Origin of the sequence: Luteimonas terrae, from assembly GCF_031457535.1 — a bacterium.
GTDB classification, from domain to species: domain Bacteria; phylum Pseudomonadota; class Gammaproteobacteria; order Xanthomonadales; family Xanthomonadaceae; genus Luteimonas; species Luteimonas terrae_A.
On sequence record NZ_JAVDWO010000001.1, the window covers coordinates 403700 to 519042 of the forward strand.

At 67.6% G+C, this 115343-nt stretch carries 102 protein-coding genes, 2 tRNA genes and 1 riboswitch (1 of these 105 cut by a window edge); of the genes, 44 read left to right on the top strand and 60 right to left on the bottom strand.

The features are described from left to right. Positions 1–733 precede the first annotated feature (733 nt). The 9 genes from gcvH to J2W68_RS01695 all read right to left on the bottom strand — a co-directional run bounded on the left by gcvH (position 734) and on the right by J2W68_RS01695 (position 9505). Positions 734–1129 (bottom strand): glycine cleavage system protein GcvH, encoded by a 396-nt coding sequence (gene gcvH, locus J2W68_RS01655; protein ID WP_310232077.1) that lies wholly within the window; start codon positions 1127–1129, stop codon positions 734–736. A gap of 70 nt (positions 1130–1199) precedes the next feature. Next, positions 1200–2297, bottom strand: coding sequence for a glycine cleavage system aminomethyltransferase GcvT (gcvT, locus tag J2W68_RS01660; protein ID WP_310232080.1), 1098 nt, complete (start codon positions 2295–2297; stop codon positions 1200–1202). Between the two features lie 197 nt (positions 2298–2494). Beyond that, positions 2495–2926, bottom strand: coding sequence for an NfeD family protein (locus J2W68_RS01665; protein ID WP_310232437.1), 432 nt, complete (start codon positions 2924–2926; stop codon positions 2495–2497). 10 nt (positions 2927–2936) lie between these two features. Beyond that, entirely contained in the window at positions 2937–3908 is a 972-nt protein-coding gene (locus tag J2W68_RS01670) for an SPFH domain-containing protein (protein WP_310151444.1), read from the bottom strand. Between the two features lie 127 nt (positions 3909–4035). Next, positions 4036–4986 carry a DUF6607 family protein gene (locus J2W68_RS01675; RefSeq protein WP_310232081.1) on the bottom strand — a complete coding sequence of 317 codons (951 nt, stop codon included), beginning with the start codon at positions 4984–4986 and terminating at the stop codon, positions 4036–4038. Between the two features lie 28 nt (positions 4987–5014). Beyond that, positions 5015–5614: a Hemin transport protein gene (locus tag J2W68_RS01680; RefSeq protein WP_310232083.1), complete on the bottom strand. Its 600-nt coding sequence runs from the start codon at positions 5612–5614 to the stop codon at positions 5015–5017. Between the two features lie 2 nt (positions 5615–5616). Next, complete coding sequence (locus tag J2W68_RS01685) at positions 5617–7848, bottom strand: TonB-dependent hemoglobin/transferrin/lactoferrin family receptor (RefSeq protein ID WP_430539644.1); 2232 nt, start codon at positions 7846–7848, stop codon at positions 5617–5619. A 142-nt stretch (positions 7849–7990) separates the two neighbouring features. Further along, a complete protein-coding gene (gene hemP / locus J2W68_RS01690; protein WP_310151455.1) occupies positions 7991–8197 on the bottom strand; it encodes a hemin uptake protein HemP in 207 nt (68 codons plus the stop codon). Between the two features lie 336 nt (positions 8198–8533). Beyond that, a complete protein-coding gene (locus J2W68_RS01695; RefSeq protein WP_310232085.1) occupies positions 8534–9505 on the bottom strand; it encodes an aldo/keto reductase in 972 nt (323 codons plus the stop codon). Between the two features lie 97 nt (positions 9506–9602). Between J2W68_RS01695 and J2W68_RS01700 the strand changes: the two genes are divergently transcribed. The 6 genes from J2W68_RS01700 to J2W68_RS01725 all read left to right on the top strand — a co-directional run bounded on the left by J2W68_RS01700 (position 9603) and on the right by J2W68_RS01725 (position 18098). Further along, on the top strand, positions 9603–10736 hold the full coding sequence (locus J2W68_RS01700; protein ID WP_310232087.1) for a GGDEF domain-containing protein: 1134 nt from the start codon (positions 9603–9605) through the stop codon (positions 10734–10736). Between the two features lie 92 nt (positions 10737–10828). Further along, positions 10829–12124 (top strand): NupC/NupG family nucleoside CNT transporter, encoded by a 1296-nt coding sequence (locus J2W68_RS01705; RefSeq protein ID WP_310232088.1) that lies wholly within the window; start codon positions 10829–10831, stop codon positions 12122–12124. A 46-nt stretch (positions 12125–12170) separates the two neighbouring features. Further along, entirely contained in the window at positions 12171–13130 is a 960-nt protein-coding gene (locus tag J2W68_RS01710; RefSeq protein ID WP_310232090.1) for a ribokinase, read from the top strand. After that, positions 13127–13738 (top strand): hypothetical protein, encoded by a 612-nt coding sequence (locus J2W68_RS01715; RefSeq protein ID WP_310232093.1) that lies wholly within the window; start codon positions 13127–13129, stop codon positions 13736–13738. Before J2W68_RS01710 ends, J2W68_RS01715 begins: the two co-directional genes overlap by 4 nt. A 17-nt stretch (positions 13739–13755) precedes the next feature. After that, positions 13756–14751 carry a tRNA dihydrouridine synthase DusB gene (dusB, locus tag J2W68_RS01720; RefSeq protein ID WP_310232094.1) on the top strand — a complete coding sequence of 332 codons (996 nt, stop codon included), beginning with the start codon at positions 13756–13758 and terminating at the stop codon, positions 14749–14751. A gap of 314 nt (positions 14752–15065) precedes the next feature. Next, the gene (locus tag J2W68_RS01725; protein WP_310232097.1) at positions 15066–18098 is read left to right on the top strand and encodes a TonB-dependent receptor; all 3033 of its coding nucleotides are present in this window, start codon (positions 15066–15068) and stop codon (positions 18096–18098) included. Between the two features lie 140 nt (positions 18099–18238). Here the strand turns inward: J2W68_RS01725 and J2W68_RS01730 are convergent, their stop codons facing one another. Genes J2W68_RS01730 through J2W68_RS01740 form a run of 3 tightly spaced genes read right to left on the bottom strand, consistent with a single transcriptional unit; the run spans position 18239 to position 21848 of the window. Then, entirely contained in the window at positions 18239–19288 is a 1050-nt protein-coding gene (locus tag J2W68_RS01730; protein WP_310232101.1) for a metal-dependent hydrolase, read from the bottom strand. 38 nt (positions 19289–19326) lie between these two features. Further along, on the bottom strand, positions 19327–20157 hold the full coding sequence (locus J2W68_RS01735) for a UDP-2,3-diacylglucosamine diphosphatase (RefSeq protein ID WP_310232104.1): 831 nt from the start codon (positions 20155–20157) through the stop codon (positions 19327–19329). Next, positions 20154–21848 (bottom strand): lysophospholipid acyltransferase family protein, encoded by a 1695-nt coding sequence (locus tag J2W68_RS01740; RefSeq protein WP_310232107.1) that lies wholly within the window; start codon positions 21846–21848, stop codon positions 20154–20156. Before J2W68_RS01740 ends, J2W68_RS01735 begins: the two co-directional genes overlap by 4 nt. A 208-nt stretch (positions 21849–22056) precedes the next feature. Between J2W68_RS01740 and metK the strand changes: the two genes are divergently transcribed. The 4 genes from metK to J2W68_RS01760 all read left to right on the top strand — a co-directional run bounded on the left by metK (position 22057) and on the right by J2W68_RS01760 (position 26762). Continuing rightward, positions 22057–23268, top strand: coding sequence for a methionine adenosyltransferase (metK, locus tag J2W68_RS01745; protein WP_310232110.1), 1212 nt, complete (start codon positions 22057–22059; stop codon positions 23266–23268). A gap of 176 nt (positions 23269–23444) precedes the next feature. After that, the gene (locus tag J2W68_RS01750) at positions 23445–24857 is read left to right on the top strand and encodes a circularly permuted type 2 ATP-grasp protein (RefSeq protein WP_310232112.1); all 1413 of its coding nucleotides are present in this window, start codon (positions 23445–23447) and stop codon (positions 24855–24857) included. A 107-nt stretch (positions 24858–24964) separates the two neighbouring features. Then, positions 24965–25972, top strand: coding sequence for an alpha-E domain-containing protein (locus J2W68_RS01755; RefSeq protein ID WP_310232115.1), 1008 nt, complete (start codon positions 24965–24967; stop codon positions 25970–25972). A 58-nt stretch (positions 25973–26030) separates the two neighbouring features. Next, positions 26031–26762 carry a peptidase gene (locus J2W68_RS01760; RefSeq protein WP_310232117.1) on the top strand — a complete coding sequence of 244 codons (732 nt, stop codon included), beginning with the start codon at positions 26031–26033 and terminating at the stop codon, positions 26760–26762. A 302-nt stretch (positions 26763–27064) separates the two neighbouring features. Here the strand turns inward: J2W68_RS01760 and J2W68_RS01765 are convergent, their stop codons facing one another. Continuing rightward, positions 27065–29572 (bottom strand): S9 family peptidase, encoded by a 2508-nt coding sequence (locus J2W68_RS01765; RefSeq protein ID WP_310232119.1) that lies wholly within the window; start codon positions 29570–29572, stop codon positions 27065–27067. Between the two features lie 368 nt (positions 29573–29940). Next, positions 29941–30014: riboswitch (S-adenosyl-L-homocysteine riboswitch) on the top strand. A 35-nt stretch (positions 30015–30049) separates the two neighbouring features. Here J2W68_RS01765 and ahcY point away from each other — a divergent pair. Further along, the gene (ahcY, locus tag J2W68_RS01770; protein ID WP_310232121.1) at positions 30050–31498 is read left to right on the top strand and encodes an adenosylhomocysteinase; all 1449 of its coding nucleotides are present in this window, start codon (positions 30050–30052) and stop codon (positions 31496–31498) included. Positions 31499–31561: 63 nt separating this feature from the next. Here ahcY and J2W68_RS01775 read toward each other — a convergent pair whose 3' ends face one another. Continuing rightward, complete coding sequence (locus tag J2W68_RS01775; RefSeq protein WP_310232123.1) at positions 31562–31822, bottom strand: hypothetical protein; 261 nt, start codon at positions 31820–31822, stop codon at positions 31562–31564. Next, positions 31819–33258: an amidohydrolase family protein gene (locus J2W68_RS01780; protein WP_310232126.1), complete on the bottom strand. Its 1440-nt coding sequence runs from the start codon at positions 33256–33258 to the stop codon at positions 31819–31821. The genes J2W68_RS01775 and J2W68_RS01780 overlap by 4 nt, the downstream gene beginning before the upstream one ends. A 142-nt stretch (positions 33259–33400) precedes the next feature. On the opposite strand from J2W68_RS01780, the gene J2W68_RS01785 reads away from it, so the two are divergent. Further along, positions 33401–33898: an RNA polymerase sigma factor gene (locus J2W68_RS01785; RefSeq protein WP_310232128.1), complete on the top strand. Its 498-nt coding sequence runs from the start codon at positions 33401–33403 to the stop codon at positions 33896–33898. Next, complete coding sequence (locus tag J2W68_RS01790) at positions 33895–34455, top strand: hypothetical protein (RefSeq protein ID WP_310232130.1); 561 nt, start codon at positions 33895–33897, stop codon at positions 34453–34455. The genes J2W68_RS01785 and J2W68_RS01790 overlap by 4 nt, the downstream gene beginning before the upstream one ends. A gap of 234 nt (positions 34456–34689) precedes the next feature. Here the strand turns inward: J2W68_RS01790 and J2W68_RS01795 are convergent, their stop codons facing one another. Beyond that, complete coding sequence (locus J2W68_RS01795) at positions 34690–36003, bottom strand: hypothetical protein (RefSeq protein ID WP_310232132.1); 1314 nt, start codon at positions 36001–36003, stop codon at positions 34690–34692. Between the two features lie 65 nt (positions 36004–36068). Continuing rightward, the gene (locus tag J2W68_RS01800; protein ID WP_310232134.1) at positions 36069–38921 is read right to left on the bottom strand and encodes a TonB-dependent receptor; all 2853 of its coding nucleotides are present in this window, start codon (positions 38919–38921) and stop codon (positions 36069–36071) included. Positions 38922–39054: 133 nt separating this feature from the next. Between J2W68_RS01800 and agaR the strand changes: the two genes are divergently transcribed. After that, positions 39055–39837: a transcriptional repressor AgaR gene (agaR, locus tag J2W68_RS01805; protein WP_310232136.1), complete on the top strand. Its 783-nt coding sequence runs from the start codon at positions 39055–39057 to the stop codon at positions 39835–39837. A 5-nt stretch (positions 39838–39842) separates the two neighbouring features. On the opposite strand, the gene J2W68_RS01810 is transcribed toward agaR, so the two are convergent. Continuing rightward, positions 39843–40886, bottom strand: coding sequence for an amidohydrolase family protein (locus J2W68_RS01810; RefSeq protein WP_310232137.1), 1044 nt, complete (start codon positions 40884–40886; stop codon positions 39843–39845). A 193-nt stretch (positions 40887–41079) separates the two neighbouring features. Between J2W68_RS01810 and J2W68_RS01815 the strand changes: the two genes are divergently transcribed. Genes J2W68_RS01815 through J2W68_RS01835 form a run of 5 tightly spaced genes read left to right on the top strand, consistent with a single transcriptional unit; the run spans position 41080 to position 47511 of the window. After that, a complete protein-coding gene (locus J2W68_RS01815; protein ID WP_310232139.1) occupies positions 41080–43173 on the top strand; it encodes a glycoside hydrolase family 36 protein in 2094 nt (697 codons plus the stop codon). After that, a complete protein-coding gene (locus J2W68_RS01820; RefSeq protein WP_310232140.1) occupies positions 43170–44099 on the top strand; it encodes a DMT family transporter in 930 nt (309 codons plus the stop codon). Before J2W68_RS01815 ends, J2W68_RS01820 begins: the two co-directional genes overlap by 4 nt. 22 nt (positions 44100–44121) lie before the next feature. After that, positions 44122–45411, top strand: a complete 1290-nt coding sequence (locus tag J2W68_RS01825; RefSeq protein ID WP_310232142.1) for a D-tagatose-bisphosphate aldolase, class II, non-catalytic subunit — start codon at positions 44122–44124, stop codon at positions 45409–45411. After that, positions 45398–46558, top strand: a complete 1161-nt coding sequence (locus J2W68_RS01830; RefSeq protein WP_310232144.1) for an SIS domain-containing protein — start codon at positions 45398–45400, stop codon at positions 46556–46558. The genes J2W68_RS01825 and J2W68_RS01830 overlap by 14 nt, the downstream gene beginning before the upstream one ends. Beyond that, on the top strand, positions 46555–47511 hold the full coding sequence (locus tag J2W68_RS01835) for an N-acetylglucosamine kinase (RefSeq protein WP_310232146.1): 957 nt from the start codon (positions 46555–46557) through the stop codon (positions 47509–47511). The genes J2W68_RS01830 and J2W68_RS01835 overlap by 4 nt, the downstream gene beginning before the upstream one ends. A 24-nt stretch (positions 47512–47535) precedes the next feature. Here the strand turns inward: J2W68_RS01835 and J2W68_RS01840 are convergent, their stop codons facing one another. The 3 genes from J2W68_RS01840 to mqo form a co-directional block, all read right to left on the bottom strand. Then, positions 47536–48093, bottom strand: a complete 558-nt coding sequence (locus tag J2W68_RS01840) for a DUF3228 family protein (RefSeq protein WP_310232148.1) — start codon at positions 48091–48093, stop codon at positions 47536–47538. Positions 48094–48124: 31 nt separating this feature from the next. Beyond that, the gene (locus J2W68_RS01845) at positions 48125–49246 is read right to left on the bottom strand and encodes a GGDEF domain-containing protein (protein ID WP_310232152.1); all 1122 of its coding nucleotides are present in this window, start codon (positions 49244–49246) and stop codon (positions 48125–48127) included. 125 nt (positions 49247–49371) lie between these two features. Next, a complete protein-coding gene (gene mqo, locus J2W68_RS01850; RefSeq protein ID WP_310232154.1) occupies positions 49372–51075 on the bottom strand; it encodes a malate dehydrogenase (quinone) in 1704 nt (567 codons plus the stop codon). Between the two features lie 211 nt (positions 51076–51286). Between mqo and metF the strand changes: the two genes are divergently transcribed. Next, positions 51287–52111, top strand: a complete 825-nt coding sequence (metF, locus tag J2W68_RS01855) for a methylenetetrahydrofolate reductase [NAD(P)H] (protein ID WP_310232156.1) — start codon at positions 51287–51289, stop codon at positions 52109–52111. Positions 52112–52166: 55 nt separating this feature from the next. Beyond that, positions 52167–52748: a hypothetical protein gene (locus tag J2W68_RS01860; RefSeq protein ID WP_310232159.1), complete on the top strand. Its 582-nt coding sequence runs from the start codon at positions 52167–52169 to the stop codon at positions 52746–52748. A 43-nt stretch (positions 52749–52791) separates the two neighbouring features. Here J2W68_RS01860 and J2W68_RS01865 read toward each other — a convergent pair whose 3' ends face one another. The 6 genes from J2W68_RS01865 to J2W68_RS01890 form a co-directional block, all read right to left on the bottom strand. Then, entirely contained in the window at positions 52792–54159 is a 1368-nt protein-coding gene (locus J2W68_RS01865; RefSeq protein WP_310232161.1) for a sensor histidine kinase, read from the bottom strand. Continuing rightward, positions 54146–54829, bottom strand: a complete 684-nt coding sequence (locus J2W68_RS01870; protein ID WP_310232163.1) for a response regulator transcription factor — start codon at positions 54827–54829, stop codon at positions 54146–54148. Before J2W68_RS01870 ends, J2W68_RS01865 begins: the two co-directional genes overlap by 14 nt. Positions 54830–54840: 11 nt before the next feature. Beyond that, positions 54841–55335: a hypothetical protein gene (locus J2W68_RS01875; RefSeq protein WP_310232164.1), complete on the bottom strand. Its 495-nt coding sequence runs from the start codon at positions 55333–55335 to the stop codon at positions 54841–54843. A gap of 277 nt (positions 55336–55612) precedes the next feature. Continuing rightward, positions 55613–56524 (bottom strand): 30S ribosomal protein S6--L-glutamate ligase, encoded by a 912-nt coding sequence (rimK, locus tag J2W68_RS01880; protein WP_310232166.1) that lies wholly within the window; start codon positions 56522–56524, stop codon positions 55613–55615. Between the two features lie 99 nt (positions 56525–56623). Beyond that, positions 56624–56697 (bottom strand) — tRNA-Gly (locus J2W68_RS01885). Positions 56698–56776: 79 nt separating this feature from the next. Beyond that, positions 56777–58627 (bottom strand): autotransporter domain-containing protein, encoded by a 1851-nt coding sequence (locus tag J2W68_RS01890; protein WP_310232168.1) that lies wholly within the window; start codon positions 58625–58627, stop codon positions 56777–56779. A 163-nt stretch (positions 58628–58790) separates the two neighbouring features. Between J2W68_RS01890 and thiS the strand changes: the two genes are divergently transcribed. The 4 genes from thiS to J2W68_RS01910 all read left to right on the top strand — a co-directional run bounded on the left by thiS (position 58791) and on the right by J2W68_RS01910 (position 62824). Further along, on the top strand, positions 58791–58991 hold the full coding sequence (thiS, locus tag J2W68_RS01895) for a sulfur carrier protein ThiS (protein ID WP_310151550.1): 201 nt from the start codon (positions 58791–58793) through the stop codon (positions 58989–58991). A 282-nt stretch (positions 58992–59273) separates the two neighbouring features. After that, the gene (locus tag J2W68_RS01900; protein ID WP_310232170.1) at positions 59274–60071 is read left to right on the top strand and encodes a thiazole synthase; all 798 of its coding nucleotides are present in this window, start codon (positions 59274–59276) and stop codon (positions 60069–60071) included. Between the two features lie 10 nt (positions 60072–60081). Next, the gene (gene trmB, locus J2W68_RS01905) at positions 60082–60822 is read left to right on the top strand and encodes a tRNA (guanosine(46)-N7)-methyltransferase TrmB (protein ID WP_310232174.1); all 741 of its coding nucleotides are present in this window, start codon (positions 60082–60084) and stop codon (positions 60820–60822) included. A gap of 154 nt (positions 60823–60976) precedes the next feature. Then, positions 60977–62824, top strand: coding sequence for an SLC13 family permease (locus J2W68_RS01910; protein ID WP_310232177.1), 1848 nt, complete (start codon positions 60977–60979; stop codon positions 62822–62824). A gap of 59 nt (positions 62825–62883) precedes the next feature. Here J2W68_RS01910 and J2W68_RS01915 read toward each other — a convergent pair whose 3' ends face one another. After that, positions 62884–63237, bottom strand: coding sequence for a Rieske (2Fe-2S) protein (locus J2W68_RS01915; RefSeq protein ID WP_310232180.1), 354 nt, complete (start codon positions 63235–63237; stop codon positions 62884–62886). Positions 63238–63315: 78 nt separating this feature from the next. Between J2W68_RS01915 and J2W68_RS01920 the strand changes: the two genes are divergently transcribed. The 4 genes from J2W68_RS01920 to J2W68_RS01935 all read left to right on the top strand — a co-directional run bounded on the left by J2W68_RS01920 (position 63316) and on the right by J2W68_RS01935 (position 66416). Further along, positions 63316–63609, top strand: coding sequence for a hypothetical protein (locus J2W68_RS01920; RefSeq protein WP_310232182.1), 294 nt, complete (start codon positions 63316–63318; stop codon positions 63607–63609). A 69-nt stretch (positions 63610–63678) separates the two neighbouring features. Next, positions 63679–64404 carry a fumarylacetoacetate hydrolase family protein gene (locus J2W68_RS01925; RefSeq protein ID WP_310232184.1) on the top strand — a complete coding sequence of 242 codons (726 nt, stop codon included), beginning with the start codon at positions 63679–63681 and terminating at the stop codon, positions 64402–64404. Between the two features lie 41 nt (positions 64405–64445). Further along, positions 64446–64874, top strand: coding sequence for a large-conductance mechanosensitive channel protein MscL (gene mscL / locus J2W68_RS01930; protein ID WP_310232187.1), 429 nt, complete (start codon positions 64446–64448; stop codon positions 64872–64874). Positions 64875–64991: 117 nt separating this feature from the next. Next, entirely contained in the window at positions 64992–66416 is a 1425-nt protein-coding gene (locus J2W68_RS01935; protein WP_310232443.1) for a M28 family peptidase, read from the top strand. 181 nt (positions 66417–66597) lie between these two features. On the opposite strand, the gene J2W68_RS01940 is transcribed toward J2W68_RS01935, so the two are convergent. From J2W68_RS01940 to J2W68_RS01960, 5 genes are all read right to left on the bottom strand, one after another. Next, complete coding sequence (locus J2W68_RS01940; protein ID WP_310232190.1) at positions 66598–67512, bottom strand: TrmH family RNA methyltransferase; 915 nt, start codon at positions 67510–67512, stop codon at positions 66598–66600. A 1-nt stretch (position 67513) separates the two neighbouring features. Further along, positions 67514–68947, bottom strand: coding sequence for an alanine/glycine:cation symporter family protein (locus tag J2W68_RS01945; RefSeq protein ID WP_310232191.1), 1434 nt, complete (start codon positions 68945–68947; stop codon positions 67514–67516). 85 nt (positions 68948–69032) lie between these two features. Further along, on the bottom strand, positions 69033–69581 hold the full coding sequence (locus J2W68_RS01950) for a GNAT family N-acetyltransferase (RefSeq protein WP_310232193.1): 549 nt from the start codon (positions 69579–69581) through the stop codon (positions 69033–69035). Beyond that, on the bottom strand, positions 69574–72708 hold the full coding sequence (locus J2W68_RS01955; protein WP_310232195.1) for an efflux RND transporter permease subunit: 3135 nt from the start codon (positions 72706–72708) through the stop codon (positions 69574–69576). Before J2W68_RS01955 ends, J2W68_RS01950 begins: the two co-directional genes overlap by 8 nt. Next, positions 72705–73829 carry an efflux RND transporter periplasmic adaptor subunit gene (locus J2W68_RS01960; protein ID WP_310232197.1) on the bottom strand — a complete coding sequence of 375 codons (1125 nt, stop codon included), beginning with the start codon at positions 73827–73829 and terminating at the stop codon, positions 72705–72707. Before J2W68_RS01960 ends, J2W68_RS01955 begins: the two co-directional genes overlap by 4 nt. Before the next feature lie 180 nt (positions 73830–74009). Between J2W68_RS01960 and cysK the strand changes: the two genes are divergently transcribed. After that, positions 74010–74969, top strand: coding sequence for a cysteine synthase A (cysK, locus tag J2W68_RS01965; protein WP_310232200.1), 960 nt, complete (start codon positions 74010–74012; stop codon positions 74967–74969). A 136-nt stretch (positions 74970–75105) separates the two neighbouring features. On the opposite strand, the gene J2W68_RS01970 is transcribed toward cysK, so the two are convergent. From J2W68_RS01970 to gap, 10 genes are all read right to left on the bottom strand, one after another. Further along, entirely contained in the window at positions 75106–75588 is a 483-nt protein-coding gene (locus J2W68_RS01970; protein ID WP_310232203.1) for a hypothetical protein, read from the bottom strand. A gap of 88 nt (positions 75589–75676) precedes the next feature. Then, positions 75677–76417, bottom strand: a complete 741-nt coding sequence (locus J2W68_RS01975) for a hypothetical protein (protein ID WP_310232205.1) — start codon at positions 76415–76417, stop codon at positions 75677–75679. Then, positions 76405–77409 carry a class I fructose-bisphosphate aldolase gene (locus J2W68_RS01980; RefSeq protein WP_310232208.1) on the bottom strand — a complete coding sequence of 335 codons (1005 nt, stop codon included), beginning with the start codon at positions 77407–77409 and terminating at the stop codon, positions 76405–76407. Before J2W68_RS01980 ends, J2W68_RS01975 begins: the two co-directional genes overlap by 13 nt. Before the next feature lie 126 nt (positions 77410–77535). Continuing rightward, positions 77536–79026 carry a pyruvate kinase gene (gene pyk, locus J2W68_RS01985; RefSeq protein WP_310232210.1) on the bottom strand — a complete coding sequence of 497 codons (1491 nt, stop codon included), beginning with the start codon at positions 79024–79026 and terminating at the stop codon, positions 77536–77538. 90 nt (positions 79027–79116) lie between these two features. Then, positions 79117–79239: a hypothetical protein gene (locus tag J2W68_RS01990; RefSeq protein ID WP_310232213.1), complete on the bottom strand. Its 123-nt coding sequence runs from the start codon at positions 79237–79239 to the stop codon at positions 79117–79119. Between the two features lie 236 nt (positions 79240–79475). Next, a complete protein-coding gene (locus J2W68_RS01995) occupies positions 79476–80117 on the bottom strand; it encodes an HAD hydrolase-like protein (protein ID WP_310232215.1) in 642 nt (213 codons plus the stop codon). Beyond that, positions 80114–81289, bottom strand: coding sequence for a phosphoglycerate kinase (locus J2W68_RS02000; protein ID WP_310232217.1), 1176 nt, complete (start codon positions 81287–81289; stop codon positions 80114–80116). The genes J2W68_RS01995 and J2W68_RS02000 overlap by 4 nt, the downstream gene beginning before the upstream one ends. 409 nt (positions 81290–81698) lie before the next feature. Beyond that, positions 81699–83063, bottom strand: a complete 1365-nt coding sequence (locus tag J2W68_RS02005; RefSeq protein ID WP_310232219.1) for a DUF3999 family protein — start codon at positions 83061–83063, stop codon at positions 81699–81701. Continuing rightward, positions 83060–85771 (bottom strand): DUF2339 domain-containing protein, encoded by a 2712-nt coding sequence (locus J2W68_RS02010; protein WP_310232222.1) that lies wholly within the window; start codon positions 85769–85771, stop codon positions 83060–83062. Before J2W68_RS02010 ends, J2W68_RS02005 begins: the two co-directional genes overlap by 4 nt. Before the next feature lie 112 nt (positions 85772–85883). Then, entirely contained in the window at positions 85884–86888 is a 1005-nt protein-coding gene (gap, locus tag J2W68_RS02015; RefSeq protein ID WP_310151612.1) for a type I glyceraldehyde-3-phosphate dehydrogenase, read from the bottom strand. 217 nt (positions 86889–87105) lie between these two features. Between gap and J2W68_RS02020 the strand changes: the two genes are divergently transcribed. The 13 genes from J2W68_RS02020 to J2W68_RS02080 all read left to right on the top strand — a co-directional run bounded on the left by J2W68_RS02020 (position 87106) and on the right by J2W68_RS02080 (position 97706). Continuing rightward, positions 87106–87723: an OmpW/AlkL family protein gene (locus J2W68_RS02020; RefSeq protein ID WP_310232445.1), complete on the top strand. Its 618-nt coding sequence runs from the start codon at positions 87106–87108 to the stop codon at positions 87721–87723. 407 nt (positions 87724–88130) lie between these two features. Next, positions 88131–88952 carry a S1/P1 nuclease gene (locus J2W68_RS02025; protein ID WP_310232226.1) on the top strand — a complete coding sequence of 274 codons (822 nt, stop codon included), beginning with the start codon at positions 88131–88133 and terminating at the stop codon, positions 88950–88952. A 72-nt stretch (positions 88953–89024) separates the two neighbouring features. Further along, positions 89025–89891 carry an MBL fold metallo-hydrolase gene (locus J2W68_RS02030; RefSeq protein ID WP_310232228.1) on the top strand — a complete coding sequence of 289 codons (867 nt, stop codon included), beginning with the start codon at positions 89025–89027 and terminating at the stop codon, positions 89889–89891. A gap of 61 nt (positions 89892–89952) precedes the next feature. After that, positions 89953–90465 (top strand): hypothetical protein, encoded by a 513-nt coding sequence (locus J2W68_RS02035; RefSeq protein ID WP_310232229.1) that lies wholly within the window; start codon positions 89953–89955, stop codon positions 90463–90465. A 10-nt stretch (positions 90466–90475) separates the two neighbouring features. Continuing rightward, the gene (modA, locus tag J2W68_RS02040) at positions 90476–91294 is read left to right on the top strand and encodes a molybdate ABC transporter substrate-binding protein (RefSeq protein ID WP_430539645.1); all 819 of its coding nucleotides are present in this window, start codon (positions 90476–90478) and stop codon (positions 91292–91294) included. 3 nt (positions 91295–91297) lie between these two features. Further along, positions 91298–92008: a molybdate ABC transporter permease subunit gene (modB, locus tag J2W68_RS02045; protein WP_430539646.1), complete on the top strand. Its 711-nt coding sequence runs from the start codon at positions 91298–91300 to the stop codon at positions 92006–92008. Further along, positions 92008–92622, top strand: a complete 615-nt coding sequence (locus tag J2W68_RS02050; protein ID WP_310232232.1) for an ATP-binding cassette domain-containing protein — start codon at positions 92008–92010, stop codon at positions 92620–92622. The genes modB and J2W68_RS02050 overlap by 1 nt, the downstream gene beginning before the upstream one ends. Before the next feature lie 63 nt (positions 92623–92685). Continuing rightward, entirely contained in the window at positions 92686–93237 is a 552-nt protein-coding gene (locus J2W68_RS02055) for a flavin reductase family protein (RefSeq protein ID WP_310232234.1), read from the top strand. Between the two features lie 118 nt (positions 93238–93355). Next, positions 93356–93814: a hypothetical protein gene (locus tag J2W68_RS02060; protein ID WP_310232237.1), complete on the top strand. Its 459-nt coding sequence runs from the start codon at positions 93356–93358 to the stop codon at positions 93812–93814. 34 nt (positions 93815–93848) lie between these two features. After that, positions 93849–94307 (top strand): ABC transporter substrate-binding protein, encoded by a 459-nt coding sequence (locus J2W68_RS02065; protein ID WP_310232240.1) that lies wholly within the window; start codon positions 93849–93851, stop codon positions 94305–94307. Then, positions 94304–95317, top strand: coding sequence for a cation transporter (locus J2W68_RS02070; RefSeq protein WP_310232242.1), 1014 nt, complete (start codon positions 94304–94306; stop codon positions 95315–95317). Before J2W68_RS02065 ends, J2W68_RS02070 begins: the two co-directional genes overlap by 4 nt. 9 nt (positions 95318–95326) lie before the next feature. Next, entirely contained in the window at positions 95327–97315 is a 1989-nt protein-coding gene (locus J2W68_RS02075; protein ID WP_310232243.1) for an acetyl-CoA hydrolase/transferase C-terminal domain-containing protein, read from the top strand. Positions 97316–97388: 73 nt separating this feature from the next. Next, positions 97389–97706 carry a BolA family protein gene (locus J2W68_RS02080; protein WP_310232246.1) on the top strand — a complete coding sequence of 106 codons (318 nt, stop codon included), beginning with the start codon at positions 97389–97391 and terminating at the stop codon, positions 97704–97706. A gap of 190 nt (positions 97707–97896) precedes the next feature. Here the strand turns inward: J2W68_RS02080 and tkt are convergent, their stop codons facing one another. Both tkt and J2W68_RS02090 read right to left on the bottom strand, forming a co-directional pair. After that, a complete protein-coding gene (gene tkt / locus J2W68_RS02085) occupies positions 97897–99885 on the bottom strand; it encodes a transketolase (RefSeq protein WP_310232249.1) in 1989 nt (662 codons plus the stop codon). An 87-nt stretch (positions 99886–99972) separates the two neighbouring features. Beyond that, positions 99973–101304 (bottom strand): dicarboxylate/amino acid:cation symporter, encoded by a 1332-nt coding sequence (locus J2W68_RS02090; RefSeq protein WP_310232251.1) that lies wholly within the window; start codon positions 101302–101304, stop codon positions 99973–99975. 105 nt (positions 101305–101409) lie between these two features. Between J2W68_RS02090 and recQ the strand changes: the two genes are divergently transcribed. Then, complete coding sequence (recQ, locus tag J2W68_RS02095) at positions 101410–103254, top strand: DNA helicase RecQ (RefSeq protein WP_310232253.1); 1845 nt, start codon at positions 101410–101412, stop codon at positions 103252–103254. A gap of 146 nt (positions 103255–103400) precedes the next feature. Here the strand turns inward: recQ and J2W68_RS02100 are convergent. The 15 genes from J2W68_RS02100 to J2W68_RS02170 all read right to left on the bottom strand — a co-directional run. Continuing rightward, positions 103401–103476 (bottom strand) — tRNA-Lys (locus tag J2W68_RS02100). Positions 103477–103547: 71 nt separating this feature from the next. Next, a complete protein-coding gene (gene queC / locus J2W68_RS02105) occupies positions 103548–104225 on the bottom strand; it encodes a 7-cyano-7-deazaguanine synthase QueC (RefSeq protein WP_310232256.1) in 678 nt (225 codons plus the stop codon). A 76-nt stretch (positions 104226–104301) separates the two neighbouring features. Beyond that, positions 104302–104982 (bottom strand): 7-carboxy-7-deazaguanine synthase QueE, encoded by a 681-nt coding sequence (gene queE / locus J2W68_RS02110; RefSeq protein ID WP_310232259.1) that lies wholly within the window; start codon positions 104980–104982, stop codon positions 104302–104304. A gap of 3 nt (positions 104983–104985) precedes the next feature. Next, positions 104986–105804, bottom strand: a complete 819-nt coding sequence (gene ybgF / locus J2W68_RS02115) for a tol-pal system protein YbgF (protein ID WP_310232453.1) — start codon at positions 105802–105804, stop codon at positions 104986–104988. 8 nt (positions 105805–105812) lie between these two features. Beyond that, entirely contained in the window at positions 105813–106325 is a 513-nt protein-coding gene (gene pal, locus J2W68_RS02120) for a peptidoglycan-associated lipoprotein Pal (protein WP_310232262.1), read from the bottom strand. A gap of 65 nt (positions 106326–106390) precedes the next feature. Continuing rightward, positions 106391–107713, bottom strand: coding sequence for a Tol-Pal system beta propeller repeat protein TolB (tolB, locus tag J2W68_RS02125; protein WP_310232265.1), 1323 nt, complete (start codon positions 107711–107713; stop codon positions 106391–106393). Positions 107714–107789: 76 nt separating this feature from the next. Then, positions 107790–108167 carry a TonB C-terminal domain-containing protein gene (locus J2W68_RS02130; protein ID WP_310232268.1) on the bottom strand — a complete coding sequence of 126 codons (378 nt, stop codon included), beginning with the start codon at positions 108165–108167 and terminating at the stop codon, positions 107790–107792. 14 nt (positions 108168–108181) lie between these two features. Then, on the bottom strand, positions 108182–109129 hold the full coding sequence (locus J2W68_RS02135; protein WP_310232271.1) for a cell envelope integrity protein TolA: 948 nt from the start codon (positions 109127–109129) through the stop codon (positions 108182–108184). Between the two features lie 28 nt (positions 109130–109157). Continuing rightward, positions 109158–109595: an ExbD/TolR family protein gene (locus J2W68_RS02140; RefSeq protein ID WP_159677951.1), complete on the bottom strand. Its 438-nt coding sequence runs from the start codon at positions 109593–109595 to the stop codon at positions 109158–109160. A gap of 69 nt (positions 109596–109664) precedes the next feature. Beyond that, positions 109665–110462 carry a protein TolQ gene (gene tolQ / locus J2W68_RS02145; protein WP_310232275.1) on the bottom strand — a complete coding sequence of 266 codons (798 nt, stop codon included), beginning with the start codon at positions 110460–110462 and terminating at the stop codon, positions 109665–109667. A gap of 6 nt (positions 110463–110468) precedes the next feature. Continuing rightward, positions 110469–110924, bottom strand: a complete 456-nt coding sequence (ybgC, locus tag J2W68_RS02150; RefSeq protein WP_430539647.1) for a tol-pal system-associated acyl-CoA thioesterase — start codon at positions 110922–110924, stop codon at positions 110469–110471. 13 nt (positions 110925–110937) lie between these two features. After that, positions 110938–111969 carry a Holliday junction branch migration DNA helicase RuvB gene (ruvB, locus tag J2W68_RS02155; RefSeq protein WP_310232277.1) on the bottom strand — a complete coding sequence of 344 codons (1032 nt, stop codon included), beginning with the start codon at positions 111967–111969 and terminating at the stop codon, positions 110938–110940. Between the two features lie 111 nt (positions 111970–112080). Beyond that, positions 112081–113079 (bottom strand): LLM class flavin-dependent oxidoreductase, encoded by a 999-nt coding sequence (locus tag J2W68_RS02160; RefSeq protein WP_310232280.1) that lies wholly within the window; start codon positions 113077–113079, stop codon positions 112081–112083. 134 nt (positions 113080–113213) lie between these two features. Further along, the gene (locus tag J2W68_RS02165) at positions 113214–114503 is read right to left on the bottom strand and encodes a diguanylate cyclase (RefSeq protein WP_310232283.1); all 1290 of its coding nucleotides are present in this window, start codon (positions 114501–114503) and stop codon (positions 113214–113216) included. A 154-nt stretch (positions 114504–114657) separates the two neighbouring features. After that, positions 114658–115343: the final stretch of a potassium transporter Kup gene (locus tag J2W68_RS02170; protein WP_430539648.1), read on the bottom strand. It continues 1240 nt past the right edge of the window; 686 of the gene's 1926 nt are visible here — the last part of the coding sequence; its start codon lies off the right edge, out of view; its stop codon occupies positions 114658–114660.

Consider the following 115343-nt stretch of genomic DNA (forward strand, 5'->3'; position numbering starts at 1 on the left):
GAAGGGTGGGTCGTCGACTGCACGACGTCGCCCCGGCAAAGCGAAAACCTGCACGCGCCAATACTGTCGCGGAGGTCTGAAAAAGGGTTGGGAGATTTCGCAGCGGAGACGACGCCCGCATCCACCGTGTGATGTTCAAGGCAGAGGTTCGAGTTGTGCTGCGCGCTGGTGTCGTGGTTCGACTCACTCGTTTCGTTGCGGACGTGTGTTGCGGCGAAACCTAATCACGGTTTTTTCCACTGTCAACAGGTCACCGCATTTTTTTTCAAGCCGCGTCCGCATGCTTGCCGCGCAAAGCGTCGCCATGACGCCCAGCGCGTGAGGCGATACCGCCGGCGCCTGCGAACAGCGCGCGCGAAACGCATTCGCAAAACATCATAAAAAAAGGCACCAACACATCGAGGCACTTCCGGATCGCGTGTTTCGGCGATGCGCGCAAGCGCATTTTCGACATGGTGAAAAAACAATCACCCACCCCACCGCAACGTAAATCCCACCGCGTCGCGTACGACGCGTTTGCGCGGTTGCGGGATCGGTTTGCGCGAAAAATGCGCGGCCTTCGAACGCGTCGAACGATGCGCGCGTCGTGCTTCGAAGTGCACGACGGGTCATGCAGTGGCGCGCTCGCGCGACGCCGCCGTCACGTCGAAGAATCGGAACGGCGGAAACAAAAAACGGCGCGTTCCTCTCGGAACGCACCGGTCGATGTGCAAGACGGTTTGGCGCGAAGACGTCAGTCTTCTTCGCCCTCGAGCTGTTCGGCGTAGTCGTCGGGCGCGAGCAGTTCGTTGAGCTGTTCCGGCTCGCTCATCTCGACGACGAACAACCAGCCTTCGCCATACGCGTCCTCGTTGATCGTCTCCGGCTTGTCGGCCAGCGCTTCGTTGACTGCGGTGATCGTGCCCGACACCGGGGCGTAGACATCGGACGCGGCCTTGACCGACTCGACCACGGCGACGCCGGTGCCGGCCTGGATCTCGTCGCCAACGGCAGGCAGTTCGACATACACCAGGTCGCCGAGCAGACCCTGGGCATGGTCGGAAATGCCGACGGTGACCTTGCCGTCACCTTCGATACGGGCCCACTCGTGGGACTTCAGGAATTTCAGATCGCCAGGGATTTCGCTCATGGTCGGCTCCGGGGGAAACGTTCGATCGGGAAGGTGGCGCTAGTGTAACGACGATGCCGAGCGTCGCGCATCAGACGCCTTCGGCAGGCTGGCCGTTCTTCACGAACGGGAACTTGACCACGCGCACCGGCACCTGACGGCCACGGATATCGACGGTAACCTCGCCCGGTTCTCCGGCCGGCACGCGTGCGAAGGCGATTGCCTTGCCGATCGTCGGCGAGAACGTACCCGACAGGATCTCGCCGGCACCGTTCGCGGTCGTGACCGACTGCCCGTGGCGCAGCACGCCCTTGTCGTCCATCACCAGGCCAATCATCTGCCGCGGTGCGCCACCCGCCTGCGACTCGAGTAGCGCGCGGCCGTTGAACGCGCGGCCCTCGTCGAGGGCGACGGTCCAGCCGAGCGCGGCTTCGAACGGCGACACGGTCTCGTCCATGTCCTGGCCGTAGAGCGCGAGGCCGGCCTCGAGGCGCAGCGTGTCGCGCGCGCCGAGCCCCGCCGGCGCAACGCCAGCAGCGTGCAGCGCATGCCAAAGGGCGACCGCATGCGACTCGCCCACCACGATCTCGAATCCGTCTTCGCCGGTGTAGCCGGTGCGGGCAACAAACAGGTCGCCGAACGCGGTGCCTTCAAGTGCAGCGGCGGCGAAGCGGCCGAGCTTGGCGACGGTCTTGCCCTCCACGTCGCCGAGCAACGCGGCGACCTTGTCGCGTGCCTGCGGCCCCTGCACGGCGATCATTGCCAGCTCGGGGCGCTCGGTCACGGCGACATCGAAATCGGCCGCCTGCGCGGCGATCCACGCCAGGTCCTTCTCGCGCGTCGCCGCGTTGACCACGAGACGGAACCAGTCGTCGGCCATGAAGTAAACGATCAGGTCGTCGACGATGCCGCCGTCCAGCGTGAGCATGCAGGTGTAGAGCGCCTTGCCCGGCACCTTCAACTTGTCGACCGAATTGGCGACAAGCCGGCGCAGGAAATCGCGCGTGCCTGCACCGCGCAGATCGACCACGGTCATGTGGCTGACGTCGAACATGCCGGCGTCGCGGCGGACGTGGTGGTGCTCCTCGATCTGCGAGCCGTAGTTGAGCGGCATGTCCCAGCCGCCGAAATCGACCATGCGTGCGCCGAGCGCACGGTGGGCATCGTTGAGGATCGTCTTCTGCGTCATCTGGCCGGCTCGCAAGCGGAAAGCCGGGATTATCGCAGGTTGGCCATCCCGTCCGCGGGCGCCGATCACCCGGCGCCTTGCCGGATCCGATGATCGGTCGCGTGATGGCGCGACCGCGCAGCCGGTGGTTACCCATCCACACGGCGGCGCCGCGCAAACAGAGGAGCCCCGCCACGCGGAAACAGCTGCAGCCCGGCTCAGGCCGCTTCGACGTGCAGGTTCACGCCGTCGGTGCCGACGATGCGCACCGATGCGCCCGTTGGCAGGTCCGGCCCTTCGACCACCCAGAACGCATCGCCGATCCGCACCCGGCCACGGCCGGCGACGATGGCCTGCTCGAGCGGCAGCACACGACCGATGTGCTGCGACGCGCGGCGGTTGAGCGTGGGATGGTCGCTCTGGCGCTCGCGGCCGCGGAACCAGGTGCGGTAGACCAGCACAGATACGAAGCTCAGCACGACGAACAGCGCGACCTGGACCAGCACCGTCAGGCCGGGCACGAACAGGGTGACTAGGAACACCGCCGCGGCGGCGAATCCCATCCACAGCAGGAACGCGCCCGGCACCAGGGTCTCGGCCGCCATGAGCAGCAGGGCGACCGCGCCCCAGCTCACGACGTCCCAGCGCAGCCAGTCCATGTCAGAGGCCTGCGCGCGACGGCGGCGGCGGTGGCACCACGCGTGCGGGCGCTGCCTTCTGGTTGCTCAGCGCTTCCTTGGCGAGTTCGCCGATGCCGGCGATCGAACCGATCAGGCCGCTGGTTTCCATCGGCATCAGCACGAACTTCTGGTTCGGCGCGGTCGCCAGTTCCTTGAACGCCTCGACATACTTCTGCGCGACGAAGTAGTTGATCGCCTGCACGTCGCCCTGGGCGATCGCGTTGGAGACCATCTCGGTCGCCTTGGCTTCCGCCTCGGCCAGGCGCTCGCGTGCTTCCGCTTCGCGGAACGCGGCTTCCTTCTCGCCCTCGGCTTCGAGGATCGCGGCCTGCTTCTCGCCCTCGGCGCGCAGGATCGCGGAACTGCGGTGGCCCTCGGCCTCGAGGATCACCGCACGGCGCTCGCGCTCGGCCTTCATCTGCCGGGCCATCGAATCGATGAGGTCGCGTGGCGGCTGGATGTCACGGATCTCGATGCGGGTGACCTTGATGCCCCAGGGGTTGGTGGCCTGATCGACGACGTTGAGCAGCTGGGCGTTGATGGTCTCGCGGTTGCTCAGCGATTCGTCGAGGTCCATCGAGCCGATCACGGTGCGGATGTTGGTCTGCACCAGGGCGATCGTCGCGATCTCGAGGTTCGACACTTCATAGGCGGCCTTGGCCGCGTCGAGCACCTGGAAGAACACCACGCCGTCGACGCGCACGACCGCGTTGTCGCGGGTGATGACGTCCTGGCTGGGCACGTCGAGCACCTGTTCCATCATGTTGATCTTGCGGCCGACACCGTAGACGATCGGCACCAGGAAATGCAGGCCCGGGGTCATCGAGTGGGTGTATTTGCCGAAGCGTTCGACCGTCCACTCGAATCCCTGCGGCACCATGCGCACAGTCTTGAACAGCACGATGACGCCGGCGAATGCCAGCACCACGGCGAGAAACAGTCCGGTTCCCATGGGTCGCTCCCTCTTTGCGGGCGGCCGATGCCGCGTATTCTGAGTATAGGCGCAGGCCCGTCACGGTCCCGGGCAGACACGCAGAAGGCGGGCATCGCCCGCCTTCCGCAGCACGCCACCGCTCCGCTCAGTCGCGCGGCGTCTCTACCCACTGCGTAAATACCGCGTCGATCTGCGCGTCGCTGACGCTGCCGCCGTCCTGCATGGTCTGCGCCTGTTTGAAGAACGGCACGATCAGCGCCATGCCGTCGACCTTGGTCTTCAGGCGCACGCCGGCCGGCGCTGCGAGGCGCGCGTCCCAGCGCGCGCGTACGCGCGCCCAGTAGTCCTGCGTCGCCTTCCAGTAGTCATAGGCCGGGGTGAAATCGATCGCATCGGTCTTGACGTAGTCATTGAAGCCGGTCTCGCGGACGATGCTCGACGTGACCGCGCCGGTTGCATCGCGGACATCCTTGCGATTGTCCTGCTCGTGGGTCCAGCCGCCGGGCACGATGGTGTGGCGGTTGACCGCGGCGAGTGCGTTGTAGTCCTCGCGGATGGTGTATTCGCGTCGCGGCAAGGGGCGCCAGCCGGCATCGGATGTCCACGTCGACGTGCCTTCGGCGTGCACCCAGCGGCCGCTGCCGCAGTAGCGCGGCGCGTCGCTGACCTCGAACACGCACTGGGTCCAGCCGCCCTGCACCAGGTCGGCAGGTACGTCGCGCTGGCGCCAGGTCTGGTCGGAGGTGAATTCCCAACGCGTCGGCGCCTCGAACATCCAGTCCTGCCGCCAGTGCTTGATCACATGACCGCTTTTGACGTCGAGCAACAGGTGCTGCAGGACGATCTTCGTCGGCGTGTCCTCGACGACGATGACGACTTCATCGCCGCCGCTGCGCTTGGGGTCCTTGCGGGTGTAGCCGGGCGCGAGGACGACGGTTTCGTCGAACAGGAAACGCACGGTGTATTCGCCCTGCATGCCGAGGATGGCGCTGCGGTCGGCCTCGGGCGGCGTGGTGGCGGGCGTGGCCGGGGCAGCCGATGCGGCGGTGGCAGCCAGCAGGGCGGCGAGTGCCAGCGCGGTCGCTTGCGGTGTCATGTCGGTGGAGCCTCTTGGTCGGAAATCGTCAGGAAAGATGGATCGGGTGGCGGTGGGCCTCGGACGGCGCGGGCCCGCCCGCGGCTGCGGCCGCGCGCCGACAACAGCAATCGTCGGGCGAAGACGACGGGGCGATGCCATGGCCGCGCGCGATACGACGCGCGCAGGCGATGCCCAACTGCGACAGCGCGCCGGGACTGGCGACGAGCATCGGGCCACCCGCTTCCGGCACTGCCGGCACGGACTGGAAACGCAGCACGCTGGCTTCCCAGGCACCGCCGCGCATGCGCTGCGCGAGGTTGCGCCACAGGCGCTCGCCGATGCCGCCGGGTGCGACTTCACTGCAACGCGGCAGATGATCGGCAAGGCGGTCCCAGGCGAGAAAGTCGCTGTCGGGCAGCAGATGCAGTTGCCAGCAGCAGGCCTCGTCGGCATCGAAGAAACGCAGGCTTTCGTGCATGCCGTCGAGGTCGAGTCCGGCATGCGCTTCGGCGCGACGCGCGGACGACCAGCCGCCGAGCGCGCGCGCAGCGCCCGGCCGGTGCAAACACAACACCGTGCCTAGCGCCGCCAGCTGCGACGGCGTGGGGACAACGCACACAGTGGACGGCGACAGGGCGGTGGCCATGGTTAGAAGTCGACCGACAGGCTGACCGCCACATTGCGGCCCGGCGCGGTGTAACGGTCGAGCGTGGCGCTGTTCGCGGCGATCACCGGTACCAGCCCTGCCTGCCAGACCTTGCGGTCAGCCAGGTTGAACACCCCGGCATTGAGGCGCGTGCCCGGCGCGAACGTCCAGTGGGCATACAGATCGAGCAGCGCATGGCCGGGGCTCTCGAAGTACGTGCTGCCTGCCGGTGGCGTCGGCAGCCGGTCGCGACGGCCGACGAAGCGGCCGGCAAGTTCGGCGCCCCACACGTCACGGTCGAACCCGATGCCCAGCGTCGCGATCAGTGGATCCACGCTGGCCAACGCCTCGCCGCTGGTGCGGTCCTCGCCCCGCGACCACGCCGCCGCGCCGCGCAGGGACCAGCCGGCAAGCGCCGGGGCCAAAGCGTCGAAGTACACGCCGCCCTTGAACTCCACGCCGCGAATGCGTGCATCCGCGATGTTCTGCGACTGGAAGACCATCAGTCCGGTCAGCGGGTCGTCGCCGATGTAACGCGTCGACTCGATGAAGTCGTCGTACGCCGTGTAATACGTGCTGAGGCTGGCGTAGGCGGCAGCGCCCGAGTAGCGCATGCCCAGTTCCAGCCCGTCACTGGTTTCGGACTTCAGGTCGGGGTTCGGAATCGCCGTGTAGCCGAACTGGAAATTGGTGAACCCGATATTGACGTCGTTGTACGGCGGCGCGCGGAAGCCGCGAGCGTAGCCGCCGTAGAGCGACCACGCATCGGCGAACGTCCACACGAAGCCGAGCTTCGGCGACACGCTGGTCTCGCTGAGGTCGGCGACCCGGGTGGTGGGATTGTCTTCGCGGAAGATCGTGTCGACCTCGGGTTCCAGCTTGTAGTGGTCGACGCGCACGGCAGGCACCAGCCGGAACGCGCCGTCGGCGAACGCGATCTCGTCCTGCACGTACAACGACGCCTTGGTGGTGTTGCTGATCGGGAAGTCGCGGACCGGGAAGGTGTCGGGCGACATCACGTTGGTGACCACGCCGGTATCGAGGAAGATGCGGCGGCCGTCGCGCTTCTGCTTCGTCTCGGTGCGCTCGACATCGAGGCCGTAGGCGAGCGTGTGCGCGACGCTGCCGGTCTTGAACGTCTTGCGCGCGTTCGCCTGCAAGCCATAGCTGCGCTGGTCGAAGTAAAACTCGCGTTCGCGCCGGTCGCGGATCGTCGCGGCACCCGACGGCACGATGCGCATCTCGACGCTGTCCTGCCGGGTGCGGCTGTCCTGGCGGTAGACCTGCCAGTCGGCGCTGTCGGCCAGTGCCGACGACAGGCCATCGATCTCATGGCTGAAGGTGAGGCGCGCGCGCGACTGGTGGTCATCGCCGAGCGCCTGGGTGTTGGTCGCACCCGTCAGGCTCTGGAGGCCGTAAGCGCTTAGCAGGTCGGTCTCGACATCATCCTCGTTGCCCTCGACCGTCAGCTTGAAGCGCTGCGTCCCGGACGGCGCGAACACCAGCTTGCCGAGCACGCTGCGACCGCTGGACGACTGCGGGTTGGCCTGCGTGCGCGCATCGCCTTCGCCGCCGGCCTCGCCCCTGTTTTCGGTCTCCTTGCCTTGGCGATGGCTCACCGCGACCAGGCCCGACCAGCGCTCACCACCGAAGGCGGCGGTGGCGCCGGCGAACAGGCCCTCGTTCGCGCTGTCGAAGCCGATCTTGGTGCCGAAGTGCGCGGTGTCACCCGCACGCAGATAGTCCGATGGGTCCTTGGTGACGAACGAGACCACGCCGCCGAGCGCATCGGAGCCGTACAGCGAACTCGTGGGGCCACGCACCACCTCGACGCGCTTGAGCGTTTCCAGATCGACGAAGTTGCGGTTGGCGCTGGAGAAGCTGCCGATCGCGAACGCATCGGGCACCGCGATGCCGTCGGTCTGGATGCGCACGCGGTTGCCGCCGAGGCCACGGATACGGATGTCGTTGAGGCCGAAGCGACCGAAGCTGCTGCCGACGGTGATGCCGGGCTCGTAACGGAACAGATCGGCGATGTCGCGCACCAGCAACGTGTCCATGCGCACACGGTCGATCACGTCGACGGTATTGGGCACATCGCTGATGGCGCGCTCGGTGCGGGTGGCGGTGACGACGATCTGGTCGAAGTCACGGACCTCGCCCTCGGGCGCGGCGAGGACGGCGGTGGACGACAGGCACAGGGCCAGGGAGACGGACAACAGGCTGGGACGCATGGGCGCTCGCGAAAGTGGAGATCGGCGAGCTGGCGGGCGCGAGCGGGTCGCGCGGGCGGGCAGCCTCTGGAGAGAGGGAGGGCGATACGGATCGCGTCGCCCGCAAGATCCATCGGGACCCTGCGGCGACGCGCACGACGGCTTACTTGGTAAGAATCAGCTTGTCGTTGCGGGTGTGGCGCAGGCGATAGATCTCGTTGCCATGGCGGATGCGCAGTTCACGCTGGCCGCGGAGCAACTGCACGCTGTCGAGCTCGATGACCTCGGGGACGCGGGTCAAGGGATGGACGTTGCCGGCGTCGTGGGCGTCGCGGGGAGCGGATACATCCTGGAACTGGGACACGCGCATGTCGGGATCCTCCGGAAGGGGATTCCGATGATAGTGATTCTCATTCGCCAGTCAAGAGTGGATGTCATTTGCTCCGCAGTCGCCACCCTCGCCAAGTTCGACCCTCCCCCAGCCTGCGGGGGGGCTGGGGGCGACGGGTCGGACGAGAAAGGCCAACGTCGAACAACGGGCCCGACCTGACGCGGGATGCTCAGAGATAACTGCAATGACTGGACATCACTGCGGGCCGACGGTTTGCTCCCACCCAACCCTCCCCCGCACGCGGGGGAAGACCTGGAGCCAAGCCGTGCGCGCTCCAGGATGTGCTGCGCGTACTCACGCTCTACGCGGGGTGCCTCACGCCGTCACCGCCTCCACCCGCCGCCAGACGCTCTCGTCGAAACGCTCGAGCAATTCCAGCGCCTGCAGGTTTTCGAGCAGTTGCGACACCCGGCTCGCGCCCAGCAGCACGGTGGAGACGTGTGGATTGGTCAGGCACCACGCGATCGCCAGCGGTGCGGGGGCAACGCCGAGTTCGGCGGCGAGCGCAGTGAAGCGCCCTGCCCGCGCCATGCGGTCCGCTTTTGCATCGCCGAGCACACTGCCCTGCAGCCATTCGAGTTGCGGTTGCGCCAGACGGCTACCGGCCGGCACGCCGTCGGCGTACTTGCCGGTCAGCAGGCCCGAGGCCAACGGCGACCAGACCGTCGTGCCAAGACCGAGCTCCGCATACAGCGGCGCGTACTCCAGCTCCACGCGTTCGCGCCGCAGCAGGTTGTATTCGGGCTGCTCCATCGTCGGCCCGTGCAGATGGTGCGTGCGCGCGATCTGCGTGGCTTCGCGGATCAGCGTCGCCGGCCACTCCGACGTGCCCCAGTACAGCACCTTGCCTTGGCGGATCAGCGCGTCCATCGCCCACACGGTTTCGGCGACCGGGGTGTCCGGATCGGGTCGGTGGCAGAAGTACAGATCGAGATGCTCGACGCGCAGCCGCTTCAACGCCGCGTCGCAGGCATCGCGCACGTGCTTGCGCGACAGGCCGCGCTGGGTGGGCCGCGGATCGGCGGCGGAGCCGAAGAACACCTTGCTCGACACGCAGTAGCCGTCGCGCGGCAAGCGCAGATCGGCAATGACGTCACCCATGACCTGTTCGGCCGCGCCGTTCGCATAGCCTTCGGCGTTGTCGAAGAAGTTGACGCCGTGGTCCCACGCGGCCGCGACCAGATCGCGCGCTTCGCCGCGACCGACCTGGCTGCCGAACGTGACCCAGGCGCCGAACGACAACGCGGACAGCTGCAGGCCGGAGGAACCGAGACGGCGGTACTGCATGACAACTCCAGGAACGGTCGGAATGCGGAAGTATGCCCGCCGCGCGCAGGCGACCGCCCGCGCTATGCTGCCGCAGCTGTGCCACAGGGACCGTTCGATGCGCGCACCCCATCGCACCCGGCAGGGCGTCGTCGCCACGCTGCTCGGACGCACCGACGAGGTGATGCTCGAACTCGGCGCGGGCGGCGAACTGATGGTCGCACGCGTCCGCGCGCTGCTCTCGCTGCTGATCCTGCTGCTGCCGCTGATCGCCGCGGGCGGTGGCCACGGCACACGCATCGTGGTCGTGGGGCTCGCGCTGGCGGTCTTCGGCAACCTCATGGCGCAGGTGTGGCTGGCACTCGCCCGTCGCCAGCGCCGGCATGCCTGGCTGCCCTACGCCACCGGCAGCTATGACGTCAGCATGACCACCCTGGTGCTGGTCCTGGTGGCGACCCGCGAGCCGGCTGCCGCGCTCAACAGTGTGGTGGTGTGGAACTTCTACATGCTGGCGATCGCGCTCACCGCGCTGCGCAACGACGGTCGGCTGGCGCTGTATGTCGGTGGGCTGGCGGTCGCGCAATATGCCGCGCTGGTGATCGCGCTGATGGCCGGCACCGGTGAAGCGAATCCGGCATCGCTGGGCTACGGCGTGGCCTCGGTTACCGGGCAGGTCGAACGCCTGTTGCTGCTGGCGATGATGACGGTGATCGCCTGCGCCATCATCTATCGCATGCAGCGTCTGGTGGACCTGTCCGGCCGCGATGGGCTCACCGGCCTGCCCAACCGCGCCTGGCTGCTGCAGCACGCCCCGCGGCAACTCGCCGACTCGCGTCGCGAAGGGCGTTCGCTGACGCTGGGCCTGCTCGACCTCGACGGCTTCCGCCGGATCAATGCCGATGCCGGCCCGCGCGCCGGCGATCGCGCGATCCGTGCCGTCGCGCTGCGTCTGCAGACGATGCTCGAGGACGACGAATCGCTGTCGCGGATCGGCGGCCAGGAGTTCGTGTTGCTGCTGCGCTGCCCAGTGGGCAGCGCCTGGGAACGGCTGGACCGGCTGCGACGCGACATGGCGAGCGAATCGCTCGTGGTCGACCGCGACGGCCGCCCGCTGCCGCTGCGCTTCAGCGCCGGCCTTGCCGCGTCCCCGCCCGACGGCAGCGACGTGTCGGCCCTGCTCGGGGTGGCCGACCGTCGCCTGCAGCAGGCAAAACGCGCCGGCCGCAACCGCGTGGAAGCACGGGATGCCTGAACGACGGCGTGTTCACCAGTGCTGTGGTTGCCGGGGCCGGCCCGCTGCACTAGGCTGCGCGACTCGACGAAGGGCCCGGGGGCCACGCGACCATGGATTTCCTGCTGCGGGCTGGATTCGGCCTGTTCGGTCTCGCCGTGCTGATCGGCATCACGTGGCTGTTTTCCAACAACCGGCGTCTGGTTGACTGGCGCCTTGTCGGCATGGGCCTGCTGCTGCAGGTCGTAATCGCGTGTGTGGTCCTGCTGACGCCCTGGGGCGCGAGCGTGTTCGACACGCTTTCAGGCGGCTTCGTCCGACTGCTCGGCTTCACCACCGAAGGCGCGCGTTTCATCTTCGGCGACTTCAGTGATGCCGGGAAGTTCGGCTTCGTGTTCGCGTTCCAGGTGCTGCCGACGATCATCTTCTTCGCGAGCTTCATGAGCGTGCTCTATCACCTGGGCGTGATGCAGAAGATCGTCCAGGGCATGGCCTGGGTGATCACCAAGGCCATGCGCGTCTCCGGCGCGGAAACGCTGTCGGTGTGCGCGAATGCCTTCATCGGCCAGACCGAGGCGCCGCTGGTCGTGCGTCCGTACATCGCCGGCATGACGACTTCGGAGCTGCTGACGCTGATGGTCGGCGGCATGGCGACGATCGCAGGCGGCGTGCTGGGCGCCTACGTGCTGCTGCTGGGCGGCAATGACCCGGCGCAACAGGCCGTGTATGCCAAGCACCTGATCACCGCCAGCGTCATGGCGGCGCCGGCGACGCTGGTGATCGCCAAGATCCTGGTGCCCGAGACCGGCGTGCCGCAGACCCTCGGCGCAGTCCGCGTGCACGTGGAGAAGACCACGGCCAACGTCATCGATGCGGCCGCCGCAGGCGCGGCCGATGGTCTGAAGCTCGCACTGAACGTCGGCGCGATGCTGCTGGCCTTCATTGCCCTGATCGCCCTGCTCAATGCACCGCTGGTGTGGATGGGCGAGGTGACCGGTCTGCAGACGCTGCTCGGCCGTCCGACCGATCTCTCGGCGCTGCTGGGCTGGACGCTGTCGCCGCTGGCCTGGCTGATCGGCGTGCCCTGGGAAGATGCCGCCACGGTCGGCGGCCTGATCGGGACCAAGGTCGTGCTCAACGAATTCGTCGCCTACATGCAGCTCGGTGAAATCCTGCAGGGCAACGTGGCTGGCGTGACGCTCGGGCCGCAGGGCGCGCTGATCGCGACCTATGCGCTGTGCGGCTTCGCCAACTTCAGTTCCATCGCGATCCAGATCGGCGGCATCGGCGGTATCGCGCCCGAGCGCCGCGCCGACCTCGCCCGCCTGGGCCTGCGCGCCGTGCTGGGCGGATCGATCGCGACGATGATGACGGCGACGATCGCTGGTGTGCTGTCGGCGGCATGGTGATCCACGTGCGGTATCCGCATCGAATCGATGCACCAGGGGATGTGAAGTGAGCCATGTCGTCGTCGTCGGGTCGTTCAATGTCGACCATGTCTGGAACTGCGCCACCCTGCCGCGTCTGGGCGAAACGCTGAGCGGGCGTTACCACACAGGTCCCGGCGGCAAGGGCTTCAACCAGGCGGTCGCCGCTGCACGTGCGGGCGCCGAGACCGGCTTTCTGTGCGCGCTGGGCGACGACGACGGCGGTCGCCAGGCGCGCGCGCTCGCGGAAGCAGACGGCATCGATCTGCGCGTGCACGACAGCAGCCAGCCCACCGGCACCGCCGGCATCTATGTCGACGAAGCGGGCCACAACACCATCGTCATCGGCGCCGGCGCCAACGCCGACCTCAGCGTCGCGTGGCTGGGCCGACAGGCGGAAGCGCTCACCGGGGCGCGGGTACTGTTGTCGCAGCTCGAGTCACCGCTCGACAGCGTGCTCGAAGCGATGCGCCTGGCGCGCGCGTCTGGCACCACCACGATGCTCAACCCGGCCCCGGCGAACGCGCAATGCCTGCGCGAACTGCTGGCCGCGGCCGACATCCTCACCCCGAACGAAACCGAGTTCGCTGCATTGCTGGAACGCCACACCAGCCATCGCATCGAAAGCGAGACGATCGCCACGACGTCCGATGCGCAGTTGCACCGCCTGTGCCGCACCCTGCTGCCGCGCGGCACCGTGGTGATCACCCTCGGCGCCGCCGGCGCGTTTGTATCCCACCGCGAGGACCAGCTGCGCGGCGACGTCGCGCCGTTCTATCGCGTCGCCGCCGACAAGGTGGAGCCGGTAGACACGACCGGCGCCGGCGATGCGTTCAACGGCGCCCTCGCCGCGGCCTACGCAGCTGCCCACGTGCACGCGCACCCGTTCGCCGAGCATGTGCGTTTCGCCAACCGCTATGCGGCGCTCTCGACCGAACATGTCGGCGCGGCCCTGGCGATGCCGCGGCTGCCGGCCTCGGCATCATGATGATGCGCAGCGTTCATATCGTTGCGCTGCTTGCGTCCTCGTTTTTCATAGCGGGCGGCAACGCTGCGGCAGTCGCGCCGCCTGCGGATGAGCAGATCCGTCTGGACGAGTTTGTGGCCAGCGTCGACGCCGAGCGACGCATCACGCCAGTTGAACAGGCGCTGCTTGAGGAAGCGCGCGGCCGCATGCTGAGCCCGCCTGCGCGACTCGGCGACGTGCGTGGACATTGGCAGGTCGACGTCATCCGTTTTGACGCAGGCGGCATCCGGCGAGGCGCGTCGTTCCAGGCGAGCATCGACGACACCGCAGACGGCGTTTTGTGCTTCGCGCGGGTCGGGGACAGCACCGCGGCACGACATCTGCTGCTTCCTGTGCGCGGCGAGCCGCAGATGCTCGCTATGATCGGATCGGGCATGCAGGCCCTGACGGAACACGATCCGTCCGAAGACGTGCCGCTGTCACTACGCGAAGCTGCGCCATTCGAGCAGCTCTCCGGCGGTCGCCTGCGCCGCCTCGACGATGGCAGCCTGCTGCTGGTGCTGCTGTCGAGCCAGGCGCGCTTCGCGATCTACCATCTCAGCCAGCTTCCGGACCGACCCGACGCCTGATCGGCGACAATGGCGCCATGCAGATCGGCCCCTACCGCATCGAACCGAACGTGGTCCTCGCGCCGATGGCCGGGGTCACCGACAAACCGTTCCGGCAACTGTGCAAACGGCTGGGCGCGGGCCTGGCGATGTCGGAAATGACGATCAGCGATCCGCGCTTCTGGCAGACCGAGAAGTCGCTGCGGCGCATGGACCACGACGGCGAACCGGCGCCGGTCGGCGTGCAGATCGCCGGCACCGAGCCGGCAATGCTGGCCGACGCCGCCCGCTACAACGTCGATCACGGCGCGCAGATCATCGACATCAACATGGGCTGCCCGGCGAAGAAGGTCTGCAACGCCTGGGCCGGCTCGGCTTTGATGCAGGACGAGGCCCTGGTCGCGCGCATCCTCGACGCGGTGGTGCGTGCGGTCGACGTGCCGGTGACGCTGAAGATCCGCACCGGCTGGTGCACCGAGCATCGCAATGCGCCGACCATCGCGCGCATCGCCGAAGACGCCGGCATCGCCGCGCTCGCGGTGCACGGCCGCACGCGCGATCAGCACTACATCGGCACAGCCGAGTACGACACAATCGCCGCGATCAAGGCTGCGCTGTCGATTCCGGTGCTCGCCAACGGCGACATCGACTCGCCTGAGAAAGCGCGGGCGGTGCTGCACCACACCGGCTGCGATGCGGTGATGGTCGGTCGCGCCGCGCAGGGGCGGCCGTGGATCTTCCGGGAGATCGCGCATTTCCTCGCCACGGGTGCGCATCTGCCGCCGCCGACGCTGGCCGAAATCCGCGACATTCTGCTCGGCCATCTCGAAGCCCTGCACACGTTCTACGGCGAGGCCTCCGGCGTGCGCATCGCGCGTAAGCACCTGGGCTGGTACGCCAAAGATCGCCCGGAAAACGCCGCCTTCCGCAGCGTGGTCAACCGCGCCGAGACCGCTGAAGCGCAGCTCGCGCTGACCCGTGACTACTTCGATGCGCTGGTGGCGGGGAATACCAGGCCGGGGCTCGCGGCCTGAGTCGAAGGGATTCGTCGCCGTCGATCCGGGGTGCAATGACGATCTAGAAGCGCCTTTCTGGAGGTCGAATCACGCGCAGGACCTGCCGTTGAACGCAGTTCGGCACGCGCATGTCGATTCGAAACCACGCCCAATCCGCGCGAAAAGACATAAAGCGCAGATATAAAATCAAATAATGCAAAAATCAGAATCTAATAGTATCAATATCAGTTAAGTTATCGCGGACTAATGAATCGAGTGTTACAGGCATGAACGTTCGTTAAGTTTTGCTCTTGACAAAACTAACCGCGAATCCAGCTGCCACCGATTTATTAATGGGGTCCGACTACATGAAATTCGTGCATTCGTCCGTGCGTAGAGCCGCACTGTGTCTTGCGCTCGGCGCAGCGCTCTCCGGCAACATTGCCCACGCGCAATCCAACATCACCGGCATCATCTTCGGTCAGGCAGAACCTGGCACCACCATCGTCATCCGAAACGCAGGCACGGGGTTCTCGAGGTCCGTCCAGGTCGATGCAAACGGTCGCTACCGCGCAACGTCCCTTCCAGATGGCGTCTACACCGTGACGCAACAGCGCGACGGCGCACAGGTCGCAGTGCGCGAGAACGTCGCGGTCACGATCGCGAGTGGCACGGATGTCTCCTTTACCGAACGAAGCGCCATGCAGGAGCTCGATCGGGTGGAAGTCCGGGGCACCTATATCCCGGTCACCGATGTGTCCCAGACCGACACGCGCTCGGTGTTTACTGCCGATCGGCTGGAGAAGATGACGGTCGGCCGCTCGATCGAATCGGTGGCGCTGCTGGCTCCCGGCGTTGTGCAGGCCGACTCGCGCTATCCCGGCGGGGCGTCGTTCGGTGGCTCATCGGCCTCCGAGAACGCGTTCTACATCAATGGTTACTCGGTCACCAATCCGCTGACGAATATCGGCTCGACAACGCTGCCGTTCGACGCCATCAGCCAGATGCAGGTCATCACCGGTGGCTACGGCGCGGAGTTCGGCCGCGCGACCGGCGGCGTCGTCAATATCGTCACCAAACGCGGTGGCAACGAGTGGGAGTTCGGCGGTCTGGTCAGCTACACGCCGTCCGGCCTGCGTGCTACCTACAAGAACATCATCTATCCCGACAACGGAACGCCTAGCGATGGGCTCGTTCACACCAAGCGTGACGAAGTCACCGTCAATTCCTTCTCCTATGGTGTGAGCGCCAGCGGCCCGCTGATCAAGGATCGGCTGTTCCTGTATGCCGGAGGCGAGATCGTGCAGCAGGAGCAGGTCGGCGTATTGGCCCGCCCCGGCAATGTCGCGAACGGGTTGCAGACCACTGATTTCGATATGCCCCGCTGGACGGCCAAGCTCGACTGGCAGATCAGCGACGACCATCTGCTGGAAGTGACTGCGGTTTCCGATGTCGAGAAGCGCTCGGTGAGCTATTACGGCCTGACCTACGACCCCGGCGAGGATACCTACCAGTACGGCAGCGAGAAAACCGGCGGTTATCTGTATGAAGAGGGCGGCGAACTCTACATCGGCAAGTACACCGGCTACCTCACCGATTCGCTCACCCTGACCGCGCTGTACGGCACGCAGAAGCTGGACGACATTGCGGATCCAGTGGGCTACGACCCGTCGCAGGTCTACGTCAGTGACACACGATCGATCGCCAACCCCATCCAGCGCGGCGCCTACCAGCAACTCGCATTCTCCGACGCCTACAACGAAACCGAGGGCGGGCGTCTGGACCTCGAGTGGGATCTCGGCAGTCACTTGCTCAGGTTCGGCTACGACCGCCACGACTCCGAATCGCGACAGGGGCAGGTCACTTCGGGTCCCGGCTACAGCTGGCGCTACGAGTCGTGCGGCACCGGCAGCGGCGGCACCGCGATTCCCGGCGGCGGCGGCGCGCTCTGCCCGGGCGGCAATGGCGATTATGTGTCCCAGTATAAATTCGCGAACGGCGGTACCTTCAGCGTCAAGCAGTGGGGGTATTACATCGAGGATCGCTGGCAGATCACGGACAACTTCCTGTTGTCGCTCGGCATTCGCAACGAGAATTTCGAAAACTACAACGCCGACAACGTGGTCTACGTCGCGCAAAAGGATCAGTGGGCCCCACGGCTGGGTCTCAGCTGGGACGTGCGCGGTGATTCTTCGCTGAAGCTCTTCGCCAATGCAGGCCGCTACCACCTGGCCATGCCCAACAACGTCGCATTGCGCGGTGCAGCCGGCTCGCTGTACACCAACGAGTATTTCGCGTTCACCGGTATCGACCCCGTGACCGGCGTCCCGCAGGGACTGACGCCACTGGGCGACGGCCCCTACTCCACCAATCGCGAGTACGGTCAGGCGCCGGATCCCAACTCGGTTGCTGCCAAAGGCCTGAAGTCCCATTTCCAGGACGAAGTTGCCATTGGCTTCGAGAACACCATCGGCGACAAGTTCACCTACGGCGCACGTTACGTCTACCGCCGCCTGCAGAGCGCCATCGATGACATGTGCGACTACCGCCCCGCCTACAACTGGGCGATCGCCAACGGCTACAGCGAAGAAGGCGCCGATAATCTGGGCAACGCATTGGCCAACTGCCGACTGTTCAACCCCGGCGAGGCGAATACGTTCCAGCTCGATGACGGCACTGGCACGCTTGTCGAGGTGGCGTTGAGCAAGGAGCAGCTCGGATTTCCGGAGCTGAAGCGCAACTATCAAGGGCTGGATCTGTTCCTCGAACGCCCCTTCGATGGCACATGGATGGCTCGTGTCGACTACACCCTCTCCAAGAACTACGGCAACGCGGAGGGCCAGCTCAAGTCCGACATCGGCCAGACGGACGTGTCGCAGACGCAGGACTGGGACCATCCCGAATTGATGGAGAACGCGAACGGGTACCTGCCCAATGACCGCAGGCACTACATCAAGGCGAGCGGTTTCTATCAGATCACCCCCGAGTGGCGAGTTTCCGCAACCGCAAGCCTTGCATCGGGTCGACCCAAGAACTGCATGGGCTACTACCCGGACACTCCCGAGAACGAGGAGTTCAACGCTCTCTACGCGTACGGCGGACCCTACTACTTCTACTGCAACAACCAGCCCACTCCGCGCGGTAGCGCCGGCCGCCTGCCCTGGAACAAGAATCTGGACGTCGGCGTCGCGTATCGTCCTGAGTTTGCTGGATCCCGGTTGGAGTTCGGCGTGGATATCTTCAACGTCTTCAATTCACAGACCGAGCAGAACCGGATCGAGTACGGCGAGAACGGCGGCCCCGGCGTGCCGTACAACCAGGCAGGTCGCGTCGTCAGCTACACGCTGCCCCGCTATGCGCGCTTCAGCATTCGCTGGGATCTCTGAGTCAATATAGATCGAGCCATGACGGGCCGCCCATCCGGGCGGCCCGTTTTTTTTAAGGCTGCACTTGAGTCGCATCGGCGCGGGCATCGCACGACACCAAGAGTCTCTCGCTTACCTGCGCCGCCTTTCAATCAAATCGATCAGTGCCGCGCGTTCCCGGCCCCGTTGTCCGCTCCGCCCGACGCCGGCTGCTCCCAGATCCGTGCCCAGGTCGCATTCCAGGTCTCCGCGATGTCGCGCGCCATCGGCGCCTGCACCGGCGGGATCGATTGCCAGCCATCGCCCGCGCGCTGCGCGACGTCGAAGCGGAAGAAATAGTCCGGCTCGTTGCCCATGCGCAGGTCGCTGAGCTGCAGGGTGTTGTTGACGACCGTCGCGCCCATGAAGCCGTGGTTGAACCACGCAAGCCGTTGCACCGCAGGCAGGCCCGCGTTCTCGCGCAAGGCGTCGATATCGGACGGGTACGCGGCGAAGCGCATCGGGCCGCGATCGACCGCCAGCGAGCGGAATCCCTCGACGTAGCCTTCGTCGGTCATTGCAACCACGCGCCACAACACGGTGTTGCCTGGCATCGGCACAGAGAACCGGGGCGCATCACCGAGGCCCATCGCGACCAGCGCGCGATCGGCCTCCCGCTCGACCAGGCCTTTCGCGACCAACGACCAGCCCAGATACGCCGTGCTCAGCACGAGCCCTGCCGCGATCAGGCGACCGGCGATCAGGCGCGGACCGGCGAACGCGGCGACGAGCACGCCGATCAGCAGCCACAAGGTGTAGAGCGGATCGATGATGAAGACGCTCGACCACATCGCGGGCGGCGGCTTCAGCGGCCACCACAGCTGTGTCCCGTAGACGGTGAACGCATCGAGCAGTGGATGCGTGATCAGGGCCAGCGCGATCGCCCAGAACCAGCGCACCGGCGATGCGGCGACCCGGCCCTTGCCGAAGCGCTTGAACAGCCACCAGATCGCCGCGGCGATCAACGGCAACACCAGCAACGAATGCGTCAGCCCGCGATGCAGCGTCATGCGCAGCACCGGGTCGTCGGTTATCAGCGCAATCGGAATGCCGTCCAGGTCCGGCAGGGTGCCGAGTACGGCACCGGCCGCGAGCGCGGCGCGGCGATGAGCGGCAGGCACGATGGCGGCGGCGACCGATGCGCCGAGGACGATCTGGGTCAGGGAATCCATCCGCCGATGCTAGCAGTCGGCCACGCGACGGCGGTGCTTCAGGCCGCGCGCGGCACGGGTTCGACTGGCACCTTCGCGTCGCGTGCCGGCAAGGCCGCGAGCACCTCGCCCTGATGCGACAACAGGCGCAGGCTGCCGTCCTGCGCTTCGGCCAGCGCGGTCAGGCTTTCGACCCAGTCGCCGTCGTTGGCATACACCAGACCGTCGCGCTCGATCAGCGACGCGCGATGGATATGGCCGCAGACGATGCCGTCGAGACCGCGCCGTCGCGCATCGTCAAGGCCGGCTTGCACGAAGCGTTCGATGTAACGCTCGGCCGCGCCGCTGCGCTGCTTGAGGAATTCCGACAGCGACCAGTAGCGCATGCCCAGCTGCCTGCGTGCGCGGTTGAGCCACTGGTTGCCGGTGAGGATGCGGTAGTAGAGCCAGTCGCCGAAACGTTCCTGCAGGCCGCCGAAGTGCGTCACGGCATCGTAGTCGTCGCCATGGGTGACCAGCAGGCGACGTCCGTCGGCGGTCTCGTGCACGGTGCGGCGGCGCACCTGCATCGCCGGCAGCGCGAGGCCGCAGACGCGCCGCAACGCGCGGTCGTGGTTGCCCGGCACGTAGACGATCGTCGTGCCGGCGCGATGCAGGGCATGCAGCGCTTCGATCACGCGGACCTGCGGCGCTCCCCAGCGCGCACGGCGCTGGGCCATCCACCACAGGTCCACGATGTCGCCGACCAGGTACAGCCGGTCGCAGCGCAGGCCATCCAAAAAGTGGGCCAGTTCCGCGGCGTGGCAGTGCTTGGCGCCCAGGTGCACGTCGGACACGAATACGGCGCGGTGATGGGGGCGTGGTGGCGGCAGTCGGGCAGGCTGGCTCATGCGTCGGTCTTCCCCAGGTAGCGGCGCCGCTTGTGCGGACGCAGGCGATGCAGGTCCAGTTCGACCAGTCCGTCGACGGAATTGCTGAAATCGGGATCGACGCCGAATGCGAGAAAGCGCGCGCCGCCCGGTTCGCACAGTTCGACGTACTGGCGATACAGCGTGGGCACGCCGGCACCGAACGTGGCCAGTCCGGCCTTCAGTCGCGCCAGCGCGGATGCCTGATCGATATCCCCGAAGGACGGCGCCGCGCCTGCGAACGCGAACGGCCGACGTGCGGCCGCGAGTCCATCGCCAGCGTGATAACGCTGGAAGTAGGCGACCAGTTGCTCGCGTGCGTCGCGCGGCAGGGCCGCGCTGATCGAAGCCGGGCCGTACAGCCAGCGCACCTGCGGGTGGCGCCGCAGGTACGCGCCGATGCCCTGCCACAGGGCGTCGAGTCCACGCCCGCCCCAACACTCGGGCACGACGAAGCTGCGGCCGAGTTCCATGCCGGCCTGCAGGCGCGGCAGCGCCGCGTCGGCATAACGGAACAGGGAGGCCGAATAGAGACCTTCGAGACCACGTTGCGCGAGGACCTCCGCGCCGCAAGCGACGCGGTACGCGCCGACCACACGCGCCGCGGTGTCGTCCCACAACACGATATGGTCGTAGTGCGTATCGAATGCGTCGAGATCGCGCGCGCGTCCGGTGCCCTCCCCGACCCGGCGGAACGTCAGCTCGCGCAGCCGGCCGATCTCGCGCAGCAGCGGATTGCGCAGATTCCCTCGCAGCAACCGCACCTGTTGTCCCACGCCGAGTTCGCACAGGCATTCGGTCGACAGGACAGCCGCGCGGAGATGCGCTGGCGACACCGGACGCGCAAGCGGGGCCTGTCCGTCGGCGCAGGCCTCGCGGCGGGTACCGATCGCATAAAGCTGGCGCCGCAGCGAGCGCAGCACCGCATCGCCATCGTCGTCGGCGGGCAAGGCCAGCGGCGTGCCGATGCGCAACCGCAGCGGCCGGGCACGCCGGGCGTACATTTCGCGTGCGAGCAGCACCGTACCCGCCGGCCGGTACAGCGCGGAGACACCATAGAAAAGCGGCGAATTGCGCGCGTCGATGCGGACCGGCAACACCGGCGCACCGGTGTTGCGGACGAAGCGCAGTACGCCGCGACGCCAGCGCGAATCGCGCACCCCGGCCGGCCCGAGCCGCGACACCTCGCCGGCCGGGAAGATCACCACGCAAGCCTCCTCGCGCAGCGCGGCCTCGACCGCGGCGATGCTGGCTTCGGTCGGCCTGCCGCCGAGGATCCGCACGCCGAGCATCAGCGGCGCCAGCGGCTGGACCGTCGCCAGCAGATCGTTGGCGACGATGCGCACGTCGCGGCGCACCCTGCCGATGCAGGCCAGAAGAGCGAGGGCATCGAGCGCACCGGACGGATGGTTGGCGACCACCAGCAAACGGCCGCGCGCCGGAATCCGGGCGACGTCGGCATCGGTCACGTCGAAGCGCAGGCCCAAGTGTTCACTGCAGGCGGCGACGAAGTCGAACCCGGCGAGATGCGCGGTGCCGGTGAGAAACGTGTCGATGTCATCGAAGCGCGACCAGTGGCCGATGCCGCGCAGCAGCGGGCGGACGATGCGGGCGCGGCGGCCGCGGAACCAGTCGGGCCAGCGTTGCCTGAGACGATCCTCGATCCGAAGCATGGGGTGCCAGGTCGGGCGGGATGCGCGCAGCCTGGGCCAGCCCCGCGTCGCCCGGATTGCAGTCCGCTTTCAGGCCCGTGACAGTCGACCGGCGGGCGACGGGGTACTTAACCGCAGTGCAATCCGCCGCAGGGCACAATGCAATTCCACGGCCGGCGCTGTATCATTTCGGCCCATCTTTTCATCCGAATATAGGGATATAGCCCCGATGTCCAGCTATCTCTTCACCTCCGAGTCGGTCTCCGAAGGCCACCCGGACAAGATCGCCGACCAGATTTCCGATGCCGTCCTCGACGCGATCCTCGCGCAGGACAAGCGTGCGCGCGTGGCCTGCGAGACGATGGTCAAGACCGGTGTGGCGATCGTCGCCGGTGAAGTGACCACCAGCGCCTGGATCGATCTCGAAGCGCTGACCCGCAAGGTAATCCTCGACATCGGCTACAACAGCTCCGACGTCGGTTTCGATGGCGAGACCTGTGGCGTGCTGAACCTGATCGGCAAGCAGTCGCCCGACATCAACCAGGGCGTGGACCGCAAGAACCCCGAGCAGCAGGGCGCCGGCGACCAAGGCCTGATGTTCGGCTATGCGACCAACGAGACCGACAGCTTCATGCCGGCCGCGATCCACCTGTCGCACCGTCTGGTCGAGCGCCAGGCGCAGGTGCGCAAGAAGAAGAATTCGAACCTGTCGTGGCTGCGGCCCGACGCGAAGTCGCAGGTCACGCTGCGCTATGAAGACGGCAAGGCGACCGCGATCGACGCAGTGGTGCTGTCGACCCAGCACGATCCGGGCATCAAGCAGAAGGATCTGATCGAGGCCGTCCGCGAAGAGATCATCAAGCCGGTACTGCCGGCCAAGTGGCTGCACAAGGGCACCAAGTTCCACATCAATCCCACCGGCAAGTTCATCATCGGCGGCCCCGTGGGCGACTGCGGCCTGACCGGCCGCAAGATCATCGTCGATACCTACGGCGGCTGGGCGCGCCACGGTGGCGGTGCGTTCTCGGGCAAGGATCCGTCGAAGGTCGACCGCTCGGCGGCGTATGCCGCGCGTTATGTCGCCAAGAACGTCGTCGCCGCCGGCCTGGCCGACCGTTGCGAAGTGCAGGTCTCGTACGCCATCGGTGTCGCCGAGCCGACCTCGATCTCGGTGACCACGTTCGGCACCGGCAAGATTCCGGACGAGAAGATCGAAAAGCTGATCCGCAAGCATTTCGACCTGCGTCCGTACGGCATCATCCAGATGCTGGATCTGATCCACCCGATGTATCAGCAGACGGCGGCCTACGGCCACTTCGGCCGCAAGCCGAAGGACTTCAGCTACACCGACGCTACCGGCAAGTCGCAGAGTGCGACGTCGTTCTCGTGGGAGAAGACCGATCGCGCGGATGCACTGCGTACGGACGCCACGCTGAAGTAAGAATCCCATCGCGGCACCTGCCGCGACTGCGACACATCCGGAACGGGCCGCACATGCGGCCCGTTTTTCGTTGGGCGCGCCGGCGCCATCACCCGTTGTGCATCGCGGAGTTCGCATGCTATCTGTGCAGTGCAGCACAGATCCGCCCGCGCACTGCCCACGGAGCCTGTCACCCGATGCCGCCCAGCTATGACGAGATGCACGATGCCGACGGGCATGTTCGCCCGCACTATCGCGGCTTCGACGACTGGCTCAAAGCCACCTCCGACGAGCAGGTCGCGCACAAGCGGCGCGAAGCGGAGATCTCCTTCCACCGCGTCGGCATCACGTTTTCGGTCTATGGCGAGGAATCCGGCAATGAGCGCCTGATCCCGTTCGACATCGTGCCGCGAGTGCTGCCGGCCCGCGAATGGAAGATGCTCGAAGCCGGGCTGCGTCAGCGCGTGCATGCGCTGAACCTGTTCCTCGGCGACATCTACGGCGACCAGCGCATCCTGCGCGACGGCCGCATCCCGACCGAACTGGTGCTCGACAACAGCGAGTACCGCAAAGAGATGCAGGGCCTCAAGGTCGCCTGCAATACCTACTCCCATGTCTCGGGCATCGACCTGGTGCGCGCCGGCGACGGCGAGTACTACGTGCTCGAGGACAACCTGCGCGTGGCGTCCGGCGTGTCCTACATGCTGGAAAACCGCCGGATGATGGCGCGGCTGACGCCCGAGCTGTTCGCGCGCCAGCAGATCGCGCCGGTCGAGCGCTATCCCGATGCCCTGTTCGACATCCTGCGCGAGTGCGCACCGGCCAACGTCGACAACCCGGTGGTCGCGGTGCTGACCCCGGGCGCCGCGAACTCGGCGTATTTTGAACATGCGTTCCTGGCCCAGCAGATGGGTGTGGAACTGGTCGAGGGCGCGGATCTGTTCGTGCAGAACGACATGGTCTACGCCCAGACCACACGCGGTGCGCAGCGTGTCCACGTGATCTACCGCCGTATCAATGATGACTTCCTCGACCCGACGGTGTTCCGCCCCGAGTCGCATCTCGGCGTGCCGGGCCTGTTCGGCGCCTATCGCGCGGGCAATGTGACGCTGGCGAACGCGCCGGGCACCGGTGTCGGCGACGACAAGTCGGTGTATCCCTACGTGCCCGAAATGATCCGCTACTATCTCAGTGAAGAGCCGATCCTGCACAACGTGCCCACCTGGCAGCTGCGCAACAAGGACGACCTCAAGTACACGCTCGAGCATCTGCCCGAACTGGTGGTCAAGGAAGTCCATGGTGCCGGCGGCTACGGCATGCTCGTGGGCCCCGCGTCAACGAAGGCCGAGATCGAAGAGTTCCGCGCGCGCATCCTCGCCGATCCGAGCAACTACATCGCCCAGCCGACGCTGTCGCTGTCGACCTGCCCGACCTATGTCGAGAGTGGTCTCGCGCCCCGCCATATCGATCTGCGTCCCTACATCCTCACTGGACGCCGTATCCACGTGATTCCCGGCGGCCTCACGCGCGTGGCCCTGCGTGAGGGCTCGCTGGTCGTGAACTCGTCGCAGGGCGGCGGCACCAAGGACACCTGGGTGATGGAGGCATGAGGCGCGTGATGCCGCTCTCCTGCAGCCGTCGCGCGCCGAACGCCCGGGATCGCGTTCCCTTGTCCATCGGCGCACCGCGCGCCGGCTATTCGAACAGGCGCTGACCCATGCTTTGCCGCACCGCGAACGATCTCTACTGGGTGGCCCGCAACATGGAGCGCGCCGAGAACACCGCGCGTCTGCTCGACATGGCGCAGCGCATCGCGTTGCTGCCCGAGCGGCTTGACCGCGGCAAGGCCCAAGCCGCGCCCTGGCGTCGCGCGCTCGACTCGCTGGGTTCGGCGCAGGAATTCGAGCAGGCCCATGGCCGCATTGATGCCGAGAGCGTGGTCCAGCATCTGCTGCTCTCGCCGACCAATCCCGGCTCGATCTACAGCTGCCTGCGCGCCGCGCGCGAGAACGCCCGCGCGCAGCGCGTCGCGATCACCGCGGAGATGTACGAAGACCTCAACAGCTCGTGGCTGGAAATCCGCCGCTTCGACAGCGCGCGCCTGCGCCAGGACGGGCTGAGCAGTGCGCTGGAATGGGTGAAGACCCGCTCCGCCGCGTTCCGCGGCATCACCATCGGCACGCTCGGCCGCGGTGAGGGCTACCAGTTCCTGCAGATGGGCGCCTTCATCGAACGCGCGGACTGGTCGATCCGGCTGCTCGACATGATCAGCAGCGACGAAACGCTGCCGGAAACCGGCGAAGCGCGCGACGCCACCCAGTATTTCCAGTGGAGCGCGCTGCTGCAGGCGCTGTCGGCGTTCGAAACCTACCGCCGCCTGTACCGAGAATCGGTCAGTCCGGCCGGTGTCGCGGCACTGATGCTGCTCAACGACGACAACCCGCGCTCACTGCAGACCTGCGTCGGCGCGATCCACCAGATTCTGCAGCAACTGTCGGGCGGCGAGTCGCTCGAGGTGGCCCGGCTGGCCGGCGCACTGGCCGCGCAGGCGCGCTATGCGCATATCGACGAGATCATCGCGGGCGGGCTGGAGCCGTGGCTGCAGGACACCATGGCGCGGCTGTCCAAGCTCGGCAGCGAGATCCACCGGCAGTTCATGACCACCGGCGCGGCGCCCGTCGCACCACCGGTCATGCGGCAGTCGCAATGGCAGCGCACGTCCTGAGCTGTCACTACCCGTCGCCGCGGGGCACAATGGCGATTGCGCTGTACCGCGATACGACATGACCTACTGCATCGGACTGAACCTCGACGAGGGCCTGGTACTGGCCTCCGACTCGCGTACCAACGCCGGCGTGGACCACATCCGCCGGGCCGGCAAGATGCGGATCTTCGCCCAGGACGGCGAACGTGTCGTGGTGACGCTGTCGTCGGGCAATCTGTCGCTGACGCAGAACGTGCTCAACCTGCTCGAGCATCGCGCGCGCCATGAGCCCGAACGTGTCGGCATACTCAATGCGCAATCGATGTTCCAGGTGGCGCAGGTGGTCGGCGATGCGATGCGCGAGATCCGCGGCCGTGATGAAGCCTATCTGCGCGACGGCGGCATCGATCCGAGTGGTTCCTTCATCGTCGGCGGCCAGATCCGCGGCGAGGCGCCCCGCCTGTTCCTGGTGTACTCGGAAGGCAACTTCATCGAGAGCGCCGGCGAGACACCGTTCTTCCAGACCGGCGAAATCAAGTTCGGCAAGCCGATCCTCGACCGGGTGATCAACAAGCACACGGATCTGGTCACCGCGACCAAATGCGCGCTGGTGTCGTTCGATTCGACGATCCGCTCCAACCTGTCCGTCGGCCCGCCGATCGATCTGCTGGTCTACAAGCGCGACAGCCTCAAAATCGAGATCCAGCAGCGCTTTGAAGAGGGCGACGCCTACCTGCAGTCGATCCGCGACCACTGGAACGACAGCATGCGTCACGCGGTGGCGGATCTGCCGTTGCCGGAGTGGGCGTAAGCGGATCCTGTCCACCCGCTTTGATACCCGTTGTGTTTCCGGCTGAGCCGCACTCCAGGTCACGCCATCCGTGTGTTTCCCAAACTCTTCCGGACGACGCGCGCGGGTTAGAGAGTGTCGAAAGGGCATGCGTGCGGTCGGCCGCCTCTATGCAGTGCCCCTGACCCTCACCCGACGCGCTGTGCGCGTCGACCTCTCCCGGAGGGAGAGGTGTTCACTTCAAGCGCCTTGAAGCCTCGCGCGAGGCGAGGTCAAGTTCTGCTCCAAAAAGCGGTTAGGCGTGAGACGCAACGTTTCGACGCTCAGCGCGCCGCATCTTCCGCCGGCCGATTCTTCACGTACTGGTCGAGCCAGGCGTTGGTCTCGTAGAGCATGTGCAGGATCGACTCGCGCGCGCGGTAGCCGTGCGATTCCTTGGGCAGCATCACCAGGCGCGCGTTGCCGCCTAGGCCCTTGATCGCGGCGAACATGCGCTCGCTCTGCATCGGGAACGTGCCGGAGTTGTTGTCCTCCTCGCCGTGGATCAGCAGGATCGGATCCTTGATGTCGCCGGCGTAGTTGAACGGCGACATCTGTAGATAGGTCTGCTGGGCTTGCCAGTAGTTGCGCTCCTCGGCCTGGAAGCCGAACGGGGTCAGCGTGCGGTTGTAGGCGCCGCTGCGGGCGATGCCGGCAGCGAACAGGCGCGAATGCGCGAGCAGATTGCCGGTCATGAAGGCACCGTAGGAATGGCCGCCGATCGCGACCCGGCGACGGTCGGCGACACCGCGGCGCACCGCCTCGTCGATCGCCGCCTCGGCGCTGGCCACCAACTGCTCGATGTAGGTGTCGTTCGGTTCCGCATCTCCCTCGCCGATGATCGGCATCGACACATCGGCGAACACCGCGTAGCCCATCGCCAGGAACGCCTGCGGGCCCCAGTAGCCGACCGCATTGAAGCGGTACGGCGAATCGGTGACCTGGCTGGCGGCGTCGGCGGATTTGAACTCGCCCGGATACGCCCACATCAGCATCGGCAGCGGGCCGTCGCGCTTGGCGTCGTAACCGGCGGGCAGGTACAGCGTGCCGGTGAGATCCACGCCGTCCTTGCGCTTGAAGCGCACGAGCTCCTTCTGCACGTCGCGCAACTGCGGCGTCGGGTGCTCGAACGCAGTCAGCGGGACCGGCTCGGCGCCGTCCGCGGCGGCCTGCAGATTGCGGACGACATAGTTCGCCGGCTCGGTCTGGGTCTCGCGCGAGGTCAGCAGGCGCGTCGCGTCGGCATCGAGCACTGCGCTGGGCGATTCGTAGTACGGCGCCTGCGAATGGAACAAGCGCGTGGTGCTGCCGTCGGCGAGGTTCTGGCGGTCGAGGAACGGGCGGTCGCCCTCCTCCGAGGCGCCATCGCCGATGCGGTAGATGCTGTTGCCGTCGGAGGCGATCAGCAGGCGGCTGTTGCCGGTCGCGTCGGGCATTGTCACCGCCATGCCCGGATCGGCGTAGCGGTCCTCGTAGGACCCGTCGCGCACCATGACCGGCTCGCCACCGTCGGGCTGCAGGCGCCACTCGCGGATGCGCCGCGTCTTCCACCAGTACTCGGTCAGCAATGCGAGATCGCCGCTGCCCCACTGCGTGCCGGCGTAGCGCATCGAGAGTTCGGCCAGCACCTGCGGCTGTCCGCGGAACGGCGCCGCCTGCATGTGGACGATGTCGCGCACCGCGACTTCGCGCGCGGGGTCGCCGCCGTCCTGCGCTTCGACCCATGCGAGCGTGGCCGGCGCATCACTGCGCCAGGACACGGACCGCTTGCCGGTGGGCACCGCGTCGTTGCCGACCGGCAGGCCTTCGACCAGCGGCAGTGTCGCGACGGTGTGCTGCACCTGGCCGTCCAGGCCGACGACTTCGATGCGTCGCGGGAAGCGCGTGTAGGGCACGAGATACGAGAACGGACGATCGATCTGCTGGCGCAGGATGTGGCGGCCGTCGGGCGACAGGGTCGCGCTGGTAGTCAGGCCGGGCGCGCCGATCGGCGACACGGTGCCGTCGAGTGCCACGCGCGCGAGCTGGCTGTTCATGTAATGCGCGAACACGCGCGCATCGGCTTCGCTGCGCAGCAGATCCTGATACGTGCGTAGCTGCTGCACCGTGCCGCCGGCGCCGGTTTCCTGCACGTTCGGGCCCGCGGGAATGCCCGCGTCCTCCGGCACGCTGCCCTGCCCTTCGGGGCGCAGGCGCACCAGCAGCCCGGCGCTGTCGGGCATCCACTCGAAGCCGTTGCCGACCACCGCGTTGAGCGGCTGCGCGAGCAGGCGCCGCGCCTGGCGCGTGGCCACATCAATCACCCACAGTTGCACTTCACCGGCGCGCACGTCGACCTGGCTGAAGGCGATGTGGCGCTGGTCCGGCGACCACAGCAGCGAGGCCAGGGACAACGGTTCCGGCAGGCCGGCGATGCGCTGCTCGTCGCCGCCATCGACCGGCTTGAGCCAAACGTCGGTCACGAACGACGCGCGGCTGGTCGAGTACGTCTTCGGATTGATGCGGATGCCGCCGAGCTTGAGCTCGGGCTGCGCCACCTCGGCGATGCTCGGCAGCGCCGGCGTCTGCAGGAACGCGACGAGATCGCGCTGCGGGCTCAGCAGCAACCGCGGCGGACGCGGCGCATCGACAATCGCCTGCAGCGCTTCGGGTGGCAACTGGTAGCCGGTGTCGGCGGGCGCGGCTTCGTTCGCACTCTGGGCAAGCACGGGCGCGCCCCAGGACAGCGTCGCGACGAGCAGGGTGGCGGAGACGACGACGGAGAGGCGGCGGCGGGGACTCGTTGAGGACATCGGCAGGCGATCCGGAAGCACACGGGTCGTCGAGCATAACCGCGCATCCGACGTCCACTGCCGCACACGGACCGGGACTGTCGGGACTTGCGCGTCGCCGCGTCCTGCGCCAGACCCGTGAGGATGCGGACGCCGAAAGAAAAACGGGCCGCATCGCGCGGCCCTCAATCCGGCGCGTCCTGCACCGGCGAATGCGTCATCGATCAATGGCGGTGAGGCCGATCGCGACAAGGGCGGCATGCTGAGGCATGCAGCAGTACTGCGCACTGGGGTTGACCCTAGGGGTCGGGACCGGGGATGAAGCGGGGTTCAGGGTGAATGCGCAGGGCCCACGGCCCCGCCCGGGGCTGGGATAGAATGACCGTCGCCTCGCCGAGGGGCGCTGCGACCGTGCTGCACGGCCAGGCTCGGCGCGGTGTCCTGCGAACGGCGCCCGTACTCGCGAATGCGCACGACGCATTCCATTACGGAGCTGCCATGAACGCACAACTCAAGACCTTCTCGACCGAAGGTGATTACAAGGTCGCCGACATTTCGCTCGCCGACTGGGGCCGCAAGGAACTCGACATCGCCGAGCACGAGATGCCGGGCCTGATGTCGATCCGCAAGAAGCACGCCGCCACCCTGCCGCTCAAGGGCGTGCGCGTGACCGGTTCGCTGCATATGACAATCCAGACCGCGGTGCTGATCGAGACCCTGAAGGACATCGGCGCCGACGTGCGCTGGGCGTCGTGCAACATCTTCTCGACCCAGGACCATGCTGCCGCCGCGATCGCCGCGACCGGCACGCCGGTGTTTGCCTGGAAAGGCGAGACGCTGGAGGAATACTGGGACTGCACGCTCGAAGCGCTGAGCTTCCCCGACGGCAAGGGCGGCCTGATCGGTCCCGAGCTGGTCGTCGACGACGGCGGCGACGTGACCCTGCTGATCCACAAGGGCTACGAGCTCGAAAAGGGCGACGACAGCTGGGTCAACAGCACCGGCGGCAGCCACGAGGAGCAGGTCATCAAGGCGCTGCTCAAGCGTGTGCGCAGCGAGCGTCCGGATTTCTGGACCCGCACTGTCGCCGAGTGGAAGGGCGTTTCTGAAGAAACCACCACCGGCGTGCACCGCCTGTACCAGCTGGCCCAGGCCGGTACGTTGCTGGTGCCCGCGATCAACGTTAACGACTCGGTCACCAAGTCGAAGTTCGACAACCTCTACGGCTGCCGCGAGTCGCTGGCCGACGGCCTCAAGCGCGCGATGGACGTGATGCTGGCCGGCAAGGTTGCCGTGGTATGCGGCTACGGCGACGTGGGCAAGGGCTGCGCGGCGTCGCTGCGTGCCTACGGCGCGCGCGTCGTGGTCACCGAGATCGATCCGATCTGCGCCCTGCAGGCGGCGATGGAAGGCTTCGAGGTCAACACGATCGAAGCCACGCTGGGCCGCGGTGACATCTACGTCACCACGACCGGCAACAAGGACATCATCACCGTCGACCACATGCAGGGCATGAAGGACCAGGCCATCGTCTGCAACATCGGCCACTTCGACAACGAGATCCAGGTCGATGCGCTGAACACGCTGAAGGGCGTGGAGAAGATCAACATCAAGCCGCAGGTCGACAAGTACATCTTCGGCAACGGCAACGCGATCTTCCTGCTGGCCGACGGCCGTCTGGTGAACCTGGGCTGCGCCACCGGCCACCCGAGCTTCGTGATGTCGAACTCGTTCGCCAACCAGACCCTCGCGCAGATCGACCTGTGGGCGAACAAGGACACCTACGAGAACAAGGTGTACCTGCTGCCCAAGCACCTCGACGAGGAGGTCGCGCGCCTGCATCTGGAAAAGATCGGCGTGAAGCTGACCACGTTGACGAAGGAACAGGCCGACTACATCGGCGTGCCGGTCGAGGGCCCGTTCAAGCCGGACCACTACCGCTACTGATCGGTTGATCGATCATCGTGTGCGAAGGAACGGGCGCCGCGAGGCGCCCGTTTTTTATTGCCGTCAGCGGGCGAAACGCGCCCGCAGCGCCTGCCACAGCCGCTGCCGCGCCTCGAATACGCGCAGACCCAGCAGGAACGCGCTCAGCCACACCAGCCCTTCGGTCGCAACCGCGGCCACGGTCACCAGCACGATCCGCGTCGTCCGGTCGACGCCGAGCGCGATCCCGACCGCCAGCGCGATCCATGCCAGCAGACAGACCACGCCGCCGAGCGCGATCCAGCGCCAGGGACGCCGCACGCCGCCGCCGCGACGCGCGCTCATTCCTCACCCCGCAGCGCGGTCAGTGCGGCGCGATCGAGATAGCGGCCATCGAGCACCACCGCGCGTGCATCACGCGCATGCGCCAGATCCGCGAGCGGATCGCCATCGAGCACGAGCAGATCCGCTTCGTGCCCGACCAGGACACGACCCAGCCGATCGCCCGCGCCCAGCGCATCGGCCGCGTTCGCCGTCGCGGCGCGCAGGATGCGCGCGTTCGGCACGCCGGCCTCGGCCAGCAGCGCCATCTCGCGGTGCAGGCTGACGCCCGGTGCGATCCAGGGATTGCTCATGTCGGTGCCCAGCGTCATCCGCGCACCCGTCGCGTAGAGGCGCGCGGCCATACGCTGCACCTTCGGCCAAATCGCGCGGGCACGTTCGAAATCCGCGGGTTCCCAGCCGATGGCGAAGGTGAAGAAATCGGTCCAGTTCGCCAGCAGCCGCGGATGCGCATAGCGTTCGGCATCGCGACGGTACGGGCTGTCGTCCCGGTCCTGGACGAAGGCCGCATGGAAGGCGACGAGGGTGGCATCGAACACCGGACGGTACTGGTCGAACGCCGCGACGAGGCGATCCGCCTCCGCGCCATCGGGATCGAAATGCTCCCACCACTCGAAGAACGCGAACGTCGCCGGGCGACGCGACGCGACATACCCCTCCGCGTCGGCGGGCGCCAGCAGATCCGGGCTCACCGGCATCAGATGCACGAGTCCATCCAGCCCCATCGGCAGCGCATCGGTCCATGCGATCTCTTCGAGGTGCGCGACGGCCGGGCGGCCTTGCGCATGCGCGGCCTCGACTCCTGCCTGCAGCAGTTCCGGCGACAGGCCGGTATAGAGCTTGATCCAGTCGGCGCCGGCGTCGACCTGTTCGGCCACGACGCGACGCACATCGTCAGTCGTGGTCACGCCGGTCGCGAGCCCGGGCAGGCCGGCGTCATTGAGCACGTGCCCGGCATCGAAACTTTCCGGGCCGGTCAGCGTGGCGTCGGCGAGGCGCGCCTTGTAACGTGCCGCGGCGGCGAGATCACCGGCCGGGTTGCGGATCGTGGTCACCCCGAAGCCGACCAGGCGCGCAGCGTTGTGTTCGGCGATGGCGTCGTCAGGCAGCGCTTCCATGACGATCGCGTCGCCCTCCTGCCGCACCACCATCGGCCCCAACGACAGATGCGCATGCATATCGATCAGGCCGGGCATCAAATAGCGATCCGCCAGTGACACGACGATGGCATCGCGCTGGCAGGCGCGGCTGCCGGGGCGGGTGACGCGGGCGATCCGGCCGCCTTCGATGCGCACGCAGCGCGGCGCGCTGCTGCGGCTGCGCTCGACATCGATGATGCGGACGCCATCGAGCGCCAGCGCCGTTGGCGAAGCCTGCGCGGGCAGCAACGGCGCACAGGTCAGCAGACCGGCGATGGACCATGGGATGAGAGAATGCATCGGCAACTCCAGGGTGGGTGTACCCGGATCAGTCGCCGGCAGCGGCGCATTTCTTACGTCGCCGATGCAACAAGATGTCCGTGTAAGAAATCCACGCCTCGCGACGACTGCTCTGTGGACACCGCCCGATTTGTCCGATGCCATGCCCCCTTCGTGGTCCCAGGTCCAAGCGCTCCACCCGCAACTCTGGCGCGCGGTCTGCGGCTATGAACTCAACCCAGCGCTGCGCGACGAACTGATGCAGGACGTGCTGCTGGCGGTCTGGCAGGCGCTGCCGACGTTGCGCGCGCACGATCGCCTCCTGCCCTTCGCGCTACGGGTCGCGCACAACCTCGGCGCGAGCCATGTGCGCTCGGCCATCCGCACGCCGGCGCCGCTGCCGCTTGACCCCGATACCCACGATGTGCCGGACCCGAACTCCGTCGCCGATGCCGAGCGCGCACGCAGCGAGTGGCTGTTCGAAGCCCTGGCCACCCTCCCCCTGACGCTGCGCCAGCCGCTGATGCTGCAACTCGAAGGCTTCGACTACGGCGAGATCGCCGAGCTTCTCGGCATCTCGATGGAGAACGTCGGCGTACGCCTGCACCGCGCCCGCCACCAGCTCAAAACCCTGCAAGCCCGCGAGGAGACCACGCCGTGAATGATTTCGATGACCTGCTGCGGCACGCATGGCAGGCGGCGCAGCCGTCGACGGACAGCGCAGCGCTGATCCGGCGCGTGCGCCGCCATCGGCTGCGGCTAAAACTGCGGCGGGCGCTCGAGATCGCAATCACGCTGGGCGCGGTCGCGATGTTGCTCCGGCCGCTGGCCGGCGCCGCCGTCACCCCGGCGTACTGGCTGGTCATGCCGTTCTTCGTGGTCTACATGCCGGCGGCGTGGTGGCTGCTGTTGCGCGCGTCGCGTGCACCGGTCGAGGCCGCAGCGCTCGACGTGTCCAGCTATGCACGCGTGCGCCTGACCCAGCTCCGTACCGGGCTGCGGGAACTGCGGATCACGCGCGTCGCCGTTCTGACACTGCTCGGATATGCAGGGGCAGTGGTCGTCGGCGCATTTCTCCTCGGAGACGCGCCCTGGCGCGAGGCCGCCAGCCAGTTGCTGCTCGCCGCCGCCGCGTGGAGTGCGGCCCTCCTGTGGTTCTGCGCCCGGCGGCGCCGACACGCGCTGCGGGAATACCGCGCGATGCGCCGCCTGACTTGAGGCGCCACCTGATCCTCCGCCTCGCACTTTCAGGCGCTGGTGGCAATGCTGTGCTCCCGGACATCGAACGTGGGCGCTTCGATCCTGCATTGGGCCATGAGGAACAAGCCGGCGTCAGCGGGCTGGGGGCGTGATGTATGCGTGCCCGCATGGAGGCGCAAACGAGCCAGCTATTCCGCCATCAGTCTGTTGCGCGCTACGGCGGTCGCTACAAATCAGGCCGGTCGGATGCGCTTACGGCAAGGACGCATTGAACTGGATGCGCTGACCCGGCACGAGGCGATCGCTTTCGATCCCGACCTCCAGCGTCGCCCGCGCATGCGGGCCGATGCAGGCCGCGGCGGTCCGTTCCGCACCGGGCAGCAACCCCTTCAACGACGTCCCCAGGCGATGGCCATCCGCCGCCGGCCACGCGTCGTGGTAGATCGGCGCCACACCTTCGTTGCGCACCGTCATCCGCACGCACTCGCCATTGCTGGACAAGGTCGTGACGCGGAACGCGTAGCCGGTTGCCATCGCCGCCTCGCGGATCCGTGCGCGCGACTGATACCCGGGCTGATCGTTCCCGATCATGTAGCTGATGTGGTACTGCGCCGCGAAGGATTCGAAGCTCCGTCCCCAGGGACCGTCCGGATCCAGCACGTGCGCCTGGTCGTAATCGCTGTAGTAGTTGAATTCGCCGCCCGCGGGGCTGTCGTGGTAGCGCGTGCTGCCGAAGAACAGCCAGGAGGCGCGGTTGTATTCCTGGTTGTCCTCGGAATGCGTCTCGTGCATGAAGGAATCGTCGAACAGCCCGAAGCGCAGCTGCCGCAACGCAGGCACCGCGGAGAACGGCGAGTACGTCGCGCTGGCGGCGTCGATCGACAGCGACCAGGGCGTCTGATCGAAGGCATCGCCAAGGTGCATCAGGAACTGCTGCTGGAAGGTCTTCGATGGGAACGTCCTGCCCAGGGTCAGCGGCCCGTCCCAGAGGTGGTACTCGGCATAGGAGCCGAACCCGACCTGCAGGAATGCGATCCGGGGATCGAGGTCGTAGCGCTGTGCGAACCGGGTGTAGAACTCGAGAATGAAAGTCCGCAGCGTGGCGGACCGCCAGTCCGGCACGAAGGTCTGCTGGCCTTCGACCTGACGGTAGCTCAGCACGTGGTCGGGCGCGCTGGCGACGTGGGCGGGAATCGACACCACCGTGTCGCCGGGGTAGGTGTCGTGGAAGCGCAGGATCATCTGGTGGCCGCGCGCGGCCGCCGACGCCAGCCTGGCATCGACCAGCGACCAGTCATAGACGCCCGGCCCGGTCGCGACATCGCTGTATTTGAAGTAGGCGAATTCCAGCTGCACATCGTCGCCGATTGCGGCGAGGTCGCTGGTGTTGTCGTTCCACAGCACGATTCCGGTCATCGGCTGCACCCGGTCGATGCTGGCCTGCAGTGGAACCGGTATGTAGGCCGCGGCGCGCGGCCGCGGCGTGTCGTCGGCGAGTGCTGCGCCCGCCAGGGCCAGCAGTGCGAATGCGGTGAAGCGGTGCAGCAGGGGGCGGCGCGTGGTCATGGCATCTCTCCTGTGGTCGATCTGGAACCGCAGCCGCGCCGGCGCCCGACGCGGCCCGGCGTGTCTCAGAAGCGGTAGCTCAACCCCAGCGTCACCGAGCGCCCGTAGCGGTAATACCCCTGCGCGAGCAACGGATTGCCGTTGATGCTGTACGTGTTCTCGTCGTCGAGCAGGTTGCTGCCTTCGAGCGAAATGCTGAAGCGGTCGTTGACCGCATACGAGGCGTGCGCCGTCAGCCAGGTGATCGGATCGGCCTCTTCGTTGTAGCCCTCGCCCAGCACGTTGATCGCGGTGACGAAACCGTCGGTATGGTCGGCGGTCGCGCCGAGCGACCACGCGCCCTTCTCGTACATCAGACCCAGCGAGTACACCGACGGCGCGATGCCTTCGAGCGGACGTTCGAGATCGCCGACGAAGCTCTTCGACCAGTTACGGGTGTACTGCGCGCGCAGACCGAAGCCGTTGTCCCAGAAGTGCTGCAGGCCTGCCTCGATACCGCGGACGGTGGCGTAATCGCCGTTGATCGGGCGCATCACGTTGAACAGCGTCGGCCCGGTGGTGATCGGCGTGCCGTCGAGCCCGAGAATCGGGCCGACGCCGATGTCCTGCCCCGGCTCCCAACTGGTGGTGATCTGGTTCTCGATGCGCTTGTAGAACACCGCGACGTTAGCGATCGACCTGTCGGCGAAATACCACTCCAGTGACACATCGCCCTGCCGTGCGCTGTAGGGCTGCAGGTCGACGTTGCCGCCGTAGATCTGGGTGAACTCGCCCCAGGACACGCTTTCGGTGGTGTTGGTCGGTGCCAGCTGGTCGACCGGCGGGCGCGCCATCGTCTTGGCCGCGCCCAGACGCAACTGCAGGTCGTCGGTGAAGCGCCAGAGGAAGTTGCCCGACGGCAGTACGAACGTGTAATCACCGTCCTGCCGAATCACGGTGGGATCGGCGTACTGGGCGGTGAAGTTGAACGCGCCGTATTCGGTGATGCTGAGGATCTGCGCGTCCCAGGCCTCGGACTGGGTCTTCGTCTTGACCAGACGCACGCCGAGATCCGCACTCCACCGCTCGCCGCTCATGTCGGCCTGCACGAACACGGCGTCGGTCTTCTCGCTGACGCGATAGCTCTCCAGCGGATTCCAGCGCGGCGCGGCATTGGCAAAGTCGTAGGCGCTGCCGTCCGGCCGCAGCGTGCCGTCATACGCGCGCAGCTGGGCCAGGTAATTCGGCACGTCGAACGCGAGGAAGGTCCGCGGGAACGTGCTGTGCACGCCCTGCATGAAGTTGGGCAGGCTGAACGTGTGCGACAGCACGTTGCCACCGAGCGCATCGACATTGATCGCATTGACCGACGAGTAGTAGTCCGCGCCGCCATTGAGCGTGTTGTTGATCAGGTCGCGTTGCTTGCTGCGGTCGGTCCGTGCAACGCCGAAATGCAGGGTGTCGAGCACGCCACTGCCGACATGGAACTTGCCCGCCAGCGTGCCGCCGGTGATCTCGTCCCGGACATCGTCGCCGCGCAACTCCAGGTAATGCGTGTCGAAGTCCGATGCGCCGAATGCGTTGTTGGCCAGACCATCGACCAGATTGCGGCCGTCATCGAAGACGGCATCGACGTTCGGCATGCCGCCGTCGAGCCAGATGTGCGCGACGTTCGGCTGGTTCATGCGCAGCACCGCGTAGGTGTCCTGGCCGCCCGAAAAGCGCTTGGATGTCGACCGGTACACATCGCCGCTCACGCTCAGGCGGTCGTTGACGTCCCATTGCGCGTTCAGGCCGTACAGGTCGGTATCGACGACACGGTGTTCGGTCTGGTTGAGCAGTTCCGGGTTGAGGCGCTGCTCGGGATCGGGATTGTCCATCGTGAAGTCGGTGACGATGCCGTTCTGCACGGTGATATCCGACCAACGTCCCGGCGCGAACAGCGGATAGAACGATTGCTGGTAGCCGACCTGCGGCGAATCCAGTCGCGTCTGCAGGCCGTCGAGCACGATGCGGACGTTGTCCGTCGGTCGCCATTCGAACTTGGCGGAATAGGCGCGCCGCTTCTTCTCTTCGAGGATCGACCCGACACGGAACTGACCGGGTGCGATCAGGCCGTACTCGTCGGGATCGAGCTCGCCGTTGCCGTTGGGATCGATGTTGCCGCCCCAGGCATTGCCGGACCAGTCGGTTCCCGGCACCGGGTTGCGGGTCCAGCCGCCATCGTTGCCGGCGATGTCGGTCCGGTCCTTGCGCTTGCCGTCCACGACGCCCAGCAGCACGCCGAAAGTGTCGTTGGCGAACGTGTTGCTGTAGACGACCGAGAACTTGCGCCCGTTCTCCTCGGACATCTGGTTGTGGTCGCCTTCCACGCGCACGACGCCGTGCTGGCCCCTCTGGTCGAACGGACTAGCCGAGCGCAGGTTGATCAGACCGCCAATCGCACCTTCGGTCAGCGACGACTGCGCGCCCTTGATCACGTCCGCGCCGCTGATCACGTCGGCCGGCAACACGTCGTAGGCGAAATCGCGCCCGGCGCCGTCGGTGGCCAGGATGCGGCCGTTGAACGTGGTCAGCGTGTACTCCGGCCCGAGGCCACGCACGCTGACCGACTGCCCTTCCCCGCCCGCGGTACGGCTGATCGACACGCCGGTGATGTGACTCAGCGAATCAGCGACGTTGTCGTCGGGAAACTTGCCGAGTTCCAGCGCACTGATCGAGTCCTGTACCGTCGCCGCATCCCGCTTGAGCTCGACCGCCCGCGCCAGGCTGCCGCGCACGCCGGTTACCACGACGGTATCCAGGGATTCGATATCCGCTTCGCTGGGCTGTCGAGGGTCGTCTGCGGACGACTGCTGTGCGAGGGCGGCGCCAGGCACCATCAGCGCGAGGACGATGCTGCAGAAAAGCGGGCTGCGGGACGGGCGAGCAATCTTCACAAGGGAATCCTCGATGCGGGTGGCGGTGGGGGCAACCTACAAAACGAAACCGAGCCTAGCTCATGCTTCGTTTAGCATCAATACCGAAATGTAACGAAATTGCGATAGACTCCGGATGCCTCCAGGAGCCGCCATGACCACCCTCACCCGAGATACCAGCCAACGTCGTCTGCAGATCAGTGAACTGGTGCGTCAGCAGGGCAGCGTGCAAGTGGCCCCGCTGGCGGCGCGTTTCGGTGTCAGCGTGCAGACTGTGCGCAAGGATCTGCGCTATCTCGCCGAACGCGGCGTCATGGCGCGTGCGTACGGCGGCGCGATCGACAGCAGCGTCGTCGGCGGCCCGGCCGCCGAGCCGGCCTACGAGGCCAAGCGCACCGCGCATCTCGACGAGAAGCGCCGGATCGGCAAGCTGGCGGCGGGGCTGGTGCATGCAGGCGATACCGTCGCGATCGACTCGGGCACCACCGCGGCGTGCCTCGCCGAAGCGATGCCGAACATCGAGGTGACCGTGGTCACCAACGATTTCGGCGTGCTGACCGCGCTGACGCCCAAGAGCAACATCAACATCGTGATGCTCGGCGGCGAACTGCGGCGCAAGAACATGGCCTTCTACGGCGGGCTGACCGTCGACGCGCTCGCCGCGCTGCACGTGGACGTGGTGTTCCTCGGCGTTGATGGTTTCGATCTTGAGCGCGGCATCACCACCCACCACGAGCCGGAAGCGATGCTCAACCGCAAGATGGTCGAGGCCGCGCGCCGGATCGTCGCGATCACCGACAGCTCGAAGTTCGGCAAGGTCTGCCTGCACCGGATCATTCCCATCTCCGGTCTCGACGTGCTGATCACCGATACCGGCGCGCCCGACGACGTGCGCGAGGCCAGCCGCCAGCTCGGCATCGAACTGCTGCTGGCCTGACCGGTTCAATCCTCGCGCGGCGCGAAGACCCGCGCGGCGTTGCCGTAGTAGATCCTGTCGATGGCCGTGCGCGGCAGTGCCAGGCCGGCAACGTCCGCGCGGATCGTCTCGATGCGCTGCACCTCGCCGGTGGCCAAGAATTTCCAGTCCGACTGCCAGACCGCATGCGCGGCGCGTTTGAACGCCTCGGGATCGCCCGCCGGATCCTGAGTCAGATCCGTGCCATAGAGCAGCCGGTTCTGATAGGTGATGAAGAAATCGCGCACCTTGTCGGGCTCACGCACGGCCTGCGCCTGCACCTGCGCCATGCGCGCGGCCAGATCGACGGTCGCCTCCGGAAAGCGGTCGAGGAACGCCGCCAGCCGGTCGACATCCCACTCCAGACTCGCCATGTGTGCGCCGACGAAGCGCAACCGTGGATGCGCGGCGAGAAAGCCGTCGCGCACGCGCATGTGATCCTCGTAACCGGGCTGATCGGGATGCAGGTACATGTGGTATTCGGGATGGTTGCCGAAGTACTCGCGATCGTTGTCGGTGCTCATCTGCGCCAGCGGCAGCCAGCAGTTGTGCGGTTCGCCCTGATGGCCGATCAGCGGTACACCCAGGGCCTGGATGCGTGCGATCACCGGCTCCAGCCCGGGATGATCCAGCATCACCAGTTGGCCATCGGCATCTTTCTCGACCATGCCGACGTTCTTCCAGATCTTCACCGCGAGCGCGCCGCGCGCCACGTCGGCGGCGAGCAGATCACCGGTCGCCGCAGCCCATCCGGCGCCCTCGAAACCTTGCATCGAAAACGTCGTCGCCCAGTGGAAATGGACCGGATCCGCGGCGGCCTGTTTCAGTGCGATCGCATGCTGCTCGACCACCGGCGGAAACGCCGGATAGTCCACGTTGATCGACAGCAGTTCGAAGCCGTCGGCCCGCGCCTGCTCAAGGAACGCCGGCGAGTCGGCATTCGCGTGCACATGCGCGTCGAACTTGCGCACCGATGCGAAGTCCGCCATGGCATAGGTGTCACTGGCGCGTGCCTCAGGCGCGTTGGCCACCGGCGCGCCTGAGGTGCACGCGGCCAGCAGACAGACTGCAAGCGCGATCGAAAGAGCCTGGAAACCTTGCACACCGCACCTCGACGTGATTTCAAAACGAAACATTTCTAACACATAACGAAAGAAAATTATTGCCATACGATTCGCTTCGGGGCAGACTCCAGCGAAACCGACAGAAGGGAACCGCCCGCCGATGCTGCCGATCCGTCGCCGCACCCTCCTCAAGCTCGTGTCTGGCAGCGCCGCCTACGCCGCCGCGCTGCCACTCGTCCAGGCCGCGAGTCCGACGACCACCGACGCCACCCGGGCCGTCGCCCACGACAGCCTGCTGTCGATCGAGTTCGATGCCAGGTTGCACAGCCGCATCTCGGCACGCGGCGAGGCGATCACCGGCTTCGATGCCAGCGAATCGCTGCTGCTGGCCGACGGCGGCACGATCGATGACTTCGCATTCGTCGACGAGCGCATCGCACGGGTCCGCGATGACCGCCATGGCCCGGGCCGGCGCCACACGCTGCGCGGCCGCTCGGCGGGTGGCATCGAGAAGACCGTCGTGCTGACGTTCCAAGAACGCCATCCCGGCATGGCGGTGCTGCAGACGCGCTTCCGCAACGGCGGCGACGCGCCCCTGGAGATCGCCGGCTGGCGCAACGCCGCGCATGCGATGGCCGATGCCGGCGACGGCTTCTGGAGTTTCTCCGGCGCCACCCATACCGACCGCCGCGACTGGGTGCAGCCGCTGGTCGACGGCTTTGAGCAGCGCAATACGCTGGCGATGGATTCTTCCGACTATGGCGGCGGCACGCCGGTCGCCAACATCTGGCGGCGCGACGTCGGCCTGGCCGTCGGCCATGTCGAACCGAAGCCGCGCCTGCTCGACCTGCCGGTCGCACGTACCGCGGGCGGCGCGACCATCGCAGTCGAAAACACGCGCGCCATGACGCTCGCGCCGGGCGACACCCTCGCCAGCGACCGCTGCTTCATCAACGTCCACAGCGGCGACTACTTCGCCGCGCTCCAGCACTACAGCCAGTGGATGGCCGACGCAGGCATCGCCGCGCCGGAAGTGCCGGCCTCGGCATTCGCGCCGATCTGGTGCGCCTGGGGCTACGAGCGCGACTTCACCACCGAGCAGGTGCTGGGCACGTTGCCGAAGGTGAAGGAGCTTGGCTTCGAATGGGTGGTGCTCGACGACGGCTGGCAGACCAACGAAGGCGACTGGCAGATCGACACGCGCAAGTTCCCGCGCGGCGAGGACGACATGCGCGCCTTCGTGCAGGCGATCCGCGCGCAGGGCCTGCGGCCGCGGCTGTGGCTGGCGCCACTGGCGGCCGATCCCGGCAGCGAGGTGCTCTACCGGCAGACCGACATGCTGCTGCTCGACGCAGACGGCGCCAGCCAGAACGTGACCTGGTGGAACGCCTTCACCCAGTGTCCAGGCTATCAGCCGACCGTCGACTTTTACGTGGCCCTGGTCAAGAAGATCATCGGCGACTGGGGCTTCGAAGGCCTGAAGCTCGACGGCCAGCATCTCAACGCCGTCGCGCCCTGCTACAACCCCGCGCACAACCACGCCGACCCGATGGACTCCTGCGAGGCGGTCGCCACGTTCTGGCAGGCGATCCACGACGCCGCGCACGAGGCCAATCCCGACGCGGTGGTCGAGCTGTGCCCCTGCGGCACCGCGTTCGCGTTCCACAACATGCCGGCGACCGACCAGTACCCGTCGTCGGATCCGTTGTCGTCGTGGCAGGTCCGGCACAAGGGCAAGACGATCAAGGCGCTGATCGGCAAGCGCGGCAGCTATGCCGGCGATCATGTCGAACTGGCCGATGGCGGCGCGGATTTCGCGTCCAGCGTCGGCATTGGCGCAGTGATCTCGACCAAATTCACCTGGCCGCACGACATCCCGGATCCAAAACTGGACATGCCCCCGGGCGGGCTGGTGCTGGATGCGGAAAAGGAAGCGCTGTGGCGCAAGTGGATCGATCTCTACCGCGACCACATGCTGCCCAGGGGCGACTACCTCGGCACCCTGTACGACATCGGGTTCGACAAGCCCGAAACGCATGTGATCGGCAAAGACGGCGCGCTGTATTACGCGTTCTACGCCGAGCGCTGGGACGGCCCGTTGCAGCTGCGTGGCCTCGGGCGCGGCCGCTACCGCGTGCGCGATCTGTTCAACGGCACCGAACTGGGCATGGTCGACGCGCGCAGCAACACCCTGCCCGCCGCTGCGTTCGACACCTTCCTGCTGCTGCAGGCCACCCCGGGCGGTGCGGCATGAGGACGGCCGCCGTCGCGCACGCGCCTGCCCACCGCGCCTGGCTGTGGTACGCGCTGTCCACGGTGGTGCTGTGGGGCGTGTGGGGCGCGCTGTCGGGGCTGACCGCCAGCCCCACGTTTCCCGAGACGCTGGTGTACTGCGTGTGGGCGCTGACGATGGTGCCGCCGGCGCTCTTCATCCTCTGGCGCAACGGCTGGACCATCGACCGCAGTCCGCGCGCGGTGCTCTACGGTCTGCTGATCGGCATGCTCGGCGCCGGCGGCCAGATGCTGCTGTTCAAGGCGCTGGCGATCGGGCCGGCCTACTTCATCTTCCCGATCATTTCGCTGTCGCCGGTGATCACGATCGCGCTGTCGTTCTCGCTGCTGCGCGAGCGCACGACACGTCTGGGCGCGGTCGGCGTGGTGCTGGCGCTGCTCGCCCTGCCCTTGTTGGACCTGTCGTTCGGCAATCCCGGTGGCGATGGCCTGGGCTGGTTCGTGCTGTCGCTGATGATCATGGCCGCGTGGGGCGTGCAGGCGTATTTCATGAAGCGCGCGAACGCCGTCGTGCGCGCCGAAAGCATCTTCTTCTACATGACGGTCGGCGCGCTGCTGCTGCTGCCGGTGGCGTGGTCGATGACCGACTTCAGCCAGCCCATCGACACGGGGCTGCAAGGGCCGTGGCTGGTCGCCGCGATCCAGATCCTCAATGCCGTCGGCGCGCTGTGCCTGGTCTACGCCTTCCGCTACGGCAAGGCGATCGTCGTCGCCCCGTTGACCAATGCCGGGGCGCCGCTGGTCACCGCCGTGCTCGCGCTGATCCTCGCCGGCGTCGCGCCCGGTCCGCTGAAGCTGGTGGGCCTGCTGCTGGCGCTCGTCGCCTCGGTGCTGCTGGCGCTGGAACCGGAACGCGAAACTTCGCCACCCGTCGCTGTCGATCCGTAACCTCTTCCGAACGAGAACCCCGATGCAAGCCCTGCTCGATCTGGTCGCGCGCCACAAGAATGGCGACGCGGCCGGCATCACCTCCGTCTGCTGTGCCCATCCGCTGGTGCTGCAAGCCACGCTGCGCCACGCGCAGCGCCACGACCAGCCGCTGGTGCTGATCGAAGCCACCTGCAACCAGGTCAACCAGGATGGCGGCTACACCGGCATGACGCCGGCCGATTTCGTCGACTTCGTGCACGGGATCGCCATGCACGTCGGCTTCGACCCCGCGTGCATCGCGCTCGGCGGCGACCACCTCGGCCCGAATCCATGGACCGCGCTCGACGCGGACGCGGCGATGGCCAAGGCCGAGGTGATGGTGGCCGCGTACGTGGCCGCCGGATTCCGCAAGATCCACCTCGACTGCTCGATGTCCTGCGCTGGCGATCCGGCGCCCCTGCCGGAGGCTTCGATCGTCGAGCGCGCGGTGCGTCTGTGCCGCGCTGCGGAGTCGGCGCATGCACAGACCGGTGGTGAGCCACCGGTCTACGTGATCGGCACCGAAGTGCCGGTGCCCGGCGGCGCCACCGAAGACATCGACGGCCTCGCCGTGACCACGCCGGAGGCCGCCCTGGCGACGATCGATGCGCATCGCGAGGCTTTCGCCGCCGCCGGTCTTGAGAATGCGTGGACCCGCGTGATCGCATCGGTCGTGCAGCCCGGGGTGGAGTTCGACCACCACCAGGTCATCGACTACGCACCGGACGACGCACGCGCGCTCAGCGCGGCGATCGCTCCGCTGCCGGGGCTGGTGTTCGAAGCGCATTCGACCGACTACCAGACCCGCGACGCGCTCGCGGCGCTGGTGCGCGACCATTTTGCGATCCTCAAGGTCGGCCCCGGCCTCACCTTCGCCCTGCGCGAAGCGCTGTGGGCGCTGGATGCGATCGAGCGCGAATGGATCGCACCGGCGCGGCGCGCCAACCTGCGCGACACCGCACTCGCGCGGCTGCGCGCGGCGCCCGACTACTGGCAGCGCTATTACCACAGCAGCGGCGACGCGCTGGCGATCGACCTGCAGTACAGCCTCAGCGACCGCATCCGCTACTACTGGCCGGACCCGGCCATCGAGCAGGCCTGCACGCGTCTGTTCGCGAACCTGCGCGACACGCCGCCGCCGATGCCATTGATCGGCCAGTACCTGCCACAGGCGCTGCGCACGCTGCGCGCCGACCACGCTCCCCTCGACCCGGCCGCCCTCGTGATGGCCCACATCGCGACCACACTCGATGACTACCACCATGCAAGCCGTTCCCATGCACAGCCCTGAGTCCCTCGGCATTCCGGAAGCGGCGCTCACCGCCGACGGCGCGCTGTGGACCGCGCGCGAGATCGCGCAGCAACCGCGCATGCTCGAGCGCACCCACGCGATGGTCGCCGGACTCGCGACCCAGATCGCGGCATTCGTCGATCCGGTGACCGGCAATCCGGCCGCGCGGGTGATCCTCACCGGTGCGGGCACGTCGTCCTACATCGGCGAATGTCTGGCACCGCTGCTCGACCGCCAGCTCGCCGCCCGGGTCGACGCGGTCGCCACGACCGATATCGTCAGCGCGCCGCGGTTGTATCTCGATCCGGCGCAGCCGCTGCTGCTGATCTCGTTCGGACGCTCGGGCAACAGCCCCGAGAGCGTCGCTGCGGTCGAACTCGCCGAAACGCTGGTTGCCGACGTGCGGCATCTGGTGGTGACCTGCAATGCCGACGGTGCGCTGGGCAAGGTGGGCGTGCGCCAGGCGATGACGCTGCTGCTGCCCGAGGAAACCCACGACGTCAGCTTCGCGATGACCTCGAGCTTCAGCTGCATGATGTACGCCACCCTCGCGGCGCTGAGCGGGCCGGACACGCTGGGCTTCCGCGTCGGCGCCATCGCGCGCGCAACTGCGCGCGTGATCGACGATGCCAACACCCAGACGCATGCGCTGGCGCTCACCGGTTTTGATCGTGTCGCCTGGCTGGGCAGCGGCCTGTTCAAAGGACTGGCCCGCGAGGCGGCGCTCAAGCTCGGCGAGCTCACCAACGGCGGCGTGGCGACGTGCTTCGAATCGCCGATGGGCTTCCGGCACGGGCCGAAGACCTTCGTCACCGCCCGCACGCTGGTCTGCGTGTTCGTCTCCAATGATCCGCTGACCCGCCGTTACGATCTCGACCTGCTCGACGAATTGCGCGGTGACGGCGCGGCCGATCGCGTGATCGAGATCACCGCCGGCGCGCCGCATGGCGACGCCGCGGATGCGATCACCGTGCCGGGCCTCGCGCAGGCCGGTGACGTGGACCTGCTGTGGCCCTACGTCGCCGTTGCGCAGCTGTTCGCGTTCCACGCCTCGCGCGCGATGGGCATCCGCCCCGACACCCCGAATGCGCAGGGCACGGTGAACCGCGTAGTCCAGGGCGTGCGCCTGCACCCGATGGTGCCGTGAGCGTGGCGGCTTGCTACCTCGGCGTAGACGGCGGCGGCACCAAGACCCGCTTCGTCCTGATCGATGCCACCGGCGTGATCGTGGCGCAGACGCAACGCGGCACGACCTATCACCCACAGGTCGGGCTCGGCGGCGTACGCGCGATCCTCGCCGACGGCCTCGCAGACGTACTGCAGCAGGCCGACATCGATACGGCCTCGGTCGCCCATGCATTTTTCGGTCTGCCTGCCCACGGCGAGGACAGTGCGGTCACGCCCCGGCTCGACGCAATGCCGGGGGAACTCCTCGGCCACCATCGCTATGCCTGCGGCAATGACATGGTCTGCGGGTGGGCGGGTTCGCTGGCTTGCGCCGACGGCATCAACATCGTCGCTGGCACGGGCTCGATCGGGTACGGACAACGCCGCGGCCGCGATGCGCGCGCCGGCGGCTGGGGTGAGGTGTTCTCCGACGAAGGCTCGGCGTACTGGATCGCGATGCAGGGCCTCAATGCGTTTTCGCGGATGAGCGACGGGCGTCTGCCGCGCGGCCCACTCCACGCGCTGTTCCGCGAGGCGCTGCAGATCCATCATGATCTCGACGTCTGTGCGCGCATCTACGGGACGCAGGCATTCGCGCGCGGGGACCTGGCGCAGCTCTCCCCGGTCGTCGCGCAGGCAGCCGCGGCGGGCGACGCGGTGGCGCAGCGCATATTCGCGCAGGCAGGCGCGGAACTGGCCGCGCTCGCCGGCGCGCTGCGCGACGCGCTGCAGTTTGAATGCGACGAAACCACGCCGGTGTCGTATTCGGGCGGTGCCTTCAGTGCCGGCGAAGGTGACCTGCTGCGCACACCGTTCGCAGAAGCGCTGCACACGATCTCGCCTGCATTCCAGCTGCAGGCGCCGCGACATGCGCCGCATTACGGCGCCGCGCTCTACGCCGCGATGCTTGCCGGCGCCCCCGTTGCGGCCTGATCCGGGGTCACGCGACGCGTTGTCCTACGGTCGCCAGTTGGCATTGTTCTCCCAGAACGCCACGCTGCGCCGGTACGCCTCGCGGTCGAGCGGGACGCCGGAGCCGCCCTCCTCCACGCCGAGCGCATTGCGCAGCATCGTGATCGGCGCCATCGGAATCTGTTCGGGTTCGGCGGTGTAGATGCAGCCTACGATGCCCCAGTCCGCGTCGATCGGTGAACCTTCCTTCGCCAGTTGCTCGGCGCTGTAGAGAATCACCACGAGGTAGTCTGCGCGCGGCGACTCGACGCCTTCGAACCAGCGCACCAGCACCGGCAGTTCCGCGCTGTTGCGTGCTTCGTATCCCGAACGCAGCAGGTGCCGGTTGGCGTCGGTGATCGGGACGGTCAGACAGCGCGTCGAGGTCCAGTTGCGGTGCACATGCAACTTGCAGAACGGCGCGTAGCCATCGAGCACCGCGTGCGGCGCTTCACTGTTGAGGTGCGCCTCGAACTGTTCGGGCGTGATGTCCTGGATGGTGTTGCCGCGCGGTGTGCGGGGAAACAGACGCGGGCGGGCGAAGGGTGTGAGAACGATGGACATGCGGATCCTGGGATCAGAAAAACGGGACGCGTTACAGCGCGCGCTCGGTGCGGTTGCGGCCACCCATCTTGGCGCGATACAGCGCGGCATCGGCTTCGCGGTACAGCGCACCGGCATCGGTGTGGCGGGACGCGTCAAAGCGGCTGCAGCCCACGCTCGTCGTCACAACATCCTGCACGCCATCGAAGGCCAATGGACTTTGCGCGAGCGTCTCGCGGAAGCGTTCGGCGCGCGCATGGGCCACGGTGCAGTCGGCAGGCAGCAGCACGCCGAACTCCTCGCCGCCGAGACGCGCGCACAACTCGCCCGGGCCGTCGAAAGACGCCTGCAACCGGCGCGAGAATTCGACCAGGCAAGCGTCGCCGGCCACGTGGCCGAAGCTGTCGTTGATGCGCTTGAAATGGTCGATGTCGAGGATCAGCAGCGACAGTGCGCGGCCGTCGCCAGCCAGCACGATCGCCTGTTCCAGCGACTCGGAAAACTCGCGGCGGTTGGGCAGCAGCGTCAGACCATCGACGCGGCTCTGGGTCGCGAACAGATCACGCTGCTGGCGCAGGTCTTCTTCGAGCTCCAGCCGCGCGCGGTATTCGCGATGGCTACGCCGCATGACCAGCAGCATGTAGGCCATGTAGACGATCCACATGGCGCCGACACTGAGCGCGACCTCGCGCCACAGCACGACCAGCGTGGGCACCATGACCCCGAGAATCGCCAGCGCTGATGGCAGCCGACGCATGCACAGCGTATGTGCGAGCGCCATGCCGAACGCACCGGAGAACAACAGCGCGATCAGCGGCGCGGGCTCGGGAAGCGCAGACTGGCTCCATGCGCTGAAGCTGCCCCAGACGATCGTGGTCGCAAGCACGACGCCCCACAGCGTGCGTAGATAACGGCGTGCCTCGCGTTCGTCCGGCGCGGCCGGAACGGGGATCAGCACGCGCACGACGGCGAGTGCCAGCAGCGTGCCGATGACCAGCAACGCCGACATCCGGTAACCGGTCGAGAACCCGGTGACCGCGAACGCAAGCGCCGCGGCGACGCCGTAGAACCAGCCGCCGAGCCGGGCGCGCTGGCGTGTTTCCACCACTTCCTGGATCAACAGATTGCGGGCGCGCTGGGCGCTGCGGTCGTAGGTGGAAGGCGTGGTCGGCATCTGCGGAGAGTACGGCGAACCGGGGCCCCAGGACATCGCGCCGGGCGCATGCGATGGCGCGAAAGCGTCACGCGCCCACATCGCGCAAAAAAAGGCGGGTCCGAAGGCCCGCCTCTTCGTTTTGATCACAGCGCCTGCGTGCGCCGGTCGAGATCGACCTCGTCGGGACCTTCGTCAGGTCCGTGCAGTTCATCGTTCGCCGCGGGGGGCTGACCGTCGCCGACGGCTGCGCCCGGCACTTCGTGGTACGGCAGCTGCAGCACGCGGCTGGTCATGCCGCGAATGCGGTTGGTCAGCGCGACGTCGGTGTTGAGCGTCTGCCCGAATGACGGGACGATCTGCTCGATACGTTCGCGCCACGGGCCCTCCATCTGCGTGGGATACACCTTGCGCATCACGTCGAGCATGATCTTCGGCGACGTCGACGCACCCGGCGACGCGCCCAGTAGCGCGGCGATGCTGCCGTCGGCATCGGTGACGATCTCGGTCCCGAACTGCAAGATCGCGCCCTGCTCCGGATCGCGCTTGATCACCTGCACGCGTTGCCCGGCCGTCACCAGACGCCAGTCGGCGGGCTGTGCACCCGGGTAGTACTTCTGCAGTTCCGCCATGCGGTCGGCGTCCGACAGGCGCGCCTGGCTGATCAGGTAGCCGACCAGATCGCGGTTCTCGGCGCCGACGCGCATCATGCCGGCGACGTTGTGGTTGTTGACCGAGGAGAACAGGTCGAACCACGAACCGTGCTTGAGGAAGCGCGTGCTCTGCAAGGCGAACGGGCCGAACAGCAGCACCGGCTTGCCGTCGAGCATGCGCGCGTCGAGATGCGGCACCGACATCGGCGGCGAGCCTTCCTCCGCCTTGCCATAGGCCTTCACTTCATGGCGTGCAGTCACGGCCGGGTTGTCGGCGGCAAGGAACTGGCCACCGACCGGGAAGCCACCGTAGTTCGCGGCTTCCGGAATGCCCGAATGCTGCAGCATCGTCAGCGCGGCGCCGCCCGCGCCGACGAACACGAACTTCGTGCGGATCGAACGGGTCGTGTCGGTGGCGAGGTCATGCACGGCGACAATCCAGGTGCCGTCGTCCTCGCGCTGCAGCTTGCGCACTTCATGCCGCAGGTGCAGGCCGAAGTTCGGACTGCGCTCGAGCGCCTGGGTCAGCTGGCGGGTGATCACGCCGAAATTGACGTCGGTACCGAGCGGCATCCAGGTCGCGGCGATCTTCTGCGCAGGATCGCGGCCCTGCATCATCAAGGGCGCCCACGCGGCGATCTGCTGCGGATCTTCCGAATACACCATGCCGTTGAACAGCGGCTCCTTCGCCAGCGCCGCGTGGCGACGGCGCAGATAGTCGATGTTCGCATCGCCCCAAACGAAGCTCATGTGCGGCGTGGCGTTGATGAACTCGCCCGGCGTGCCGAGACGGCCGGCTTCGACCTGGTGCGACCAGAACTGGCGCGAGATCTCGAACTGCTCGGCGATGTCGACCGCGCGCGCGGTCTCGATGCTGCCGTCCTCGCGCTCGGGGGTGTAGTTGAGTTCGGCGAAACCCGAATGCCCGGTGCCTGCATTGTTCCAGCCGTCGGAACTCTCCAGCGAGACGCCGTCGAGGCGCTCGTACATCTCGATGCGCCAGTCGGGCTCAAGCTCCTGCAGGTAGGTCGCCAGCGTGACGCTCATGACACCGGCGCCGATCAGCACGACGTCGACAGGTTCGGCGTTTTCCGGCTCGGGCGGCGCGCGTTCGAACAGCGGCCAATAGAGGAACAGACCGGCGGCGATCGCCACCAGCACGACGAGGCCGACGAGGGCCTTGAGGAATTTCTTCATGACGGGATCCTTGGGGGAGGACGCCGGTCGGCGGCACCAGGACCGTCGAGGGGCACGGCCCGGCCAATGCCGGGCGACCCGGCAATTATAAAGCCCGCGCACGTTGAGTCCGCGGGAAGGCGTGTTCCATGCAGGAGATTTGCCGCAATCTCTTCGCATTCATCGCGATCAAGAGATACAATTCGGCCCACACCGTCGCCGCAGGCCGCGCATGCTTCCGCTCAGCTTCGAGTTCTACCCGCCCAAGACCGATGACCAGCGCAGCCAGCTGGACCGGACCGCGAAGAAACTCGCCGCGCACGCGCCCGAGTACGTGTCGTGTACGTTCGGCGCCGGCGGTTCGACGCTCAGCCATACGCCCGAGACCGTGCGCCGGCTCAAGCAGCAGCACGGCCTGGATGCCGCGCCGCATTTGTCCTGTGTGGGCGGCAGTCGGGAAGAGATCCGGGAGCTGCTCAAGCTCTACCGCGCGATCGGCTGCAACCGCATCGTCGCGCTGCGTGGCGATCTGCCCTCCGGCATGGGCCATCCGGGCGACCTGCGCTATGCGTCCGATCTGGTCGCCTTTATCCGTGCCGAGTTCGGCGACCGGTTCCGCATCGAGGTGGGCTGCTATCCGGAGATCCACCCGCAGGCGGACGATGCCCGCGCGGACCTGCGCCATTTCAAAGCGAAGGTGGACGCCGGCGCGGACGCGGCGATCACCCAGTACTTCTACAACGCCGACGCCTATTTCCATTTCGTCGACACCGCGCGGCGCGCGGGCGTGGAAATCCCGATCATTCCCGGCATCATGCCGATCTCGAACTTCAGCCAGCTGCGCCGCTTCTCCGAGGCCTGCGGCGCCGAGATCCCGCGCTGGATGCAGCGGCAGATGACCGCCCATGGCGACGACGCCGATGCGATCCGCGAGCTGGCCGCCGATGTGGTCACGAGTCTGTGCGAACGCCTGATTGCCGGCGGCGCACCCGCGCTGCACTTCTACACGCTCAACCTGTCCAAGCCGACCCAGGCCGTGCTCGCGCGGTTGTCCTGAAGCATCGCCCCGGACGCCACTGTCGCTATCACCGGCCAGCCGCTAGGCTGCGCCGATGCCCCGCCGCCCCTACCCCGCCCTGCTGCTGACCGCCTCGGCGATCGCGGCCGTGTGCGTGCCGGCTGGCGCGTCGGCGCAGGTCCGGCGTTGCACCGGCCCCGATGGCGGCACCATCTATACCGATCGCGCCTGTTCGGCCGTCGGCGCAACCGCGAGCGTGCCCCGGGAGGGGTCGGCGCGCCCGGCCTTGCCCAGGATCAGCTGCCAGCGCCAGCTGCGTGGCCTGATCCAGGAACTGAGCTTCGCGATCGACCAGCGCGACACCAACCGGCTGGCCGGTCTTTACCACTGGCAGGGCCTGAGCCAGACCGGCGGTTACCAGATCCTGGACAGGCTGGACGCCATCGCGCAGCGGCCGCTGGTCAACATCACCGCGCAGCGGCCGGCGCAGGCTGTGGTCGCCCAGGACCGCGGTGGGTTTACCGGCTGGGTCAGCGCGCGCGACATCCCGACCGCAGCGCCCGAACGCCCGCCGACGTCGCTGCGCATTGACCAGACCGGCGCGAGCGGCGGCGGCACCGTGACGACCGTGTTCGGCCTGCGTCGGCATCTCGGGTGCTGGTGGTTGAGTCTTTAATCCGTCGCAGAGCGGCGCGCGATGCCGCTCCGCGACGCCGGCATCAGTCCGCCGGCATCGACGGCCGCTCGGGCCGGAACGACAGGGTCGCGACGACACCGCGAACGGCACCCGGCACCACGCGCACCTGCCAGCCGTACAGCGCGCACAGACGGCGCACGATCGACAGACCGATGCCGCCACCTTGGGAATGTTCGGCGTGCGTGCCGCGATAGCCGCGTTCGAACAGCCGCGCCGCATCCTCGGCGCTGAGTCCGGGACCCGAGTCGGCAACCTCGACTGTGGCCTCGCCCAGACGCACGACCACCTCGCCTTCCAGCGTGTACTTGATCGCGTTGCCGACAAGATTGCCCAACGCGACGGTGACCGCCGACTCGGGCGCATCGACCACCAGGGGCTGCGCGCCGGCCTCCAGTCGCAGCGTCAGCGGTTTGCCGGCAAGCTGGCCACGGTGCGCATCGAAGAGTTGCTCGACCACGCGGCCGACGTCGGTCGCGCCATGTCCACGCTCGTTACGCGACAGCAGCAACAACGCGCTGATCAGATCGGTGCACTGCTGCTCGGCGCGCTGGATCCGCGCAAGGCGTGCACGCGTCTTGTCGTCGAGTTCCGGCCGTGACAGCAGCAATTCCACCGCGCCTTTGATCACCGCCAGCGGTGTGCGCAGTTCGTGGCTGACGTCGGCGTTGAACTCGCGGTCGCGCTGCACGACTTCGGTCAGACGGAATGCGTAGTCGTCGAGCGCACTCGCCAGCTGACCGACTTCGTCGTCCGGGAAATGCGGCGCCAGCGCTTCGGGTGTCGACGTGTCGCCGGAACTGCGCAACCGGTTCGCCAGCGCCGACACCGGGCTCATGACCCGCGCCGCCGACCACCAGCCGATCAGCAGCGACAGCAACGACACCAGCACCACGGAGCCGAAGATCGCCCGCTGGAACTGGGTCGCGCCGCGCATCGTCTCGCTCATGTCGTAGGCAAGAAAGAACCATTCGTCGGGCGTCTTGCGCACCGCGAGCTTGTACATGAAGGGCGTGCCGTCCTCGTCGACACCACTGAGGTTATGGATGCCGTCGCCAAGTTCGTACCAGTCCGGCTGCTCGCGGCGCAGCTCCTCGAAGCGATCACGCTTGATCACCCGCGCGCGGATCTGCTCCAGCGGCACCGCAGGATTGCGCGCCGGATCGACGTAATAGCGCCGTGCGTACTCGTCGATGTTGCGGTTCATCAGGTCTTCGACCAGCGTGTTCTCCACGCGGTCACGCGCTTCCTGGGTCAGGAACGCGAACAGCGTCGTGAGCCCGAGACCGAGCAGCACAAACGACAGGATGATGCGACTGCGCAGGCGCCGCCGGTAACGGCGGCGGCTACGCGTCCGGGCCGGCCGGCCCTGGTTGGACTCAGGTGGCCGCATCGGGAACCGCGATGCGGTAGCCGATGCCGTGACGGGTCTGGATGTACGGAATGTCGAACGGCTTGTCGATCACTGCACGCAGGCCATGGATGTGCACGCGCAGCGAATCCGAATCCGGCAGCTCCTCGCCCCAGACGCGGGTTTCCAGTTCCTGCCGCGTGACCACTGCCGGAGAGGCCTCCATCAACGATTGCAGAATCTTCAGTGCGGTCGGATTGAGCTGCAGCAGCTTGCCGCCGCGACGCACTTCCAGCGTATCGAGGTTGTATTCGACATCGCCGACATCGAGGACGCGCGTATGCGTGCCCTTGCCGCGACGCGACAGTGCATTGAGGCGGACTTCCACTTCCTGCAGCGCGAAGGGTTTGACCAGATAGTCGTCTGCGCCCGAATCGAAGCCAGCGAGCTTGTTGTCGAGACTGTCGCGCGCGGTGAGCATCAGTACCGGCGTCTGCTTGCGCGCATCGTTGCGCAGCTTGCGGCAGACCTCGAGGCCGTCCATGCCCGGCAGGTTGAGATCGAGCACGATCGCGTCGAAGTCGTGGACCACGGCCAGATGCAGGCCGGTGACGCCGTCGGCGGCGAAGTCGACGGTATGCCCGCGGTCTTCAAGATAGTCGCCGAGGTTGGCGGCGATGTCCTGGTTGTCTTCGATGACGAGGATGTGCATTCAGTCTCTCTTTAGCGATCGATAACCGGACCTGCGGCCCGGGGGTTGTACCTGAAGAAATTTTCCGCACCGTCTCTGGCCCGACGGCGCTCTGCGACGGTCAGGCAGATGTTCGTAGGACGGTTGGAGCCAGTCGGCTTATGGCGCCTGCAGATCACACGACTATCTGCATACGCCGGAATCAGCAGGCTGTTGATGCGCTCCTGCTCATTGAATACCTGGACCTTGGTTTCTTCGGGCAATTGCTCCACATTCTGAGCGCCATCCAGCAGGTCGGATATCCGCTCCAAAGAGCTCATCACGATTCGCGTGTCCTGGGACGCAATCTCGCTGTAGGTTTCGCCGTCCGCGAGCGCCTTGACGATGGCTCCACGCTGAGCTTCGAAGGATCTGCTCAAATCCAGCCCTTCTTCCGGGGTGAAAACATCTCCGTTCGAATTGATCGTCGCAATCGCGGGAGCGAAGGGCAAAAAAGCCAAAAGAACCGAAAGCGTCAGCTTGTACATTCGAAACTCCTGTAATGAACGTGTGGTTGTCCAAGCTCACCGGGGGTTCGCCTGTCGCCTGATTCTGCCTGTCCAACAGCGATGGAACAATCATCAGCTTCGACGAGACATAAAAAGACCCGGACGGAAACCGCCCGGGTCGAAGAGTATTGCCCCGATTGCCGTCATCCGCTGCGGCCCCGGTGACCCGGGGCGGAGAGAGAGCGCAGTGCATTCCGGACATGCAGATTAGGGGCGCCAACGTCGAAATCCGGAAAAAAAACGTTCAAGTTCCGTTCTAGACGGTCTGTTTTGTTCGTCGAGGCGTTGGTTTTGCCGCCACGTGGCGCGCGAGGTACTCGATGATGCCTCCGGCGATGTCGTCCTCGGTCGCCTCCTCGATGCCCTCCAGGCCTGGCGACGCGTTGACCTCCAGCACCAGCGGACCACGCGCCGAGCGGATGAGGTCCACGCCTGCGATACCCAGGCCGATGACCTGCGCAGCATGCACGGCAGCCGCGCGCTCTTCCGGCGTCGTCTCGACCGGGCTCGCGGTGCCGCCGCGATGCAAGTTGGAGCGGAAATCTCCGGGCGGCGCCTGCCGCTGCATCGCGCCGATAACCTGGTCGCCGACAACGAAGCAGCGCAGGTCCGCCCCCTGAGCCTCAGCGATGAACTCCTGCATCACGAAGCTCGCATAGAGGCCGCGCAGCGCTTCGACGACGCCGCGCGATGCCGATGGTTTCTCGGTCAACATCACGCCCGCGCCCTGGCTGCCCTCGTTGAGCTTGATGACATGCGGCGGCGGACCAAGCATCGCCAGCAGGTCGTCGGTGTCGTCCGGGTTGTCACCGAATACCGTGACCGGCAGGCCGAGGCCTTCGGCAGCCAGCAGCTGCTGGCACAGCAACTTGTCGCGCGCGCGCGCGAACGCCGCCGATGGATTGGGCGCGAACGTGCCCATCAGTTCGAACTGCCGCAGCACCGCGTTGCCGTAACGCGTGACCGACGCCGCGAAGCGCGGAATCACCGCGTCGTAGCCGGTGACCGGCTTGCCCTTGTAGCGCATCGAAAACCCTTCGCTGCTGATGCGCATGTAACAGCGCAGCGGGTCGAGTACACGCACTGTATGCCCGCGCACGCGCGCGGCCTCGACCAGCCGGCGGGTCGAATAGAGCTTGGTGTTGCGGGAGAGAATCGCGAGCTTCATCAAACCACCGGACAGGCGCACACCGCAGAGACGGACCACCAGTGAAAACGGCGACACCACTTCGATGGTGTCGCCGTCCGGATGTCACGAAAAATCTGTTGGAGCGGGTGAAGGGAATCGAACCCTCGTCAGTTGCTTGGGAAGCAACAGCTCTACCATTGAGCTACACCCGCGCGAGGTGGGCAGTCTATGCCGGGCCTGCGCGCATTGGCAACGACGCCGGTCGGGCGCCGTTGCCTTCAGAAGCCGGCTTCAGAAGCCGGCGCCGATCGTCGCGAACGCGGTCGTGTGGCTGCCGCCCTTCTGACCGACCGTCAGGCTGGCGCCGACGTTGGCATCGAGGCCGAACAGCGTGGTCTGCGTGCCCAGCGTTGCGGTGGCATAGCTGTTGTCGTAGCCGCGCGCGGGCACCGCGTAGGGCAGCGTCGACGGCAGCGACTGCGACTGGGCGAAGGCCTCGGCCGGTGCGTCTTCGAACTCGCGGTCGATGGTGAGGCGCGCATACGGACGGAAGCTGTCACTGGCGGCGTAGGCGAACTGCCAGCCGGCGCTGCCGATCAGCGAGTCGATGTCCTGCGACGGATACGCCAGCGAGCTCGAGACCGTCGGATCGCTTTCGGCGAAGCCGTCGACCTCGATGCGCTGCGCAACCAGCGACAGCACGGGGCCGTGCTGCAGCGCGCCTTCACCGAAGTTCCAGCCGGCGCCGATCGCCGCGGTGACATTGCTGCCGTCGGCCTGGCCGGTGTGGACGCGGGTCGCCGGGCCGATCTGCACGGTGCGCTCGGTGTCGAAGTCGAGCCAGGTGTAGCTCAGCTGCGCGTTGACCCAGGCGCCGCTGTCGGCGCGCCAGCCGACGAAGCCGCCGACCGTGGCTTCGGTCTGGTCCCAGTTGCCGCGCCGCATGCCCCAGTCGTTGCCCTGCTTGCCGTAACCCACGAAGCCGCCGAAGGTCGTGTTGCCCGAGGTCCAGTCCAGCCCTGCGGTCAGCGCCGGGCCCACGCCGTCATAGGCGTCGCCATGGTCGTAGCGCTGCATGTCGGCGCGCACGTCGGCCCACCAGCTGCGGCCCTCGCTGCGTGCCGGCGCCAGGCTCAGGCGGTTGTTGATGCGATCGGCGCGGGCGCGGCCGGTCACCGTGGCCGATTGCGGCAGTACCGCGATCTGCTGCGGACCGTCGATCATCGCGATCGCGAGGTCGGCGATCATTTCGTGCGCGCGGCTGGCCGGGTGCACGCCATCGGCGAACAGATACGTGTCGGCCGCGGACGGGGTGACAAACGAGTTCGGGTTGCAGAACACCGACGAGTCGCCGATGCCGGGCTGCGCGCCACACGCGGCCGAAGTCACGTTAGTGAAGCCGTACAGCGCGGGATCGGCGGAGACCTCCTGCAGGAAGTGGAAGGTGTCGACCGGGATCACCCGCAAACCCTGGCTGGCCAGGCCGCCATAAAGGGCGGTGTTGTAAGTGTTGGCGAGTGCGGTGCCGGTCGCCATCGCGACGGGGCGGCCAGCGCGCGACTGCGGAGTCAGGCCGATGTCCGGGATCGACGGCACCAGCACATAGCGGGCGCCCGCGCCCTGCAGCGTGCCGACGAGGCCGACCTGCGCGGTGACCGCCGAGCCGATGATCTGCTGCGCTTGCGCAGGGTTTGCAGCGACCGCGAACAGATCATTGGCGCCGCCCCACACGGTGTACAGCGCATTCGCATCGGCGCGGCCGCCGTTGGCGGACAGATAGGTGTTGACCTGCGAGGCCAGCGACGGCGCCAGCCCGAGCGCGGTGACGGCAGGCGCCGACACGCGGGCGCCGCCTGCAGCGTAGTTGTCGCCGGTTTGGCCATTGCCGTTCGCGCCCGCGCTGGTGCCGTATCGATCGGCGACGTGTTCGGCCCAGGTCAGGCCCGGATTCGTGGTGAAACGGCCCAGGATCGCGCCCGAGGGGCCGATGGAGCCGACGATGACCGGGCGAAAGTAACCCGAATCAGTGAGGCTGTCGCCGAAGAACACCGTGCGCGAGAACGGCTCGGCAGCGAATGCGGGAAGGGTGGCGGCAGCGGCGAGCGCAACAGCAAGGGCGGCACGGATGGGCCTGGGCGACATCTGGGGGGTTCTCCTGGGAATTGATGTTGGCCGGCGCGTTCCCGCCGGTCCATCCGGCAGCGCATGGCGCCGAATCGCGGGATCATCCCACGCCGTTTCCGGCGCCGGCACGCCGCAGTGCGGCACGCGTGCGTCGGCTGCCCGATGCGGCGACAATTCCGCCATGCACATCCGACTCAACGGCGAGGATCTCGCCATCGACACCGGCAGCACCATCGCCGCACTGCTCGCGCAACAGGGATTGGCCGACCGCCGCGTCGCGGTCGAGGTCAACGGCGAGATCGTGCCGCGCGGTCGCCACGCCGAGCACACGATCCACGAGAACGATCAGGTCGAGATCGTGCACGCGCTGGGCGGCGGGTGACCTGTCGCGTGCGGCCGGCGGTGCCATCCGGCGTCGGCCGCAGGGGCGAATGTCCGCGCGGCGAGGCCGACCGCGTGCGAAGCACCGCTTCGCGCCTGAGCCGAAGGTCCTGTGGACTGCGCAGTGATGGTCATCGGACCGACGATCCGAAGCCGGGCGATGCCCTATGAATGGCGAGCCTGCCTGATGAAGCGTCCTGGGCGTCGCACGACATGACGCCTGGTGTCGATGCGCTGATCGTGAACGCCCACATGCCCCTGCCGCATCGGCGATAATCCCCCGATGACCACTGCCTCCCCCGCTGATGTCGGCCTGATCATCGCCGGCAAGACCTATTCCTCCCGCCTGCTGACCGGCACCGGCAAGTTCAAGGATCTCGACGAGACCCGTCTCGCGACTGAGGCCGCAGGCGCGCAGATCGTCACCGTGGCGATCCGCCGCACCAACATCGGCCAGAACCCGGGCGAACCCAACCTGCTCGACGTGCTGCCGCCGGACCGCTACACGATCCTGCCCAACACCGCCGGCTGCTACACCGCCGAAGACGCGGTGCGCACCTGCCGCCTGGCGCGCGAACTGCTCGACGGCCACAACCTGACCAAGCTCGAAGTGCTGGGCGACCAGCGCACGCTGTTCCCCGACGTGGTGCAGACGCTCAAGGCCGCCGAGCAACTGGTCAAGGACGGCTTCGACGTCATGGTCTACACCTCCGACGATCCCATCCTGGCCAAGCGTCTGGAAGAGATCGGCTGCGCCGCGGTGATGCCGCTGGCCGCGCCGATCGGTTCGGGCCTCGGCATCCAGAACAAGTACAACCTCATCGAGATCATCGAGAACGCCAAGGTGCCGATCATCGTCGACGCGGGCGTCGGCACTGCGTCGGATGCAGCGATCGCGATGGAACTCGGCTGCGACGGCGTACTGATGAACACCGCGATCGCCGGCGCGCGCGATCCGGTGCTGATGGCCAGCGCGATGCGCAAGGCGGTCGAGGCCGGTCGCGAGGCGTTTCTTGCCGGCCGCATTCCGCGCAAGCGCTTCGCAAGCGCGTCTTCGCCGGTCGACGGTTTGCTGGGCTGATCGGCGCGCGATGACCAACCCGTTTTCCAGCGAAGGTGCCAAGGCCCCGCCCAAGCCGTTCACGGCGACCGAAGGCCGTCGCGAGATCCGCAGCTTCGTGCTGCGCCAGGGCCGGTTCACGCCGGCCCAGCAGCGCGCGTTCGATGACGCGTGGCCGAAATTCGGCCTGGACTACCAGGGCACGCCGCGCGATTTCGACGCCACCTTCGGCCGCAGCGCGCCGCGCATCGTCGAGATCGGCTTCGGCAACGGCGCGGCGCTGCGGCACTCGGTGCAACTGGATCCCGCACGCGACCACATCGGCATCGAAGTACACGCGCCAGGCGTCGGACGCGTGCTCAATGCGCTGGCCGAGGACGGCAACGACAATGTGCGCGTGTATCACCACGACGCGGTCGAAGTGCTGGAACACGAGATTGCCGACGGCGCGCTCGACGAGATCCGCATCTATTTCCCGGATCCCTGGCACAAGAAGCGCCACAACAAGCGCCGGCTGGTGAAGCCCGAGTTCGCCGCGCTGCTGGTGCGCAAGCTCAGCGCTGATGGCCGCCTGCACCTGGCGACCGACTGGGCCGATTACGCAGAACAGATGTGGGACGTGCTCGATGCGACACCGGGCCTGCGCAATCGCGCCGGCCCACGTGGCCACGTGCCGCGACCGCCGTGGCGGCCGCAGACCCATTTCGAAACACGCGGGCAGAAGCTCGGGCACGGCGTCTGGGATCTGCTCTACGACCGGGATTCGGGATAGGGGATTGGGGATTGGAAAAGGCGCCCGACCGCTCGCTTGCATCGCTCCGCACATCCCGTAGGCGGGCCTCACCCGTACTGTGGCGGCAGCATTCCCAATCCCGGCTTTCAACGGACGAACGTCCGGTCATCTCGATCTCCGCATCCCGGCCGTAATGGACACCGCGCTCGCCCTCACCACCGACATGAAGATCGTCCTGGCCCTCGTGGGCCTGACGATGGTGCTGTTCGTGTTCCAGCGCGTGCGTGCGGATCTCGTGGCGCTGGTGGTGCTGGTGATGCTGGGCCTCACCGGTCTGGTCGCGCCGGAGGACGTGTTCAACGGCTTCTCATCGAACGCGACGATCAGCGTCATCGCTACGATGATTCTCGGCATGGGCCTGGACCGCACGGGCGCACTGAACCGCCTCGCAGGCTGGCTGCTGCGACGCGCCAAGGGCCGGGAAGACCGGCTGCTGATGTTGACCGCCGGTATTGCGGGCCTCAATTCCTCGGTGATGCAGAACCCGTCGGTGATGGCGCTGTACATGCCGGTCGCCGCGCGTCTGGCCTCGCGCTCCGGCCTGCGGCTTGCGCAGATGCTGCTGCCGATCTGCGTGGCAGTGATCATGGGCGGCACGCTGACGATGGTCGGCTCATCGCCGTTGATTCTGCTCAACGACCTGCTGACCGCGGCCAATGCCAACCTGCCCTCGGGCGCGGCGACGCTCGAATCGCTGAACATGTTCGCGCCGCTGCCGATCGGTCTGGCGCTGCTGGCGGCCGGTCTCGCCTACTTCCATTTTCGCGGCAACCGCGAACTGCGCGCGCTCGAGGACGGCAGCGAAGGCAATGTCACCCCGGCGCGCACGCAGAGCTATTTCGCCAGCGCCTATGGCATCGACGGCGACATCTACGAACTCATCGTCACCGCCGAAAGTCCGCTGGTGGGCATGACGTTCGGCGAAGCGGAATCGATCCACGATGCGCCGGTGCTGCTCGCACTGAAATCGGAGAACGAGTCCCGGCTTGCGCCGCCGGCCGATGCACGCATCTGGGTCGGCAGCGTGATCGGCGCGATGGGCCAGCGCCAGCAGGTGGCCGATTTCGCCCAGAACCAGTTCCTGCGTCTGAGCACGCGTCTGCGCAACTTCGGCGACCTGTTCAATCCCAGCCGCGCCGGCATCGCCGAGGCAGTGGTGCCGCCGACGTCGAAGTTCATCGGCAAGTCGGCGTCGGAACTGAGCCTGCGCAAGAAGTACGGCGTGCGCCTGCTGGCGATCAACCGCGACAAGCAGGTGATCCGCGAAGACGTGCGCTCGATGACGCTGCGCGCCGGCGACATGCTGGTGCTGCACAGCATCTGGCAGGACCTGGCGAAGACCGCCAAGTCGCTCGATTTCATCATCGTCACCGATTACCCGAAGGGCGAGCAGCGCCCGCACAAGTTCAAGATCGCAATGGCGATCTTCGCGGTGACGATGCTGATCGCGCTGTCCTCGCGCGTGCCGACCTCGGTCGCGTTGATGGCCGGTGTCGCCGGCATGCTGGTGTTCGGCGTGCTGAAAATGGACGAGGCCTACAGCGCGATCAACTGGAAAACCGTGTTCCTGATGGCCTGCTTGATTCCGCTGGGCTGGGCGATGGACTCCAGCGGCGCTGCGGCCTGGGTCGCGGGACACACGATCGAACGCCTGCCCAGCGGCCTGCCGATTTGGGTGCTGGAAATCGCGGTGGCGCTGCTGACCGCGGCGTTCTCGCTGGTCATCAGCCACGTCGGCGCGACGATCGTCGTGGTGCCGCTGGCGATCAATCTCGCGCTCGCAGTGGGCGGCAATCCGACGGCGTTCGCGCTGATCGTCGCGTTGTCGGCATCGAACAACTTCATGACCCAGTCGAATCCGGTGATGTCGATGATCATCGGTCCGGCCGGCTACAAGGCGCGCGAGCTGTGGCGGATCGGTCTGCCGATCTCGCTGCTCTACACGGCGATCATCGTGCTGATGGTCAATCTGCTGTTCTGATCCACCTGCATCGCTCGCGTCCCGGGCCGGCGGCACAAGCTGGGCCCACCGCGCCGCACTCAGTCCAGCACGACCTGCCCGTCCAGCACGCTGACCGGCACCGCGCGCAGCGACTCGCCCCGGCACGGGCCGGCCACGCACATGCCATCGACCAGCGAGAAACTCGCGCCGTGCGCCGCGCACACCAGCTCACCGGTCTTCGCGCGCAGAAACTGCCCCGGCGCCCAGTCGAGACGACGCCCCGCATGTGGACAGATGTTCAACCACGCCTGCACGCGCGCACCCTCGCGGAACAGCACCAGGGACTCGGCATCGCCATCCAGGGTCGCTTCCACTTCAGTGAATCCGCCGTCGGTGATGGCATCGAGCGCGAGCAACAGCGTCCGCCCCTCACGTGGATTTAACGAAGACATTACAACTCCGGTCGGCCCCGGCCCGATACTGGTCGCCGGTCACATAGACCGCATTGTGTCACGACGTTGACGGAACCCATGTCCAAGCCCTTCTTCCGCGATCTCCATGCCCGATTCGACGCCTCCGGTGTGCGCGCGATGTTCGCGCCGCGCAAACCGCGTCATCCCTTGCTGCGCATCGCGCTCGGCCTGGTCGGCGTGGCGATGCTCGCGGTGCTGCTCGTCGCCGGCGTATTCATCGGCGCTGCGATGATCCTGTTCGGCATCGCCCGTCGCTTGCTCGCGCGCCCCACCGCACCGCGTCGCGACGCGCGCATCGTCGATGCCGAGTACCGCGTCGTCCGCAATCGCGACCACGCCGCACTGCGCTGATCCACCGACGCGGCCAGCGCGCCGCGCCTGCCTTTACTTGATGGCGCGCTGCAGCGCCGAGGACCCGCGATGACCGATCCCGCGCGCGATGTCGTGCCCGCTCCTGAGCCCGTGCGCCTGTCGGTGCGGGGTGGCGGCCGTTTTCCGGTGCGCCGTGTCTACTGCGTCGGCCGCAACTTCGCCGACCATGCGAAGGAGATGGGCGCACAGGCACCTGCCTCGAAGGCCGAGCGCGGCACACCGGTGTTCTTCGCCAAGCCGGCCGATGCGGTGGTCACCGGCGATACGGTGCCCTACCCCAGCGCCACGCACGATCTGCATCACGAAGTCGAACTGGTCGTCGCGCTCGGCGCGGACGCGCCAGCGGGCGTGCTCGCGGTCGAGGATGCGCAGGCACTGGTGTTCGGCTATACCGTCGGCCTCGATCTCACGCGCCGCGACCTGCAGGCGGCGGCCAAGGCCAAAGGCCTGCCGTGGGACATCGCCAAGGGCTTCGACGCGTCCGCGCCGGTCGGCGAACTGGTGCCCGCCGCACAGATCGGCGCACTCGAATCGCGCACGCTCAGCCTTGAGGTCAACGGCGTAGAGCGCCAGGTGTCGACGCTCGACCAGCTGATCTGGGACGTGCCCGAAATCCTCCACGAACTGTCGAAGCTGTTCGCACTGCGCGCCGGCGATCTCGTCTTCATGGGCACGCCTGCAGGCGTGGCCGCGCTGCAGCCCGGCGATCGTTGCGTGGCCAGGCTCGACGACGTGATCGAACTGCATCTGCGGATCACTTCGCCGTCGGTATAGTCGCCCGCGTTCGTTTCCCCAATCCAGTGCAGGAGTGATCCATGGGCATTCTGTCCGAATTCAAGGAATTCGCGGTCCGCGGCAACGTCATCGACCTCGCCGTCGGTGTGGTCATCGGCGCTTCGTTCGGCAAGATCGTCACCGCACTGGTCGACCAGATCATCATGCCGCCGATCGGGATGCTGATCGGGAACGTCGACTTCGCCGAGCTTGCGATCACGCTGCGCGCAGCGACGCTCGATGCCGCCACCGGCGAGGAGATTCCGGCGGTCACGATCGGATACGGCATCTTCATAAACACCCTCATCCAGTTCACCATCGTTGCGTTCGCGATCTTCCTCGCGGTCAAGTTCATCAACCGGCTGAAGCGCAAGCAGGCCGAGGCGCCGGAACCGGCCAAGCCGGCCGAGCCGAGCGAAGAAGTGAAGCTGCTGCGCGAGATCCGCGATTCGCTGCGTCCGCAACCCTGACGCAGCGAGCCAGATCACGCTTTCGCAATCCGACGGGCCGCGCGCGACAATGCCGCGGCCCGTTTCTGTTTCGCCGATCCTTTCATTGCTGGAGTCGTCCGTATGCGCGTCCCGTCCATCAGGCCACTGGCCATTGCCCTGTTGTCGACCGCACTGCTCGCCGGGTCTCCCGCGTTCGCGCAATCGCGTGAAGCCGCACCGCTCTCGCCGGCCGCGCTCGAAGAGGCTGCGCAACTGCGCGAACGTGCCGCGCAGGACGGCACCGCCTATGCGCTGATCGAATCGCTGACCACCGAAATCGGTCCGCGCCTGCCCGGCAGCGAAGCGGATGCGCGCGCCGTCGCCTGGGCCAAGGCGCGCTTCGAGGCGCTGGGCTACGACAAGGTCTGGACCGAGCCTGTGACGTTCCCGAAGTGGGAGCGTCGCAGCGAACACGCGGCCGTCGTCGGCGCATATGCGCAGCCGCTGGTGATCACCGCCCTGGGTGGCAGCCCTGCGGGCGATGTCACTGCCGAACTGGTGCGCTTCGACAGCATTGCCGCACTGGAGGCGGCCGATCCCGCGACAGTGCGCGGCAAGCTCGCCTTCCTCGACGTGCCGATGGCGCGCTCGCGCGACGGCAGCGGCTACGGCGCTGCCGGCCCGGTGCGTGGACGCGGACCGTCGATCGCCGCGCGCAAGGGCGCCGCCGGCTATCTGATGCGTTCGATCAGCACCAGCCCGCATCGCGTCGCCAATACCGGCATCACCCGTTTCGATGCCGACGTCACCCCGATTCCGTCGGCCGCGCTGTCACTGCCCGATGCCGACCAGCTCGCGCGCCTGCTCACGCGCGGACCGGTGCAGGTGCATCTGGCGCTGGATGTCGGCTGGAACGGCGAGTACACCTCACAGAACGTCATTGGCGAGCTCACCGGCCGCGAAGCGCCGGACGAAATCGTGCTGATCGCCGGCCATCTCGATTCCTGGGATCTCGGCACCGGCGCAGTCGATGATGCGTCCGGCGTCGGCATCACCATGGCCGCCGGCCATCTGATCGCGCAGCTGCCGCAGCGCCCGCGCCGCACGGTGCGCGTGGTCGCGTTCGCAAACGAGGAACAGGGCCTGCTCGGCGCGCGCGCCTACGCCGAGGCACATGGCGGCCCCGAGATCATCGCCAAGCACATCGTCGGCGCGGAAAGCGACTTCGGCGCCGGCCGCATCTACGGCTTCAACACCAGCGCCCCGGCCGGACAGCGTGCGACCAGCGACGCGATCGCCGAAGTGCTGCGCCCGCTCGGCATCGACTACCTGCAGGACAAGGGCGGCCCGGGCCCGGATATCTCTCCGCTGGCCGCCAAGGGCGGCGCCTGGGGCTGGCTGGGTCAGGACGGCACCGACTACTTTGACCTGCACCACAACGCCAACGACACGCTGGACAAGGTCGATCCCGACGCCGTCGCGCAGAACACCGCGGCCTACGCGGTGTTCGCGTGGCTGGCGGCGGAGTCGGAAGCCGGGTTCGGTAGCGCGACGAAGACCGAAGAAACGCCGGAGCACTGACGGCGCGCATGATCCGCAGGTGCGCGCTTGCGCGCGACGGGGCCTTCCGACCAAGCCTCATCGCGCGCGAGTGCGTCCCCTCGGAGTCTGGAGTGTCTCCCCGGGCTGGACCAGTGGCCGCAATCGGGCCTCTGTGCGCATCCATCGCGGCCACCTGACGGCCGCGACTGGAGCATGCAATTCAGCAGCGCTGCGCCGTCCACTGCGCCAGCAGCACGGCTGTTGCCGATGCGACGTTGAGACTTTCGACCTTGCCGCTGCCGGGAATGCCCAGGCGCAGGTCGCAGGCCTTGGCGAGCTCGGGATCCATGCCTTCGCCTTCCGAGCCGATCACGAACACGACCCGCTCGGGGAGCGGACGTGCGAACACGCTGTCGCCGCCACGCACCACGGTCGCCGCGAGCGAGAAGCCGACGCTGCGCAGCTGGGCGATTGCGTTGTCGTCCCGGCCTAGGCGCACGAAGGGGACGGATTCGGCGCCACCTTCCGCCACGCGCGCAGCCGCGCCAGACAGCGCCAGCGGCGAGGTCTTGGGCAGCAGGATCGCACCGGCACCGAAGTGCGCGGCCGAACGCAGGATCGCGCCGAGGTTGTGCGGGTTGCCCACGCCATCGAGCCACAGGGCGCAGACCGGGCCGGCCGGCAGCGTCTGTAGCCAGGTGCCGAGCGACTGCGGTGCTTCCCGCAGCACGTCGGCAACGACACCTTCGTGGTGGGAGCTGGCGGCGAGCTTGCGCAGATCGTCCTCGGCGACGACGCGATAGCCGACGCGGTTCGCCGCGCACCACTTCAGCAGCGGCTGCAGCTGTGGAATGCGTGCCTCGAGCAGGTACAGCTTGCGGATCGCCTCGGGACGTCGCGCGAACACGGCATCGATCGCGTTGCGACCGTAGAGCCGCATCTCGCGGCGGTCTTCGGTCTCGCCGACCTCCGCCTCGTCCACACGCGCATCAGGCCGCGGCGCAGCAGCGCGCGGCGGTGACGGTGCGGGCGTCGCAGGACGCGCACGTGCGCCCCACGGGCTGTCGCGGCCAGGCGCGGGTGACGGCGTGCGGGGCGTGTCGCGGCTGCCGCCGGACCAGGGGGACTTCGTCATATCAGGGGGCCTTGCGCCAGAGGTCGGCGTTGCGGATGCCGAGCCGGTCTGGATCGAATGTGGGGTCGAGGCCCTGCTTTTGCTGGGCTTCGTAATCGCGCAGCGCAACCAGCGCCGGCTTCTGCAGAATCAGGATCGCGACGATGTTGAGCCAGGCCATCAAGCCGACGCCGATATCGCCCAGCGTCCACGCCATTTCCGCCGTGCGCATGCAACCGAACGTCACTGCGGCGAGGATCACGATGCGCAGCACGAACACCATCCACGGCCGGTGCATGCGCCGGTTGAGATAGGCGATGTTGGTTTCGGCCATGTAGTAGTAGGCGATGATCGTCGTGAACGCGAAGAAGAACAGCGCCAGCGCAACGAAGCCGGCGCCATAGCCCGGCAGCACCGATTCCACTGCCGCCTGCGCATATCCCGGGCCGACTGCGATGCCGGGCAGCGCCTCGAAGAGCATGCCGCCGGCCGGCGCGATGACGTTGTACATGCCGGTCGACAGAATCATGAAAGCGGTCGCCGAACACACCAGTAGGGTGTCGACGTAGACCGAGAACGCCTGCACCAGACCCTGCTTGGCCGGGTGCGACACCTCCGCCGCTGCGGCGTGGTGGGGACCGGTGCCCTGGCCCGCTTCGTTGGAATAGATGCCGCGCTTGACGCCCCACTCGATCGCCAGACCGAGCACCGCGCCCATGCCGGCTTCGAGCCCGAAGGCGCTGCGCAGGATCAACCCGAACATCTCCGGCACCGCGGAGACGTTGAGGAACAGGATCACCAGCGCGACCAGGATGTAGGCCAGCGCCATGAACGGCACGACGATCTCGGCGAAGCGCGCGATGCGCTTGACGCCACCGAAGATGATGAAGCCCAGCCCGACCACCACGATCGCGGCCGTCACGGCAGGCGGAAGGCCCCACGCATTCTGCGCAGCCGCGGCGATGCCGTTGGCCTGCACGCCGGGCAACAGAAAGCCGGTGGCGACAATGGTCACGATCGCGAACAGCCATGCGTACCAGCGCTGGCCCATCGCCTTTTCGATGTAGTACGCCGGACCACCTCGGTAACGTCCGCTGTCGTCCTTTTCCTTGTAGATCTGCGCGAGGGTCGATTCGACGTAGGCCGTCGACGCACCGAGAAACGCCACAACCCACATCCAGAACACCGCACCCGGACCGCCGAAGGCGATCGCCGTGGCGACGCCGGCGATGTTGCCGATACCCACCCGGCCCGACAGCGACATCGCCAAAGCCTGGAACGAGGACACGCCGGCTTCCGATTTGCCGCCGGCCAGCATCAGCCGCACCATTTCTCCGACCTGGCGGACCTGCACGAAGCGCGTGCGCACCGAGAAATACAGGCCGGCGCCGAGGCACAGCCAGATCAGCGGCGGGCTCCAGATCACGCTGTTGAGTGTGGCGACAATCTTTTCCATGCGGCGCTCCCCGGGTTGAAGGCGAACCCGCGCAGCAGCGGGACCTTTCGATTCTCCACCAATCGCGCGCAAACGCGAAACGCAGTCAATCGAGCGCGCGTGTCCTGGCGAACAGCCGCAGATCAAACAGTCGTCCATCTTTGATCACCGCGTGGCGCATGCGGCCTTCATCAAGGAAACCGTTCTTGTCTAGCACCCGCGCCGAGCCCGTGTTGAAGTCCAGCACGGTCGCCTGCAATCGATGCAGGCGCAGCGCATCGAAGACCCAGGCGGTGTAGAGGCCCACGGCGCGCGTCATCAGGCCGCGTCCCCAATGCGCCTGGCCGAGCCAGTAGCCGAGCTCCGCAGAATGTGCACGCTCGCCGACACCGGGCCGCGCACCGATGCCACCGCAGGCGGCGCCGTCCACCTCGATCGCGAACACAGGATCATTGAAGTCCACGACCCGCCCGGCGAGAAACGCCTCGCCGTCGGCGCGCGTGTACGGCGTCGGGAACCGATGACTCAGCCCGCGCACGACCGCCGGATCATCGGCATGACGCAGCAGCACGTCGAGATCGTCGGCGCGCCAGCGGCGGAGCACGAAGCCCGCGCCGTCGAGGCGCACCGCATCCCAGCGCGCGGCATCAGGCATGGCCGCTGACCGCCGGGGTCTCGGCTTCCAGGCGCTCGAGCTCGTGCGCCAGCGCCTCGGGCGAGCGCGTGAACGGTGCGAGCAAGGCATAGAACGCCGGCACGACGAACAGCGACAAGAGCGTGGAGAACGCGACACCGAAAATGATCACCACGCCGATCGTTGCGCGACTGGCCGAACCCGGCCCGCCGGCGACCACCAGCGGCACGGCGCCGACGATCGTCGCCGCCGCGGTCATCAGGATCGGGCGCAGACGCACCGATGCCGCCTCGGTGATCGCATCGCGCACGTTGCGGCCGTCGTCGCGCAGCTGGTTGGCGAACTCGACGATCAGGATGCCGTTCTTCGCCGCCAGGCCGATCAACATGACGATGCCGATCTGACTGAAGAGATTCAGCGTGCCGCCCGTGGCCCACAAGCCGATCAGCGCGCCGAGCACCGCCAGCGGCACCGTCAGCATGATCGACAGCGGATGCACGAAGCTCTCGAACTGCGCCGCCAGCACCAGATAGACGATCAGCAGCGCCATCGCGAAGGTCAGCAGCACTGCGCCGCCGGCTTCCTGGAACTCACGGCTCTCGCCCTTCCAGTCGACCTGCGCGTAGTCGGGCAGCTCTTCGGCCGCGACCTCACGGGTCCATTCGATCGCCTCGCCCATCGTGTAGCCCGGCGCCAGGCCCGCGCTGATGGTGATCGCACGCAGGCGGTTGAAGCGGTTGAAGCTGCCGGGTTCGGCGATCTCGCTGAGCGTGACCAGGTTCGACAGCGGCACCAGCGCGCCGTCACGTCCGCGCACGAAGGTGTCCGACAGATCGGAGGGCGTCATCCGCCGTTCGCGATCGGCTTGCAGCAGGACGTCGTACTCCTCGCCGTTGTCGACGAAGGTCGTGACCTGGCGCGAGCCCATCATCGTCTCGAGCGTGCGGCCGATCTCCTGCACCGACACGCCCAGATCGGCGGCGCGCGGGCGGTCGATGTCGACACGCATCTGCGGCCGGGTTTCCTTGTAGTCGGAGTCCGGATCCTGGATACCGGGGTTGTCGCGCATGCGCGCGAGCATGCGGTCGCGCCAGATGGCGATCTCCGCGTAATCGGGTCCGCCGAGCACCAGCTGGTAGCGCTGGCCGCGGCTGCTGATCAGTCCACCCGGCACGTTGGCGCGTACCTGCACGCCGGTGAGGTCGCTGAACTTCGCACGCAGATCCTCGACGACTTCGGTCGTCGGCACCTCGCGGTCGCGCCAGTCCTGCAGGAACACGATGACCTGCCCGTTGTGCATTTCCTCACTGCCGCCCCAACCGCGCGGCACGCGCGAATTGGCGCGTTCGATCGGCTGGCCGTTGCCGACCAGCGGCGCGAAGATCGCTTCGACCTGCTGCATCTGGCCGACGGTGTAATCGAAGCCCGCGCCTTCCGGACCGTCGACCGACACGAAGAAGCGGCCGCGGTCCTCCGCCGGCGACAGTTCGCTGGGCACGCGCCAGAACAACAGCAGCGCCACGACGACGCAGGCGCCCATGGCCAGCACCATCGCCAGGATCAGCCGGCTACTGCGCATGCCGACCAGCGCCGACACACGGCCGCCGTAGCTGCTGCTCAGCCGGTCCAGCTGCCGGGTCATCCACTTGTTGAAGCCGCGCGGCTTCTCGTGGCGTCGCACCAGCTTGGAGCACATCATCGGCGTCAGCGTCAGCGCGATGAAGGCCGACAGCGCGACCGCGCCGGCCAGCGTGACCGACAGTTCGCGGAACAGCCGCCCGGAATTGCCTTCCATGAAGCCGACCGGCAGGAACACCGCGACCAGCACCGCGGTCGTGGCGATGACCGCGAATGCGACCTGCGCGGTGCCGCGTCGCGCCGCGACCAGCGGCGGTTCGCCGAGATCCGCGCGGCGCTGCACGTTCTCCAGCACGATGATCGCGTCGTCGACGACCAGGCCGATACACAGCACCAGCGCGAGCAGGGTCAGCAGATTGATCGAGAAGCCGAACATGTACAGCGCGGTGAACGCGGCGATCAGACAGACCGGCGCGGTGACGGCGGGAATGATCGCGGCGCGCAGGCTGCCGAGGAACAGCCAGATCACCACGAACACCAGCGCCATCGCCTCGAACAGCGTCCAGTAGACGCGGGTGATCGCGGAGTCGATGAAGACCGTGTTGTCGGCGGCGACGAAGATCTCCGTGCCTTCGGGCAAGGTCGCCTGGATCCGCTCGGCTTCCTCGCGCGCGGCGCGGGCCACGTCCAGCGCGTTGGCCGTCGACGTACGCACGATGCCGAGACCGACGTTGGGCACCGAGTTGCTGCGCATGTAGGAGCGGCGCTCGGCCGAGCCGAGTTCGATGCGCGCCACATCGCCCATGCGCACCACGTAACCGTCGTCGCCGCGGCGGATCGGGATCTGCGCGAACTGCGACGGTTCGCGATAGCCACGCTCCACGCGCAGGGTGAAATCGCGCGTTGCCGATTCGATATTGCCGGCCGGCAGTTCGACGTTCTCGTTGCGCAGCGCGGCCTCGACATCGGAGGCGGCGACGTCGCGCGCGGTCATCGCGTCGCGGTCGAGCCAGATCCGCATCGCGTAACGCTGGCTGCCGCTGAGTTGCACGCGCGCCACGCCATCGAGCGAGGACAGGCGGTCGAGCACGTAGCGATCGGTGTAATCGGTCAGCTCGAGCGTGTTCATCGTGCTCGAGCGCAGGTTGAGCCACATGATCGCGTCCGCGTCGGCTTCGACCTTGGAAATTTCCGGCGCGTCAGCCTCGATCGGCAGGCGATCCATCACGCGGCTGATCGCATCGCGCACGTCGTTGGCCGCGGCCTCGATGTCGCGCGTGAGGTTGAATTCGATCGTCACATCGGCGCGGCCGTTGCGGCTGCGCGACTCGATCGTGCGGATGCCCTCGATGCCGGCCAGCGCATCCTCGAGGATCTGGGTGATGCGGGTTTCCACGACCGCCGCCGACGCGCCGGCGTAGGACACGTCGACCGAAACGATCGGCGGATCGATATTGGGCAGCTCGCGCAGCGTCAGCCGGCTGAAGGACATGATGCCGAGCACCACCAGCAGGAGGCTGATGACGACCGCGAACACCGGCCGCTTGATGGCGACATCGGACATCTTCATGGCGCGTCACCCTCGGCCGCGGCCGGTGCGTCGGCCGTTTGCGACTTCGCTTCCTGCACGGTGCCTTCGACGATCTTCATGCCCGGCCGCAGCTTGCCGGTGCCGTCGATGACGATCCGGGTGCCCGGCTCGATGCCCTCGACGATCTCCGCCAGTCCCTGCCCGCGCACGCCGAGCGTGACCGGCGCCTGTTCAACGGTGTCGTCCTCCAGCACGCGGTAGACGAAGGTGTCGCGGCCGACCTGGATCACCGCGATCTCGGGCACCATCAGGGCCTGACGCTGGCGCTGCTCGAGGCGGACCTGGATCAGCATGCCGGGGCGCAGGCGGTCGCCGGGATTGTCGAACGCGGCGCGTACCGCGACCGCGCGCGTATTGGGGTCGACGCGCGAATCGACGATCTGCACGGCGCCTTCCACGGTCTCGCCCGGATAGGCGGCGCTGCTGCCGAAGACGCGCTGTCCCGCGGCGATCGAAGCCAGACGCACTTCGGGCACAGGGAAATCCACGTAGACGGTGGAGAGGTCGTCGAGCGTCGCGATGGCGGTGCCCGGCGTGACCAGTGCGCCGGGGCTGACCTGGCGCAGGCCCAGCACGCCGGCAAACGGGGCGCGGATGGTGCGGTCGCCGATGTCGGCGCGCATCTCGGCGACGTTGGCGCGTGCGCTGTCACGGGTCGCGCGCAGGGTGTCGATCGACGCCCGCGCGATCAGCTGCTGGCCGACCAGCTCGGTGCCGCGGACGTACTGCTGTTCGGCTTCGGTGGCCGCGGCCTCGGCCGCGCGCAGCGCCGCCTGCTGCTGGTTGCCCGACAGCGTGACCAGCACCTGTCCGGCCGCGACCCGGTCACCGCTGTCGAAATGCACACGCTCCACCGTCTCGCTGACCTTGGCGGTCACGGTGACCGACTCGCGTGCATTCACGGTGCCGAGCGCGGCGATCGAATCGTTCCAGTCGCGCGGCTGCACCTGCGCAGTCGTCACCGGCACTGCTGCGCCGCCCGCCCCGGGCCCGCCGGCGGAAGGTTGCGCCGCGCCGCCGCAGCCCGCGAGCAGCAGGACGGAGGCAAGAACAGGCAAGGCGGCACGAAGGCGCGACGGGATATCAGAGTGCAGATGCATGAACAGGGAGCGCCTGGAAGGGGGGTCGAAAAACCGCCCGATAGTACCCGCTGCTCCGTGACGCCGACCCATGCCATCAGTGGGTCGTATTCCTGCACGCGACGTGTCAACCGCTGGCACCGTCACGCGTTATGGCCCAATGTGGAGGCCCGCGCTCAGCGCTTCTGCGAGGGTTCCCCCATGGCCCTGTACGACAGCATTCTCGACACCATCGGCGGTACGCCCGTCGTCCGCCTGCATCGGCTCGCGCCCGCCAACGTCGAACTCTACGCCAAGGTCGAGTCGTTCAATCCCGGCGGTTCGGTCAAGGACCGGCTCGCGCTGGCGATCATCCTCGACGCCGAGCAGCGCGGCGTGCTCAAGCCTGGCGACACCGTCGTCGAAGCGACTTCCGGCAATACCGGTGTGGCGCTGGCGATGGTCTGCGCGGCGCGCGGCTACAAGTTTGTCGCCACCATGGTCGAAACGTTTTCGATCGAGCGCCGCAAGCTGATGCGCGCCTACGGCGCCAAGGTGATTCTGACGCCGGCTGCCGAGCGCGGTAGCGGCATGGTGCGCCGGGCCAAGGCGCTGGCCGAGGAACACGGCTGGTTCTGGGCCAGCCAGTTCGAGAATCCCGCCAATCCCGCCTATCACCGGCAGACCACGGCCGCAGAGATCCTGCGTGATTTCGCCGGGCGCCGGCTCGACCATTTCGTCACCGGCTGGGGCACGGGCGGCACGCTGACCGGCGTGGGCGAAGTGCTCAGGGTCGCGCGCCCCGAGGTGAAGATCACCGCTTGCGAGCCAGCGGGCGCCGCGCTGCTGCAGGGCAAGGAGTGGGCGCCGCACAAGGTGCAGGGCTGGACGCCGGATTTCGTGCCCGGCGTGTTGAACCGGGAGATCGCCGCGCAGGTACTGTCGATCGACGATGCCGTCTCGATCGAGACCGCGCGCCGGCTCGCCGCTGAAGAAGGCATCTTCGTTGGCATTTCCGCCGGCGGCACAGTAGCCGCGGCCCTCGAAGTCGCGAAGACCGCGCGCGACGGCGACGTGATCCTGGCGATGCTGCCCGATACCGGCGAGCGTTACTTCTCCACGCCGCTGTTCGCCGACATCAATGAAGGCTCGGATGACGAATGGTTGGCCGGCCTGCCGTGACCGGCTGACCCCCAGCAGGAAACTCCTGTAGGAGCGCGCTCGCGCGCGAAGGAAACGGCCTGCGAGGCCCATCGCGCGCAAGCGCGCTCCTACACGGTTGCGTTCCTACACGGTTGCGCTCTTGCGGGCCGAGCATTCAGCCCAGCCAGATCGCGAGTCCACCGCCGACGATCACCAGCGCGAGCACCCAGCCCAGCCAGCCGTAGCGGCCGCTGTCGCCCTGTACCACGGTCTCGGTGCGCGCCTCCTGCAGCAACGGCGACGCGTGGCGTTTCACCGCCTCCTCGGCCTCCGCTTCGCTGAGGCCGGGCCGGGTGTCGCGAAGACGCCGGGCCGCATCCACGGTATTGCCGGTCGCGATCTTGGCCGCGACTTCGCTCGGCAATGTGTCGTCGCCGACCCGCGCGGCGGCGTCGGACGGCCCGTAACGGTCGTCATCCTCCAGCGTCGAGGCGGGGTTGCGGCCGATGCTGCCCAGCGCATCGCGCGCGGTCCGCAGATCGAGACCCGGATTGGCATCGCGCAGGGCCTTGATCGCCTCGATCGGACGACCGCGCCGCAGGGCGTCATGGACCGGCAAGGGCACGTGCAAGCGGCTGTTGGATGGGGAAGCGGCCATCGTCGATCCTCCAGTGGATATCGCCGCACAGCCTAGGCGAGGGGCGGTGACAGTCGAGTGGCCGGGGGGCAGCCCGACTTGTCCGGCCTCAATCGGGCGACCACGCCGTGGACGGGTCGAGCCGCTCGAACAGGGTGCGGCTGCTGGCGCGCTCGCGGGTGGTGATGGGAAACAACAGTCCGCCGCGCACGGTCCGCCGGTGATCCACCGAGACCTCCAGCCCCTCAGGCAGCGGCTGAATCGCCACGGTGAGCAGATCGTTCATTCGGGTCTCGCCTCCGTTCCACCAGTCGTGATCCGTGCGCAGCAGCAGGCGGCCGTCGAGGCAGGCCCGGGCCCGCATGCCCGGCGGCGGCACCGGCGCGCCCAGCGCGACGGCATCGCCAATCGGAGCGCCCGCTGCCGATATGGCCTGCAGATGAAGCGACGGGCTCTCACCAGCGTCAGCGGCATCGCGCACCCGCACGCGCGGGGCACCGTCGGCGAGCGCCGGCGGAATCGTCCACCGCTGCCATTGCAGCACGGTGGCGAGATCCGCCAAGTCCGCGATCCACTGGCCGCGTGCGGCCTGGCGCACCCCATGGACCGCATAGTCGCCCGCAAGTCGCGGGCAGGCGGCACGGGTCACGCTGGGATGCGCGTGTTCGGCATCGAAGGCGGCGTCCACCGCCTTCGCATCCAGACCCTCGATCCGCAACGTCGTACACGCCGACAGGGTGACGCAAGCCAGCGCCGTGGCCAGACGGATCACCTGGCCCGCCCAGGCCTGATCGCGGGCGAGAACCTGCGTCGTCGGGTGATTGCGGCGCGGGGCGATCAGCCCTCCCACTTGCCCAGCGCGGCCAGACTGTTCGCCTTGGCACGCGCATGCACCGTGGCCTGCGCTTTGCCCACGTTGTTGACCAGATCCTGCGACCACAGCTTCAGCGCCGCCGACTGCATCGCACGACCGTAGGAGAACGACAGCGGCCACGGGTTCGGGCCGAGGCGGTTCATCGCATCGAGATGCGCGGTCGCCAGCTCGTCGGACTGGCCGCCCGACAGAAACACGATGCCGGGCAGGATCGCCGGCACCGACGACTTGAGGCACATCAGCGTCGCTTCGGCGACTTCCTCGACATCCGCCTCTTCGTCGCTGTCCTTGCCCGGCAGCACCATCGACGCCTTGAGGATCGTGCCCTCGAGCATGACGTTCTGGCTGTAGAGCGCATCGAACAGACCGCGCAGCACGACTTCGGTGACCTCGTATGCGGTCTGGATGTCGTGGTCGCCATCGAGCAGCACTTCCGGCTCGACCATCGGTACCAGACCCTGCTCCTGGCACAGCGCGGCGTAGCGCGCGAGCGCATGCGCGTTGACGTCGATGCAGGTGCCCGACGGCATGTCCTCGCCGATGGTGATGACCGCGCGCCACTTGGCGAAGCGTGCGCCGAGCTTGTAGTACTCCTCAAGCCGCGCGCGCAGGCCGTCGAGGCCTTCGGTCACCAGCTCGCCAGGGAAGCCCGCCAGCGCGTGCGTGCCCTTGTCGACCTTGATCCCCGGAATGATCCCGTTCTGAGTCAGGTACTTCGCGAACGGCAGGCCGGCCTTGGTCGACTGGCGCAGGGTCTCGTCGAACAGGATCGCACCGCTGATGTGCTCCGAGAGCTTCGGCGTGGTCAGCAGCATCTCGCGGTAGGCGCGGCGGTTCTCTTCGTTGTTCGGAATGCCGACCTGTTCGAAGCGCTTGCCGATCGTGCCCGTCGACTCGTCGATCGCGATGATGCCCTTGCCCTTCGCCACCATGGCCTGGGCGGTTTCGGCAAGCTGTTCGATGCTCATGACGGGGTTCCGGGATCGCGACGGGAAAGGGCAGCGATTATAGCCCGGCGCACCGACCGGGCTTTTCGGAGACCCCAGGTCGCGGTCGCGGGCTTCTTCCGCCGGCCGCGACCGCACGCGCAGGCGTTACAGCTCGCCCAGGCCCTCGGCGCGGCCATCGGCGCCCACCTGCAGCAAACGCAGGGTGTTGGTGGCGCCGTGGGTTTCCATATGTTCGCCACTGGTGAACACCACGCGCTGGCCAGGGCCGAGCAGGCCCGCTTCGACCAGCAGGCGCACGCTGCCGCGCGCGGCTTCGCGCGGGGTCTGCCCACGGCTGTCGTAGTTGAACGGAAACACGTCGCGCATCAGCGACATGCGCCGGCGCGCGCCGTCATGGCGGGCGAAGGCATAGATCGAAGCGCCGCCGCGGAAGCGCGACAGGTAGCGCGCGGTGCCGCCGGATTCGGTCATCGCGACGATCGCGCCGACGCCAACATGCTCGGACAGGAACATCGCTGCCATCGCGATCGCATGGTCGGCGCGCTCCAGATTGCGCTGCGCTTTCTCGAAATCGGTGTCGTGGGCGAACTGGCGTTCGGCGCCGACGCAGATGCGCGCCATGGCTTCGACCGCGCGCACCGGATACGCGCCGGCCGCGGTCTCGGCCGACAGCATCACCGCATCGGTGCCGTCGATGACCGAGTTGGCCACGTCCAGCACTTCAGCGCGCGTCGGTATCGGGCTTTCCACCATCGACTGCAGCATCTGCGTCGCGGTGATCACCACTTTGTTGCGTGCCAGCGACTCGCGGATGATCTTCTTCTGCAGGCCCGGCAGCTCGGCATCGCCGATCTCCACGCCCAGGTCGCCGCGCGCGACCATCACCACGTCGCTGGCGTCGATGATCTCGGCCAGGTTCTCGATCGCCTCGGTGCGCTCGATCTTCGACACCAGCGCAGCATCGCAGCCATGCGAACGCGCGATCGAACGCGCTTCTTCCATGTCGGCGGCATTGCGGCAGAACGACACCGCGATGAAGTCGACGCCGATGTCGGCAGCGACCTTGATCAGCTCGCGATCGTGATCCGTCAGTGCGCCCAGCGACAGGCCACCGCCCTGCTTGTTCAGGCCCTTGCGATTCGACAGCGCGCCGTCGTTGAGCACGGTGGTGACGATGCGCGCGCCTTCGACGGCGGTGACCTGCAGTTGCATCAGGCCGTCGTCGAGCAGCAGCACATCGCCTGCTTCGACATCGCCCGGCAAGCCGAGATAGCTGACCCCAACCTCATCGACGGTGCCCGGGGGCGCCGCGGGATCGGCGACCAGATCGAAGCGCGCGCCGGCACGCAGCTGGACTTTGCCGTCGGCGAATTTCTCGATGCGGATCTTCGGGCCTGGCAGGTCGGCGAGGATGCCGATCTCGACGCCGGCGCGATCGGCGGCGGCGCGAACCGCCTCCGCGCGTACGCGCTGGGAGTCCGGATCGCCGTGGGAGAAATTGAGGCGGACCGCGTTGACGCCGGCGGCGATGAGCGCATCGAGGACGCCGGGCTCATCGGTCGCGGGACCCAGCGTGGCGAGGATGCGGGTGCGGCGACGGTGCGCCGGAACAGGAAGCAGATCGGTCGTAGTCATGGCGCCCAGTCTAATGTCCACCGGTGGTCAGCCGCACGTTGCACGGCAACATGAAAATGGCGCTCCATGCCGGCGCGCCGTGTTCGAAGCTTACTGTGAAATCCCGCAGTCGGCGTGGACCACCACGTTGTCGCGCATCTCGCCCGAAGCCTGGTTCGGCACGCGGCCGAGTGTCGCCTTGACGATTCGCACGCCGGCATCGTCGTCATACATCTCGGCGACGGGAAATCGTATGCACCGGCGATGCCGGCGCCGGCCCGCAGCCAGATGGCGAACATCCCGAGACCCCGCCGGGGGCGTTTCTCGTCTTGATGCTGCGTTCCGTGCACGAGAATCGCCAGCAACCTCATCTTCGCGGCGAAGATGCCCTGGTGGATCGGCGAAGCGTTACAGCATGCGTGGCAGCCCGGGACCACGTTGCTGACGCGACACGTGCAAGTCGCCGTCGCTCAGGCCAGCGCGATCACGAGCGAGGCCGGCGAGTCGACGACGACATCCGCGCCCGCAGCGCGGAGTTCGTCGGCATCGCCGAAGCCCCACAGCACGCCGATGCCGCGCATGCCGTGCTGGGATGCGCCCTCCATGTCGTAGCGCCGGTCGCCGATCATCGTGGCGTCCGCCGCGATCAGCGCGAGCCGTGACAGCGCTTCGGCGATCAGTTCGCGCTTGTAACGACGCGTGCCGTCGTCGCTGGCGCCGACCACCGTTTCAAATGACGCACCGAACGGCAGAGACTCGAGGATGCGCCGCGCGAAGCCTTCATTCTTCGAGGTCACCACGGCCAGTCGGTGACCGGCGGCCTGCAGCGTGGCGATCGTCTCGGGAATGTCGGCGTACACCGAATGCTCCCGCCATCCCCTTGCGTCGTAACGTTCGCGGTACAGCGCCACCGCCTGCTCGGCGCGCGCACTGTCGCCCTCGAACAGTGCATCGAAGCTGTCACGCAGCGGCGGGCCGATCCACGGCAGCAGCGCTTCGCGCGACAGCGGCGCATGCCCCAGCGCATCGAGCGTGTGGGCGATGCCGCCGAGAATGCCCGGCTCCGAATCGATCAGCGTGCCGTCGAGATCGAAGAACAGCGCCCGGGTCACGCGCCGCGGGCGTCGAGCGCCGCGACCGCCGGCAGCGTCTTGCCTTCGAGGAATTCGAGGAACGCGCCGCCACCGGTGGAGATGTAGGACACGTCGTCGGAGATGCCGTACTTGTCGACCGCCGCCAGCGTGTCGCCGCCGCCGGCGATCGAAAACGCCTTCGACGTTGCGATCGCGCGCGCAAGTGCTTCGGTGCCCTTGCCGAACGCATCGAACTCGAACACGCCGACCGGGCCGTTCCAGACCACGGTGCCCGCGTCCGCGATCATCGCGGCGTAGCGCTTGGCGGTGTCCGGGCCGATGTCGAGGATCATGTCGTCGGCCTCGACCGCGTCCACCGCCTTGACCGTCGCCGGCGCATCGGCCGCGAACGCAGGTGCGACAACGACGTCGGTCGGCACCGGAATCTCGGCGCCGCGCGCCGTGGCGTCGGCCATGATCTGCTTCGCGGTATCGAGCAAGTCGGTCTCGACCAGCGACTTGCCGACGCCGTGGCCCAGCGCGGCGATGAAGGTATTGGCGATGCCGCCGCCGACGATCAACTGGTCGACCTTGCCGACCAGCGACGACAGCAGTTCGAGCTTGGTCGAGACCTTGCTGCCGGCGACGATCGCCAGCAGCGGCCGCGCCGGCGCGTCGAGCGCCTTGGCCAGCGCGTCGAGTTCGGCCATCAACAACGGGCCACCGGCCGCCGTCGCAGCATGGCGGATCACGCCGTGCGTCGAGGCCTGGGCGCGATGCGCGGTGCCGAAGGCGTCCATGACGAACACGTCGCACAGCGCGGCGTACTTCTTCGACAGCGCCTCGTCGTCATCCTTCTCGCCGACATTCATGCGGCAGTTTTCCAGCAGCACCAGCTGACCCGGCGCGACCTCGACGCCGTCGACCCAGTCGCGCACCAGTGGCACGTCGATGCCGAGCAGCTCGGACAGGCGCGCCGCGACCGGCGCCAACGAATCGGCTTCGCTCCAGCTGCCTTCCTTCGGGCGGCCCAGATGCGAGGTCACCATGACCGCCGCGCCCTTCTCCAGCGCGTATTTCAACGTCGGCAGCGATGCAGTGATGCGCTGGTCGGAGGTGACCTTGCCGCCGTCGACGGGGACGTTGAGGTCCTGCCGGATCAGCACGCGCTTGCCGGACAGGTCGAGGTCGGTCATGCGGACAATGGTCATGGGGTCTGGACTCTCTTGAATGATCGGAATGATGTGCGCCATGCCATCCATGGCGTGACATATCTGCGGTAGGAAACACCGGCCCCGCCATCCATGGCAGGGCGCTCGCCGCGCGGTCTGCCTGACGGCAGTCCGCTCAAACCCGCTCGCCCTGCCGAATCAGCACGCGCTTGCCGGAGAGATCGAAACCGGTCATGCGGACGATGGTCATGGCGCTGTACTCGCTGTATTCGGAAGGAGAACGCGGGTGCGTCAGCCGCCCATTGTCCGCGGTGTGCCCGCAGCCAGGCAAACCGCTTCGAATCCCCCTGTAGGAGCGCGCTCGCGCGCGATTGGCTTTCCCAGGCAAGCCGGATCACGCGTTCCCGAAAAGGGGATGCAAGCACAAGCGCGCTCCTACATGCCGATCTCAAACGGGCTTCGGCGCCCTGAGCAGACTCAGCGCGAAGCCACCGACCAGCAGCACCCCCAGCCCGAGCACACCCCACAGCAGCCACGTGCCCCAGTCACCCGGCGGCGTGTCATCCAGCGCGGCAGCGCCGGCCAGTTCCGTGCGCGCGCCCAGCGTCGCGACTGCGGGCTGCCAGCGCCCGCCATCGCGCGCACGCAGATCGGCCAGCAGCGGCGCCACCGATGCGTCGACACGCACGGCACGTCCACTGCCCGCGCGCAGCGAGAACGGCGCCGCGCCCTCGGCGACGAACACCAGCCGCTCCGCGCGATAGCCGAGCCGCAGCACGGGCGACGCGCCGGCAGACGGCGCATCCGGCACCAGCCGCCATTGGCGCGCGCGCAGCGTCGTATCGAGCGCGCGCGGCGGCGTGCGTGACGCCGCATCCGCGCCGACCCGGTAGACCAGCCAGTCACTCGTGATCGTGCGCCACGGCGCGCTGTCGTCTTCGCGCACCGACAGCGTCCAGCGCGCGGTCGCATTGCCGTCCAGGCCGATGTCGACGTGCGTCACCGGCAGCCGCGCATCGAGCCGGAACACAAAACCGCCTTCGGCATCGGGCGGACCTGCGGGTTCCAGCGCGCGCCATGCCAATTCGGGCGCATCCGCGACGGCCGTCGATTCGCCGGTGACCGACACGATTGCCGGCATCGTGCCGGCACCGGCCCCGGGGCTGAGCCGCAGGTAGCGCGCGCGCACCGGCGTATCGAACACGAGCCGCTGCTCGACCAGGCGCGCTTCGCCGCGGCGCAGATCGAGCAGACGCCCGCCTGCAGACAGCGGCTGCCAGTCGCGCAGATCTTCCGAGCCTTCCACCCGCATCGTGCGTTCGAAGGCGACCTCGGCGACGCCCCAGTCCAGCACCAGCGCCTGCAGAGGCACTCCGGATGCGCCGGCATCTACCAGCAACGCGGCCGGCGGCGCATCCCCGGGCGCAGGCTGCCACTGGATGCGTCGCAGGCGGCCGTCAGGATCGACTTCGCTGATCGCGGCGATGTCGCTGCCGGCGCGTGCGGCGGTCGCCGGCAGCGGGAACCAGGCCAGCGGTTGCGTCGTACGGCGTGCCGGCGGGGCCGGGGCAGCCTGCAACAGCGCCGGCACCTGGCGTCCATCGCTGTTGACCACCACCAGATCGCGCAGCGCCGGCGACACCGTGGTCGCATAGACCGTGTCGTCGAGTTCGACCTGGTAGGCGCCGGCATCCGGCGACGGCAAGGTCAGCGGCCATTGCGCGACGAAGGCCTCGTCGCCCCCGGCAGCAATCGCCACGCTGCAGATCGCGGCGCCGGCAAGACCGGCCATGCATGTCAGACGTCGGTTCATGCGTCGGCCTCCTGTGCCGTTTCCGGGGTCGCGGCACGCGGCGGCGCGGGCGCGAAGAAGCCGACGACCGTGCACAGCAGGCCGTAAGCGATGAACGAGCCGATGCCCCACAGATTGCCGAGATGGCTGCGGTCCACCAGCACCAGCTTGGCCAGCACGATCGCCATCAGCGCCGCGCCGGCCAGCCACAGCACACGTTGGCCGCGGCGCGACCCGATGACCCAGCCGAGTACGCCGAGCACGCTCCAGACGATGGTCAGACTGGTCTGCGCCAGACTGCTGCCCGCGAGCGCGTCGCTCCAGGGCACGCCGCCCCAGTGATGCGCGCCGCGCAGGGTGATGACGGTGACCAGCAGAAACGCGCCGGCCGACAGCATCGGAACGCGCGCACGTTCGTCGATCCCCGCCTCGCCGCCCCACAGCCAGCGCGCGATCAGCAGCAGCACGGCGATCTGGGCGAGATCGAGCGGATTGACCAGGGCGATCCACGGCAGCGGCGCGGGATTGCCCGCGTTGCCCAGCGCCAGCAGCCACCAGATGATCAGCAGGGCGCAGCAGACGGTCCGGAATGCCGCGCGCATCGGGTCGAAGCTCGCGCCCAGCGGATGCGTGAGCCACGGCCAGCGCAACAGCGCCACCGCGGTGATCGCCAGCCACGGCGCGACCGCCGCGACCAGCCACCAGCCATCGCCGCCGCCGATCCGCTCGGACAATTGCACCAGCAGCAGCGACACCGCGAACGGCCACAGCAGCCACCACACGAACTGCGCGACGCGGGCGAATCCGCTGTCGCCGGCGCGCAGGCACAGCAGGCTGCGCACGCCGAGCGCGGCGAAGACCAGCCACGCCCAGAGGCCGTTGCCGGCGAAGGGGTGCTGATGCGCTTCGGCCTGCAGCAGTGCCAGCGGCAGCGCCGCTACCAACGCAAGGCAGGCGGTGCCGGCCAGTAACGGATCGAACACGCGTCGATTGCGTTCGGCCGCCAGCCAGCCGGTGACCGCTGCCAGCACCAGCAGCGCATCGGGGAAGTCGCGCCCCGGCAACACACGCTGCAGTTCGAACGTCCACACGCCGAGCCACCAGGCCATCGCCCAGAGATAGGCGATGCGTGCGGGCGCAACGGCGCCTGCGCGCGAATACGCCCATGCGATCGCGAGCCCCGAGGCGACGAACAGCAACGCGCCGACGAAGAGGCCATGCACGAACGGCGTATCACCCACCGTCGTGTTGCCTGCAGCGAACACATACGCGACCACCGCCGCGACCTGCAGCGCGATGCCCGACCAGCGCGGCAGACGCCGCTGCTGACGCAGGCCCAGCCAGACCAGCGCCGCACCTTCGAGCGCGAACACGCTGGCAGTCGCCTGCGCCGACAGCGCCAGCGGCACGGCCAGCGTCGCGAAGCCTGCGGCCAGTAGGGCGTACGACTGCTGTAGCACCTCAAAACGACCACCGCGACGCAGCCACCACGACAGGCCCGCATACACCGCCGCGAGCCCGAGCGCGCACAGCGCCAGCGTGGTCGTGTCGTCGCGCATCAGACCCGACTGCAGCGAGAACGCGATCAGCGGCGTGCCGAACACCAGGCAGCCGTCGATCAGATCGCGATGCCCCATCGGTCGACGCCGCGCGTGCAGCAGCGGCACCGCCAGATAGATCGCGAAGAACAATGCGAGAAACGCCTGAGCGGACGCGTAGTCGGCAGCCTGGTAATCCAGCACACCCCAGAACGCGCCGATGCCGAAGGTGAAAACGAACCCCAGCAGATTGAGCAGCCGCCATGCGCGGAACCAGGCGATGGCGACGATCGCCGCATTGAGCACCGCGTAGTAACCGAACAGCGCGACATGATTGCCGCCGCCGGTCGACAGCCAGATCGGCGCGAGAAACCCGGCCAGCACCGCGAACACCGCCAGCGCCATCGCGCCCTGCAGCACCGCCAGCGCGCCGGCACCGAACACCAGCGCCACGCTCGCGGCGAACGCGAACTCCATCGGCACAAGCCCGAACATCCGCGACGCGGCGAACACGACGAGCAGCAGGATGCCGATCATGCCGCCCTGCAGGCTCAGTGCAAACGTGCGATGGCTCGTCCGGCGCATCCAGCCGAACACCAGACCCGCGACCGCAGCCACCGAGACACCCGCGAGCCGGAGCGACACCGGCACCTGCAGCAGACCTTCATCGCTGGCGTACTTGAGCAGCGCGGCGACACCGGCGAACAGCACCAGCATGCCGATCTTTACCGGCACGTTGCCGGAGGTGAACCAATGGCGGACCAGACGCAGACCGCGTTCGAACACGTCGGGGCCCGCCGGCGCAGCAGGGGCCGCGGGCTGTGCGGGACGCGCAGGCGCCGGGTAGTGCCGGACCTCGCGCGGCGGGTCCGGCGGCAACGGCGGTGGCGCGGACACGGACGCAGGCGGGGCCGCTGACACCGGGGGCGGCGCGGTCGCGGCGGGCGGCACTGGCGCGGACAGTTCTTCGGCGCGCGTCGACACTGGGGCCGCGGGTACGTCGCGCGGGGCCGCAGTTTCGACAGGCGCTGGCGGTATCGCCCGACCGGCGATCTCCGCGCGCAGGCGTTCGCTCAGGTCTTCGAGATCGGCTACGCGCCCGCGCAGGCCGGACAGCATGACCAGGCAGACGATCAGCAGGACCGGCACCGCCAACAGCGCAAGTCCGATCAGTACGACGAATCCTTCCATGAAATCCCCAGTGCGCCAGAGGGCGCGCCCGGCCACCTTACGCGGCGATCTGCCGAAAACAAGAAGCCCCGCGTGTGCGGGGCTCCGGGTAGCGCAATGATCGACGCGGCAGTTACTTTGCCGCGACCACGCGGACCATCTCCAGACACTTGTTGGAGTAGCCCCACTCGTTGTCGTACCAGCTGACCAGCTTGACGAAGGTCGGATCGAGCGCGATGCCGGCCTCGGCATCGAACACCGAGGTACAGGTCTCACCGCGGAAATCGGTGGCGACCACCTTGTCCTCGGTGTAGCCGAGGATGCCCTTCAGCGCGCCTTCGCTCTGCGCCTTCATTTCGGCGCAGATCTCCTCGTAGCTGGCCGGCTTGTCGAGTTCGACCACCAGATCGACCACCGACACGTCGGACGTCGGCACGCGGAAGCTCATGCCGGTGAGCTTCTTGTTGAGCTCCGGAATCACCACGCCGACGGCCTTGGCCGCACCGGTACTGGAGGGAATGATGTTCTCCAGAATGCCGCGGCCGCCGCGCCAGTCCTTGTTGCTCGGGCCGTCGACGGTCTTCTGCGTCGCGGTTGCCGCGTGCACGGTGGTCATCAGGCCGCGCTTGATGCCCCACTTGTCGTGCATGACCTTCGCGATCGGCGCCAGACAGTTGGTCGTGCACGAGGCATTGGAGATGATCGCCTCGCCGGCGTAGGTCTTGTCGTTGACGCCGAACACGAACATCGGCGTGTCGTCCTTCGACGGTGCCGACAGGATGACCTTCTTCGCGCCCGCATCAATGTGCTTCTGGGCGGTGTCCTTGGTCAGGAACAGGCCGGTCGATTCGATGACGACATCGGCGCCCACTTCGTCCCACTTCAGATTGGCCGGGTCGCGTTCCTGAGTCAGGCGGATCTTCTTGCCGTTGACCAGCAGCGTATTGCCCTCGACCGACACCGTGCCCTTGAAGCGGCCGTGCACCGAGTCGTAGGACAGCATGTAGGCCAGGTAGTCCGGCTCCAGCAGATCGTTGATCGCGACGATCTCGATGTCGCCGTCGAAGTTCTCCACTGCCGAGCGCAGCACGTTGCGGCCGATGCGGCCGAAGCCGTTGATGCCAACCTTGATCGCCATGAATCCGGACTCCTGCAGCCGCGCGCACGCGACGAAAGTGGGAAAGACGTGGCCGCGCGGCGCGTGGGCGCCAGCCCGGACAGCGCTGCACAGTCTACCAGCCACACTGCCACGAGACCCCTGCCAGCCCTGCGCGCCGCGCGCAATGATTGCGATCAAGGCGCAGCGCGGGCGCGACACCAACACTGTCCGCATCCCACGACGACTGGATCTTCCGATGCGTACGCTGCCCCTCGCCCTGATCGCCCTCGCCTGCCTGTCACCCGCCCTGCCCGCCTCCGCCCAGTCGGCCGGTGACTGGACCGTGGCCGTAGGCGCGCATCACGTGAATCCGAAATCCGACAACGGCAGTCTCGCCGGCGGCACCCTGCCGCTGTCGATCGGCGGCAGCACCCGGCCCACGATTGCAGTCGAATACTTCGTGCGCGACCGCGTCGGCATCGAGCTGCTTGCCGCGACCCCGTTTCGCCATGATCTGGACATCGCCGGCCTCGGCCGGATCGGCAGCACCAAGCACCTGCCGCCGACGCTGAGCCTGCAATACCACTTCACGCCTCAGGCCCGCGTCGCACCGTTCGTCGGTGCCGGCCTCAACTACACGACGTTTTTCGAAGAAGAAACCCGCGGCGCACTGGCGGGCGCGAAGCTCGCACTCGGCGACTCATGGGGCCTGGCGCTGCATGCCGGTGTCGACATCCAGGCTGGACCCGGCAAGCTGCGGCTGGATGCACGGTGGATGGATATCGAAAGCGACGTGCGACTGGATGGCGTGAAGCTGGGCGCAGCGCGGATTGATCCGCTGGTGTACGGGGCTGCTTACGTCCTTTCTTTCTAAACTAAAAATTGCTTGATACATTCTGGCGGCAGTTCCCCAGTGGTTGCCGCCACTGGCTAAAGTGAAGCACGTGTTCCGGACGGTCCACTGGACTCGCAGTTTTGTCCTCCGCGGGCTTCACGTATGCCAAGTGCCTGACGCTCCGCAGTGGCCTCACCCTGTAGTTCGAGAGAGGTCACATGAATTTCGAAAGGCCGACTAACAGCGAGTGCACCCCAGCCCCTCCCTGATCCCGATTGGCGGGGCGATCTTGCGAAGCCGTATCACCCATCCCAAGCGCTGTAGCACGGCTATATCTCTGTAGTGCTGCGAGTTCGTAGCTGGCGCACTTGCCTCGTTAACTGGCGCTCCAATGCCGTCAGCGCCCCAGTGAGCTGTATGCACACGGGCCGGTTTAAACTCCGCCCATGCTGCGTCGACTCCTTCTATGCGGCGGCCTGCTGGCCGCCTTCGCCCTTCCCTCGTCCGCCCTCGCCTGGGGCAAGCTCGGCCACCGTCTGGTGGCGCAGGTCGCCGAGCGCGATCTGACGCCTGCCGCGCGCGCCGAGGTGTCCCAGCTGCTGGCCGGCGAAGCCGATCCCACCTTGGCTGGCGTCGCCAGCTGGGCCGACGAACTGCGTGAGCACGATCCGGACCTGGGTCGACGCTCGGCGGCTTGGCACTACGTCAATATCGGCGAGTCGAACTGCCGCTATGAGGCGCGGCGCGATTGCCCGGACGGCAACTGCGTGGTCGAGGCGCTGAAAACCCAGACCGCGATCCTGGCCGACCGCACCCGCCCGCGTGCCGAACGGGCGCAGGCGCTGAAGTTCGTCGTGCATTTTACCGGCGATGCGCACCAGCCAATGCACGCCGGCTACGGCCACGACCGCGGCGGCAACCATGAGCAGGTCAACTTCCGCGGACGCGGCACCAACCTGCACGCGTTCTGGGACAGCGGCATGCTCAACAGCCAGAACCTGTCTGGTGATGCCTGGCTGGCGCGCATCGGCGCGCGTGCGCCGTCGGCCGATGCCAGTGGCCCCGTTCGCCTACCCCCCCCGGCGGCCGACTGGGCCGAGGCCGCCTGCCGCATCGCGGTGTCGCCCGGGGTCTATCCGCGCCGCGCGCGAATCAACGATGCCTACGTGGCCACGCATCTGCCGCAGGCCGAGCAGGCATTGCGCGATGCCGGCGCCCGTCTCGGCGCGCTGCTGAACACCGCGCTCGCGCCGCCGGCGCAACGCTGAACTTACGCAATCGCAACGTCCGCGCGGGCCGCGTGGACTAGCATCGGATGCGTCCACGGTCAGGAGCTCGCGATGCCGCAACCGCAGGTCACCCCGTTCCACCACGCCGGCACCGGCACGTGGAGCTACATCGTGCGCGACCCGGCGTCGAACGCGGCGGCGATCGTCGATCCGGTGCTGGACTTCGACATGGCCTCGGCGCGTACGTCCACTGTCTCGGCGATGGTGCTGCTCGAGCATGTGCAGGCGCATGGCCTCGACGTGCAGTGGATTCTCGAGACACACGCCCATGCCGACCATCTCTCGGCCGGCGACTGGCTGCGCGCGCAACTGCCGAACGCGTGGCTGGCGATCGGCGACGGCATCCGCACCGTGCAGAAGACCTTCAGGCCGATCTTCAATCTGGGCGAACATTTCCCGGTCGACGGCTCGCAGTTCGACCGGCTGTTCGCAGCCGATGACACATTCGCAATCGGGGCGCTGGAAGGCCGCACGATCCCGGTGCCCGGCCACACCAGCGACAGCAACGCCTATCTGATCGGCGATGCGCTGTTCACCGGCGACTCGCTGTTCATGCCCGACGGCGGCACCGCGCGCTGCGATTTCCCCGGCGGCGATGCGGCCACGCTCTACCGCTCGATCCAGCGCATGTTCGAACTGCCCGACACCACGCGCGTGTTCGTCTGCCACGACTACGGCCCCGGCGGCCGTGCGGTAGCCTGCGAAACCACGATCGGCGCGCAGAAGCGCGAGAACATCCACGTCGGCCACCACATCGACGAGGCCACCTTCGTCGCCCTGCGCGAGGCGCGCGATGCCACGCTGCCGATGCCCGCGCTGTTGCTGCCATCGGTGCAGACCAACATCCGCGCCGGCGCGCTGCCGGAAGCCGAATCCAACGGCGTGCGCTACATGAAACTGCCGATCGACACGGTCTGAAGCCGCGTTGTCGCAGCGAAGACCCGTCGCTATGCTCGATCGCTCATCAGGAGGGCGCTCCATGTTCCGTGGCCCACATCTGCTCGCGCTGGTGCTGCTGTGCGCGACCACGGCCCACGCGCAGACGCCCGGGCTGCATGACCCGGCCGCACATCAGCGGGCCGGCCTGCCGGTCACCCCCTCGCCTGTCGTCGTGCCGCTCGACCCGGCCGCGCGTGCGTCGCTGACCCGGCATCGGGTCGAAGTCGTGACGCACGGCGAACCCCTGCGCTGCGAGGGCGTCGCGCTGACCGCCCTGCTGCAGGCCAGCGGCGCGATGCCGGATGCGCCACTGCACGGTGCCCTGCTCGATCGCTACGTCCTGGTCAGCGCGCGTGACGGCGCGCGCGCGGTGTTCTCGCTCGGCGAACTCGACGCCCCGCTCGGCAACCGCGGCGTCTATCTGGTCGACCGTTGCGACGACGCGCCGCTCGACGCCGACAGCGGTCCGCTGCGCCTGCTGGTGCCCGATGACACGCAGCCTGCCCGCAGTCTGCGTCAGGTCGAACGCATCATCGTCATCGCTGCGCCCTGATCCTGTCGCGATGATCCCCGGAATCGACATGGACCTGCGCCACTCTCGCCCATGGCTGCGCGCATCCGCCGCCCTGCTGCTCCTCGTGCTCACCGCGCTCGCCGTCCTGCCGGCCGAAGCGCAGGCACGCGCGCCGATTACCGTCTTCGCCGCGGCCAGCCTCAAGGAATCGATGGACGCCGCGGCCGCGCGCTATCAACGCGACACCGGGCAGGCGGTGCGCGTGTCGTACGCCGCCAGTTCCGCGCTCGCCCGTCAGATCGAACAGCGTGCACCTGCGGACGTGTTCGTCTCCGCCGATCTGGAATGGATGGACTGGCTGCAGGCACGCAAGCGCATCGATGCGGCTTCGCGGCGCGTGCTGCTCGGCAACACCCTGGTGCTGGTCGCGCCGGCACGCAGCGCCGCGCAACCGTTCGAACTCACCCGCGACACCGATCTGCTGCCGCTGCTCGGCGCGCGCGGCCGCCTGTCGCTGGCGCTGACCGCCAGCGTGCCGGCCGGCAAGTACGCCAGGGCCGCGTTCGAATCGCTTGGGCAATGGCCTGCCCTGCAGGCGCGCGTCGCCGAATCCGACAGCGTGCGTTCGGCGCTCACCCTCGTCGCGCGTGGCGAGGCGCCGCTGGGCGTGGTCTACGCCAGCGACGCCCATGCCGAGCCGCGGGTCAAGGTACTGGCGACATTCCCGGCCGACAGCCACCCGGCCATCGTCTATCCGGTTGCGCGCGTCGCTGCGAGCCGCCACCCGCAGGCCGATGCCTTCGTGTGGTGGCTCGATGGCGAGGCCGCGTCGGCGATCTTCCGCCAGCACGGCTTTACGATCCGCTGACCGATGGCCGAACCAGGCACCCTGCTGGGCTTCGGGCCCGATGAACTCCTCGCCATCCGGCTCAGCCTGAAGGTGGCCGCGGCCGCGGCGCTGTGCAGCCTCCCATTCGGCATCGCCATCGCCTGGCTGCTCGCGCGCCGGCGGTTCTTCGGCAAGTCGCTGCTCGATGCGCTGGTGCATCTTCCGCTGGTGCTGCCGCCGGTCGTCGTGGGCTACGCACTGCTGGTGCTGCTGGGCGGAAACGGCGTCATCGGCCGCTGGCTCGAAGAGACGCTGGGCATTTCATTCGCGTTCCGCTGGACCGGCGCGGCGCTGGCCAGCGCGATCATGGGATTTCCGTTGATGGTGCGCACGATCCGGCTGTCGATCGAAAACGTCGACCGGCGCCTCGAACAGGCGGCGGCGACACTCGGCGCCAGTCCGTGGCGCGTGTTTCTCACCATCACCCTGCCCCTGGCTTGGCCGGGCGTGATCGCCGGGGCAGTGCTTGCGTTCGCGAAAGCGCTGGGCGAATTCGGCGCGACGATCACCTTCGTCTCCAACATTCCGGGCGAAACGCAGACCGTGTCGTCGGCAATCTACGGGCTGATGCAGGTGCCCGGCGGCGAAGCCGGCATCTGGCGGCTGGCGGCGGTATCGGTCGCGATCTCCCTGGCCGCGCTGCTCGCCACCGAGTGGCTGGTCCGTCGCCAGCGCGGCGAGGTGCACGACTGATGCTGCACGTCGACATCGACCTGCGCCGCGGCAACTTCGCGCGCCACATCCGCATCGAAGCCGCGCAACGCGTGCTCGCGCTGACCGGGCCGTCGGGCGCGGGCAAAACCAGCGTGCTCAACGCGATCGCAGGCCTCGTGCGCCCGCGCGCGGGACGCATCGAGATCGACGGCCGCGTGCTGTTCGACAGTGCCGCACGCATCGACGTGCCCGCGCATCGCCGGCGCGTGGGCTATGTATTCCAGGATGCGCGCCTGTTTCCGCACCTCGACGTACTGCGTAACCTGCGCTACGGCCGCCATCACGACGGCGCCGACCGCTTCGAACTCGATCACGTGGTCGACTTGCTCGGCATCGGCGCCCTGCTGGGACGCCAGCCGTCAAATCTTTCCGGCGGCGAAGCGCAACGCGTGGCGATCGGGCGCGCCCTGCTGTCGCAGCCGGCGGTGCTGCTGTTCGACGAGCCGCTGTCTGCGCTGGACGAAGCGCGGCGCGAGGACCTGATTCCGTGGCTGCAGCGCGTGCGCGACGAGGTGCGCCTGCCGATGCTCTACGTCAGCCACACCAGCGACGATGTGCGTCGCCTGGCCGACGCCGTGCACACGCTCGACTGAGCAGGCGACACCGCGTTCACCACCGACCTGCGGCAATTGCAGGCCCGCCCGCAGGTCCGCGCCATGCCCCGCACCCACGCGATACCGCCTGACCAGACGCGCCGCTATCTCGAACCCGGGCCGGTCGTGCTGTTGTCGACCGCGCACGCGAACGAGCGCGGCATCATGACGCTGGGCTGGCACATGATGCTGGGCTACGACCTTGTCGGCACTTACATCGACCCGGGCAACCGCAGCCATGCGCTGGCGCGCGCCAGCCGCGAATGCGTACTGAACCTGCCGACTGCCGACATGCTCGACACCGTCGTGCGCGTCGGCAACTGCAGCAGTACGGAGGCGGACAAGTTCGAGCGCTTCGGGTTGAGTGCAGTCGAAAGCAGCGACGTCGAGGCGCCCGGTATCGGCGAGTGCCACGCCCGCTTCGAATGCCGCCTGCACGAGACGCGGATCACCGCCGACTACCCGCTGTTCGTCTGGCGCGTGGTCGCCGCGCACGCTTTGAGACGCCCAAAATGGCCGCGCACTGTGCATTACCGCGGCGATGGGCAGTTCATGCTCAGCGGCGAGCCGCGTTCGCGGCGCGCACTGTTCAAGCCCGGGATGCTCGAGTCGTAGGCGGCCGCGATGCGCCACGCGCCACGCCTGCCCATCGAAGCGTTCGCGCTTGCCACCTGCGCGACGGTATCGTGGGGCGTGTCATCCAATCCGATCTGTCGAACGCAAGGAGCCTCCGATGCGCAATCCCCTCCTTCCACGTCCGCGTACAGTCCTGGCGACGCTCGCCGTCGCCGCTGCACTGACCGGCTGCAACGCCAGCCCCGGTGAAGAGACATCCGCCGCGACACCCTCAGACACAGCAGCGGCTGCGACATCCGTGTCCGCACCTGACAGCGTGGACACGGACGTGCGCTTCGTGTCCGGTACGAGTTACGCGACCACCGGCGCCCAGGCGGAGATCGCACTCGTTGCCGAGGACGAGCGGGCCATCGATGTACTGCAGCGGATCGCCACGGCCAGTGGCGTCCGCGTCGACATCGCGCAAGGCATGAGCCTCGACCACCGCGTGTCGTTGAACCTGGACGGGATTTCCATCGCAACCGTGCTCGCCCTGCTGGGGCAGAACGTGGGCGCGGACATCACTGCCGAGCGCGATGCCATACGCGTCCGCCCACGGGTGTCTGCAGGGAAGTAACTCCGCCTTCATCGCGGATCATCGATAAGGCCGCATGGTCCGATTGACGCTTCTGCTGTTGTGCCTCTGCCTGGTGGCGTGTGGCCCCTACCCGCGCGATGCGCGCGACAGCAGCGACCGTGCGCGCGAATCGATGCGGGTCGGCCTGAGCCATGATCCGCCCTACGTCGTGGTGCGCCCTGGCGCCGAGCCGAGCGGCCCGGAAGTCGCACTGATCGAGGCCTTCGCGAATGCGCACGGCCTGCACGTGGAGTGGGTGGTCGACGGCCACGAAGCGCTGATGGGCGACCTGGTCGAGCACCGTCTGCACATGGTGGCCGGCGGCCACGCGGCGAAGTCGCCGTGGACCGACGTGAGCTGGTCACGGACGTTTCTGGTACGCGATGCGCAGGGCCGTCCGGCCGCGCGGCGCATCGCACTGCCGCCGGGCGAGAACGCCTGGCAGCTCGACGTCGATCGCTGGCTGCACGCGCAGCGCGAGCCGTCGCGATGACCGACGACCGGGCGATTCCGGTGCCGCGCGTGCCGCGCGAACTGCCACCGCGGCAGCTGCAGGACCTGCGCCGCGCCGCGCGCCTGTGCTGGTGGTCGATCGGCCTGCTCGGCGCGATCACGTTGATGATGTATCTGACGATGGGCGGCTCGCAGGCGATGCTGACCGCGCTGGTCGAGGACGTGCTGAGCATGCTGCCGCCGATCGCGTTCCTGATCGCGCTGCGGTTCCGCGCCCGCGGCGTCGACAGCACCTACATCAACGGGCGCGAACGCGCGTTCGACATCACCTTCCTCGCGTCCTCGGTCGCCCTGACGGCCGTCGGTCTGCTGCTGGTGCTCGATGGCCTGCATGTGCTGGCGACCCGCACCCATCCGGTCGTGGGCTCTGTGGCGATCGGCGATACGGTGATCTGGCAGGGCTGGGTGATGATCGCCGCGCTGGCGGTGTCGTGCGTGCCGCCGGTGATCCTGGGGCGCATGAAGCTCAAGCTTGCACGCGCGCTCGATTCCAAGCCGCTGCAGGCCGACGCCGACATGAACAAGGCCGACTGGATGACCGCGGTCGCGGGCATCGTCGGCGTGCTGGGCATCGGCTTCGGCCTGTGGTGGGCGGACGCGGCGGCTGCGGTCTTCATCGCGTTCGAAGTGCTGCGCGACGGCGTGCGCAACCTACGCAATGCGGTGCGTGACATGCACGATGCGCGGCCGCAACGCGTGGACCGCAGCGACCACGACACCTTGCCCGACCAGGTGATCGATGCGGTGCTGCGCCATCCGGACGTGGCGGCCTGCCGGGTGCGTTTCCACGAGGAAGGCATGCGCCTGTCGGGCGTGATCTATGCGGTCCCGCGCGAGGCGACGTTGACGCCGGCCGCCGCGAACGCCATCCGCGAGACGGCGCGCGCAGTGCATTGGCGGATCGACGAGGTCCACGTGGTCCCGGACACGTCAGCGGCGACCTGCGCGCAGGACAGGCCGGACGGGGACACTTCATCGTCGCGCGGGTAGGCTAGCCGCATGACTGTCTATCTCGACGACGTCGCCGCGGCGGCGGCCCATGTGCGCGCCCACGTCGAAGGCGCCCTGCACGTCGGTGCCCCGCTCGGCATCGGCAAACCGCACCGCCTGCTCAACGCGCTCTACGATGCCGCGGTCGCGGACCCCGCGCGGCCTTTCACGCTCTATACCGCGCTGTCGCTGGATCCACCAAAGGGCGGTGACGATCTGGAAGGCCGCTTCATCGGTCCGTTCGCGAAGCGCCACTTCGGCGAAGACTTCGTGCGGCTGAAATACGTGGACGCGCTGCGCCGCAATGCGCTGCCGCCGCATGTCGAGATCGAAGAGTTCTACATGCAGTCCGGCGCGATGCTGCACTCGTCGCAGGCGCAGCGCCGTTACGCCAGCCTCAACTACACGCATGTGGCGCGTGCGCTCGCCGATCGCGGCGTCAACGTGCTGGTGCAGAAGGTCGCCGCCAACGACGACGGCTCGCGCTTCTCGCTGTCGTCCAACACCGACCTGACCTTCGACGCGATCGACGCGCTGCTCAAAGCCGGTCATTCACGGCCCCTGGTCGTCGGCGAAGTCGATCCGGCGCTGCCGTGGCTTGACGGCACCGCAACGGTGGACGCCGCGTTCTTCGACGTGGTGATCGCCCCGCCGCCGCCCTACCCGCGTCTGTTCGGCCTGCCGCGCCAGCCGGTCTCGGATGCCGATTACGCGATCGGCTTCTACGCCAGTGCACTGGTGCGCGACGGCGGCACATTGCAGATCGGCATCGGCGCGCTGGCCGACGCGCTGTGCCATGCGCTGGCGCTGCGCCACACCGACAACGCCGCGTACCGGCGCGTGCTGCATGCACTCGATCCCGACCTCGCCACGCATCGCACGGTGCAGGCCGGCGGCGGACTCGATCCGTTCGAGATCGGCCTCTACGGCTGCAGCGAGATGATCAACGAGGGCTTCAAGCGGCTGGTCGAAGTGGGCGTCATCAAGCGCCGCGTCGTCGACAAGGCCAGCCTGATGCGCCGCGCCAACGACGGCACTGCCAGCGCGCTCGATCGCGAACTCATCGAGCGCAATGGCGAATTCCTGCACGGCGCGTTCTATCTCGGCTCGCCGGACTTCTATGCGTGGCTGCGCGGTCTCGACGACGAAACGCGCCGCGGCATCGGCATGAAGCGCGTCGGCGAGGTCAACGAACTCTATGGTCTCGACGAGGGCCTCGAACGCTTGCAGCGTCGCGATGCGCGGTTCTTCAACAGCTGCATGATGGCGACCGCGCTTGGCGCAGCGGTATCCGATGGTCTGGAGGACGGCCGCGTGGTGTCCGGCGTCGGTGGCCAGTACAACTTCGTCGCGATGGGACACGCGCTGCCCGATGCACGCTCGGTGCTGTTGCTGCGCGCCGCGCGCGATGCCGGCGGCGTCCGCGAGGCCAACATCCGCTGGCACTACGGCCACACGACAATCCCGCGGCACCTGCGTGATGTCTACATCACCGAATACGGCATCGCCGATATCCGCGGCGCGACCGACGAGGACTGCACGCGCGCGATGGTGCGCATTGCCGAGGCGCCGCATCAGGGGAGCCTGGTCGCGCGCGCGCAGGCATCGGGGAAGCTGGATGCACGCTTCGTCGTGCCGGAGCCGTGGCAGCGCAACACGCCGGAGACGCTGCGCAAGGCATTGGCGCCGCTGCGCGCCGACGGCAGCCTGCCCGACTATCCACTGGGCAGCGATTTCGATGTCGTCGAACAGCGCCTGCTACGCGCACTGGCTTGGCTGCGCACGCAGACCGCGACGCGGCGCGGCAAGTTCGCGACCGTGTTCGACGCGCTCCGCGGGGGCATCGGCGACGACACGCCGGCGCTCGCACGCATGCAGTTGCAGGCGCCCAGCGGCTTCAACGAACACCTGCTGGCGCGGCTGGTGTCGCTCGGGCTGCGCCGCACCGTGCGTGACAGCGCACCAGCGGATGCCATCGCGCCGACATCCGCTGCGTGACGCGCGCGCCCGTCCGCTTGCGATCGCACGTCACGCCTCCATCTCGTTCGATGTTCCCGTGCAGGACCCGACCATGACCACCCGCACCGACCAGCTCCGTGACGCCCTCGCCGCGCTGCAGCCCACGCACCTCGATGTCGAGGACGAGAGCCACATGCACAGCCGCGGGCTGGAGACGCATTACAAGGCGGTCGTGGTCAGCGCAGCCTTCGACGGCAAGCGCGCCCTGCAGCGGCACCAGGCCGTCTATCGCGCGCTCGGCCCGCAGATGCAGCAGATCCATGCGTTGGCCCTGCACACGTTCACGCCGCAGGAATGGGCGGCGGAAGTGCAGGTGCCGGATTCGCCGCACTGCCGGGGCGGGAGCAAGCACGACATGCCCAAGGCCTGACGAATCCGTGTAGGAGCGCGCTCGCGCGCGAACGGGCATTTGCGGGAATGCCAATCGCGCGCAAGCGCGCTCCTACATGGGGCTAACGGCGAGACCCGCATGGGTTGAGCGTTCGCGGCCACACACCGCCTACAAAAAAGCCCGCTTTCGCGGGCTTTTTCTTGACACCTTCAACGCTCGATCAGACCGATCAGAGCGCCTTCGCCGCCTCGACGATCTTCTCGACCGTGATGCCGAAATGGGCGTACAGCTTGTCGGCCGGGGCCGACGCGCCGAAGCTGTCGATGCCGATGACCGCGCCATCGAGGCCCACGTAGGCGCGCCAGAACGGGGTGACGCCGGCCTCGATTGCGACGCGCTTGCGCACCGCGTTGGGCAGCACCGATTCGCGGTACGCCGCGTCCTGGCGGTCGAACACGTCGGTCGAGGGCATCGACACCACGCGCACGTTATCGCCCAGCTGCTCGGCGGCCTGTGTGGCCAGGCCGACCTCGGAACCGGTCGCGATCAGGATGATCTCCGGCGTACCGACCGAATCCTTCAGTACGTAACCACCACGCGCGATTGCGTCGACCTGCGCGGCGTCGCGCGCCTGGTGCGGCAGGTTCTGGCGCGAGAAGATCAGGCAGCTCGGGCCGTCCTTGCGCGTGATCGCCGACTTCCAGGCCACCGCCGACTCGACCGCGTCGCACGGGCGCCACACGTCGTTGTTCGGGATGTAGCGCAAGGAGGCGAGATGCTCGACCGGCTGGTGGGTCGGGCCGTCTTCGCCGAGGCCGATCGAATCGTGCGTGTAGACATGGATTGCATGCGCGGGGATCAGCGCACTCATGCGCACCGCGTTGCGCGCGTAGTCGCTGAACACCAGGAAGGTCGCATCGAACGGGATGAGGCCGCCGTGCAACGCCAGGCCGTTGGCGATCGCGCTCATGCCGAACTCGCGCACGCCGTAATAGACGTAGTTGGCATTGGCGTCGGTGCTGGCCGCGGACTTGCTGCCCTTCCAGAGCGTGAGGTTCGAATGCGCGAGGTCGGCAGAGCCGCCGACCAGTTCCGGCAGCAGCGGCGCGAAGGCTTCGATCGCCATCTGCGATGCCTTGCGCGAGGCGATCGTCGGGCCTTCGCTCTGCAGCTTGGCGATGAAGGCATCGGCGTCGGCCTCGAAGCCGGCCGGCAGCGTGCCGTTCGAACGACGCAGGAATTCGGCGGCCAGATCCGGGTACTTCGCTTGGTAGGCGTCGAACAACTGCGTCCACTTCGACTCGCGCGCCTGGCCTGCCTCGACTGCCGCCCAGCCGTCGCGCAATGCCTGCGGCACTTCGAACGGACCGTGGTTCCAGCCGAGCGCGGCGCGCGTGGCATCGGACTCGTCCTTGCCCAGCGGCGCGCCGTGCGAGGATTCCTTGCCGGCGCGGTTGGGCGAGCCGAAACCGATCGTCGTGCGGCAGCACACCAGCACCGGCTTGTCGTCTTCGGCAGTCGCGGCTTCGATCGCGCGCGAGATCGCATCGGCGTCATGACCGTCGACGTCGCGGACCACGCGCCAGCCGTAGGCTTCGAAGCGCGCCGGGGTGTCGTCGGTGAACCAGCCTTCGGTATTGCCGTCGATCGAGATGCGGTTGTCATCCCAGAACGCGACCAGCTTGCCCAGGCCCAGCGTGCCCGCCAGCGACGCTGCTTCGTGCGAGATGCCTTCCATCAGGCAGCCATCGCCCATGAACACCCAGGTGCGGTGATCGACGATGGCGAATTCGGGCCGGTTGAAATGCTGCGCAAGCAGGCGTTCGGCGAGTGCGAAACCCACCGCGTTGGCGAAGCCCTGGCCGAGCGGACCGGTGGTGGTCTCGACGCCCGGCGTTTCGTGGCGCTCCGGATGGCCCGCGGTCTTGCTGTGCAGCTGGCGGAAGTTCTTCAGCTCTTCAAGCGGCAGGTCGTAGCCCGACAGGTGCAACAGCGCGTAATGCAGCATCGAGCCGTGGCCGTTCGACAGCACGAAGCGGTCGCGGTTGAACCACTGCGGGTTCGCCGGGTTGTGGCTCAGGTGATCGTTCCACAGCACTTCGGCGATGTCGGCCATGCCCATCGGCATGCCGGGATGGCCGGACTTGGCGGCATCGACAGCATCGATGGCGAGGAAACGGATGGCGTTGGCGAGTTCGCGGCGGGTCGGCGTGGTCATGGGCGAAGGGCGGGCGGCAGCGGCGGAGCCCGCAATTGTCCCATGCCTGCCAGCCCCGCGCTGCCTGGGCTCATGTGCAGAGCAGGATCAGCCTTTGGCGACGTCCACATCCGCCAGCGCAGCGTCCATGTCGACGCCCGCCACGTCGGCAGGCTCAGAGCGGCCGATGACCACCGAGCCGGCCATGTCGCCGCCGATGTTGACGACGGTGCGGCACATGTCGAGCAAACGATCGACGCCCAGGATCAGGCCGATGCCCTCGGGCGGAATGCCGAACATCGCCAGGATCATCGCGATCACCGGCAGTGAGCCGCCGGGCACGCCAGCGGCGCCGACACCACCGAGAATGCACAGCAGCAGGATCAGCACCTGCTGCCCCATGCCCAGTTCGACGCCGAAGAACTGCGCCAGGAACAGCACCGTGATGCCTTCGAACAGGGCCGTGCCGTTCATGTTGGCGGTGGCGCCCAGCGTGCAGACGAAGCGCGCGACGCGGCGCGGCACGCCGAGGTTCTCCTCGGTGACCTTGAGCGTCGTCGGCAGCGTCGCGCTGGACGACGAGGTGGAGAACGCGGTCAGCAGCGCTGGCTGCGCGCCGCGGAAGAACGTCAGCGGGCTCATGCGGCCGAAGACCCACAGCAGGATCGGGATCACGATGAAGAAGTGGAAGCCCAGCGCCGCGATCACGGTGCCGACGAAACGCGCCAGCTGCACCAGCACGTCCATACCCAGGCGCGCGGTGATCGAGAACAGCAAGGCCGCGACCGCGTACGGCGCCAGCGCGATGACCCAGCCGATCAGCTTCAGGCAGATGTCGTAGACGCCCTGCACCGCGGCGACGAAGCTGCGGGTGCCGGGCGTGCGCAGCGCCGTGGCGGCGATGCCGAACATCAGGGCGAAGAACATCACCGCGATCAGGTCACCGCGGGCGGCGGCGTCCACCGGATTACGCGGCACGATGTTGAGCAGGATCTGGATGCCGGAGACGCCTTCACGCGCGCCGGCGATCTCGGTCGCACGGTCGGAACTGGCCGCCAGCAGTGATTGCGCGACCTCCGGATCGATGCCGCGCCCGGGCTGGAACAGGTTGACCGCGAGCAGGCCGATCAGCACCGCCATCGTGGTGACCGCCAGGATCCACAGCAGGGTCTTGAGCCCGATGCGTCCGAGCGAGGCCGGGTCGCCGATCTCCACCACGCCCAGCACCAGCGCCGAGAACACCAGCGGAATCACCAGCATGAACAACAGGCGCAGGAACACCTGGCCGACCGGGTCGGTGACATAGGTGATCAGGCTGTCGAGCCAGCCGGCATCGGCGACGTAGAAGTTCGCCGCGAGGCCGGCCACCGTGCCGATGACGAACCCGATCAGCATCTTGGTGTGCAGCGGCATGCCGCCGGCGCTGGGGGTCGAGGTCATCGGGAACGATCCTGGGCAGAGGTGGGGCAGCTTAGCAAAGCGTCGGGCATCTTCTGACGGACCGACACGGCGCCCGACCCGCGCGCCAGCCGGTATCCTTGGCGCATGTCTTCGCTTCCCCCTGCCGGCATCGCCGGCGACGCGCTTGCCACCCTGCAGCGCGTGTTCGGCCATGCCGCGTTTCGCGGCGAACAGGCCGCCATCGTCGAACATGTGGCCTCGGGCCACGATGCCCTCGTGCTGATGCCCACCGGCGGCGGCAAGTCGATGTGCTACCAGGTGCCGGCGTTGCTGCGCGATGGCGTGGCGATCGTGGTCTCGCCGCTGATCGCGCTGATGCAGGACCAGGTGGACGCGTTGCTGCAGTCCGGCGTGCGCGCGGCGTTCCTCAATTCAACGCTCGACGCTGAGACCGCGCAGCGGGTGGAACGCGAACTGCTGGCAGGCGAACTCGACCTGCTTTACGTCGCGCCAGAGCGCCTGCTCACGCCCCGGTTCCTGTCGTTGCTGGATCGCGCGCCGCTGGCGCTGTTCGCGATCGACGAGGCGCACTGCGTCTCCCAGTGGGGCCACGATTTCCGCCGCGAATACCGCGAGCTGACGATCCTGCACGAGCGCTGGCCCGATGTGCCGCGCATCGCGCTGACCGCAACCGCCGATCCGCCGACCCAGCGCGAGATCGCCGAGCGCCTGCAGCTCGAAGACGCGCGCCGCTTCGTCAGTTCCTTCGACCGGCCCAACATCCGCTATACGGTCGTGCAGAAAGAGAACGCCAAGCGCCAGCTGCTCGACTTCGTGCAGGGACATCGCGGCGCGGCCGGCATCGTCTACTGCCTGTCGCGGCGCAAGGTCGAGGAGACCGCCGAGTACCTCGCCGGCCAGGGCGTCGATGCGATTCCATATCACGCCGGTATGGATGCAAATCTGCGCGCCGCCAACCAGCGGCGCTTCCTGCGCAGTGACGGGGTGGTGGTCGTGGCGACGATTGCCTTCGGCATGGGCATCGACAAGCCGGACGTGCGCTTCGTCGCGCATACCGACCTGCCGAAATCCATCGAGGGCTACTACCAGGAAACCGGCCGCGGCGGCCGCGACGGCGAGCCCGCCGATGCATGGATGTGCTACGGCCTCGGCGATCTGGTGCTGCTGCGGCAGATGATCGAGCAGTCCGAATCCGGCGACGAACGCAAGCGGCTCGAGCACCGCAAGCTCGACGCGCTGGTCGGCTATTGCGAAACGATGCGCTGCCGCCGGCAGGTGCTGCTGGCGAACTTCGGCGAGGACTACGCGGCCAAGGGCGCCGGCCAGCCCTGCGGCAACTGCGACAACTGCCTGGACCCGCCGGCCGCGTGGGATGCCACCGTGCCCGCGCAGAAGGCGCTGAGCTGCGTGTATCGCAGCGGCCAGCGCTTCGGCGCCGCGCACATCATCGACATCCTGCGCGGCAGCGAAAGCGAACGCATCCGTCAGTTCGGCCACAACCAGCTCAGCACCTACGGCGTCGGCACCGATGTCGACGCCCGCGTGTGGAAGAGCGTGCTGCGCCAGCTGGTCGCGCAGGGCTTGCTCGACGTCGACGCTGAAGGCTACGGCGGCCTACGCCTGACCGAGGCCAGTCGCGGCGTGCTCAAGGGGGAGACGCAGGTGATGCTGCGCAAGCCGACGAACACGAAGGAGCGCGTGCGGACCACGCGCGCAGCGACCGCGGCCGACATCGATCTGGCACCCGCCGACCGGCCACTGTTCGAATCGCTGCGCGCCCTGCGCGGACGCCTGGCGCGCGAGCAGAACGTGCCAGCCTACGTGATCTTCCACGACGCCACGCTGCGCGAGATCGCGCGCCTGCGGCCGATCAGCCACGGCCAGCTCGGCGGCATCGGTGGCGTGGGCGCCGGCAAGCTGGAGCGTTATGGCGACGCCGTGCTGGAAACGGTGCTGGACGCGGATTGACCGCTTGCCGTCTGCGGATCGAGAGCGGTAATCGCAAGTGCCGGTGTTCACAGATCCGGAGGCAGTCAAGGCGCCAGCGGTCTGCCGCGCAGCGAACGATGGTGTCTTTGCGATCGTAAGGATCGCTGCGCCTACGCGCTTGAAGCTGGTGGGTCGTGATGGATTCGAACCATCGACCAGCGGATTAAAAGTCCGATGCTCTACCGACTGAGCTAACGACCCGGAAGACAGTCGCCGGCGGCGAGGCCGGCGCAGGGGGCGCATTCTAGCGCAATGTGGGCGGCGCGTCGGCCTCAGCCGGCCGATTGCGCGTAGCGCGTGGGATCCGGCACGCCCGCAGCGGTGAATCCGTCCGCGCGCAGGCGGCAGGCGTCGCAGTGACCACAGGCCCGGCCCTGCGCGTCGGCGTTGTAGCAGGACACCGTGAGCTCGAAATCGACGCCGAGCCGCACGCCCTCGCGCACGATGTCGCCCTTGCCCATGCGCTGCAGGGGCGCGTGCACGCGGAGGCCGGCGCCTTCGACGCCCGCCTTGGTCGCGAGGTTGGCCAGGCGCTCGAACGCGTCTACGAATTCGGGACGGCAATCGGGGTAGCCGGAATAGTCGACCGCGTTGACACCGCAGAAGATGTCGGCCGCGCCCAGCACCTCGGCCCAGCCGAGCGCGAGCGACAGCATGATCGTGTTGCGCGCGGGCACATACGTCACCGGGATACCGGATCCACCCGCTTCCGGCACGTCGATGTCGTCGGTCAATGCCGAGCCGCCGATGCTGCGCAAGTCGACGTCGACGGTCTTGTGCACGGTGACGCCCATCGCCGCAGCCACGCGCACGGCCGCATCGAGCTCGGAGGTATGGCGCTGCCCGTAGCGCACGCTTAGCGCATGCACATCGAAGCCCTGTTCCTGGGCGATGGCGATGACGGCGGCGGAGTCCATGCCTCCGGACAACAGGACGACGGCTTTTTTCATGGGAGAGATCTGGATGCGGAGCGGAAATTCGGTAGGCGCGTGACAGGCTAGCGCAGCCCCGGGGCGGACGCGGGGCTCAACGGCCCGGTTCGTCGTCCCACAGCAACTTGTGCAGCTGCATCTGGAACTTCACCGGCAGACGATCGGCGACGATCCAGTCGGCCAGTTCGCGACCGGTGATCTCGCCCTTGCTCGGCGAGAACAGCACGTCGCAGCGGTGCGGTAGCCCTTTGGTCAACACGATGTCGCGCGCCCACTCGTAATCTGCGCGCGAGCAGACGACGAACTTGATCTGGTCGTGGGCTGTCAGCAGCGGCAGGTTCTCCCAGCGATTGCGGTGCGCCTCGTTGGATGCGGGCGTCTTGATGTCGAGCACCCGGCTCACGCGCGGATCGACATCACTGATGTCCAGCGCGCCCGAGGTTTCCAGCGACACCTGATAGCCGGCATCGCACAACCGCCGCAGCAGGCCGATGCAGCGCTTCTGCGCCAGCGGTTCTCCACCGGTCACGCACACGTGGCGGACGCCCTGCTTCGCAACCTCGCCGAGGATATCGTCGATCGTCCACCAGTCGCCGCCGTGGAAGGCGTACGCGGTGTCGCAATAGGTGCAGCGCAACGGACAACCGGTGAGACGGACGAAGACCGTCGGCCAGCCGGCATCGCGGGCTTCGCCCTGCAACGACAGGAAGACTTCGGTGAGCTTGAGCCGGTCGGCCGCGGATGCGGCGACCGCATCGGGCGCGACGGCGGTCATGGATCAGCGCAGGCGCGAGAGCTGGATCGCGCGGAGCCGGTCGGCGGCGGTGCGTGCCGCATCGGTGCCGGGGTACTGTTTGCCGACATCGGCAAGCGTGGTCTCGGCGCCGTCGAGGTCTTTCAGGCCGTACTGCGACAGGCCGACCTTGAGCATCGCGCCCGGGGCCTTGTCGCTCTGCGGATAGCGCTGCAACAGGGACAGGAACTGCTCCTGCGCCAACGCGTAATTCTGGGTGACGTAATAGCTTTCGCCGAGCCAATACAGCGCGTTCGGCGCGTAGCTGCCCTGCGGGTGCTGCTGCAGGAAGCCCTGGAACAGCGTGGCGGATTCGTCGTAGCGGGCATTCTTCAAGGCATCGAACGCCTGCTCGTAGGCGGCGCGTTCGTCGGCAGGCGCGGCCTGCGGTGCAGCGGGCGCAATGCCCGTCGCGGAGTCACGCGCGGCCTGCGCATTTGCGCCTGCCGCGGGTGCCGACGTTGCATCGCCGGTGGGATCGGGCAACTCCAGACCACCGCCGCCGCCACCCTGCCCGCTCTCGAGCCGGTTGAGCCGGCCGTCGATGTCGAGATACTGGCTGCGGTTGCTGGACTTGAGCTGCTCGTTCTGCTGCTGGAGTTCTTCAACCTGCGAACGCAGCGAGACGATCTCCTGCCGCAGCTGGTTGAGCTGGTTGAGCAGATCGACATTCGCGCTGGTATCACCGGCGCGCGCTTCGAGCGAAGCCACGCGGTCGGCGAGGCTCGCACGCTGCGCCCATGCGGGCGCGGCGACCACGAGGGTCGCCGCGAACGCGACTGGGAGCACCAGCCAATGACGCATCGAACGCATCAGCGCGCGGTGTAGATGATCTCGACGCGACGATTGCGGGCCCAGCAATCTTCGTTCGAGTCATTGCAGACCGGACGCTCTTCACCGTAGCTCACGACGGCCAGCTGGGCAGCCGAACCACCGTTGGCCTGCAGTGCCGAGGACACGCCATTGCCGCGACGCTCGCCCAGACCCTGGTTGTACTCGCGGCTGCCGCGCTCGTCGGCGTGGCCTTCCAGCGAGATGCGCGACGCGCTGCGGTCACGCAGGTACTTCGCGTGGCAGGCCATCACGGCCTGGAACTCGGGACGCAGGTTGTCCTGGTCCAGATCGAAGTACACGACGCGCTGACGCAGACATGCGTCGCTGTCGAGGTCGGCCGGGGTGTAGACACCCGCGGTCGGGGCAGTCGGAGCCACGGTGCCGGTCGACGGACCGGTATCGACCGGTGCCTCTTCCTTGACCTTCTTGGAACACGCAACAGCGGCGGTGCAGAGCATCGCAGCCAGCATCAAACGGGTGGTCATTTTCATCTCGTCGATCCTTGGTTTCTATAGGCAACAGGGCAATTGTTATTGGACGGGTCGTGCAGGCAGCGTCAGCGCTGTTCCCGGTACGGTCCCCATGCCGGCTCGCGCACATCGCCATCGGCGAGGACGAGGCGCTGACGCACACGGCCATCCGAAGACACCGCATACAACACACCCCTGCGCCCCTCACGCGCCGCGTACAAGACCATGCTGGCGTTCGGGGCGAAGCTCGGCGATTCGTCGAGCGACCCTGGCGACAGCGTGGACCAGCGGGGCGACCCCAGGCTGCGATCCAGCAGTGCAATACGGTACACGTTGCCTGAACCTTGCGCCACGACGATTTTCTTGCCATCGAAGGACACCGACGGATCGGCGTTGTAGGTGCCCTCGAAGGTCACACGGGTGGCGCTGCCGCCGGAAACCGGCGCTTGGTAGACCTGGGGCCGTCCGCCGCGGTCGGAGATGAAGTAGATGCTGTTGCCGTCGGCTGCCCAGGAGGGCGAAGTGTCGATGGCAAAGTGGTTGGTGACCTGGGTCAGCGCCTTGCTGCCGAGGTCCATGACGTAGATCTCGGGGTTGCCGCTGCGCGACAGCGACAGCGCCAGACGACGGCCGTCGGGCGAGAACGCCGGGGCACCGTTGATGCCGCGGAAGCTCGACACCAGCTCACGCTTGCCGTCCTTGATGTCCTGGATGTAGATCGCAGAATTGCCGCTCTCGAAGCTGACATAGGCGACACGGTTGCCGTCCGGGCTCCAGCTCGGCGACATCAGCGGTTCGTTGGAGCGCACCACGGTCTGCGGGCTATGCCCGTCGGAGTCGGCGACGATCAGCGCGTAGCGGGCGCTCGGCCCCACCCCGGTCTGGGTGATGTAGGCGATTCGGGTCCAGAACGCGCCACGCACGCCGGTGATCTTCTCGTAGATCGCGTCGGCCATCTGGTGGGCGACATCGCGCATCGCATTGGGACGCGCGGTCATCGCCAGGCCCAGCACGCGCTCCTGCTTGGCGACGTCGAACAGCTCGTACTCGACCCGGTAGCTGCCGTCGCCGGCGTCGACGACGCGGCCGACCACTAGGAAGTCCTGACGCAGCGCGCGCCAGGTCGGGTACTGGACCTCGCTGCCGCGCGTCGGACGCTCGACGATGTCGCGCTCGGGCAGCGTACGGAACTGGCCGGAGCGGTCGAGATCGGCGCGCACCACGGCGGCGACATCGGTGTCGGGTGCGGTTCCACTGCCCTGGTAGGGCATCGGCACGACCGCGATCGGCATCGCCTGGGCGCTGCCGCCGGTGATGTCGATCTCCAGGCCCTGCTGTTGCGCGCTGGCGAGCATGGGCAGGCCGAGCGCGAACAGAGCCAACAGGCAACGGATCAGAATGGGTTTCATCGGCTTACCGGTTTGGGGAGAGTGAACCCGGGCAGCTTGGCCGCTGGACCGGGGAACAGGATGAATACCAGCGCAATCATCGCGCCGCAGAGGTGAACGTCAGGATGAGGCTGCGCGAGAACACAGGTTCGAAGCCGACATAGGGCAATGGCGCCGCGCGCTGAACGGCACGCAGCAGGGACTGCCGGGCCGGCGCATCGAAGCCGCAGTCGGGCAGCGTGTCCACCGCCACCACGTCTCCGCCGGGCACCTGCTGGATCACGATCCGGCATCGGGCGTCGGCGGAAATGCCCTCGGGCACGAGCCACGCGCTCTGGATCGCCTCGCGCAGGGCGGCTCCGTAGCGCGCCCGGAGCACGTCGTCATGGGCATCGTTGGCGTAGGCGTGTCGCGAGGTTAGCGCCGCGCCTGCCAGGAGCAGCCCGCTCAACCCGAACGCGACAGTGCGCGCCACGCAGCGCCCCGGCATCAATCCTGCGCCGTGAAGTTGAGGTTGAGCCTGCGATTGAAGACGGGCTCGAAACCTGCAAACGGCAGCGGTTCGGCGGCGCGCACCGCGGCCTCGACCGAGCGACGGCCCTGCGCGTCGTAGGGGCAGGACGCGTCGAACTCGACGTTCAACACTTCGCCACCCGGCAACTGGGTGATGTAGAGACGGCAGCGCTGGCCCAGCGGCACGTTGTCGGGGCGACGCCAGTTACGACGGATCGCCTCTTGCAGCGCGGCGGCGTACTTCGCCGCCAGACCACTGTCGCCATCGGGCCGGCCCGGCGGCGGGCTCGCCGCGGACGCGGCGCGCTGATCGGACGCCTGCTGCGCATTGCGCTCGGCAATCTGCTTCAGACGCTGCTCCGACAACTGCGCCTCGCGCTGGGTCTTCTCGCGCTCGGCGCGCAGCTTCTCCAGTTCCTGGCGCGCAAGTCGGCGCTTCTCCTCAGCTTCCTGCTGCTTCTGCTGCTCGGCCAGTTCGATCTGCGCCTGGCGACGCTTCTCTTCCTGCTCCTTCTCGCGCTGCTCGGCGGCCAGCGCATCGCGGCGCACGGCGGCCTGTGAAACGGTGTCGGGCTCGGGTACGACTTCCTGCAGCTGCGGCTGACGTTGCTCGACGGCGTCTTCGGGACGCGGCTCGGGCAGGGGCTGCGGCGGCGCAGCGGCGGGCGCTTCGATCGGCTCGGGTACCGGCTCGGGCAGAGGGTCAGGCACCGGCTCGGGGGCGGGCTGCGGATCGGGCAGCGGCTCCGGCTTGCTGGCCAGGGCGCGCTGGTCGGCCGCGCTCAGCGCGTTGGGGTCGATGATGTCGGCCGAGACCGGCGAGCCCATTGCGGATTCGGGCCGCGACGAGGCATTCCACAGTGCGCCGAGCAGGATCAGGCCGAACAGCAGCACATGGACCAGGATCGACAGTCCAATCGCCACCGCATTGTCGGAACGCGACTCGCGCATCTCAGTTCGCGCTTTCCGCCGGACGGCTGATCAGGCTGACCTTGGTGATGCCGGCCTCGTTGATGAGGTCGATGGCATTCATGATCCGCTGGTAGCTGGCCGCGCCATCGCCGCTGACGAGAATCGTCGCATCCGGGTTCTGGGTGTGGATGCCACGCAGGCGCGCGACCAGATCCTCACGCGAGACCGAGGTGTTCTGCTGCTCGACCATCAGTGCGAGCTGGCCGTCGGGATAGACGCTGACGACCACAGGATCCTGCGGCGAGCCCAGCGACATCGCGCGCGAGTCCGGCAGGTTGATGTCGGTACCCAGATTCATCAGCGGCGTGGTGACCATGAAGATGATCAGCAGCACCAGCATCACGTCGATGTAGGGCACGACGTTGATTTCGTTCTTGAGCTTGCGCCGCTTGGAACGGCGCAGGGAGATCGACGACATGGCGGAATCCGGATGCGGGGACGGTCGAGCGCGTACGATCCGGCGCGCTCACGCGCGCCGGAAGGGGGTTCAATCGACGCCGGTCTGGCGCTCGAGAATGGACGAGAACTCGTCGGAGAAGGCCTCGAAGCGCGTGGCGACGCGCTCGACCTTGGTCGCGAAGCGGTTGTAGGCCCAGACCGCCGGAATCGCGGCAAACAGGCCCATCGCCGTCGCGATCAGCGCCTCGGAGATACCCGGCGCGACGGTGGCGATGGTCGCCTCCTTGACGCTGGCCAGGCCGTGGAACGAAATCATGATGCCCCACACGGTGCCGAGCAGACCCACGTAGGGCGCGATCGAACCGACGTTGGCGAGGTATTCGAGATTGCTTTCCAGCCCGTCGAGCTCGCGCGCGCCGGCGACGCGCATGCCGCGCTGCGCACCTTCCAGATGCGTGCGCGCATCGACGCCGCGGCGCTGCTGCTGCCGCGAGTACTCGCGATAGCCCGCCTCGAAGATGGCCTCCAGGCCCTCGATCTCACGGTTGCGCTCGGTCGCCGAGGCGTAGAGCTTGCTGATCTCGGCGCCGGACCAGAACCGCTCCTCGAAGCGGTCGGCTTCTTTCTCGGCGCGGTCGAGCAGACGCTTCTTGCGGAAGATGATGACCCAGGACGAAATCGATGCGAACAGCAGCAGCAGCATCACCAGTTGCACCGGGATCGACGCATGCAGCACCAGTTCGAGGATGCTGAGATCGTTGGGCAGCGGCGCGGTCGCCGCCGCGGCTGCCCCGGTGGTCGCCAGCTCGGTCGCGCCGACGGGGGCCTCTTCGGGCAACGCCTGCACCTGGGCGGCGGACTGCAACAGCACGGGCATGAGACTCATCCAGGATTACTCCGCTGACGTTTCGAGTGACTTGAGTTGTGTGTAGAGCGCGTCGGGAATCGCACGCGGCCTGAAATCGGATGCCGACAGTGCGGCGACACGCACCTCGGCATCGAGCAGCAGTTCGCCATTACGGCGCACCTCCTGCACGAACACCGCGCTTGCACGCCGGCACTGCCGCAACGCCACGCTGACCTCCAGCGCATCGTCCAGGCGGGCGGGGCTGCGGAAATCGATCCGCATCGCCCGCACCGCGAAGACCGTGCCGTGTCCGTCGCGCAGAGACGCCTGTCCATGACCCTGCGCACGCAACCACTCGCTGCGTGCGCGTTCCATGAAGGCAACGTACTGCGCGTGGTAGACGACGCCACCAGCGTCGGTATCTTCCCAATAGACGCGTGTCGGCCAACTGAATAGACCGGACGGGCCGCTCGCAGGTGTCGGGATCGCTGTCAAAGCCACGCCTCGCAGGACATCAGAACAGGTGACCGGGGGTCGCGGTGGCGTCGCGGCGCGGTTCCAGCCCCAGATGGCGCCAGGCCTTGGTCGTCGCCATGCGGCCGCGCGCGGTGCGCACGAGATAGCCCTGCTGGATCAGATAGGGCTCAATGACGTCTTCGAGCGTGCCGCGTTCCTCACTGAGGGCGGCCGCCATCGACTCGACCCCGACCGGGCCGCCGTCGAAGTTCTCGATGATCAGATGCAGCAGACGTCGATCGAGTTCGTCGAAGCCTTCCGGATCGACCTTGAGCATCTGCATCGCGGCGTTCGCCACATCGCGGTCGATACGGCCACCGGCGCGCACCTGCGCATAGTCGCGCACGCGGCGCAGCAGGCGGTTGGCGATACGCGGTGTGCCGCGGGCGCGCTTGGCGATCTCGGCAGCGCCGTCGGGCTCGCAGGACAGGCCGAGGATCTGCGCCGAGCGGCGCACGATCCGGGTCAGCTCCTCGGCGCTGTAGAACTCCAGCCGCTGCACAATGCCGAAGCGATCGCGCAGCGGCGCGGTCAGCAGGCCTGCGCGCGTGGTCGCGCCGATCAGGGTGAAAGGCGGCAGGTCGATCTTGATCGAACGCGCCGCGGGGCCCTCGCCGATCATGATGTCGAGCTGGAAATCCTCCATCGCCGGATACAGCACTTCCTCCACGACCGGCGACAGGCGGTGGATTTCGTCGATGAAGAGCACATCGTGCGGCTGCAGATTGGTCAGCAACGCGGCGAGATCACCGGCCTTCTCGATCACCGGCCCCGAGGTCACCCGCAGTGCGACGCCGAGCTCGTTGGCGATCACGTGGCTCAGCGTGGTTTTGCCCAGGCCCGGCGGCCCGAAGATCAGGACGTGGTCGAGCGCCTCGCGGCGCTGCTTCGCGGCCTCGATGAAGATCGACATCTGTTCGCGGACCGGCAACTGGCCGAGGTACTCATCCAGCCGCTGCGGCCGGATGCTCGCCTCGATGGCGTCGTCCTCGCGGGTGGCGTCGGCGGCGATGATGCGGTCTGCGGTCATCCGCGCATGATCGCATGGCGCGGGCGCGTTATTACGCGTGAGAACGCCGCTGGACGCGATGCCTCTGGCGAAAAGCATCGCGCCCAAGGGCGCTCCTACACATTGCCGACGTCAGGCGCGCATCGCGTCTGCAGCCAGCGCGAAGCTGTGCTTGCGTGCGTCGTGGTCGAAGATGTTGGCCGTCAGCATCAGTTCGTCCGGGCGATGGCGTGCGACGAACTCGGCGATGCCTTCGCGCACGTCGCCCGGATCGCCGATCACCGAGCACGCCAGCGACTGCGCGACCATCGCCTTCTCGGCGGGCGACCAGAACGCCTCGATGTCGTCGATCGGCGGCGGGATCAGGCCAGGCGTGCCACGACGCAGTCGCACGAAACTCTGCTGCTGCGTGGTGAACAGGCGTTCGGCTTCGGCGCGGGTATCGGCCGCGACCACGTTGAGCACCAGCATCGCGTGCGGCTGACGCAGATGTTTCGACGGACGGAAATCGCGGTGATACAGCGCCAGCGCTTCCGACATCGCGCCTGGCGCGAAATGCGACGCGAACGCGTACGGCAGACCGAGCGTCGCCGCGAGGCCGGCGCCGAACAAGCTTGAGCCGAGGATCCACACCGGCACATCGAGGCCTGCACCCGGCACGGCCTGCACCGGCTGTCCCGGCTGGGCCGGCTCGAAATAACGCAGCAGCTCCATCACATCGGACGGGAACGCATCCGCGCCGGCGTAATAACGACGCAGCGCCTTGGTCGTCGGCTGGTCGGTCCCGGGCGCGCGGCCCAGACCGAGATCGATCCGCCCGGGATACAACGACGCCAGCGTGCCGAACTGCTCGGCCACCTGCAGCGGCGCGTGGTTGGGCAGCATCACCCCACCCGACCCCACCCGGATCGTCGACGTGCCGCCGGCGATGTGTCCGATCAGCACGGCCGTCGCGGCGCTGGCGATCCCCGGCATGTTGTGGTGCTCGGCCAGCCAGTAGCGCGCATAGCCGAGCGCTTCGGCGTGGCGGGCGAGATCGAGGGAACGGGCGAAGGACTCGGCCGGGGTGCTGCCCTCGGTTACAGGGGCAAGGTCGAGGACGGAATACGGGGTGCGTGGGGAATTGGCCATGCCAGTCAGATGGGGCCATCGGCGGGAAATACCACGCCCATGCGCCTGAATGCATGATGCGCCGGCTGCACCCTCAGCCTTGCTTGCCACGCATCCGAACGAGGCGCCAGTGCACCGGGTGCCCTGCGCCGGACTCAGCCGCTTGCGACCACCCGGTTCCGACCGCCGGCCTTGGCGAGATACAGCCGCCGGTCTGCTTCGGCCAGCAGGCATTGCAGATCGTCGTCGGCGGTCACCGCACGCACGCCGATGCTCACCGTCATGCGCAGCTCGCCCCCCGGCGAATGCACCACCAGGTGCTCGATGCGCTGACGCAGGCTGTCGAAATAGTCCAGTAGCGCCGCGCCCTCGAGATCCGGCGCGAGCAGGCAGAATTCCTCGCCTCCGAAGCGGGCGACGTGATCCCCGTCGCGGGCATGCGCGGACAGCGCCGCGGCGACCGCACGCAGGGCATGGTCGCCGGCCTCGTGCCCCCAGCTGTCGTTGATGCGCTTGAAGTGGTCGATGTCGAGGATCGCCATCGCAAGCCGTCTTCCGGCGGCCCGCATCTGCGGCACCAGGCGCTCGGCCTGCTCGAGAAAATGGCGCCGGTTGGGCAGGCCGGTCAAAAAATCCCGGGTCGCGAGATCCTGCAGACTGCCGATCAGCTCCAGCTGATCCACGTTCTGCGACACCCGGCAGAAGAATTCCTCCCGTGAAAAGGGTTTGCGCAGGAAATCATTGGCACCACTCTTGAGGAAACGTGCGACCAGCGTGGCGTCATCCCGCCCCGAGACCCCGATCACCGCGACCCGGTCGCGCGCCCGCAGCGCGCGCAGGCGTTGCGTCAGTTCAACACCCTGCATCCCCGGCATTTCCTGGTCGATGATCGCCAGGCGGATCGTCGCATCCGATTCCAGCGCCTTCAGTGCAGCTGCGCCGTCGATCGCCTCCACGACCCGATAGCCGAACATCTTCAGCAACGTCGCGGTATGCAGACGCGCGGACATCGAATCATCGACGACCAGCGCCGAGATGCGCCGGTTGCGCTCCAGGCGCTTCACCAGCCAGACGATGTAGTCGACGCTGCCGGGCGTGCTCTTGAGCACCACATCGATGACCCGCCGCCGCAGTACGCGTTCGCGTAGGTCCTCGTCGTAAACGCCTGTGACGACGACCGTCGATAGGCCGCGATCCTGGAAACAATCGATCACCGTCTCGCGGTCGCCGTCGGCCAGCACCAGGCCGGTCAGCGCGAGGAACCAGTCGTCGTGACGATCCAGAAGCTCGCGCGCTTCGGCCAGCGTGGACGCAACGACGACAGGGAGTTCGAGCTGCTGCTCGATCGCCTCGGCGATCGCCCGCGCGTATGCCCGCGAGTTTTCCACCAGCAGAACGCGGAGCGGTAGGACAGGCGTCTGTACAACCGCTTGAAGCGATGGCATGCGGGAAGGCCCTTCGAAAGCATCACCCCGCTATCGGCAGGAGGCTCGAGAAATTGAGCCCGGCTTGAACTTTCCGAGCAGGCCTGGCGGCCTGCCTGCCGGCGCAGGGCATTCGACGACGCCCGCGACGGGTGGCCATCGCCTCAGCCAGGTGTCAGATCTGCACCTGCGAGCCGAGTTCCACCAGCCGATTCCCCGGAATCCGGAAGAACACGGTCGCTGGTGCCGCATTGCGGTGCATGAAGGCAAACAGCTTGTCGCGCCACACCGGCATGCCGCGATGCGGACTCGCCACCACCGTCTCGCGACTGGTGAAGTAGGTCGTGTCCATCGGATCGAGCACGATGCCGTCCTCGATGTCGCCGCAGCGCATCAATGCCACCGGCACGTCCGGGGTTTCCATGAACCCGAAGCGCACGGTGATGCGATGGAAGTTGTCGCCGATCGATTCCATCTTCAAACGTCGATCGGGCGCGGCATACGGCAACGTCAGCGTCTCGACAGTCAGGAACACGTTGCGCTCGTGCAGCACCTTGTTGTGCTTGAGGTTGTGCATCAGCGCATGCGGCACGATGCCGCGGTCACTGGTCAGGAACACCGCGGTGCCGGGCACGCGCACCGGCGGCGCGAGCATCAGGCCGGGCAGGAAGGTGTCGAGGCGGATACCGTCCTTCTGGATCTCGGCGTGCAGCAGCTGTCGGCCGCGGCGCCACGTGCGCAGCAGGGTGAACAGCGTGATGCCCAGCACCAGCGGGAACCACGCACCCTGCAGCACCTTGGCGCCGTTGGCGACCACGAAGGCCACATCGATGAAGATGAAGACCGCGCAGCACGGCAGCA

What these genes read in the sequence shown, in the direction of transcription:
- gcvH (WP_310232077.1), bottom strand. Translation starts at nt 1,129, where the DNA reads ATGAGCGAAATCCCTGGCGATCTGAAATTCCTGAAGTCCCACGAGTGG.
- gcvT (WP_310232080.1), bottom strand. Translation starts at nt 2,297, where the DNA reads ATGACGCAGAAGACGATCCTCAACGATGCCCACCGTGCGCTCGGCGCA.
- J2W68_RS01670 (WP_310151444.1), bottom strand. Translation starts at nt 3,908, where the DNA reads ATGGGAACCGGACTGTTTCTCGCCGTGGTGCTGGCATTCGCCGGCGTC.
- J2W68_RS01675 (WP_310232081.1), bottom strand. Translation starts at nt 4,986, where the DNA reads ATGACACCGCAAGCGACCGCGCTGGCACTCGCCGCCCTGCTGGCTGCC.
- J2W68_RS01680 (WP_310232083.1), bottom strand. Translation starts at nt 5,614, where the DNA reads ATGGCCACCGCCCTGTCGCCGTCCACTGTGTGCGTTGTCCCCACGCCG.
- J2W68_RS01685 (WP_430539644.1), bottom strand. Translation starts at nt 7,848, where the DNA reads ATGCGTCCCAGCCTGTTGTCCGTCTCCCTGGCCCTGTGCCTGTCGTCC.
- hemP (WP_310151455.1), bottom strand. Translation starts at nt 8,197, where the DNA reads ATGCGCGTGTCCCAGTTCCAGGATGTATCCGCTCCCCGCGACGCCCAC.
- J2W68_RS01695 (WP_310232085.1), bottom strand. Translation starts at nt 9,505, where the DNA reads ATGCAGTACCGCCGTCTCGGTTCCTCCGGCCTGCAGCTGTCCGCGTTG.
- J2W68_RS01700 (WP_310232087.1), top strand. Translation starts at nt 9,603, where the DNA reads ATGCGCGCACCCCATCGCACCCGGCAGGGCGTCGTCGCCACGCTGCTC.
- J2W68_RS01705 (WP_310232088.1), top strand. Translation starts at nt 10,829, where the DNA reads ATGGATTTCCTGCTGCGGGCTGGATTCGGCCTGTTCGGTCTCGCCGTG.
- J2W68_RS01715 (WP_310232093.1), top strand. Translation starts at nt 13,127, where the DNA reads ATGATGATGCGCAGCGTTCATATCGTTGCGCTGCTTGCGTCCTCGTTT.
- dusB (WP_310232094.1), top strand. Translation starts at nt 13,756, where the DNA reads ATGCAGATCGGCCCCTACCGCATCGAACCGAACGTGGTCCTCGCGCCG.
- J2W68_RS01725 (WP_310232097.1), top strand. Translation starts at nt 15,066, where the DNA reads ATGGGGTCCGACTACATGAAATTCGTGCATTCGTCCGTGCGTAGAGCC.
- J2W68_RS01730 (WP_310232101.1), bottom strand. Translation starts at nt 19,288, where the DNA reads ATGGATTCCCTGACCCAGATCGTCCTCGGCGCATCGGTCGCCGCCGCC.
- J2W68_RS01735 (WP_310232104.1), bottom strand. Translation starts at nt 20,157, where the DNA reads ATGAGCCAGCCTGCCCGACTGCCGCCACCACGCCCCCATCACCGCGCC.
- J2W68_RS01740 (WP_310232107.1), bottom strand. Translation starts at nt 21,848, where the DNA reads ATGCTTCGGATCGAGGATCGTCTCAGGCAACGCTGGCCCGACTGGTTC.
- metK (WP_310232110.1), top strand. Translation starts at nt 22,057, where the DNA reads ATGTCCAGCTATCTCTTCACCTCCGAGTCGGTCTCCGAAGGCCACCCG.
- J2W68_RS01750 (WP_310232112.1), top strand. Translation starts at nt 23,445, where the DNA reads ATGCCGCCCAGCTATGACGAGATGCACGATGCCGACGGGCATGTTCGC.
- J2W68_RS01755 (WP_310232115.1), top strand. Translation starts at nt 24,965, where the DNA reads ATGCTTTGCCGCACCGCGAACGATCTCTACTGGGTGGCCCGCAACATG.
- J2W68_RS01760 (WP_310232117.1), top strand. Translation starts at nt 26,031, where the DNA reads ATGACCTACTGCATCGGACTGAACCTCGACGAGGGCCTGGTACTGGCC.
- J2W68_RS01765 (WP_310232119.1), bottom strand. Translation starts at nt 29,572, where the DNA reads ATGTCCTCAACGAGTCCCCGCCGCCGCCTCTCCGTCGTCGTCTCCGCC.
- ahcY (WP_310232121.1), top strand. Translation starts at nt 30,050, where the DNA reads ATGAACGCACAACTCAAGACCTTCTCGACCGAAGGTGATTACAAGGTC.
- J2W68_RS01775 (WP_310232123.1), bottom strand. Translation starts at nt 31,822, where the DNA reads ATGAGCGCGCGTCGCGGCGGCGGCGTGCGGCGTCCCTGGCGCTGGATC.
- J2W68_RS01780 (WP_310232126.1), bottom strand. Translation starts at nt 33,258, where the DNA reads ATGCATTCTCTCATCCCATGGTCCATCGCCGGTCTGCTGACCTGTGCG.
- J2W68_RS01785 (WP_310232128.1), top strand. Translation starts at nt 33,401, where the DNA reads ATGCCCCCTTCGTGGTCCCAGGTCCAAGCGCTCCACCCGCAACTCTGG.
- J2W68_RS01795 (WP_310232132.1), bottom strand. Translation starts at nt 36,003, where the DNA reads ATGACCACGCGCCGCCCCCTGCTGCACCGCTTCACCGCATTCGCACTG.
- agaR (WP_310232136.1), top strand. Translation starts at nt 39,055, where the DNA reads ATGACCACCCTCACCCGAGATACCAGCCAACGTCGTCTGCAGATCAGT.
- J2W68_RS01815 (WP_310232139.1), top strand. Translation starts at nt 41,080, where the DNA reads ATGCTGCCGATCCGTCGCCGCACCCTCCTCAAGCTCGTGTCTGGCAGC.
- J2W68_RS01820 (WP_310232140.1), top strand. Translation starts at nt 43,170, where the DNA reads ATGAGGACGGCCGCCGTCGCGCACGCGCCTGCCCACCGCGCCTGGCTG.
- J2W68_RS01825 (WP_310232142.1), top strand. Translation starts at nt 44,122, where the DNA reads ATGCAAGCCCTGCTCGATCTGGTCGCGCGCCACAAGAATGGCGACGCG.
- J2W68_RS01830 (WP_310232144.1), top strand. Translation starts at nt 45,398, where the DNA reads ATGCACAGCCCTGAGTCCCTCGGCATTCCGGAAGCGGCGCTCACCGCC.
- J2W68_RS01840 (WP_310232148.1), bottom strand. Translation starts at nt 48,093, where the DNA reads ATGTCCATCGTTCTCACACCCTTCGCCCGCCCGCGTCTGTTTCCCCGC.
- J2W68_RS01845 (WP_310232152.1), bottom strand. Translation starts at nt 49,246, where the DNA reads ATGCCGACCACGCCTTCCACCTACGACCGCAGCGCCCAGCGCGCCCGC.
- mqo (WP_310232154.1), bottom strand. Translation starts at nt 51,075, where the DNA reads ATGAAGAAATTCCTCAAGGCCCTCGTCGGCCTCGTCGTGCTGGTGGCG.
- metF (WP_310232156.1), top strand. Translation starts at nt 51,287, where the DNA reads ATGCTTCCGCTCAGCTTCGAGTTCTACCCGCCCAAGACCGATGACCAG.
- J2W68_RS01860 (WP_310232159.1), top strand. Translation starts at nt 52,167, where the DNA reads ATGCCCCGCCGCCCCTACCCCGCCCTGCTGCTGACCGCCTCGGCGATC.
- J2W68_RS01865 (WP_310232161.1), bottom strand. Translation starts at nt 54,159, where the DNA reads ATGCGGCCACCTGAGTCCAACCAGGGCCGGCCGGCCCGGACGCGTAGC.
- J2W68_RS01870 (WP_310232163.1), bottom strand. Translation starts at nt 54,829, where the DNA reads ATGCACATCCTCGTCATCGAAGACAACCAGGACATCGCCGCCAACCTC.
- J2W68_RS01875 (WP_310232164.1), bottom strand. Translation starts at nt 55,335, where the DNA reads ATGTACAAGCTGACGCTTTCGGTTCTTTTGGCTTTTTTGCCCTTCGCT.
- rimK (WP_310232166.1), bottom strand. Translation starts at nt 56,524, where the DNA reads ATGAAGCTCGCGATTCTCTCCCGCAACACCAAGCTCTATTCGACCCGC.
- J2W68_RS01890 (WP_310232168.1), bottom strand. Translation starts at nt 58,627, where the DNA reads ATGTCGCCCAGGCCCATCCGTGCCGCCCTTGCTGTTGCGCTCGCCGCT.
- thiS (WP_310151550.1), top strand. Translation starts at nt 58,791, where the DNA reads ATGCACATCCGACTCAACGGCGAGGATCTCGCCATCGACACCGGCAGC.
- J2W68_RS01900 (WP_310232170.1), top strand. Translation starts at nt 59,274, where the DNA reads ATGACCACTGCCTCCCCCGCTGATGTCGGCCTGATCATCGCCGGCAAG.
- trmB (WP_310232174.1), top strand. Translation starts at nt 60,082, where the DNA reads ATGACCAACCCGTTTTCCAGCGAAGGTGCCAAGGCCCCGCCCAAGCCG.
- J2W68_RS01910 (WP_310232177.1), top strand. Translation starts at nt 60,977, where the DNA reads ATGGACACCGCGCTCGCCCTCACCACCGACATGAAGATCGTCCTGGCC.
- J2W68_RS01915 (WP_310232180.1), bottom strand. Translation starts at nt 63,237, where the DNA reads ATGTCTTCGTTAAATCCACGTGAGGGGCGGACGCTGTTGCTCGCGCTC.
- J2W68_RS01920 (WP_310232182.1), top strand. Translation starts at nt 63,316, where the DNA reads ATGTCCAAGCCCTTCTTCCGCGATCTCCATGCCCGATTCGACGCCTCC.
- J2W68_RS01925 (WP_310232184.1), top strand. Translation starts at nt 63,679, where the DNA reads ATGACCGATCCCGCGCGCGATGTCGTGCCCGCTCCTGAGCCCGTGCGC.
- mscL (WP_310232187.1), top strand. Translation starts at nt 64,446, where the DNA reads ATGGGCATTCTGTCCGAATTCAAGGAATTCGCGGTCCGCGGCAACGTC.
- J2W68_RS01940 (WP_310232190.1), bottom strand. Translation starts at nt 67,512, where the DNA reads ATGACGAAGTCCCCCTGGTCCGGCGGCAGCCGCGACACGCCCCGCACG.
- J2W68_RS01945 (WP_310232191.1), bottom strand. Translation starts at nt 68,947, where the DNA reads ATGGAAAAGATTGTCGCCACACTCAACAGCGTGATCTGGAGCCCGCCG.
- J2W68_RS01950 (WP_310232193.1), bottom strand. Translation starts at nt 69,581, where the DNA reads ATGCCTGATGCCGCGCGCTGGGATGCGGTGCGCCTCGACGGCGCGGGC.
- J2W68_RS01955 (WP_310232195.1), bottom strand. Translation starts at nt 72,708, where the DNA reads ATGAAGATGTCCGATGTCGCCATCAAGCGGCCGGTGTTCGCGGTCGTC.
- J2W68_RS01960 (WP_310232197.1), bottom strand. Translation starts at nt 73,829, where the DNA reads ATGCATCTGCACTCTGATATCCCGTCGCGCCTTCGTGCCGCCTTGCCT.
- cysK (WP_310232200.1), top strand. Translation starts at nt 74,010, where the DNA reads ATGGCCCTGTACGACAGCATTCTCGACACCATCGGCGGTACGCCCGTC.
- J2W68_RS01970 (WP_310232203.1), bottom strand. Translation starts at nt 75,588, where the DNA reads ATGGCCGCTTCCCCATCCAACAGCCGCTTGCACGTGCCCTTGCCGGTC.
- J2W68_RS01980 (WP_310232208.1), bottom strand. Translation starts at nt 77,409, where the DNA reads ATGAGCATCGAACAGCTTGCCGAAACCGCCCAGGCCATGGTGGCGAAG.
- pyk (WP_310232210.1), bottom strand. Translation starts at nt 79,026, where the DNA reads ATGACTACGACCGATCTGCTTCCTGTTCCGGCGCACCGTCGCCGCACC.
- J2W68_RS01990 (WP_310232213.1), bottom strand. Translation starts at nt 79,239, where the DNA reads ATGTATGACGACGATGCCGGCGTGCGAATCGTCAAGGCGACACTCGGC.
- J2W68_RS02000 (WP_310232217.1), bottom strand. Translation starts at nt 81,289, where the DNA reads ATGACCATTGTCCGCATGACCGACCTCGACCTGTCCGGCAAGCGCGTG.
- J2W68_RS02005 (WP_310232219.1), bottom strand. Translation starts at nt 83,063, where the DNA reads ATGAACCGACGTCTGACATGCATGGCCGGTCTTGCCGGCGCCGCGATC.
- J2W68_RS02010 (WP_310232222.1), bottom strand. Translation starts at nt 85,771, where the DNA reads ATGGAAGGATTCGTCGTACTGATCGGACTTGCGCTGTTGGCGGTGCCG.
- gap (WP_310151612.1), bottom strand. Translation starts at nt 86,888, where the DNA reads ATGGCGATCAAGGTTGGCATCAACGGCTTCGGCCGCATCGGCCGCAAC.
- J2W68_RS02020 (WP_310232445.1), top strand. Translation starts at nt 87,106, where the DNA reads ATGCGTACGCTGCCCCTCGCCCTGATCGCCCTCGCCTGCCTGTCACCC.
- J2W68_RS02025 (WP_310232226.1), top strand. Translation starts at nt 88,131, where the DNA reads ATGCTGCGTCGACTCCTTCTATGCGGCGGCCTGCTGGCCGCCTTCGCC.
- J2W68_RS02030 (WP_310232228.1), top strand. Translation starts at nt 89,025, where the DNA reads ATGCCGCAACCGCAGGTCACCCCGTTCCACCACGCCGGCACCGGCACG.
- J2W68_RS02035 (WP_310232229.1), top strand. Translation starts at nt 89,953, where the DNA reads ATGTTCCGTGGCCCACATCTGCTCGCGCTGGTGCTGCTGTGCGCGACC.
- modA (WP_430539645.1), top strand. Translation starts at nt 90,476, where the DNA reads ATGATCCCCGGAATCGACATGGACCTGCGCCACTCTCGCCCATGGCTG.
- modB (WP_430539646.1), top strand. Translation starts at nt 91,298, where the DNA reads ATGGCCGAACCAGGCACCCTGCTGGGCTTCGGGCCCGATGAACTCCTC.
- J2W68_RS02050 (WP_310232232.1), top strand. Translation starts at nt 92,008, where the DNA reads ATGCTGCACGTCGACATCGACCTGCGCCGCGGCAACTTCGCGCGCCAC.
- J2W68_RS02055 (WP_310232234.1), top strand. Translation starts at nt 92,686, where the DNA reads ATGCCCCGCACCCACGCGATACCGCCTGACCAGACGCGCCGCTATCTC.
- J2W68_RS02060 (WP_310232237.1), top strand. Translation starts at nt 93,356, where the DNA reads ATGCGCAATCCCCTCCTTCCACGTCCGCGTACAGTCCTGGCGACGCTC.
- J2W68_RS02065 (WP_310232240.1), top strand. Translation starts at nt 93,849, where the DNA reads ATGGTCCGATTGACGCTTCTGCTGTTGTGCCTCTGCCTGGTGGCGTGT.
- J2W68_RS02070 (WP_310232242.1), top strand. Translation starts at nt 94,304, where the DNA reads ATGACCGACGACCGGGCGATTCCGGTGCCGCGCGTGCCGCGCGAACTG.
- J2W68_RS02075 (WP_310232243.1), top strand. Translation starts at nt 95,327, where the DNA reads ATGACTGTCTATCTCGACGACGTCGCCGCGGCGGCGGCCCATGTGCGC.
- J2W68_RS02080 (WP_310232246.1), top strand. Translation starts at nt 97,389, where the DNA reads ATGACCACCCGCACCGACCAGCTCCGTGACGCCCTCGCCGCGCTGCAG.
- tkt (WP_310232249.1), bottom strand. Translation starts at nt 99,885, where the DNA reads ATGACCACGCCGACCCGCCGCGAACTCGCCAACGCCATCCGTTTCCTC.
- J2W68_RS02090 (WP_310232251.1), bottom strand. Translation starts at nt 101,304, where the DNA reads ATGACCTCGACCCCCAGCGCCGGCGGCATGCCGCTGCACACCAAGATG.
- recQ (WP_310232253.1), top strand. Translation starts at nt 101,410, where the DNA reads ATGTCTTCGCTTCCCCCTGCCGGCATCGCCGGCGACGCGCTTGCCACC.
- queC (WP_310232256.1), bottom strand. Translation starts at nt 104,225, where the DNA reads ATGAAAAAAGCCGTCGTCCTGTTGTCCGGAGGCATGGACTCCGCCGCC.
- queE (WP_310232259.1), bottom strand. Translation starts at nt 104,982, where the DNA reads ATGACCGCCGTCGCGCCCGATGCGGTCGCCGCATCCGCGGCCGACCGG.
- ybgF (WP_310232453.1), bottom strand. Translation starts at nt 105,804, where the DNA reads ATGCGTCATTGGCTGGTGCTCCCAGTCGCGTTCGCGGCGACCCTCGTG.
- pal (WP_310232262.1), bottom strand. Translation starts at nt 106,325, where the DNA reads ATGAAAATGACCACCCGTTTGATGCTGGCTGCGATGCTCTGCACCGCC.
- tolB (WP_310232265.1), bottom strand. Translation starts at nt 107,713, where the DNA reads ATGAAACCCATTCTGATCCGTTGCCTGTTGGCTCTGTTCGCGCTCGGC.
- J2W68_RS02140 (WP_159677951.1), bottom strand. Translation starts at nt 109,595, where the DNA reads ATGTCGTCGATCTCCCTGCGCCGTTCCAAGCGGCGCAAGCTCAAGAAC.
- tolQ (WP_310232275.1), bottom strand. Translation starts at nt 110,462, where the DNA reads ATGAGTCTCATGCCCGTGCTGTTGCAGTCCGCCGCCCAGGTGCAGGCG.
- ruvB (WP_310232277.1), bottom strand. Translation starts at nt 111,969, where the DNA reads ATGACCGCAGACCGCATCATCGCCGCCGACGCCACCCGCGAGGACGAC.
- J2W68_RS02160 (WP_310232280.1), bottom strand. Translation starts at nt 113,079, where the DNA reads ATGGCCAATTCCCCACGCACCCCGTATTCCGTCCTCGACCTTGCCCCT.
- J2W68_RS02165 (WP_310232283.1), bottom strand. Translation starts at nt 114,503, where the DNA reads ATGCCATCGCTTCAAGCGGTTGTACAGACGCCTGTCCTACCGCTCCGC.